Here is an 82,782-nt window from a genome sequence, read left to right on the forward strand (position 1 = left end):
ATTACCTATTAAAAAACTAGTACCCATCATACCTCTAGATCTTGTACTGCTTGTTTCCAAAACGGATAGGGAATGCTTTGAAGATATAGTATTAGCACCGAAAAATACAGAAGTATATATTAATGATATAATAAATATTTTCTTTAACATCTTTATCGTTCTCTTTATATAATTTCAAAAATTATAACATAAAAAACTTTAAATACAATTAAATTAAACTTAATTTATAAATATCCATATTAATACTTGATTTTAATTTTTGAAAGTCATTTTCTAATTTTTCATCATTATGTTCATACAAAATAAAAAGGGAAGAGCCAGAACCGCTCATAGATACTTTTCTATTTACAATATTTTCTATTTCTGTTTTTATATTTTCTATTTTTTTTTCTAAATCAAAAACATTTTTCTCAAATATATTATATATACTTAAAACTATTTTTTCAAAATTGATACTATTATTATCAAGCATGTTCTTTATAGGAAATATATCCGATTGATTGAAATCATATGATTTAAATCTAGAATATGCTAATTTTGTTGATATATGAATATTCGGATATATTAATATTATATTATATGGAAGTGTAAAACTATAATTTTTTATTTTCTCCCCTATACCAGAAACCCAAGCACAGCCTCCTCTTATAAAAAAAGGAATATCCGCTCCGAATTTTGAAAAAGATTCTATTAATTCATCATTGATATCAATATTCAATTCTTCTAAAAAAAATTTTATAATACTAGCAGCATCAGATGAACCACCTCCAAGTCCTGCCCCTGTAGGTATATTCTTCTCTATATGTATATTATAATTATTTTTTAGATTCATTTCGTTTCTAAAATATTTAAATATCTCTGTTACTATATTCTCTTCATTATTGTCTTCTAATGCAAACTTACCGCTAGTTGAAATACTGTATTCATCAGATTTTTCAATATTTATAATATCATATAAGTCAACAGTATGAAATAAAGATTCTATTAAATGATATCCGTCTTCTCTTTTTGAAGTTATATCAAGATAAATATTTATTTTACAAGGCGATTTTAATACATACATATATTTTCCTATTTTGTATTTTAATCATTTTAAAGGCAATTTATCTATAGATTCTATTTCCCATTTATTTGATTTATTTATAAGCCTAATATAATAATAAGTAGGAGAAAATTCTGTATTTCTAATGATGTAATAACCTCTGTAAGGATTAGCACTGTCGCCTATTGTATAATTTATAGTTACAGAGAATTCTTTATTTGAAGATGATATTAATTTTTTAAGAGAATCATTATTATCTATTAAAATATTTTTTATATCTGCAATATTTTTTATATTAGAATTTTTCTCTATCCAATTGATATTATCATTTAATATTTCATTTTTAAAATCATTATAAAAAAGAAATAAAGTTTTTTTCTTACTGCTGTCCAAATCATCTAAACAAGATACAATCAATGTTAATATAATAATTAATATGATAAAAAGTTTTTTCATTAAACAATCCTATTTTTTAATTAAATATTTAAAAAGTTAATAGTAATTAAATTCCATTTATTATTCAAATAAATTGCAACAAATTCAATAGAGTTTTCAGAAATTTTATTAAAAGACGGATATTCAATTTGAGCTACCGAAATGCCTTTGTATACTCTATATGTAACATTAACATCATAATATCCTCCGTCTTTAGGAAGATAATTACAAAGAGAATCATCATTATTAGAAAATATCCTTTGATATACAGCACCCCTATTTTTTATAGATTCTATAATATTTATAGGAGTCAATTCATATATTAAACTCATTTCATTTAAAGTAGATATAAATTTATCATCTATATCCAAAGCAAAATTAGAAGTGAATTCCAAAGTATCTTTATTCGATATTAAAGTAGATATATAACTTTCATATTCATATAAACTATATTCAATACTGCTATAATCTTTCTTTTTATTACAAGAAAAAAGTACAATAATCAATATAATAATTAAAATAAAATTCTTTTTCATTTATAACTTACCTCTCAAATACTGTATCAAAAATTCAGCAATATCATAAAGCGATAATACCAAATGTGCAACATTATTTTCTATAACACTTCTAGGCATTCCGAATACAGTAGAACTGGCTTTATCCTGAGCAATGGTTAAATTATTATTATTGTATAATTTACTCATACCCAAAGTACCGTCATTTCCCATTCCTGTCATTATTATAGCAATAGCCCTATCTTTTACAACTTCATCAATTGTAGTAAATAAATAATCTACACAAGGAGTATAAATAAATTTTTTATCAGGATCAGGATAAAATTTTATTCTGAGCTTTCCAGTGCTATCCATATATACACCCATATTTTTATCTCCAGGTGATATATAAACTATAGAAGGAAGAATCTCATCATCTACAGCAGCCTCTTTTATTTTTATTTTGCATATATCCTGCAAACTAGAAATGAGAGATGATGAAAACTCTTTAGGTATATGCTGAGATATAAGTATCGGAATAGGAAAATCTTTAGGAATACTTGGAAGCATTATTCTAAGTGCCCTAGGACCTCCTGTTGATATTCCTATAGCAATTAAAAGAGGGGCTTTGAAATCTTTTCTAAAAGACTTACTTAAAGCCGTTGCCACTTCCTTTTGATTAAAAGGCATTATCCTTATATTCTCATCAAATTTACAGATATCGCTTTTTTTATGTTCTTTGAATGACTCTTTATTATTATAGGCATTTAATATATTAGAATTATAATCAAAATCTCTTCTAATACTAGGATCGGTTTTAGTTATTTTCAGTATACGCCCTAATATATTATCCTCAATGAAATCATTAGAAATATTTAGAGGTTTATATATTATATATAAAGCACCTAAACCCAAAGCCCTTGAATATAAATCTTTATTCTGTGCTAAAGAACTCATAATTAAGATATTTACTTTTATATCATCTTTTTTTAATAATTTTAAAAGCTCCATTGCCCCCATTAACGGCAAATCTATATTCATCACAACAAAATCAGGTTTCATTGATATTATAGATTTATATGCATCTATACCATTATTAACAATACATACAACATCTATTCTATAATGATTAGATAAAACATTATTTAACATATTACTAATCACTTTAGAATCTTCTGCTATAAGTATTTTAATATCTCCCATATATAAATTACCTTAATCAATCCTCTTTTTTCAAATTATTATTTTTTTTAATATCTTTATTATTAAAACCTTCTTCATTTTCTTCTATGATTGTACTTAAAACAGAAGAAATATTAGATGCAAAGTTATTATCTTCAAATATTCTATATTTATTAGAATCTTCTATTATATCAGACATTTCTTTTGAATAATCTATATCTTTTTTATCAGTAAATAAATCTATAGCTTTACTATCATTTTCTCCAAGTTTGCTAATCTTTCTAGGTGTAATATCTTTCTTTACAGCAATATTAGAAACATTTTTATTATTATTGTTTTTATTAGTTTCATTAACAGTAACTTTATTATTAATTTCTTTACTGTTAGTTCTATTAACAGAAGCTTTATTACTATTTTCTTTATTAGTAACTTCTTTTCTACTATTTTCTTTATTAGTAACTTTCACTTCTTTTTTATCATCATTTTTAGAAACTAATTCTTCTATATCATCCAAACTAGGTAAATTATCATTATTATCATTATGAAGATATTCATGAACTCTACTTGCTGAAGGAGCAGTAACCTCAGCATTTTTCAAATTCTTATTAAAGAAACGGTTTTTTACAATTTCTTTAATCTCAATTAATGTTTTTGTTGTAGCAAATAATATAAGTACAGAAATGGATACCAAACAAAGGTATACAAACCACTCCCCAAATCTCGTATATATTGTTAATTTACTATTTAATGCTACATTTGCAATCATATAATCAGGTTTCCAAAAAGGAAGAGTAGAAATAATTTTACCTGTACTGGATATATGACCTGTAACTCCAGAATTACCATTATGAACTATATCTCTCCTATTTTCTATAGCTCTGAATATAGACATATAAAAATGCTGTAATAAAGATTCATCACTATAAGACCAAGCATCTTCTGTAATAACCGCTAAAGTTTGAGCACCATCATAAACAAATTTTCTAACAAAATCTCCAAAAGCACTTTCAAAACATATAACCCCAGAAAATCTATATCCATTAGGATGATTAAATACAGTTAAATTTTTACCTCTATTCCATCTATTAGCCCCTGCTTTATCAAATTGGGTATACATAAAGTTTATTATATTTTTGAAAGGGAAAGTATTAAGTAAAAACTCATTATCCTGAAACGGATATGATTCTCCACCTGGAACAAGTTTTATTTTGGAATATTCTGCTATAACATTTCCTCTATCATTAATAAATTCCATACCATTATAATATTTGTACGGATTATATGCATTTTCATTAGTATCTTCTTTAATAATTGTAGTACCAAGCAAATGATATGTTTGAGTATATCTAATCATATCATAAAGTATATATGTATTATATATTCCAGGATACATAGAATTCGATGCAAGCCCATAATCAAAAGCCTCTTTATATTCGGATCTGTAAAAACCATATGAATCTAAAGTAACCGATTCAGGATACACTATTAAAGAAGGCTTGGATAAAGAAGCATTTTTTGCAAGTTTGACTATTCTTTTAACAGAGATAGTACCATTTTGAGTTACGCCATCAGGTTTTTCTTCACTTACAAACTTTTCAGGCTTTAAAAGAAATTTCTCTGCAAAACCTTGTATGCCTTTAGAGCCTTTTCTAAAAGGTTCTCCTGTATATATATTATTCCAATAAATATTAGGGTCAAAGGATTTTTGTATCAATGCTATGGCAGTTTTAGGCTGTAATGTCCTTCTAGATTCTTCTACATTTATTTTTATAGCACCATATATAATAATTAATATGAATGATGATATAAATATTAATGCTGGAATATATGTTATCTTATATTTATTTTTATCTTTCTCAGCATATAATAATAAATAATGACTGATAATAGAATTAGAAAAATAAATAAAGAAACTTATGCCAAGCACCCCCCAAATATCAGCAGATTGTATAAAAAGAGAAAAATTCCATTGAGAATATCCTACAATTCCCCAAGGAAATCCAAGATATCCCACATTACGCATATACTCCATAAATGTAAATACAAGCGGTACAGCTATAAATCTAAACTCAGGCAACTTTTTTGATAAAAATCCGCTTAACAGCATAGCTGGAAAATAAAATAGAAATACTATTAAAAACAATATTGTAAATAAAGTAAGAAAAGAAACTATGGCTTCAGTTTCTTTCAGCATAAATGAGGTTACCCACATAAGCAGATAACCAAAAAACATAAGAACAAATATAGATGATGCTATAACATAATATCTAATTTTATCTGCCTTATATATTATAATATTAAGTGGAACAAAAGCAATAAAAGACATTGGAAATAGATTAAGAGGAGGAAAAGCTAAAGAGAGAAGTATAGCACTAATAATACTTAATATAATTACACCAACTATGTATGAGTTACTTTTCGACACTTAAAAAATCCTATTATTTTTTAAACAACAATCTCTTATTCAAAGGGAAATAACAAATTATATAAAAACCTTGATAACTATATTAGAAATAGTGCTTTATTAATGACCTTCTTTTTTCTTTAAGGCTTCTTTAATTTCATTTACAAATTTCTTATCTTGGAAACCTATATGCTCCAAAAGCCAATCTTTTAGGAATTTAATAAATTTATTAGCTACGAAAGGCTGACCTTCTTCATATTTCCTAATTTGATCAACTATTTCTAGATAAAAACTTTTATGCATAGCCTTATGATTCTCAGCATCAGAATAATTAATCAAGTCCATTATTTTTTCTTCTGTTTTAAAGTGATATTGAGTATAATCTATACATTTTTTAATTGCTTTAATAAAGGCTTCATTGGTATTAGCACTGTTATCTACAGTTGCTAAATAAAGTTCATTAACAATATTAACTAATTCTTTATGCTGACTATCTATAAGTTTATGTCTTGTTTCATACAAAGGCACCCATTTGATAAATACACTAGCTTCTTGTTGTTCATTGTTATTATCCATCATTTACTCCATTAAAATTTGCTTATATTTTATATTTTATAAAAAAATAATGAAAAATCTACAATATATAAAAACACTATTACAATATATATCTACTTATATCCCTATTATCCTCAATATCTTTCATAGCATCTTTTATATTATCGGCATTAATTTTTATAAATTCACCTTTATGTTCATCTGCACTGAAAGAAATTTCCTCAAAAACTTTTTCCATAATAGTATAAAGTCTTCTAGCACCTATATTTTCTACATTAGTATTTATATTATAGGCAATATCGGCTATCGCGGATAAAGCATCTTCCTCAAATTCTATAGTTACCCCCTCAGTTTTTAAAAGTTCCTGATACTGCTTTGTTATGGCATTTTTAGGATTAACAAGTATATCTTTAAAATCTTCTTTAGATAAAGCCTTCAATTCCACCCTTATAGGAAATCTTCCCTGAAGCTCTGGAATCAAATCAGAAGGTTTATTAATATGAAAAGCTCCTGCAGCTATAAATAATATATGATCTGTTTTTATAGTACCATACCTTGTATTTACAGTAGTACCTTCTACTATAGGAAGCAAATCTCTCTGTACTCCATGACGGGCTACATCGGCACTATCTGTTTTATTACCGCTTGCTATTTTATCTATTTCATCTAAAAAAATTATACCCATATTTTCTGTAAGACTTAAAGCATCAGAAGTAATTTTATCCATATCTATAAGAGATTCAGAAGCCTCATTAATCAAATATTTTTTTGCCTCTTTAACTCTAAGACGCTTATGTTTTTTGTTTTGAGGCATAATACTTCCTACCATAGACTGAATCATATCGCTTTCTTCAAAACCCATACCAGGAATTATACCAAACATTCTATTATTTCCGCCTGATATTTTAAGCTCAACATAACTTTCATCAAAATCGCCATTAGATATACGCTTTTTTATCTGTTCTTTAGCATTTTTTTTCTTTTCGGACTCTTCTTGGGATAAATTATCATCATTCTCTTTTTTTACAGAAGGAAGTAATAATTTAGCCAATTTATCCAAAGCTATTTCTGTAGCTTCTTTTTCTACTTCTTTCATCATAGCTGATTTTAAATCGAATATTGCCACATTAACTAAATCACGCACCATACTTTCAACATCTCGTCCAACATAACCTACTTCAGTATATTTTGTAGCCTCAACCTTAATAAAAGGAGCATTAACTAATTTGGCAAGTCTTCTGGCAATTTCTGTTTTACCAACTCCAGTAGGTCCTATAAGTATTATATTTTTAGGTGCTACCTCATCTTTCAATTCTTCTGGTAAATGTCTTCTTCTATATCTATTTCTCAAAGCTATAGCAACAGAACGTTTAGCCTCTACCTGTCCGATTATATATTGATCTAGAGCTTCAACTATTTTTCTAGGTGTAAGTTCGCTTTCTAATTTCGCATCAAATGACATATTTACTCTATTACCTCCAAAGAAATATTACTGTTAGTGTATATACATATTTTAGAAGCTATTTCAAGTGATTTCCTAGCTATTTCTTTAGCTGACAAGTCGGTATTCTCACTTAAAGCCATAGCAGCAGCCTTAGCATACTGTCCGCCACTTCCTATAGCTAATATATTATTCTCACTTTCTATAACATCGCCATTACCAGAAAGTAAAAGCATTTTCTCTTTACTTGCAACTATAATAAGTGCCTGTAAATTCCTAAGCATCTTATCAGTTCTCCATTCACGGGCAAGCTCAACTGCAGCTCTAGTCAAATCGCCTGAAAACTCCTGAAGTCTTTTCTCAAATTTTTCAAATAATGTGAAAGCATCTGCTGTAGAACCCGCAAAACCTGATATTACCTTTCCACCGTATAATTTTCTTAATTTAACCGCATTCGGTTTCATTACAGTTTCACCTAATGTAACCTGTCCATCTCCTGCTATTGCTGTAATTCCGTCTTTACATACTGCACATATTGTAGTACCCTTAAACATATATTATTATCCTCTTTTTTAAAATTGAGATATTTACTATATATTGTATTATATATTTATATCTAATGCAAATTTATTAAATGATAGGCTTGAAATCTAATAAAGAATTTCAAGCCTAAATTATATAATTTATATAATTATAAAAAGCTTATTTTACCACCATTTTTTATTCAAATCAGGCTTTCTTATATATTCTGGAAGTATCAAATCTTTACTTTCAGTATTCTTATCATTATTCTCAGGTATATATTGAGAAGCACCTCTCAAATAAGTAGCTATATTTTCATAACCATTATCAGAAGCCAAATCAGCAGCAGTATATCCATCACCGTCTTTTAAAGTTTTATCTGCATTACACTTTTCTACTAAAGCCATAACGCTATCTATATTACCATAAGCAGCCGCATAATGTAAAGCTGTATCATTATTAGAATCTTTGATATTAACATCAGCATTTCCTTCATTAACCAAAGAAACTAAAGCATCAACATTATTTTCTAAAGCTGCATAATGTATAGGATACATATTCTCATTATTTTTTATATTAACACTTGATTTATCAGCATTAACTATATTTTTTATAACATCAGCAGATGCATACATTGAAGCATAATGTAAAGCTGTATTGCCATCTGTATTTTGTATTTTACTATCAGATCCATATTTCAAAAGCAAATTAACTGTAGAAGGATTATCTTTCATAGCAGCCCAATGCAAAGGAGTATCATTTCCATTATTATCTGTTTCATTTACTAATGTTTTATCTTTCTCTAATAATAATGTAATCGCATCATCATTGCCATTAGCAGCAGATACATGTATAGGCATAGATCCATCTACATCATCTCTAGCTCTAATATCGCATCCTGCATTGATTAAAGCATAAACGATATCAGCATTTCCTGTATATGCAGCAGTAATTAAAGGAGTAGCACCGCCTAAATACCAATTATTCAAAGTAGCTTTATAAGGAAGTTTAACTTCTTTATTAATATCTTTATATGTAAGAAGTATCTCTACAGAATCCAAACTATTCTTAATAACAGCTAAATGTAAAGGACTATATCCATTTTCATCTATAAAGTTAGGATTAACACCCTCTTTTACTAAAGTATTTAAAGCTATTATATCATTATTTTTAATAGCAACCAACATCTCAAGCTGTTTTACATCTAATTCTGTATTATTAGTTTGATTCTCATTATTTTCTACATAAATTTCACCGTTTTGCTCTAATTCTTCTACATTATTATCAGAAGTTTCTTCTACATTATTATTATCAGAAGTTTCTTCTGCTACTTCAGTATTCTCTTCATTATTCTTATTTTCATTATTTTCAGCAACAGCAGTATTATCTTCTCTTTCTATATTATTATTACCTGCTAAATATTTTTTAACATCATCGCGTCTTGCATAATATATAGGATTATTTCCATCTTTAGTTTTGCTCTCTTTATCCGCTCCTAAATCAACAAGTATTTGTACTGTTTGAAGAGATGAAAAAGCAGCTGCATAATGTAAAGGGGTCCAGCCGTCAGCATCTTTAGCTTCTATATCAGCACCATTTTCCATTAATAATTTCACAGTTTCAGGCTTATCCTTCATAGTAGCCCAATGTAATGGAGTATTTCCTCTATTATCTACATCATTTATTGTAGTAGGATCTTTATCGAGCAATATTTTTACAACCTCATTATTACCATTAGCAGAAGCCATATGTATAGCCATGCTACCATCAACATCATCTTTAGCTTTAATATCAGCATTATTTTCAAGTAAAGCAGTAACTATATTAGGCTCTCCTATATATGAAGCTAATATTAAAGGAGCAGCACCTCCCAAGTACCAGCCGTCTATACTAACCTTCATATCTAATTTTGAATTAATATCTATATTTTCATTTTTTAAAAGTGCATTCACAGTATTCAAATCTCTATTATAAATGGCTCTATGTAAAGGTGTATATCCCTCTTCGTCTAATACATTTATATTTATATCTATAGAATTTGATAATATATTTGATACATTATCTGCATTCTTTTCGTTAATAGCATTAAATAAAATAGTTTCATCGGCAGTTAATGCAAATACAGAATAACTAAAAGTTAATAATACAATTAAAAATTTAATATGTTTCACCTTTAATACTCCAACCTCATAAAATATGTTAATAACATAAGTATATTAGATAATAAATAAATATCAAGTACAATAAAAATTTATATTATAAAAAATTTTATAAAAAATAAAAAATTATGCTTTAATAAACAAATATCAAGCACAGTAAGAAATCAATAAAAATCTCATGCACTTGATATTTTTTGATACAATATTTATTAACAGACTTAAAAAACAATTATCATTTAGCCCTTCCAAAAGAAATGCCCAAATAAAGCTCTACAGCAAAAGAAGAAAAATTATACTTATTATATACCCAATAAGGACCCAATCTATCATTATCAAGCTCCATACCAAAATTATATATTAAATTTCCTCCTGTCTTGAAAGACCATCTGTCTGAAAAATAAAAATATCTTACAACATTTAATTTCACATAAGGCATAAAAGGAAGCTTATACATAAAAGCAATATTTTTTTGATTAAACTCTGTCATCTCACTATAATCACCCATTCCAAATGAATAATCTGCCTTATTGGCTGTACTGTATAAAGGAATAAAAATTCCGCCTCCTATACCTAGAGAAACTTTATTGTGAAAATTTAGTCTAAGCAAATATCCTAAAATAATACTATGATAATCATATATATAATAAGCCTGATCGGTATAATCATCTTTATTGCCTCTTCTCTCCCTCTTATAATAATTATATCCTGTTTCAATCATACTGCTTATACTGGTTAAAATATTATTATTAATTTCATCATTTCTGCCCAATGACAGCAATACGCCTAATGAAAGTCCTGAACCTGCTCTAAAACCATCTAAATTATCAAAAAAGTTTCCTTCTTGATAGCTGAAATCAAATGTACTGCCTGAAAAAACAGAAAAATCAAATTCAAAGGAAGAAGCAAATACTATATTTGAAAATATAAATAGTATTATTAGTATATTTTTCATAAATTATCCATTAATTATTAATTGATACTTTTATAAGTGTATCGTAATTACAATAATAATCAACTATAAATTCACAAAAAACATAATAAAAGCTTGGGCGGGCGTTAACATTTATATATATGCATTAAAAAAAATTAAAATTAAAATTTCAAAATCTAACATAATAATATAAAGGGCGGGGTATGTTATTAAAGTTTTAAAACTTATTTTCATTCCCCTCCCTATATATTTTATAATCTATTTTGAAATTTCTGTTTTTTTATTTTTTAAAACTTATACTGTAATTATAAAACCCGCCCTAGTTTTAATTAAAATTTATAATTCGTATTAACGCAGCTTCAATATATTTTAATTATAATGCAATGTTAAATAGAATTTAATTTATATTTTAAATTATTCCAACCGTGTGTGAAAGTATAAAAGGATTTAAACGATATATTTTTTTTAATCAATATTGTATTATAGAAAAAATTATCTATAATATATTTTCAGGAAATAAAAAATATAATTAAGGAAAAAATTATTATGCAGAATTTTATATATAGCAATCCAACAAAAGTAATATTTGGAAAAGATACAGAAAATACAGTTGCAAATGAAATAAAAAATTTTGGTGGTACAAAAGTATTTATAGTATATGGCTCTAAGAGTGTGAAAGAAAGCGGACTTCTTGAAAAAGTAGAAAATATAATAAAAAAAGAAAATATCGAATACAAACTATTCGGGGGAGTAAGAGCAAACCCTACACTATCACATGCCAGAGAAGGAGTAAAACAGGCATTAGATTTTCATACTGATTTTATACTTGGAATAGGAGGTGGAAGCGTTATTGATACAGCTAAAGCTATAGCAATAGGTGTTGCCAATTCAGATACTGATATATGGGATTTTTGGACTGGAGTAAAAAAGATAGAAAAAAGTATTTCTGTAGGATGCATACTCACAATAGCTGCTGCAGGAAGTGAAACTAGTACGGCTGCCGTTCTTACTAATGAAGATACTAAAGATAAAAGAGGAATTCATACAGATTTTAACCGACCTAGATTTACAATAATGAATCCTGTTCTTACTTTTAGTTTGCCTTATTATCAAGTAGCCTGCGGTATAGTTGATATGCTTATGCATACTTTTGAGAGATATTTTGCAGATAGTGAAGGATCTATAAACGGTAATAATAATCAAACAACAGATGCAATTGCAGAAGCAGTTTTAAGAACTATTTTTAAGAATGGTTTAATAGCAATGGAAGATAAAACTAATTATGATGCTATGAGCGAACTTATGTGGTGCGGAAGTTTATCACATAATACTTTAACAGGACTTGGACTTGCCTCCGATTTTGTAGTTCATAAATTCGGACATGAATTAAGTGCCAAATTTGATTGTGCCCATGGAGCAAGCCTTTCTGTAATGTGGGGATATTGGGCTAAATACTGTTTAAAAGATAGAAAAGAAAGATTTATTCAATACTCAAAAAATGTTTGGAATATAGATGATGATACTGGACTTAAAGGCATAGAAAAAACTATAGAATATTTTAAACAAATAAATATGCCTACAAACTTTACAGAATTAGGAATCAAAGTGCAAAACGAAAAGGTTTTACAAGATTTAACTAAAAGATGTATAAAAGATGGTAAAATTGAGTTTAAACATTTCAGAGCTTTGAACAGAGATGATGTTTATAATATTTTTAAAATGGCTAATGTTTAACCTAATCAATATTCATTTGAAAAATACATACATAACTATAATTTTTTATACTTGTAACTTTAATCTTATATGGTATAATTTTAATGTATATATTTTGTAATATTTATTAAGGATTTATTTGAAAATGGAAAAAATTAATATAAATAAAATAATGGAATTATTACCTCATAGATACCCTTTTTTACTTGTGGATAGAGTAGAAAGTATCGAAGAAGGAAAAATACATGCTATAAAAAATGTTACTTTCAATGAACCTCAATTCACAGGACATTTTCCAGAAAGCCCTATTATGCCGGGGGTTTTGATGATAGAAGCATTGGCTCAAACTTCTGGTATATACTGCTATACTAAAATATTAAAGCCTGAAGAACTTGATAAAAAATTTATGTTTTTTGCAAAAATAGATAATGTAAAGTTTAAAAATCCTGTTATACCAGGCGATGTTATGGATATGCATGTAACAGTTGAAGCATTCAGTAATAATCTGCTAAAAACTCATGGCGAAGTAAAAGTTGATGGTAAATTAGCATGCTCTGGAGATTTGGGGCTATTTTTAGTTGATAAAGAGGCTATGAAAATAGAAAAATAATTTCTGTTTTTTGTAATATAATAGGAAATAAAATGTCGAATAATATACATAAAACTGCTATAATTTCTAGTTCTGCTAAAATTGCAAATAATGTAGAAATTGGTCCATATGCTATTATAGAAGGCGAAGTAAATATAGGAGAAAACACTGTTATAGGTGCACATTCTGTAATAAAAGAATATACTTCTATAGGAAAAAATAATATAATACATGATCATGCTGTTATAGGAAATCTTCCTCAAGATATACATTTCGATAAAAAAACTGTAAGCTTTCTTGAAATAGGCGATGGAAATGAGATTAGAGAATTTGCTAATTTGCATAGATCATGCAAAGAAAATGGTAAAACTATAATAAAAAATAATTGCTATATAATGGCTACAGGTCATGTGGCACATGATTGTGAAATACATGATAATGTTATAATTTGCAATGGGGCATTGGTAGCAGGGCATGTAAGAGCGGAAAAAGGGGTATTCATATCAGGAAACTGCGTGGTGCATCAATTTTGTGCTATAGGTCAGTATGCTATGATAAGCGGTATGTCTGCTGTTGGAAGAGATATACTTCCATTTGCACTAACAGCTCATGCAGGAGAAGCGATTATTTATAAGTTGAATTTAGTTGGTATGAGAAGAGCTGGTTTTACATCAGAGCAAATTTCTCAGGCAGAAGAGGCTTATGATATGTGGTATAATTGGAATAAAACAAAACAAGAATTTTTAGATACATATTTAAATGATAATTCATTAAATGATATAGCTAGAAGTATTGTAGAGTTTATATCCAAAGCTAAAAGAGGAATCACTCCTAAAAAGACGGTATAATTTAAACATCTACAATTATGAGAATATTTATAGCTACAGGTGAAGTATCAGGGGACATTCAAGGTGCCTTATTAGCAAGAAAAATAAAAGAATTAAATCCAGAAATAATATTAGATGGTTTCGGTGGCATTGAAATGCAAAAAGCAAATGTGAATATACTATCTGATATGTCAACTTTATCAACTATAGGAATATTTGAAGGAGCCAATCCCAAAGTGGCTTTCAAAAATCTAGGTGCTTTCAATATATTAAAAGAGTATCTAAAAAAGAATAAAGTTGATATTATGCTTCTTGTTGATAATCAGGGAGTTAATTTGATTTTAGCAAAATATTGCAAAGCTAATAATATAAATTATATGTACTATTTTCCTCCTCATGTAGGTATATGGGGAGCTTGGAATGCTAAAAGGCTTCTTTCTGCTAAAAAAATAATTACACCTTTCCTATTTGATTATGAAGTATATAAAAAGTTCGGATGCAATGTGATGTATAGCGGACATCCTTTCGCCGATTTGGATTATGATAAAAAGATACCTCAATTAAATATGCCTAAAAAGGAATATACTGTAGGTGTATTATTTGGAAGCAGAAATCAGGAAATAAAAAAATTAGCTCCAGTATTTATAAAATCTATGAGAATGCTTAATGATATGCTGTCATCAAATATAAGATTCATTATACCTGTTGCATATCCTGAATATAAAGAATCTATTGAAAAAATATTAAATAATTATAAAAATTTATTAGACGGCGTTTCATATACATTATTATGTGGAGAAGATAAAGATTATGTTTATGCATATTCAGATGCTCTAATAATGTCAAGCGGTACTGCAAGTCTTTTGGCTGCATGCTATGGTAAGCCTATGGTAATATGCTATAAAATATCTTATATAACTTTTTTACTTGGTAAAATTTTTACAAATATAAAATATGTAGGTATGCCTAATGTACTTCTAAATGAACAAGCTGCTCCTGAACTATTACAAAATGACTGTAATCCTAATGCTATTACAAGTTATATTATTAAATATTTAACTGATAAAGAATACTATAATAAGATAAGTAGTAATTTGCTTAGAGTTAGAGAAACTTTTGGTGAAAAAAATGTACTTGAACGTATAGCAAAAGAGATTATAAACTCATGACAAATATAGAAGATATAAAAAAATATATCAAAAATCATAAAAAAGAACCTATAAAATTTAATATTACTTGGCTTGATAATAGTTCTAAACAAAAAATAAATTTCATATCAGAAGAAATATTAAAAAAATATAATATGACTAAATATAAAGATGATTGTCTATATATAATAATGGAATTGATATCTAATGCTATAAAGGCAAGATACTTACATATAATAACGATAAAAACTCTGATAGAAAGATTTCCAGAATTTTCTGAAAAAATAGAAAATGATAATTATTTTGATGATTATGATATAATGAGTGAGTATTCTAATATAATCAAAGATGAAGAAGAATCTGCGTCGAAATTAAAAGAATATATCAAATTAGAAAATAAACTTATCAAAGATATTGATAATAATATTAAAATAGATGAAAATAAATATTCAGAATTATTATTATTCGATCATAAAATCAAAAAGAAACTTGAAATAAAATTAATAATAAAATGGAATAAAAATAACATAGAATTTGAAATAGTGAATGATGCACCTCTTACTATGGTAAGCAGAACGAGGATAGATTCTAAGAGATTAACTTTTAAAGAGTATTATAAAAATAATTTGATAGAAAAATTCTTTATGGAACAGCTTGATAATACAGAAAGTGCAGGATTTGGATTAGCATTATGCGATTTAAGACTTTTTAATCAGAATTTAGAACCTCATAATCATTTAAAAATATATGGAGAAAATAATAAAACATATTCAAAATTAATACTTCCTATAAAGAAAGCATTTACTCTTGTAGTATATAATAAATATTGATTTTATTCTTAAAAATCATATAGACAAATAAATTATTTTAGCACCACTTCCGCCTAAATTTTTTGGAGCATCAGAAGAATATTTTATATAATCTTTGCCTTCTGTTGCTATATAATACTCAACTAAATTTTTTAAAACAGGTATTTTATTTGTACTGCCAAAACCTTTTCCATGTATTATTAATATTGGACTTATTTTCTTTTTTTGGCATTCATTAATAAAATGTTTAATTTCTATTAATGACCTTTCTACCGTAAATCCATGCAAATCTAATGTTTCTTTTGGAATAACATTTTTTATATTTGGTTTGAATTTAGTATTAACTTTTCCATTATGAAGAGATTTTTTAGAATGATTAGTGCAATCGAGATTTTCAATTGCACTTAAAAACATTTTTTTATCTTCTTCAGTATATGGTAATTGTTCTATTTTATTTTTTTCTTTTTTGATTATTTTTTTTTCAGATTCAATTTTTTTATCTTCTTTTTTTTTTATTTTGCAATCATCAGGACAATATCCATGATCTAAATAAAACTCAAATAATTTTTTATTTTCTTCTGAGTTTTTTTCCATTTTAGTAAAAACCTAATCAAAATTATGAGTTTAATAATCTTAAAAACTCATCATTATCTCTAGTATTTTTCATTTTAGATATAATCTTTTCAATAATTTCATACTCATCAATATTGATACCCTGCCCCTGAGCGCTTCTTATTAAATTCATTTTTACAAGCTCTTCCTCATTAAGAAGTAAATCATCTCTTCTAGTAGAAGAAGAATCAATATCAATAGCAGGGAAAATTCTTCTATTAGCAAATTTTCTCTCCAAATGAAGTTCCATATTACCAGTACCCTTAAACTCTTCATATATATAATCGTCCATTTTACTTCCAGTATCAACTAAAGCTGAAGCAATTATAGTAAGAGATCCTCCCTCTTCGATATTTCTAGCCGCTCCGAAGAATTTTTTAGGTTTATGAAGAGCATTAGAATCAACTCCTCCAGTTAATACCTTACCGCTTGCTGGAACTACCAAGTTATAAGCTCTTGAAAGTCTAGTAATAGAATCCAATATTATAACAACATCATGTTTATTTTCTACAAGTCTTTTTGCTTTCTCTAAAACCATTTCAGAAACCTGACAATGTTTTTCAGGTAATTCATCAAAAGTAGAAGCTATAACTTCAGCCTCTGGGACCTGTCTTTTCATGTCGGTAACCTCTTCAGGACGTTCATCTATAAGAAGAATAAAAAGCTTAATATCAGGATAATTTCTACAAATAGCATTAGCAATTTCCTGAAGCATCATAGTTTTACCAGCTTTAGGAGGTGCAACTATCAAACCTCTTTGTCCTTTACCTATAGGAGAAACTAAATTAATAATACGAGTAGAAATTTTATTAGGAGCAAACTCTAAATCTATACGCTCATTAGGAAAAATAGGAGTAAGTTTATCGAAATGAGGTCTTTTATATAAATTATTAGGTTCTTCTCCATTAACAGTTTCTATTCTAAGCAATGCGAAGAATTTCTCTCCAGCATTATCTTTAGGAGGTCTAACCTCTCCTGTAATAAGATCTCCTGTTCTAAGTCCGAAAAGTCTTATTTGAGCAGGCGAAATATATATATCATCAGGTCCTACTAAATAATTACTATTTTTCGAACGTAAAAAACCAAAGCCATCTTGCAAAGTTTCTAAAGTACCTTCCGCAACAATCTTACCTTCCATAGCAATTTGTGCCCTCAATATGGAATGCATAAGTTCCTGTCTTCTTATATTATTAGTATCTTTTTTTATTCCGTAACTTTCAGCAAATTCTAGAAGTTCCTCAAAAGTTAAAGCACTCAATTTACTAATATAAAGTATATCATGAGGTCTAGTGATTTTTTTAATAACTGCATTATTCTCAATTTCTTCATTAATTAATTCTTCTTTATTTTGAGTCATTTCATCATTATTAGCCTCAGAAGTACTTACAATTTGTCTTATTACTTTTTTTCTTACACTTTTAACTTTCACACCTTGAGGCGATTCTAATTTTTCATTTTCACCAAAAGCTTTAACAGCTTTTTTTGCTTGAGAAGCCATAACAATACCTCCGACAAATATCAATAATGCGAAGTTATAGCGAATATTCGCTATAACACACATAGTTAATATTTATCATAATCTGCTTATATTAGATTTATAAACTTGATTTATTTTTTAATTTTATTTATTTTCAGTTTTAATAGAAGTGCTGTCAGATTCGCAAAGCATCACCACACACATATCAGCAGCATCGCCGAATCTTTTATATGATAAAATTTTTCTTACATAACCGCCGTTTTTATCAGCGTATCTAGGAGCTATATCTTTGAAAAGTTTAGCAAGTATTACTTTATCTTTAATATATTTAGCAATGGTTCTTCTATTATGAACATTGTCAACTTTAGCTCTATATATTATTTTATCAGCTAATTGTTTTATAGCTCTACCTTTTTCTTTAGTAGTTTCTATCTTTTCATATTTAAGTAGAGAAGTAAGCATATTAGAAAGCATAGCTTTTTTATGTGCACTTGTTCTATTAAATTTTTTTACTGTTACTCTATGTCTCATTTTAATATCCTTGAAGTTTATTAACTTTTATATTATCCTCTCATACCTAGATGAGCATTATATTCTGCTAGCTTCTCTTTAATTTCTTCAATGATCATCTCATTAGCACCAATAAGTCTTAAAAGATCAGCATCAGTTTTTACTGCTACCTTATCTAAAGTTTTCAAATCAGAAGCCATTAAGAAATTAGCAGTTCTAACAGAGAATTCCACTTCTTCAATATGTTTACCTTTAAGAGAATCAAGCACAGAGTCTTTAGGCGTTTCTTCTATTTTTTCATCATCTCCATTAGCCTCTTCAGGATCCATAAAATGCTTTAAATTTTCTCTCAAAATTTTAGCAGCTTGAGATAAAGCTTTATCAGGAGCTATATTACCTTTAGTTTCTATCTCAAGAGTAAGTTTACCATAGTCTATACGCTGACCAACTCTTATAGGATCAACATTATATTTTACACTTACAATAGGAGAATAAATAGCATCTATAGCTATAGCAGTAGCATCTTCTAATAATTCAATATTCATTTCAGCAGGTACATAACTATATCCACCTTCTATTTGAATATCCATTTCAAAAGTGTATCCTTCAGCAATTGTAGCTATATAATAATCAGGATTATGCACTTCAACTTCAGTATCATCAGCAACTAAATCTCCAGCTGTAATAACACATGGACCTTCTTTTTTCATATGAATAGTTTTAGTATCAAGATGACTAGGAAGTGAAACTACAACATTTTTAAGATGCATAATCATCACTATAGTATCTTCTTTCATTCCTTCTACATTATCAAATTCATTGCTAACACCCTCTATTTTGATAGTAGTAATAGCATAACCAGGTATAGAAGATAATAGTACTCTTCTTAAAGCATTACCAACTGTTACTGCATATCCTCTCTCAAAAGGCTGAGCTATAAATTTACCATAAGTAGGAGTTAAATCCTTTTTCTCAAAAGTAACTCTATGAGGATGTCTAATAGATTCTAATATTTCTTTTAATGCCATTCTTATAATACCCCTTATAAAAGAGTTCCATTACTTAGAATAGTACTCAATGATGAGCTGTTCGTTAATAGGATACTCTATATGCTCTCTTATAGGTAAAGTTACGATTTCACCCGTTTTACTTGAAAGATCTAAACTCAACCAAGCAGGAACATATTCGCTTTTCAAACCTTCTGCTATAGTTTTTACTTCAGTTACTGCATTACCTCTTTCAGTGAAAGAAATTTTATCGCCAACTTTAACACAGTATGAAGGGATAGTCATTCTTTTACCATTAACTGATATAAATCCATGAACTATAAATTGTCTAGCCTGATTTCTGCTTTTAGCAAATCCAAGTCTATAAACAACATTATCAAAACGAAGTTCCAATAATCTAAGTAAGTTTTCACCAGATACACCAGCTACACGAATAGCTTCATGATAATAATTTCTAAATTGTTTTTCTAAAACACCGTAAATACGTTTAACTTTCTGTTTTTCTCTCATCTGAATACCATATTCTGATAACTGTTTCATTTTGCGGTTAACAGGACCTGGTACCTCTCTCTTTTTTGTTATAGCACATTTAGCGGTAAGACATCTGTCTCCTTTTAACATAAGTTTCATTTTCTCACGGCGACATAATCTACAACTAGCATCTCTATATCTTGCCATATTATTTATCTCCTATTAATACAACTTTATATTCTTCTTCTTTTTTGAGGACGGCAGCCATTATGAGGCATTGGAGTAACGTCCTTAATAAGTTTAACTTTTAATCCTGCAGCTTCAACCGCTCTTATAGAACTTTCTCTTCCCATACCAGGACCTTTAACATAAACTTCTACTTCTCTTACACCCATTTCATAAGCTTTTTTAGATGCTTTTTCACTAGCAACCTGAGCAGCAAAAGGCGTACTTTTTTTACTACTCTTATACTCACCATCTAAACCTGCACTAGCCCATGATAAAGTGTTTCCATTTCTATCTGTTATAGTAACTATTGTATTATTAAAACTAGCTTTTATATGTACTATACCAAAAGCTTCAACTTTCTTATCTTTTTTAATTTTTTTATCTTTTAAAGTTTTTTTACCTTTTTGAGTAGCCACTATTCTCCCCCATTAATTATTTTTTACCTGGTGCTTTTTTCTTACCAGCTATAGCTTTTCTAGCACCGCCGCCTCTTGCATTACGAGAATTGGTACGAGTGCGCTGACCATGTACAGGAAGCCTCTTAATATGACGCATTCCGCGATATGAGTGAATATCTTTTAAACGTTTTATATTATTATAAAGTTCTGTACGTAAATCACCTTCTACTTTAGTAGTGGCTTCTATAGCATCTCTCAAAGCAGTAATTTGTGCATCTGTTAAATCTTTAGCCTTAATAGAATAATCTATATTGGCTTTATCACAAATAACATGTGCAAGAGTACGTCCTATACCATATATATCAGTAAGGGCTATTTCTATTCTTTTATTATTTCTTATCTCAACACCCATTAAGCGTGCCATATTAATTATCTCCTTAAATTAATTACTTCTGTTTTTGTTTATGTCTTGGGTTTTTCTTACATATAACTCTAACGACGCCTTTTCTTTTAACTATTTGGCAGTCATTACAACGTTTTTTTATAGAACTTTTTACTTTCATTGTAACTAATCTCCATTTAATTGATTACTTATAACGATAAATTATTCTGCCCTTTGTTAAGTCATAGGGAGACATTTCTATAGTTACTTTATCACCAGGAAGTATACGAATAAAATTCATACGCATTTTACCTGATATATGAGCCAATATCTTATGACCATTTTCTAATTCTACTCTAAAAGTAGCATTTGGAAGAGGTTCTACTACAGTACCCTCAACCTCTATAGTTTCTCTTTCAGCCATATTATTTACCTTCTCACCTTAGATTTCTTCAATATGCCGTCATAGTTATGCATTTGTAAATAGGACTCTATTTGTTTCAATAACTCAACAGCAACACTAACGCTAATCATTACAGATGTTCCTCCCATCAAATAAACAAGAGAATTATTTGTACCTCTGAAAGGTGCAAATATAGGAATCTTAGACATTAAATCTGGAAATACTGCTATAGCTGCCAAAAATATTGAACCGCCTATAGTAATTCTGCTTAATACTGTTTTAAGATATTCAGCAGTTTGAGTTCCAGGTCTGTATCCTGGAATAAATCCGCCTGATTTTTTAAGATTCTCTGCTATATCATCAGGATTAAACTGTACTGATGTATAAACATAGGCAAACATTATAACTAAAAGACAATAAAGAATTATATAAGCCCAACTACCATAAGAGAAGAACCTAAGCAAAGCATCAAGCCATCTCCATTGAACTCCTCTAGTTAAGCTAGCTACTTGAGCAGGTATTGCCATTAAAGCAGAAGCAAATATTATAGGTATAACTCCAGAAGGGTTGATTTTAAAAGGTATATGAGTAGACTGAGCACCAAATACTTTTCTACCAACCACTCTTTTAGCATACTGAACAGGAATTCTTCTTTGTCCACTTTCTTCATAAACTACACAGAATATTACTATAGCAAAAATAATAAAGAAAAGAACTATTACTAAAGAATTCAAATATTCGCTTTCCCTTTTCTGTATAACATCATAAACACCAGCAGGAATACGAGCAACAATACCAGCGAAAATTATAACAGATATACCGTTACCAAGGCCGCGTTCTGTGATTTGGTCACCCATCCACATCAAGAACATGGTACCAGCAGTAGCTGTTACAACCACTAACAATATAAATCCTATACCAGGATCCATAAATATCATAGCACCTTCATTTATACTCTGTATCCAACTAGCCATAGCTGCAGATTGTACTATACAAAGAACAAGTGTTAGATATCTAACATACTGATTTATTTTTTTACGACCAGTTTCACCTTCTTTTTGCATTCTTTCCAAAGCTGGAATAACCACACCAAGAAGCTGCATTATAATTGAAGCAGAAATATAAGGCATAATACCTAATGCCAATATAGAAAATCTAAATAAAGCACCACCTGAGAATAGATCCATTATAGTTAAAAGACCAGCACCACCTTGTGATGAGGACAAAAAGCCCAATAATGCTGTAGGATCTATACCTGGTGTCGGAATATGACTTCCTATTCTATATACTAATATAGCAATTATAGTAAAAAGAATTCTACTTCTTAACTCTGGTACTCTAAATATATTAGCAAATGATTTCAACATTATAATTTACCTTAAGATTTTTTATCTTCTTTTTTTCTAATATATTTTTTACGTTCATAAATTATAACTTTGCCACCTGATTTTTCAATCTTTTCTACAGCTTTTTTACTAGCCATATCAACTGTAATAGTAAAAGCATTTTTCACTTCACCCATAGAAAGAAGTTTTATATAATCTCTCTTAGATGATAAAAATCCTTGCTGAAGCAAAGTTTCTCTTGTAATTTCATTAGAACCAATAGAATCTAAATCACCAACATTAATAATATTTACACATTTTTTAAAAGCTGCATTAGTGAATCCACTTTTAGGAATTCTTCTATGTAAAGGCATTTGTCCACCCTCAAAACCAGATCTTCTACTATAACCACTACGTGACTGTGCCCCTTTATCACCTCTGCCTGCCGTACAGCCCCAACCAGAACCTTGTCCGCGTCCTACTCTATGACGTTTCTTGCTTGAACCTTTTGGAGCTCTCAATATTTTTGTATTTTCTTGTGCCATTTTTAAGAACCTCACTTATACTCTACTTTAAGAAGGTGTGATATTTTATTTATCATTCCATTTATCTGAGGAGTTGCTTCATGTTCTACAACTCTTTTTCTCTTTTTAAAACCCAATGCTACAACTGTATCTCTTTGAGATTTTTCATAGCCTATAGGAGATTTTACTAATGTTATTACAACTTTAGCCATTATTCTGCCCTCCCATAAATCTGGTCTATACTAATTCCTCTTTTATTAGCCATATACTCTACTGTTTTTAAAGATTTTAAACCTTCAAAAGTAGCTTTAGCCAAATTCATTGAATTGTTATTACCCAAAGATTTAGAAAGAATATTTTTTACTCCAGCCAATTCTAATACAGCACGTGCAGGACCTCCTGAAATAACTCCAGTACCTTTAGAAGCAGGTTTCATAATTATTCTGCTACTCCTAAATACACCTACTGTATTATGAGGAATAGTTTCACCTTTTAGGTTAACTTCTATCATATTCTTTTTAGCTTGCTCTATAGCCTTTCTAATAGCATCTGGTACTTCATTAGCTTTACCATAACCTAAACCAACATGACCGTTTTTATCTCCTAAAACCATCAAAGCCGCAAATCTAAAACGTCTTCCGCCTTTCATAACTTTAGCTACTCTATTTAAAGTTATAAGACGCTCTTCATACATACTTTTTTCTTCGTTATTGTTTATATCGTGTGCCAAGGTCATACTCCTTAAAATTTCAATCCTGCTTCACGAGCACTATCAGCCAAGGATTTTATTTTTCCATGATATATATAGCCGTTTCTATCAAATAAAACTTCGCTTATGTTTTTCTCTTTTGCTCTAGTAGCTAATACCTTTCCTACCTCTTTGGCTACATCTACATTCTTACCACTTTTTAAATCTTTTTCTTGAGAAGATGCCGATACTAAAGTTATACCTTTACTATCATCTATTATTTGAGCAGATACATATTTAAGACTTTTATAAACTGTAAGTCTTGGACGCTCTGAACTTCCCTCTATTTTTATACGTATACTTCTTTTTCTTCTTTCGCGTTGAGCTTTAATTTTTTCTCTTAAACTCATAAAACCCCCCTTACTTAGCAGCTTTTTTACTTTCTTTATATTTTATATACTCGCCTTCAAATCTAACACCTTTACCTTTATAAGGCTCAACAGGTCTTTTCTTTTTGATATTCATAGCAAGCTCGCCTACTTGTTCTTTATCATTACCTTCTATAATGATCTTTGTATCTTTCTCTACTGTTACTTGTACACCTTCAGGTATTTTCATTTTAACATCACTAGAGAAACCTAATTGCAATGTTATAGTATCCCCTTGAACATTAGAACGATAACCAGTACCCTCTAACTGTAATACCTTTTTATATCCAGTTGTAACGCCTTCTATCATATTAGAAACAAGTTTCCACACTAAACCTAATTGTGCAGAATATTTAGCCCTATTTTCTTTAATAGCTGTTTCATCAGTACTGTTAATCTTAGGAGGCTTAACCCAAAGAGAATTATTTTCAAGTTCAAGTATTATATAATCAAAAAACTCTCTTGTCAACTCCCCTCTTTTACCTTTTACGATTACTTTATGTCCGTCTACTTTAATTTCAACGCCCTGAGGTATCGATATAGGTTTATTTGCTAATCTACTCATTATTAATACCCTCTTAATTTATTACCATACATAGCATAGAACTTCGCCGCCAACATTTTCTTTTCTAGCTTCTTTATCTGTCATAACACCTTTACTTGTAGATATTACAGATATTCCAAATCCATTTTTTACCTGAGGTATAGTGTCTACTGAAGTATATACTCTCAAACCAGGAGTTGATACTCTTTGAATTCCTTCTATTACTGAACTTCCCTCATAATATTTTAGATCTATTTCTATGCGGAAGAAATTTTTATCTTTTACTTCTACTTTTTTGAAGTCATTAATATACCCTTCTTTCTTTAAAATTGCAAGTATATTTTCCATTTTTCTAGAAAAAGGTATAGTAACAACTTCTTTTTTTGCTCTACAACCATTTCTTATTATAGTTAAAGCATCTGCTATTGGATCATGTACGCTCATTCATATTCTCCTTAATTACCAACTAGACTTAGTTACGCCCGGTATCAAACCTTTATTTGCCAAATCTCTAAAACATATTCTGCACATCTTGTACTGTCTTATATAAGCACGAGGTCTGCCGCATATTGGGCAACGATTATATTGTCTTGTTTTATATTTTTGTTTTTTTGTAGCTTTAACTTTAAGTGCCAATCTAGCCATTATTTATTCTCCTGACTTTTAGGTGCTGCACGAAATGGCAAACCAACTCTCTCTAGTAAAGTGCGTGCCATATCGTCATTATCTGCTGTTGTTACTATTGTAATATTTAAACCTTTTACAGCATCTGTTTTATCAAAACTTATCTCTGGAAATATTGTATGCTCTTTGATTCCCAAATTATAATTACCATTACCGTCAAAACCTTTTCTAGGAATACCTTGGAAGTCTCTTACTCTAGGCAAAGCAATGAAAATTAATCTTTCAAGAAAATCATACATTCTTTCGCCTCTTAAAGTTACTCTGCATCCTATAGGCATACCTTGTCTTAATTTGAAGTTAGCTATAGATTTTTTAGCTCTTGTTATAACAGCTCTCTGACCTGCTATTTGGCTTAATTCTTCTACAGCAGAATCAACATATTTCTTATCTGTTACAGCCTGAGTTACTCCCATATTGATGATGATTTTCTCTATTTTAGGTATAGCCATAGTAGAGCCTAAATTCATATCTTTTAAAAGAGACTGTTTAATTTCTTTTTCATACCTATCTTTCAATACTGACATAATTTATTTTCTCCTACTTACTTGTCAAGAACTTCGCCTGATTTTTTGGCATATCTTTTTAATTTTCCATCTACTTCTTTTCTTCCAACTCTAGTAGTCTTTCCTGCTTTATTTACGACCATTACATTGGATATATGTATTGAAGCTTCTTTCTCAACTATACCGCCCTTTTGATTTTCCTGACTTTTAGGCATAGTCTTTTTTACCATATTAATATTCTTTACTAAAACTCTGCCTCTTGACCTATCTATAGACAATACTTCGCCGCGTTCTCCGCTCTGCTCTCCAGATATTACCTCAACAGTATCGCCTTTTTTTACTTTGTATTTTGTCTTACTTAAATCTTGTTTCTTTATCATAATTATATTACCTCTGGTGCAAGTGATACTATCTTCATAAAACCTCTGTCTCTAAGTTCACGAGCTACAGGTCCGAATATACGCTTACCTCTAGGCTCTTTTTTATCATCTACTATAACAGCAGCATTCTCGTCAAAACGAATATATGAACCATCTGGACGTCTAACTTCTTTTTTTACTCTTACTATTACAGCTTTTACTACTTTACCTTTTTCTATAGAGCAAGTAGGTATTATATCTGTTACAGAACAAACGATTATATCACCTAAAGTAGCATATCTGCGTCTGCTTCCACCTAATACCTTAATACATTTTAACTTCTTTACGCCTGTGTTGTCGGCTACATTAAGAGTACTTGGTACTTGTATCATATTCTTACTCTCCTTCAACCTGTGAAGAAACTGCTGTTTCTAGAGCATGTTTTTCACGTTTTAATACGCTTTCTACATCGCGGTCCATAGAATCTTTTTCTATACGCTCTGCTTTCTTTATTATTTTTGTTAATCTGAATTTTTTATCTTTACTAAGAGGTCTACACTCTATTACTCTTACTAAATCGCCTTCATGACATTCATTTTTTTCATCATGAGCTTTATATCTTTTATTTTTACTAATAGTTTTACCATAGAGTGGGTGTTTCTGCTTACTTTCTACTTTTACAACTATAGTTTTATCCATTTTGTCAGAAACTACAATTCCCTCAAGTACTCTTTTATATTTTTTTGCTTTGCTTTCCACAGTAATACCTCACTATTTTTTTATGCCAAGTTCATGCTGACGAATAAATGTCTTAACTCTAGCTATATCTTTACGAACTTTTTTAAGTTGATGAGTTTGTCTTGCATCACCAACCACTTTTTCAAATCTATGCTCTTGATATTCTTTCTCTAATTTTAGAAGTTCACTTTTAAGCTCTTCTAAACCTAATGACTTATAATCTTTACTTTTAGCCATTATATAGCCTCCCTCTTAATGAACTTTGTTTTGATAGGAAGCTTGAAACCAGCTAATCTGAAAGCTGATTGAGCTAATTCCTCTGGAACACCCGCTATTTCAAATATAATTTTTCCAGGTTTAACTACAGCTACCCAATATTCAACATTACCTTTACCTTTACCCATTCTAGTTTCAGCAGGCTTTTTAGTATAAGGTTTATCTGGAAATACTTTTATCCACATTTTACCCACACGCTTAACATGTCTTGATATAGCAATACGTGCAGCCTCAATTTGTCTATCTGTAAGCCATACAGGTTCTAATGCCATAAGACCATAATCTCCGAAAGTCAAATTACTTCCTCTCTTAGATTTACCTTTCATTCTTCCTCTATGATGTTTACGATATTTCATTCTTGATGGTTGTAACATTATCTATCTCCTTTGGCACTGATAACTTTACCTGCATCATCTTGCTTATGTTCTTTCTTATCAAGAATTTCTCCCTTATAGATCCACACTTTTATTCCGATAATACCGAATGTAGTAAGTGCTTCTGCAGTGCCGTAATCTATATTAGCTCTTAATGTATGTAATGGTACTGAACCATTTTTGTATTGTTCTGTTCTAGCAATATCTGCACCTGCTAAACGACCAGAACACATAACTTTTATACCTTTAGCACCTTTCTTCATAGCCTGAGTTATAACACTTTTCATAGCTCTTCTAAAAGCAACACGCATCTCTAATTGACGAGCAACATTCTGAGCAGCTAAATTAGCATCTAATTCTGCATCTCTAATTTCTGTAATAGAGAAATGAACTGGTTTTTTTACCATTTTTTGAACTGTTGTTTTCACAGTTTCAACTCTCTGTCCTTTAGGACCTATTACAACACCTGCTCTTGCAGTAGAGATGAAAATATTTATTCTATCTGGGAAACGTACTATTTGTATATCAGATATAGCAGGGTCAAAAGACTCTTTTTTTCCACCTATTTTCTTTTGTTCTTCTTTTAATGTTTTATAGTAATAATTCATTATATAGCGTCTGATAGATAAATCTTCATGCAAACTATCTGCATAAGTTCTGCTATCTTCAAACCATTTACTAGACCAAGTTTTGTTAATTCCGAGTCTTAAACCTATTGGACTAACCTTTTGACCCATAGTTTATACCTCCGCTGCTTTAGGTGCTTCTTCTTTCTTAGCACTCTTAACTTTAATTTTTTTCTTTTCAGGTTTTTTATCATCACTTAATACTATAGTAATATGTGAAAGTCTTTTTAATATTGGATCAGCACTTCCTCTGCTTGCTGCACGTATTCTTTTTAAAGTTGGAGCTTTATCCACATAAGCAGCTTTTACCCATAATGTATCTGGATTGATATTTCTTGATTGGAATATAGCATTAGCTATTCCACTCTTAATAGCCTTTCTTAGAACTACTGATGACATCTGAGGCATTGTTGCCAAATTGAATATAGCATGATTAACATACTCTCCTTTAACAAAAGGAAGAAGTCTTGCTACCTTTCTGCGACCAATGCGTAAATAACGTACCTTTACTTTATAATCCATAGTCTAAATCCTTATTTCTTACCTACTTTAGCGGCACCTGCATGAGATATAAATTTTCTTGTTGGTGCAAATTCGCCTAATTTATGACCTATCATATTTTCTTGTATATAAACTGCTACAAATGTTTTTCCATTATGAACATTTATAGTGAAACCTATCATCTCTGGAATAATTGTTGAAGCACGGCTATAAGTTTTTATTTGATGCTTATTATCTCCAGCTTGTATCTTCTTAAAAAGATTCTTATCTACAAAAGGTCCTTTTTTAATAGAGCGAGACATTATTTCTTACCCCCTCTTCTCTTAATTATTAATCTGTCAGAATATTTATGCTTCTTTCTAGTCTTATATCCCTTAGTAGGTACACCTGTTGGTGAAACTGGATGTGGATTACCTTGTCCGCTCTTACCTTCACCACCACCATGAGGGTGATCTACTGGGTTCATTACAACACCTCTTACTTTTGGTCTTCTACCTTTATGTCTTGTAGTACCAGCTTTACCATCTGTAGTATTGAAATGATCTAAATTACCAATCTGACCTATAGTAGCATAACAATTTTCTAATATTCTTCTCTCTTCGCCTGAACGAAGTCTTATTACACAATAACCGCCTGATTTAGCTGTTATTTGAGCACCACCTCCTGCTGCTCTAACAAGCTGACCACCTTTACCAGGAGTTATTTCAATGTTATGTATTATAGTACCTAATGGAATTTTTTTCAATGGTAAACTGCATCCAATTTTAACTTTTGCATTCTCTCCGCTTACTACTCTATCTCCTACATTAAGTCCCAATGGCCATATTATGTATCTTTTCTCGCCATCTGTATAGTGAAGTAATGCTATACGAGCAGTTCTGTTAGGATCATACTCTATAGAAACTACTTTAGCCTCTATATCATGTTTATCTCTTCTAAAATCTACAAATCTAAATAATTTTTTATGTCCGCCTCCGCGACGACGCATAGTTATACGACCATTTGTACTGCGTCCGCTTATACGTTTTTTTCCGCATACTAATGATTTACAAGGCTCATTTGTTGTAATATCCGAAAAATCAACTACTGTACGATAACGCAAACTTGGTGTTGTCGGTTTAAATTTCTTAATAGCCATCGGTATCCCTCATTATTTTACTATATCTATTGTCTCTTTGCCGTCAAGAACTATTATCGCTTTCTTATAACTGCGTGTATATCCGCGTCTGCTCATTCTGCGATTTTTCTTTTTAGGCTTTACATTTATTATCTTACAATCTAGCGGATGTACATTAAATATTTTTGCAACCGCTTTCATCAATTCCCGCTTATTAGCGTCCTGTCTTACTTTAAATACATAATAACGCTTCTCTGTTCCTTTAGGCTCAGTTCTAAGCATATTACTTTTTTCTGTAAGTATAGGCTCAATCAAAAGTGAATACATGCTCATATTTTTAACCCTTAATTCTAGCATTTAATTTAGATAAAGCTGTTTTAGTAAAATACACCTCATCAGCATAAAACAAAGGATGTATAGACATACTGTCTGCATTTACAAGCTTTAAATCTTTGATGTTTCTTAAAGATAATAATAACTTATTATAATTATCTCCTAAAGATTCATCTTTACCTACCACAAATGCCACCTTTCTTGTATTTGGTTCTTTAACCTTACTTATAAAACTAGCCATTCTTTTTGTTTTTGGGGCATCAAAAGTAAAATCCTCAAAAACTTTAAGAACATTGCTTGCATATTTTAAAGATAAAACAGACAATAGAGCCTTACGTTTCATTTTCTTTGGCAATCTATAGCTATAATCTCTAGGCTTTGGAGTATGTGTTTTACCACCGCCTACCCAAATTGGGGATCTAGTAGAACCTGCTCTTGCTCTTCCTGTACCTTTTTGTCTCCAAGGCTTTTTACCGCCTCCTGAAACTTCTGCTCTTGTTTTAGTAGAGTGAGTTCCCTGACGTCTATTAGCTAATTCATTTTTGATTGCTTCGTAAAGTAGATTATTGTTAACTTCTGATTTAAATATCTCATCAACAATCTCTAAATTGCCTACGCTATCTCCATTTTCATTTAGTATTACTACTTCCATTTTATCATCCTGTTATTATTTCACTCTAATTAATTCATTGAGTTTTTCTTCTTATTACGTTTCTTTACTGCTGATGTTAATTTAATTATACTGTTTATAGCACCAGGTATAGAACCTTTAATCATAATTAAATTATCATCTGGTCTTATTTCAACTACTTTCAAGTTTTGTATAGTAGTTAAAGCATTACCCATATGTCCAGGCATACCTTTACCTTTCCATACTCTTGCAGGGTAACTGTTACATCCTATAGAACCTGCTCTTCTTCTGAAGTTAGAACCATGGCTCATAGGACCGCCGTCATAATTATGTCTTTTCATTACTCCAGCAAAACCTCTACCTTTACTCAAAGAACTAACATCTATAAAATCGCCTGCTTGAAATATATCTGCTTTAAGTTCCTGACCTACAGTATAAGAACTAGCATCGTCCATTCTGAACTCTTTTAAATATTTCTTAGGCTCTAAATTTGCTTTTTTAAACTGACCTATTTGAGGCTTCTTTAAATGCTTTTCTTTTACGGCACCATAACCTAATTGAATAGCACTGTAGCCATCTTTCTCATTATCTCTTATCTGCATAACTGTGCATGGTCCAGCCTCTACAACTGTTACTGCTATAGCATTACCAGTTTCATCGAAAACTGTTGTCATACCCAATTTTTTGCCAATTATTCCTACCATCGGCGAATCCTCTATAATGATTTTACTTACTACTTTTCTATTGTTTCAAACTATTACAGATAAAACGTAGTAAAGCTTTATCTTTAATATTTCAATTAAACGCTTATTTAAGCTGAACATCAACCCCAGCTGGAAGCGCTAATTTCTTAAGAGACTCTGTTGTCTGAGGTGTTACATCAAAGATATCTATTAATCTTTTATATATACGCATCTCAAATTGTTCTCTTGACTTAATGTTTACATGCGGACTTCTTATTACTGTTACCTTACGAATACTTGTAGGTAATGGTATAGGTCCTGATACTCTAGCACCTGTTTTCTTTACACTGGCTACTATAGACTGAGCTGATTGATCAACAAGCTCAATATCAAAGGCTTTTAGTTTAACTCGTATTTTCTGTTCTTTCATAGCTTGAATTACTCGCTTTTTCTTAATTTATTAAAGGGTATATCTTTAATTGGAAAGGTATACCCTTTTATTTCTTACTTAATTATTCTAATATTTTTGTTACAACACCGTTACCTACTGTTTTACCACCTTCACGAATAGCGAATCTTTGTTTTTCTTCCATAGCGATTGGAGTGATAAGCTCAATAGTTAAGTTAGCATTGTCGCCAGGCATAATCATCTGTGCACCTTCTGCTAAATTGATTACTCCTGTTACATCTGTTGTTCTGAAGTACATTTGTGGTCTGTAACCAGTTACGAAACCACTATGTCTTCCGCCTTCTTCTTTCTTTAAGATATAAACTTCTGCTTCAAATTTTTTATGAGGTGTGATAGTACCTGGTTTAGCTAATACTTGTCCTCTTTCTACTGCTTTACGTTCAATACCTCTTAAAAGACATCCTACATTATAACCAGCCATACCAACAACTTCTTTCTTGAACATTTCTACACCAGTACAAGTTGTTTTTTGAGTATCTCTAATACCAACGATTTCAACTTCATTACCTTTCTCGATTTTACCTCTTTCAATTCTTCCAGTAACAACTGTACCTCTCCCAGGAATTGAGTATACATCTTCGATTGACATTAAGAAGTCTTTATCTACTTCACGAACTGGATCTGGAATATATGTATCTAATGCATTTAAAAGATCTAATATACATTTACAATCAGGATCAGTTCTAGGATCTTTTCCTGCTTCAATAGCTTGAATAGCTTTGATTGCAGAACCTCTAATAATAGGAGTTTTAGAACCATCGAAACCATAGTGATCTAATACATCTATTACTTCTGCTTCTACTATTTCAGCCATTTCTGGGTCATCTAATTTATCACATTTATTTAAGAATACAACGATATAATTTACACCTACCTGTCTAGAAAGAAGTACGTGCTCTTTTGTTTGAGGCATTACACCGTCTTCTGCTGATACTACAAGAATAGCACCGTCCATCTGAGCAGCACCAGTAATCATGTTTTTAATGTAGTCAGCGTGACCTGGACAGTCTACGTGAGCATAGTGTCTGTTATCAGATTCATATTCAACATGTGAAGTTGCAATTGTCAAAATTTTTGTTGGGTCTCTTCTTCCCTGACTTTCAGAAGCTTTTGCTACTGAGTCATAAGCTACTCTCTGTACTGTTTCTGGGAACATTGCAGATGATACTGCTGTTATTGATGATGTTAATGTTGTTTTACCATGGTCAACGTGTCCAATAGTACCAACGTTTACGTGTGTCTTTTTACCTTCGTAAGTTCCTTTAGCCATTTTAATCCTCCAATTATTTATACTTTAGGAATTTATTTTTATATTTAATTTGTAACATTTTTAGTTACTCACTTGCTATTACCCATTCTAGCACCTATTATCTCTTCTGCCACATTTTTAGGTACTTCTTCATAATGTGAGAACTGCATTGTATAGCTAGCTCTACCTTGAGATACATTTCTAATACTTGTTGTATATCCGAACATCTCAGCAAGAGGTACTGTAGCATTGATAGATTTATAACCAGACTTATCTGTAAATCCGTGAACCTGCCCTCTTCTTGAAGCTAAATCTCCTATTATATCACCCATATAATCTTCAGGAGTTACAACCTCTACTGTCATCATAGGTTCTAAAAGATAAGGATCTGCTTTTTTACATCCATCTTTAAATCCCATTGAAGCAGCAATTTTGAATGCCATTTCTGATGAATCTACTGGGTGGAATGATCCATCAAATGCTGATACTATAACATCAAGCATAGGATAGTTAGCAAGAACACCTGTATTCATAGACTCTACACAGCCTTTTTCTACAGCTGGTATATATTCTCTTGGAACTGCCCCTCCAACGATTTCATTATTAAATTTAAATCCAGCATTAGGTTCATTTGGTCCTATTCTCAACCATACATCTCCATACTGACCTTTACCACCTGACTGACGAACGAATTTACCTTGAACTTCAACTGTTTTCTTAATACCTTCTCTATAAGATACTTGAGGGCGTCCTACATTTGCCTCAACCTTATATTCCCTTTTCATTCTGTCACAGATGATTTCTAAGTGAAGTTCACCCATACCAGCAATGATTGTCTGACCTGTTTCCTCATCGAAGCTAACTCTAAATGTTGGATCTTCCTCTGCAAGTCTTGATAAAGCTACTGACATTTTATCTCTGTCGCCTTTTGTTTTAGGCTCTATAGCAACATTTATTACAGGCTCTGGAAAATTAATTGCTTCTAGTATTATAGGAGCATTCTCAGGACATAATGTATCACCTGTTGTAGTATCTTTAAGTCCTACAGCTGCCGCTATATCTCCAGAGTATACTTGATCAATTTCTTCTCTCTTATTGGCATGCATTTGAAGTATTCTTCCGATACGCTCTCTTTTTCCTTTTGTAGCATTGTATACATAAGAACCAGATTCTAATATACCTGAATAAACTCTTAAAAACGCTATCTTTCCAACATGAGGATCAGTCATTATTTTAAATGCTAATGCACTGAATTTCTCATCATCAGCTATTTTTCTTTTTATAACATTACCATCTAAATCAGTACCTTCTACTTCAGGCTTATCTATAGGAGATGGTAAATAATCAACTATTCCATTTATTAATACTTGAATACCTTTATTTTTGAATGCTGTACCGCAGAACATCGGGAAGAAATCTGCTGTTAATGTAGCTGTTCTTATAAGTCTTTTTATAGTAGCAACATCTATTTCCTCGCCTTCAAAAAACTTATTCATAGCATCATCGTCATACTCAACAATTGCTTCTAATAAAGAATTTCTATATTCTTCTGCTTTCTCTTTTAATTCAGGTCTGATTTCTCTCTCTTCTATTTTCATACCGTCTTCAGAAACCCAAATTATTTCTTTCATGTTTACTAAATCAACAACACCTTCGAAACCACTTTCTGCACCTATAGGTATAACAACTGGGTGACTATTAGCCTTTAATCTATCTCTAGTCTGTTCTAAAACAGCATAGAAATTAGCACCTATTCTGTCCATTTTATTAACAAAAATAGCTCTAGGAATTTTATAATTACTAGCCTGTCTCCATACTGTTTCACTTTGAGGCTGAACACCTCCAACTGAACAGAAAACTCCTACTGCACTATCTAATACCCTTAAAGATCTTTCTACCTCTGCAGTAAAATCAACGTGTCCAGGAGTATCTATCAAATTAATTCTATTTCCATCCCAAAAACAAGTAGTTGCAGCTGAAGTAATAGTAATACCTCTTTCCCTCTCCTGTTCCATCCAGTCCATCTCTGCTGCACCTTCATGAACCTCACCTAATCTATGAGTTTTACCTGTAAAGAATAATATACGCTCACTTAAAGTAGTTTTACCAGCATCGATGTGAGCCATAATACCAATATTACGTGTATTTTCTAATGAAATTTGACGTGCCACTTAAAATCTCTCCTTAAATATTACCACCTAAAGTGTGCAAATGCTTTGTTACCTTCAGCCATTCTATGAACTGTATCTCTCTTAGCAACAGCCTGACCTTTTCCATCTATAGCGTCCACTATTTCATTTGATAAACGTTCTATCATACTTCTTCCGCCTCTTTTTCTTGAAGCATCTATAAGCCATGTAAATGCTAAAGAATTCTGTCTGTCTGGTCTTACATCAACAGGAACCTGATATGTAGAACCTCCAACTCTTCTTGATTTTACTTCTACACGAGGCTTGATATTCCCTATTGCTTCATCAAAAGCCTCTAATCCATCTTTACCTGTTTTTTCTTTAACTAAATCCATAGCCTTATAAAATATATTTTCAGCCTTACTCTTTTTACCATCATACATTAGCTTGTTTATAAACTTACTAATAACAACACTTCCGTAAATAGGATCAGCATCTATTTTTCTAGTTTGTGCTCTTCTTCTTCTAGCCATATTAATTCACTCCATTAAGCCTTTGGTTTCTTAGTACCATACTTACTTCTAGCTTTCATTCTCTTTTCTACACCTGTAGCTTCACGACTTCCGCGAACTATGTGATAACGACAACCTGGCAAGTCTTTAACACGACCACCTCTTATAAGCACACGGTTATGCTCTTGCAATGTATGGTCTATACCAGGAATATAAGCTGTTACTTCCATGCCATTTGTTACTCTTACACGGGCAATTTTACGCATAGCTGAGTTAGGTTTTTTAGGTGTAGTTGTTGTTACACGAGTACATACCCCTTCTCTTTGCGGACATTTCATTAATGCAGGCGATTTTGTTTTATTTATTATACGCTTGCGACCTTTTCTTACTAATTGATTAATTGTAGGCATAAAATACAAAACCTCTAATTCTTTATTTTTTTTTACAAGCCAATACATTAAAAATGCATGACACTATTAAACATATTTTTTAATAAAACTTCAAACACGAAACAGTATTTAAAACTGAGCAATTATAGTATTAAAACTTAATCATAGTGAGAAAAACATACTATACGCTTTAATCGCTTTTATGAAAGTGAGAGCATTATAAAGCAACAAAACAAAAAAATCAATACTATCTAATACTTTTTTTACTATTTTTTATAATTTTAATTAATATTTTCTTATATTAGTTAAAATAAATACCGATATTCCTTCTTCATCTAAACAAAGATTGTAAATTATATTTAATAATAAAAAATATACAAATACAACTTATAAACAAAATTAATTCTAAATCAAATATTGCAAAAAAATCATATTTACATCATAATTACTGTTAATGATATTTTAAATTTATACGGATAATTTTATGGATAATTCTAAAGAAATAAAAGACATAATAGAAAAATTAAAATTTGATGATAAAGGACTAATACCTGCTATAGTTATAGATTATTATACAAAAGAAGTTTTAACCTTAGCATATATGAATAAAGAAAGTCTTGAAATAAGCATAAGAGAAGAAAAAACTTGTTTCTACAGCAGAAGTAGACAGGAACTATGGAGAAAAGGAGAAACATCTGGAAATTATCAGCATATACAATCTATAAAAAGCGACTGTGATAATGATGCTTTAATCGTTGAAGTGATAAAAGATGGTTATGCTTGCCATACTGGAAAAGAATCATGTTTCTTTAATGAAGTATATTCAAAAGAAAATTATAAAGATTTTTCTATTGATAAATTATATGAACTCATAAGGGGAAGAAAAATTAATCAAACAGAAGGCTCTTATACAACATATTTATTCAATAGCGGAATAGATAAGATATTAAAAAAAGTTGGAGAAGAATGTACCGAAGTTATAATAGGCGCCAAAAACGAAAGCAACAAAGAAACTATATACGAATTATCCGATTTGCTTTATCATAGTTTAGTTCTGATGGTAGAAAAAGGAATAACTATTAACGATATAAAAAACGAACTCGCTGGAAGATCCATAATAGATAAAAAAGAAAAGCAAAAAAGTATGAAATAATTAATTAAAAAATATATTATCTAAAAAACAAAGTTATGTATCACAACATTATATATCAAATTTAATTGATATTTAATGTTTTATATACATTCAAAATATCAAATATCAGATAAAAATAATTCCATTTTTTTAATGATTAATTAAAAAATCTATAAAAATTGAAATAAATTTATAATTTTTATTAAAAAAACGCAAAAAAATGCAAAAAAAATTGTATTTAAAATTGTAATTTTTACATTAATGGTATTCTGTATAAATGTTATAAAAAATAAGTTACTTTATGGATATATGCTATGAAAACACTATCTATTATTTCAATTATATTGATTCTATTTATAACTTCATGCACTAAAGATTATGGGGTAAAAATTACTAAACCTGGAGCAGATTTGATACTTTCAAAAATGCAAAGCGGAAATTGGTCTGGTGTTAATGTAAATGGAGATAAACTTACTATTGGAGGAAGCAGTCAAAACACTGGAAATTATACTTTTGATGTACCTGTATTGGGATTGGGCGGTATTTACAAAAATGATAATGGAAACGGATACATAATGACAGCTCCTACAGGAAACGGACTTTATGTAGTAGAAATAAATGAAGATGCTAAAAAAGCAGTAGATGCTATACTTGATGTTTTGGATGATGAAGGAGGAGAGGCTGTTATTGGTAATCTTTTAGATACTATTATTAATAACGGAGGAAACGGCAATATAGATTTAAATCCTGATAAAATTCTTGAAGGAACTAATTTGCCTCCTGAAAAAAGAAAAGAAATTGAAAATATATTAGCAAATTCTAATGGTGGTTTTTCTAAAGGCGAAACCATTAAATAAATATTGAGTTCTTATTATGAGAAAAGTTTTTATATTATTATCTATTTTGTTTTGTTTTAATTTTTATGCTTTTTCTAAAGGTCTTCCTCTTTCAACAGAGGTAACAGGAGATGATTATAGTTGGATAAAAGGAAGACAGATGATTAGCATAAACCTAAATCCTGGTGGTGCTATATTTTATCCATTACTATTTAATACTGCTGCTAATAATGCTGTAAATTTAACATCACTTATTGGAGTGAATTTAGGAGATATTAATAAATATTTCGATTATGCAGATGCTAAAGGTTCAGCTTGGTATATACCTTCTATAGCATATTCATTATTTGTGCATAAACAGATAGCAATAGAGGTAGGTATAGGGGTTTATTCAAGTACATATAATTTAACTATTTCGAAAGAGAATGCAGGAAAATTATTAGAAGCTTTAGGACAGCCTGATTATGGTTCTGTTATAGCAACAGATACTACTTTTAATGCTTCTTTTATGTTTATGCCATCAACTTTCGGAGTAAAATTTTACGGACCTAAAAGACAATTTTATAATGCATTTCGTTTCGGTATAGATGCATTTTTCTATACAGTTTCTACAGAAAACGGACTTACAGGTATAAAAACAGATCATACAATATATGACGCTGCCTTATATGTTTCTTATGAAATAGGATGGAATATAGAATTATTCCCTACAAAAGAATGGAAAGTAAAACCAACTATAGATATAGCATTACTTGAAATAGGATATTATGTAAGACCTTGGGCTGAAAATGTATATAATACTGTTACTGGAGGAGTTACTTCATTAACTTCAGGATTTTCGGCTTTTAATATACCTGCTTGGAATAGCTTACCTGGTTGGACAAGAAATATAGCTTTAAATGTGAGGTTTGCATTATTTCCTAGAATAGGATTTAGTTTAAGATTTTAATGGATTTGTATTATGAATATAAAGAAAATAATTATTTTTATATCTTTAATAGTTTTTATATCAAGTATTGAAGTTAATGCTCAAGATTATTTAAAACATTCTTTAGGTGTAGATTTTGGAACTACTTTATTTTCTATGGGTACAATACCTATTATAACAGATTTAGTTTTTAAGCCTAAAGAAGGTGCTAATGGAAAAGTTTATGACGGTAAATTTGGAATCAGACTATCATATAACTATACATATCTTCCAAAGCAATCCCTTGATGTAACTTTAGGATTCTATGCTTTTGATACACATCATGGAACATCAGGAAAACCTATTACTGATAATTCAGGAAATATCATAAACTCCCCAACTTTAACTAAATTCTATGATGGAAGTACAATAGCTATACCTGCTTCAATAGGAGTAAGATTTTATTTCAATAAAGATAATACAGCAAGTGGATTCTTTTTACTTCCTAAAGTAGGCATGACAACATTTATAGTAAATGGTAAAGAATTGAGAGATGATGGAAGTATAAGATATAAAACAACATCTGTTTTTGACTTTTATATATCTGGAGAAATGGGATTTAGAATAGATCTATTTGCTAAAATTGGTTCTGATTGGGAAGTACGTCCTTTTATAGATATATCTTTACTTGATTTAGGATATTCATTTACTCCGGGTATTAGAATCATACCTCTTCCAAGATTGGCTATAGGTATATTATTTTAATAATTGATAATGTTTTATAAGGTTTTTATCATGAAAAGAATTTTATTAAAAAGAATTTTATTATTAATAATAATGACTTGCTTTATGAGTTCATCTTTATTTCCAATAATTGAATCATTTTATATAGCACCAAAAATCGTATATAATTTTAATGATTCAGGTATTAATAATGATAAAGGAAAGCGTATAATAAATAATTATCTTGGAGCAGGTTTTTCTACAGGTTTTGACTTTTACAAATATCAAAGAAGTTTACCTTTAAGATTAGAATTAGAATACACTTTCAAAGATGGTATGACAGGAAATTATTATGCAGGAAATATAGTAAAGCAATCTCAGCATTCTATATTAGCTGCTGCATATTATAGCATTCATATATTTCATATCAAAAAAAGCGAATTGAGAACTATCACAGCTGAAGAAATATATAGAAGAACTCCAATAATGTCTTTGTATTTAGGTATGCTTATGGGCACCAAGATAAATGCTAATACTTATGATAGATGGTTTGAAGACAGCGGTAAAGTAAAAACTACGGTAACTATACCAAAGCCTGCATTTGCAATAGGAGGTGCTGTGGGATTTGATATATATGTTGCAAGTTTTCTTAATTTAGATATAGGCTACAGAATATTGTATGGTTTGGATAATGTACTATCGCATGAATTTGCCATAGCAGCAAGATTCCCTATACCAGATCTTAGGAAGTGATAATTATGAAAAAAATATTTTTATTATTGTTGTTATCAATAACATTATTTACTTCATGCAAAACAGGAACTTTAGTTATAGTGCCTATACCAAATATTGAAATGACTGTATATCCGCCTCAAACTAATTTAGAAAGAACAAGCAGTTATAATTTTAATATTTATACTAATAGATTAAGGATAAATAATTTTTATAATAGCAGTATTTTATTTATTAATAATACTAATAATTTATTTAAAAATAATTTTGTTTACTTAAAATAAAAGGGTTGTTATATGAAACGATTAGTAATTATATTATTATTTTTTATTGTTGCCTTTTCAAATAAAAATTTATTTTCAGCAACTTTTTCAGGTGTTTATATAGCTCCCAAAATAAACTTTAAACTTGAGGCTTTAAATAAAACTAATAGATTAGAATTAGGAAAACTTCCTTTTCGTGAAAAAAATAATTATGTAGGAGGAGGTTTTGCTGTAGGATATGATTTATTTAGAAAAACTAGATTAATACCTTTAAGATTCGATATAGAATATATGTTTCAGGGAGTAATTAATAAAAAAGAAACTTGGATGCAAAGTATAATGGGAAGTATTTATTATGATATAAATATATTTTTCTTAAAAAATAGTGAATTAGATACTGTTACTTCAAGAGTACTTTATAGCAGAACACCGCTTATGAATATTTATATAGGTTTATCTTTTGGAAATAGATTATATCAAATAGTTCATCATTATGATAATTTAGGAAAAGCACTTATTACTAGAAGTTCTTTTGCATTTGGTATAAATGCTGGTTTAACATATAATGTACTTGATTGGCTGGCTATAGATTTAGGCTATAGATATATATTAGGTTTTGGATTTTTCGATGCTCATGAGGTGCTTCTCGGAGCTAGATTTACTATAAGATAAAAATTATATTTAAGAAGTTGAATTATGAAAAACAAAATTTTTACTTTAATTTTTTTATCAGTTTCCATTATATTTTCAGTATCATGCTCTACTAATGATAAACATGTTATTGTATTAGCATTAAGCAAGCAATTACATGCAGTACTTTATAATGATAATAGTGAATCTATAAAAACTGCATCAAAAACATATACTCAAAAGAATGAAATAAAAACTATTACTAATCCTGTAAATACTAAAGTAGAAGAATATAAAAAAATAGAAACGATAGATAAAAAAGAAGAAGTCAAAATAGTGATAAATAATGATAAAAATGAAGTATTAATCACTGCTAATATTATAAGTTTTGATTTTGATTCTTATGAATTAAAAAAAGAATATGATAATGGTATAAATGAAATTTATAAATATTTGAAAGAAAATAGAGATATTAATCTTATAATAGAAGGTCATAGCGACAATAGAGGAGATTCTAATTATAATATATATTTATCAGAAAACAGAGCCAAAGCTATATATAATAAATTAATAGATAAAGGTATAGATAAAACAAGACTTAGATATATAGGATACGGCTCTACTCATTCATCTGAATATAATGTTAAAGATAGAAAATGCCAATTTGTTATAATTAATGATTCTAATGAAGAAAGTAAATATAAAAAAGAAAATGAAACAGATATTATAAAATTAAAAAATTAAAAAATTAAAAAAAATCTTATTTGTATTTATTTAAGTAATTTATCAATTTACTAATAAAAAATCATAATTTTAAAATAATTCTGGCTTAAATCATAAAAAAAATTTGTTTAACTAATGCATATAAACATTGATATAATGGAGTTTTTATATGCATACAAAAATATATTCAGAAGCTCTATATGGGATAGAAGGAATACCAATTGTAATAGAAGTTAATATATCAGAGGGACTTCCAAAATTTGATGTGGTAGGACTTCCAGATCAAGCCGTTAATGAAGCAAAAGAGAGAGTAATAGCTGCAATTAATAACAGTGATAGATTTTTTCCTCCTAAAAGAATAACTATCAATTTAGCACCAGCAGATTTAAAGAAAACAGGAAGTATGTATGATTTAGCATTTGCTTTGGGAATACTTTCTTCTAGTGCTCAAGTATTTTTTTCAGATTTTATGGAAGAAACTATTATACTTGGAGAGTTGGCATTGGACGGAAGTGTAAGGGAAGTTAAGGGTATATTTTCAATGCTTCTTAATGCAAAAGAACTAGGAATAAAAAATGCCATTATACCTTTTAATAATATAGAAGAGGCTAATATTGTTGATGGAATGAATCTTTATCCTGTAAAAACTTTAAAAGAAGCTATAAATGCCATAGAAGGGAAAAAAGCACCTATAATATCTGAAGGAAAATTTAATTTTTATAATAATGAAGATGAAACAGTAGATTTTTCAGATGTTAAAGGTCAGGAATATGCCAAAAGGGCAGCTATGATAGCGGCAGCTGGAGGACATAATTTTATAATGATAGGTTCTCCCGGATGCGGAAAAACATTGATAGCAAAGAGAATACCTACAATACTTCCTCCTCTAACTTTTGAAGAGGCATTAGAGGTTACAAAAATTTATTCTTCTTATGGACTTTTATCTAAGAATATGCCAATAGTAAAGAAGCGTCCGTTTAGAATACCGCATCATACTTCTTCTTATGTAAGTCTTGTAGGAGGTGGAAGAAATATAAAAGCTGGTGAAATTACTTTAGCACATAATGGAATTTTATTTCTTGATGAGTTTGTGGAGTTTCAAAGCTCAGCACTTCAAACTTTAAGAGAGCCTATGGAAGAGAAAACTATTACTATAAGCAGAGCAAATGGAAGCCTTTCTTTCCCTGCTAATTTCACATTAATTGCTGCTATGAATCCATGTCCTTGCGGTTATTATGGAGATGAAAAACATGCTTGCAGATGCTCGGATATTGCTAGAAGAAAGTATATAGCAAAACTTTCAGGACCTATACTAGATAGAATAGATATTTCAATAGAAGTAAGGGCTGTAGATTATGCTAAAATGACTTCAAAAGCTGACGGAGAAAGTTCAAAAGCAATGAGAAAGATAGTAATTGATGCAAGAAAAAAACAGCAAAAACGTTTCAAGGAAAATAATATAAAAATATTTTCAAATTCTTCTATGAGTATAAAAGATACTGAAAAATTTTGTATTTTAGATGATAAGGCTAAAAATCTTCTCAATTTGGCTATGGAGAAATTTTCTATGAGTGCAAGAAGTTATAATAAAATATTAAAAGTATCAAGAACAATAGCCGATTTAGAAGATAAAGATATAATAGGTATTGATCATATTACGGAAGCTTTGCAGTATAGATTTAATTTAAATTAATATTTTTTGATAAAAAATTAAAATTACTGTTGTAAATAATAGATATATATTATTAAGTATACGATTATAAATTTTTAGGAGTTATAAAATAAATGAAAGCAATCATCATTATGAATAGAATGCAAATGCCTATGTTGAATAAATAATGATAACTATTTAGTATAGTTTATTTTTTATTTTTGAACTTTCAATCCATCAAAATTATTTTGGCGTATATTGTATATTCAAGAAGATATAAAATGAAAATTTGAAACTTTAGATGCTCATACAAAACAGCAGAATTTTAACGATGCTTTTGGAAGCAGAGATTACCTGTTTACAAAACAACATCATACCTTCTTCAAACTATAAAACATAGTGCTGATACAGTAATAAATTCTCTCACAAAATGGATTTGAGAACATAGAAGTGCAATAGAAGGAATAATCACAGATTCTGGTAATTTCAATTGGCAGAGCAATAAGTTTCCATTATTTTCTAAACCAGATTCCAATTATCATGGTATTCGCTGGGCTTAAGATTTATCTGATAAATTTAAGAGTATTGCATTAAGACTTAGATGGGAGTTATTTATTGATATAGATAATTTAGATATAAAAGAAAATAATAAAAATAAAGAGAAATAAAAAATTTTAATTTACAAATGATGCAAGTATAGGTGTATTAACTATAGCATACACCATAAATGAAAATTTATAAAAAAACTTCATTGTGTTATAGACTACTCTATGGGAGGAATGCAGGCTTTGCAATGTACTGACTTATGTACTAATATAGGAAAAAGCAATTATAATAGAAAGTCCTATGGGGTATTCTCCTATGCAAATAGGCAAATAGCTTTAAATGAAATAGTAAGGCAGGTAATAACAGAAGACAATAAATGGTATGTCTAGTCATGCTTTGGCTAGAATGCTTGGACATATTACATATATGAATGAATAATTATGAAGCAGAAATTCAGAAGAAAAATAAAAAAAGCTTTGAAATATTTTACTCCTTCTTTTGAAGTAGAAAATTATCTGCATTATAAAAATGGAGAAAAATTCACAGAAAATTTGATACCAATAACTTTTTTATATCTCACTAAAGCTATGGATTTTTTGATGTTAAAGATGATATAAAAAAGATAAAGACAAGAAAGAATATAGAATTAGAAAAAGTTCTTAATGATTTTTTATAAAAAAATACTGAACAAACAAAATATATAAAAAACTTTTTATCATATTAATTTTTCATAAAAAGACTTGTTTTTTTATGATTATTAGTTAGTATATAAAAATATGTTTTAAGGTATTATCTATGAAAATAATTTTTTCACGATTTTTAATAGGAAGCTTTGTAATATTGATAGGAGCTTATATATTACTGCAATATGTTTTTCATATATATATTCCTGCTTTAGCATATACGCCTGTATTTACTATAATAGTTGCACTTTTAATAATGGCTTGGGGAATTTCTATGGTCGTAGGAACTGGATTTTATGCCTCAAAAACATTACTTGGAATATTAGTAATAGGAACAGGAATATATATACTTATAAGATATTGCTTTAATGTTAATATGCCTTTTATATTGTATACGCCTATATTTAGAATGATTATAGGTATGATAATAATATTTTTGGGGGTTTACATATTATTTGGAATGCATTATGTAAGAGAAAGCATACCTAAAAACAAAAAAACAAAATATAATGTATATTTCAAAACTAATAATATAGATTTATCCAATTTAGAAATAGATAGAAATAGAACTATAGATATCAATAGCGTTTTTTCTGATACTGTAATTTTTATAAGCGATAAAGTGCAGGTGCATATAAAAGCTGCAAGTGCTTTCGGAAGTGTTTCGCTGCCTACTGGAGATAGTGTGAGTTTTGGGGAAACTAATTTTGTTATTGGAAGTTCTGAAAATATACTTTATTTAAATGTAAGTGCGGCTTTTGCCCAAATCAGAGTTTTATACAAATAATAATATTCGGTAATAATTTATGTACATTATATCTGGAAATAAAAAAGGAAGAAAAATAATAACTCCTAAAAGGGATTTTAGACCTACTCAAAGTAAGGTAAGAGAGGCTTTTTTTAATATAGTAGATGCAAAAGATAAAGTATTTTTGGATTTATGTTCTGGAAGCGGTGCTATGGGTTTTGAGGCTCTAAGTAGAAATGCCAAACATGTTACTATGATAGAAATAGATAAAGATGCTGTAAAAACTATATTTTTAAATGCCAAAAATATATTTGAAAATGATGATACATTATACAAAATAAAAAGAATATCAGCTTTTGATTATGTTAAAAAAACTAATGATAAATTCGATATAATATATTTGGATCCTCCTTATCATTCTAAAATATATTTAGATACAATAAACTCTATAGTAAGTAAAAATATATTAAATGAAAACGGAATTTTAACTGCAGAATTTGGACTTGATTATTATAAAAAATTTTTAGAAAATGAGAACTTCAATGATATTATATGCGGTATTATGAAATATGATGTAAAAATATACGGAGAAAGTGTATTAGTAATATTTCAATATATAAATAAAGGAGATACCGAATAATTCAGCATCTCCATAAAACTCTATTTATTTTTCATAAACTTAAAGTTCTTGCCTTTTGAAGTAATGATGAAGGTGTACAACCAAATCAGCATAAAGGCTTTATGTAGAAATAGCAGTTAAAGTTATTAATAAAGATAATAATTTTTTTGTCATGGTTAATATCTTTAGTTATTATATTTTCATAAATAATCTATTGTTAATTATCTTCACAATTATAGTAGAAAATCAATTAATATTAATAAAATTTACTCTAATTTTACAATTTATTTATAAAAAACTGTAACACTTTTTATATCTTTATGATTTTTATATATATTATAGTAATTTTTTTTACTTTAATTCGAGCTAATTAAAAAAATTATTTGTGATTTTATAGAATTTTCAAGTTATAATTAATAATAGAAAATCAATAAATAAATACAAAAAATTGGTTTTTACAATCATTTTTTATAAATGGTTTATAAATTAATAAAATAATCTATCGGATATGATCAGCACTATGAAAAAAAAGATATACCTATCAATACCAATAATAGCTGTAGCATTAATAATAGCTATTTCATTTTACAGAAGCAGAGATAAATATATAACTTCTACTATTGTTATAAGCGATACTATACTTAATATAACAGCACAAATATCTGATAGGAATATGAAGAAATTAGTAGGAAGTATCACGAATGAAATAAACAGAATGGATAATATATTAAATCCCTATAATACCTCAAGCGAAATAGGAAGAATAAATAAAGAAAGTTTATCAGGAAAAACAGAGATAGAAATTTCTGAAGATATGGCTCATATATTTGAAACAGGAATAAAATATTCAAAATTAACTCCTTCATTTGATATAAGTATAAGACCATTAATAGAATTATGGGGATTTGGAATAAAAGAAAATCAAACAGTACCTTCAAAAAAGGAAATAGATAATGCTTTAGCTAATATAGATTATTCGGCTGTAAGCATAATTACAAATGATGATAATAAAAAAATATTAAAATTATCAAAACCATTAACATTTGATTTTGGTTCTTATGGTAAAGGTTATATAATAGAAAAATTAAAAAATATATTTGCTGAATATAATATCAAAAACTATCTAATAGATTATGGCGGTGATACCTATGCAAATGGAGTTAATAAGAGAGGCAAGCCATGGGTAATAGCAATAAGAAATCCTAGAAATGATGCTGACGGTTATTTGGGACTTTTAGAATCTACAAATTATACTATAGTAACAAGTGGAGATTATGAAAGATATTTTACTCAAGATGGTACTAATTATCATCATATAATAGATGCTTCTATAGGATATCCTACATACAATAGTATATCAGCAACTATAGTACATACGAATGCAGAAGAGGCAGATGCTTTATCTACAACTGCATTTTTAATGGGTACTAATTTCTTTACAAATGGGGCTTTCAAATATAAAGAGGCATATATTGTAACTACAGAAGGTGAATTATTTATAGTTACAAATGAAAATTTTTAATTGTATAAAATATTGAAAAAAAGATTATATATTACTATACTGCAAATATAGTTAAAAATATATTAACTTACGGAGGTTTTTATATGGCTTTTTTTGATTTGAATTTAGAAGATTTATACAAATATAAGGGAAGTACAGAAGAGCCTAAAGACTTTGATGAATTTTGGATTAATACTTTAAATGAAAATAATCATAAAACAGAAGTTCAATATAAGTTAATAGATACTCATTTGAAATTATTTGATGTATGGGATGTAACTTTCAAAGGATACGGCGAACATCCTATAAACGGCTGGTATATAGCACCGAAATATGCCAGAGAAAATAATCAAAAATTAACATGCATAATATGTTATCCAGGATACGGTGGCGGAAGAGATTATCCTAATAAGCATTTACTTTTTCCTTCAGCTGGATATAGTGTATTTGTTATGGAAGTAAGAGGTCAAGGTGCTGAAGGAGGAAACGGAGCTACAACTGCAGATCCTGTAGGTTCAACGCCTCATGCTGACGGTTTCCTTACTATGGGAATATTAGATAAAAAAGCTTATTACTATAAAAGGGTTTTTGTAGATGCTTTTAAATCTATAGAAGCGGTAAAAGAACATTCTCTTACTGGAAAAATTGCTGTTAATGGTACAAGTCAGGGCGGAGGAATATCTCTTGCTGTACTTGCACTTGCTGAATTAAAAAAAGAAAAAATTGAGGCTGCTATGATTGATGTGCCTTTCTTATGCGATTATAAAAGGGCATGTACAATAACTGATACTTTACCTTATAATGAAATAGCTAGATTTTGTAAAACTAATAGAATGCATGAAAAAACTGCTTTTGAAACTTTATCATATTTTGACGGAGCATTATTTGCAAAAAGAGCTAAAGTAAAAGCATTATTTTCGGTAGGGCTAATGGATATTTTATGCCCGCCTTCTACAGTATTTGCTGCTTATAATAATTATGCTGGCGAAAAAGCTATTGAAGTTTATACTTTTAATGGACATGAGGGTGGTGATAATGAGCAGAGTGATAAAAAATTGAGTTTTTTAAACTCATTAAATATATAATGCAATAATCCCTATGATTTATATTTTTTATATAACTTAATTATAAATATAGGTTGATAATTATTGCATATATGTTATTATAGTACAAGAGAGTATCTAATAATAGATTAATGGATATGGTATGAAGATTATATCTGGCAGGTTCTTATCTAAAACGGAATTAAAAAATAGAATATTAAGAGATGTAGTTATATCAATTTTGTTCTTATCTATAATTATTTTAATTTATATGCAAATTAGAAGTCCTATACCTATAAAATTTATATTTAAATCGCTTTTTCAGGATGTAAAAACTTCTGTTGTAGAAGAATATTCAAAAATATTCTACCCTACTTACTATTTTTCTATGCAAATGACGCCTATATTTGATATAGTAAATCAGGCTCCAGAAGCATATAAAATTTTAATAACAAACTTTTTCCCAAAACATCAATTTATAGAAAAAGCAGCTATGCAGGTAGGAAATAATTATATGTCTATAACCAAAGAAGAAAATGGTTATAAGGTTGTGGGGCGAATTGTAACGACTAATACAGAAGGTCAATATTCTTCAGTACCTTTTGAACAGCTCAGTATAGATTCTTTCTATATAAAAGATGGAAAACCATATATACATCTTATATACATAGCAAATGAAAATATAGCTTTTGAATATATTTCACAATTTAATGTAAATTTTAATGATATTGAATTAAAAAATATTGATAATATATATGCATATTTAGTAACAGGAAATAGTAAAATAACTTTTCCAATATCATATTCTTTTTCAAATAATAATGCACAAAATTTAGATTATGTAACTATAGCAAATATTATGACAGAAGAGTTCAAAGGAACAAATGAAGATATGATAAAAGTATTCTATAAAGACAGCAATTATTGGGGATATAAAGGCTCTTTTTCAGTTGCTGATAATAATATACAAATAGGCATTATCATACCAGAAAAAGCACTTATCAGTAAAATACAAATACCTATAATACTATTTTTGATTATATTCGTAATAGTAACTATAGTGATAATAGTTATGCTTGCTATACATTATATAAGAATGATTGAAGATTTGAAAAGAAATCATATGAATATAAAAAAGCTCATAGAAGAGGGCGAAAATACGAATGTAGAGTTCAAATCCACACTTCGTTATGATGCAAATACTGAAAAGATAAATAAGGCATTGGAAGAAGTAATTATGAAATCCATTGCCGCTTTCAGTAATACAGAAGGAGGAAGGCTTTTTATAGGTATTGCCAATGATGGGCAGATATTGGGACTTGAACATGATTATTCTACATTAAAACAGCCTAATAGAGATTTCTTTGAATTACATTTAAGGACATTAATAGAAACATATTATGGCAATGCATTTTCTGCTGAAGGCATCAGAATAGATTTTGTTACAGAAGATGAAAAAGATATTTGTATAGTATATATAAGCAGAGGAAGAGAGCCTGTATATACTAAAATAACAAATAAGCAGGGAGCCAAAGAAGAAAAATTCTATATCAGAGTGGGAAATTCTTCAAGAGAAATAGCCAATGCAAGTGAAATAATAGCATATGTAAAAAAACATTTTAAGTAAATGAAATATTTCAATATGTATGATAGATAAAAAATATTTCAAATAAAATAAAATGTTTTATAATTCTAACTTGACTATTTATAATTAAAACTATATAATAATTATTATTAATAATCAAAGGAGTGTGTAAATGTCTGTATATGATAGCATTATAATAGGCGGAGGTCCTGCTGGACTTTCAGCTATGCTCTATTTGGGAAGAGCGTTAACTAATTCTCTTCTAATAGAAAAAAAAGGAATAGGCGGTCAAATGATGAGTACTGATACCGTTGAAAATTATTTGGGTTTCCCTGAAGAGATGAGTTCTTTTGAACTTGTATCAAGAATGCAACAGCATGCTGAAAAATTTTCTAAAAATGAAATAGTTTATGATGAGGTTGTTAAAGTAGAAAATATTAAAGATGAAGTAAAGAAAATTACTACTGCTGATGGCAAAACTTATGAAACAAAAACAATAATACTTGCTATGGGCGGTTTTTCCAAAAAATTAGGTGCTAATGGAGAAGAAAATTTTTCTGGAAAAGGTGTTTCTTACTGTGCTACTTGTGATGGTGCTTTCTATAGAAACAAAACTGTTGCTGTAGTAGGAGGCGGAAACAGTGCTTTTGATGAATCTTATTTTCTTACTAGATTTGTAAATAAAATATATTTGGTACATAGAAGAAAAGAATTCAGAGCTGAACCTATCAATGTTAAGCATTTAACTGATACTGGAAAAGTGGAATATGTACTTGATTCTGTAATAGATGAAATTTGCGGAGATGGCAAAGTTAATAGCATAAAAATTAAAAATGTATTAGACGGTTCTGTGCATGATCAGCCTGTAGACGGAGTATTTGTATTCGTAGGTCAGGAGCCTGCTACACATTTCTTAAAAGACACTGGATTGGAATTAAAACCTACAGGACATATAGTTACAAATATGTCTACAATGGAAACTAATATTGAAGGTGTATTTGCCTGCGGAGATTCTATATTTAAACCTGTTCGTCAAGTTGCTAATGCTGTTGGAGAAGGTGCAGTAGCTGCTATGAGCGTAACTCATTATTTAAATAAAGCTTAATTTAATAAAATAAAAAGAGTTTAGCTTTAGATAGTTAAACTCTTTTTTGTTTAAAATACATACATATTTCATAAACTTTCTACAACTTATTAAATCTAATAAAATAATAATATAGAACTACTCAAATAAAAAATCTTTTTAAACTTATAGTAAAGATATAAATACTAATATCATATTTAAAATAAATTATATTTTTTATTATATCTATTGACAAAAATCTAATTTGGTATTATAGTACCAATATACTAAATTAGGAAAAAAAATGATACAAATATCAGAAGCTTCAGCTATAGCATTGCACTCTATGATTTATATATCAATAAAAGAATTTGCATCACTAAAAGATATAGCAGAAAGATTTGATGTATCATCTAATCATTTATCAAAAGTACTTCAAGCACTAGTAAAAGCAGGATATCTTACTTCTTCAAAAGGACCTGCTGGTGGATTTAAAATATCTGAAGGTATGGATAATACTTCTTTTTTAGAAATATATGAAGCAATAGAAGGTAAAAATTGGCAGCGAAGTTGTTTATTTCATTCTAAAGCTGATAAATACTGCTCTGACTGTATAATGGGAGATTTAGTTAATGATATAAATAGAAAATTCAAAAACTATATGGAAAGCCATACAATCAAAGATCATTATCTATTAGATAAAGATTTCAAAATAAATAAAACAGATGATAAAAAATAAAAACAAACTAATGGAGGCTCAAATGGATAATAAAATGTTTTGTTATCAATGTCAGGAAACGATGAATAATACAGGATGCTCTGTATCGGGTGTATGCGGTAAAAAACCAGAATTAGCATATTTAGAAGATTTGCTTGTTCATGTTACAAAAGGACTTTCAAATATCACTACAGCTATAAGAAAGGAAGGTGGGAAAATAGATAAAAAAGTAAATAATGATATAACATTCAATTTATTTACTACAATAACAAATGCCAATTTTGATAAGGAAGTTTTTTATAAAAGAATAGAATATACTTCAAAATTATCTAATGAATTAGCAAGTAAAGTAAAAGATAAATCATTAATATTTGAAGAATCTTTGTGGACTGCCAAAAGCAAAGAGGATATGGATGCTAAATCAAAAACTGTTGGAATATTGGAAGAGAAAGATAAGGATATAAGAAGTTTAAAAGAAACAGTTATATATGGAGTTAAGGGATTAAGTGCATATATAAGACATGCCAATATGCTGGATTATGAAAATGAAGAGGTTGATGCTTTTATACAGAGAGCTTTGAATGAAACATTAAGAAATGATATAAATGCTGATGAACTTTTAAATTTAATATTAGAAACAGGAAAAAATGGCGTTGATGGAATGGCTTTACTTGATAAGGCTAATACTTCTACTTATGGAAATCCAGAAATTACAAAAGTGAATATTGGAGTAGGTACAAATCCAGGTATATTAGTATCAGGACATGATTTAAAAGATATAGAGATATTATTAAAACAAACTGAAGGTACAGGAGTGGATATTTATACTCATTCAGAAATGCTACCTGCTCATTATTATCCAGAATTAAAAAAATATAAACATTTCATAGGAAATTATGGTGGTGCTTGGTGGGAGCAAAGAAAAGATTTTGAAAGCTTTAATGGTCCTATACTTATGACAACTAACTGTATAGTAACACCTCTTGAAAGCTATAAAAACAGAGTATATACAACAGGAGCTGCTGGTTTTGAAGGCTTGAAACATATAGAAAGTCATACAGATAAAGAAAGCGATAAAGATTTTACTCCTATAATAGAACATGCCAAAAAATGTAAAGCTCCTAAAGAAATAGAAAGTGGATTTATAGTGGGAGGTTTTGCTCATAATCAAGTATTATCACTTAAAGAAAAAATAGCAGAAGCTGTAAAATCAGGAGCAATAAAAAGATTTATCGTTATGGGCGGATGTGATGGAAGACATAAAGAGAGAAAATATTATACTGAATTTGCTGAAAAACTTCCTAAAGATACTGTTATATTAACTGCAGGATGTGCTAAATACAGATATAATAAATTGGATTTAGGAGATATCAATGGAATACCTAGAGTATTGGATGCTGGACAATGCAATGATTCTTATTCATTAGCTGTTATTGCTTTGGGACTTAAAGATTTATTTGGATTAGATGATATTAATGATTTACCTATAGTTTATAATATAGCTTGGTATGAACAGAAGGCAGTTATAGTTTTACTTTCACTTTTATATTTGGGAGTAAAAAATATTCATCTAGGACCTACAATTCCCGGATTTTTATCTGCTAATGTAGTTAATATATTAGTTTCAAAATTTGGTATTTCTGGAATAACTAACGCTGATGATGATTTAAAGAAATTTAATTTAATTGCATAATATATATAAATTAAAATAGCAGAGTTTAGCTTTAAAGTTATACTCTGTTATTTTTTATAATACTTATTATCTGTTTTCACTTCTAAATTTAGCTGGATCTGTAAATGGGCGTCTGCCTTGAAATTTGGATAAATAAACTATATTGCTTGCTATATTTATAAAACCGTTATCACCATATTTCATTATTGTTTCTTTGGCTTGCTTATCTTTCATCATTGAATATGCTAATGGAATATTATTTACAAATAAATGACATAAAATTCTTCCGAAAGCATCATAAGAACCTATAAGCATACTGACATTAGAAGAAGATGATATTTTATTTATTACATAAGCTTTAACATTAGTACCGTAATTCTGATTAAGTTCAGGAGCATCAAGCCCTATGAATCTGTAATAATTATCTTTGTATTTTATAGTATCGCCGTCTACCACTCTTATAGAATCTTTATCTAAAGTAACTAAATATTTTGACATATCTTTATTATAATTAGAATCTATTTTATAGAAATCTTTATTTGTAAATGAGAGAAAAAGTTTTGTATTATTAATATCTTTCAAAGTTAAATATTCATTGCTGTTTATATCATCAATATCCAAGACTACCCTGCAGTAATGGGTATTGAAAAATTTTAACTTATTAATAACTTTATCATCGCTTGCATAAAACATCATTTTATCTCTAAAAAATAAAGTATAAATAAAAAATCTAAAACTACTAATATATTCAGCACTCGGAAAATAAGTATTTATATATTTTTTATCTTCATCATCTTTAGTATTTAATATATAAACTCTATACCTATTTTTTATATAATCATAAATAATAGACATTTTATTATTATCTATCATGCTTATTATTGATTTTGAGTCTATAATTAAATCTTTGCTTTCTTTAAGATTAGAAGTATTTACAATAAAAATCAAAGTAAATATTATGAGTACAGTATAAATACAAATCTTTATAATCTTTTCATTTTTTTTATTAGAAGTTCGCATTTAGCTTTTATATCCTCAGAAGAAACTATCTCCGTAAGCATGCACAAACTCATAGCCTTATGCTCTATAAGTAAATCCATATTATTTAATTTTATTCCGCCTATGCATACAAAAGGAACATCTAAATTATTTGCAACATAATCTAGATAATCTATTCCTGTAGATTCATTGGCATCAGGTTTAGTATTTGTAGAAAATATTGGACCTATCCCTATATAATCTGCAGAAGTATTAATACTCTCCAAAGCCTCTTTTTCATTAGTAGTAGAAAGTCCTATAATTTTATCATATCCAACAATTTTTCTCACAGCTTCAATGGGTATATCTTTCTGCCCTATATGAACACCGTCAGCATCAACAGCCATTGCCAAATCGGCATAATCATCTATTATAAATAATGCATCATAATCTTTTGTAAGCTCTCTAATCTTTAAACATTCCTCATACTTCTCACGCATATATTTATTTGGATTATCTTTTTCTCTGTACTGTACTATTTTTATACCTGCCTCAAGCATTGATTTTACAACTTCTATATTATTTCTGCCTTTAGAAAAATCTTCCGCTGTAACGCAGTATATTGAATCTTTAAAATATTTCTCTTCTAAAGTTTTTCTTCTTACTTTTATATCTTTTGTATTCACTATATCTTTCATAATACTATTCCTAAATTTAATTGATTATATTTTAGTATAACTTTATTTTTTTTTCAAATTATAAAGTTATTCGTATGCATAGTGAAATAATTATAAATATGTATTTATTCTAATTTTAACATATTAAAGAATTATATTCATAATGCATGTATAATATTAAAAGCTTCAATAAAATTCAGTGGGATATTATCATAAAATAATTTTTTCTATCAATTTTTACAGTCGCAAAATTTGAAAAAGTTTTAATAATTGATTTTTATAAAAATTAAAATTATATAAATCAAAAAATAAAAAAATTAATACAAAATATATTTCTTGTTATTTTATAATGTTCTCTAAAACCCCACCCTTAATATATTTTGCTTTCTATTTCATTTTTATTACATTTTTCTTTTTTATTTTCTCTTTATTTTTAACCGCCCACCCAAGTTTTTTTAAAAATTTATTGCATTAATCACCGCACGCAGAACAAAGTTCTGTTAATACGAATCAATTAATAATTGTATGATAATTATATAAATAAGTTCTTTTATCGTGCGTTAATGGAATTAAATAAAAGCCTAATATGTCTTATCATACTAGGCTTTATTTTATTATTAGTTATAAAAGTATTATTTCTTTTTATTCTTTTTTGTATTTGTTTCTGGTGAAGGATTATAATCTTTTCTTGTATAAATATAAATAAGCATAACTACACCTATTATCATCATAGGAACAGAATATATAGCACCTGCTGTTATTGGTCCAACAGTCCACTCTGTAACATCTCTTATAAACTGCTCTATTAAAGTTCTAAAAAGTCCGTAAAGGAAAATCCAAACCCAAAGCCTTGTACCTGGTCTTATTTTTTTATTTTTCTCGCTTAAATAACCTATTAAGAAAGATACCAAAGCAAGAACTAATCCCTCAAGCAAAGCCTCATATAATTGCGAAGGGTGTCTAGGCTCTGTATAAGGTCTTATAGCTGGAAACATTGCTACCCATCTATCATAACCGCCTACTGCATCATATAATGGAAACTTCATCGCAAAAACAGAATCTGTAACTCTTCCGTAAAGTTCAGCATTCATAAAATTTCCTATCCTTCCGAAGAATAAACATAAACTTGCAGGAAGCGTACCGTTATCTGTGATATTATAAAAATCATATTTATATTTTTTGCTGAATACAAATAACGATATAAACATACCTATAAATCCGCCATGAAAAGACATTCCCGCAAAACCTGTAAAGGTAAATCCATTATCAATATTAATACCTAATATCTCCCAAGGGGTTAAAAAACTTTTAGGCGAATAAAAAAGAAAATACCCTATTCTAGCACCTACTATAGCACCAACAGCAGCATAAAATACCATATCATATATACCACCGTTTTTTTCATCAAGATTGAATTTTATCCAGCCTCTTTTTTTCACAAAATATAAAATTATACATGATGATACAATACCCACTATATACATAAGCCCATACCATCTTACAGCTCCAAGTATTGGTATATTAGGCGGAAACACAAAAGGAGTTAAAAATTCAGGATAAGTCATATATTTATTTTCCTTACATTAATATTTTTTACTTATATGATAAAAATTGCCTGACTATATAAAAAGCATAACAATTCATATAATTATTATTTTTTAGTATAATATAATATATTGAAATTATTAATCTATCAAGTGTTAATTTAATAGATTATTTTTTATACTCAATATATATAACAATATAAAAAATTGGTAAAATATATAATTTATGATTTTAATATAGACAAAGACATTTTAGCCTGCAAAAATAGAATATCTTCATTATTATATTCATTTAAAAATTTGTTTAATATATCTTTGCTTTCTTCAATATTGAATGCCGATAAACAAGTAAGGCATTTCCATATAAGAAGTTTATCATCTTTATATTTATTCATTAAATTAATAATATACTTAAGATTTTTTTTGTTTTGTAAAGATTCATTATGAAAAGCCATATAACCAATAGCATCTATAATTTCATAAATCTTTATTAAATCATCTGTAGCCAAAATTTCCAATAATAGATTAAATATAGTTATATCCATTTTAGCTAAAGTTCTAGCTATTATATCCCTTGGCAGCGGGTATGATTTTTTTGATGATATTTTTTTGGGCAGAGTTTTATACTGATTTTTACCAATAATACCTACATAATTTATCATCTTTGAAGCGGTATTAATATCCCCATTTTGTAATGTTTCGCATATTGCTATCTTTGTATATAAACTTTTTTCTTTAAATAACTGCAATAATAAAATATTACAAATCTCATCTCTATCTATATAATATTTCAAATTGACAGAAGCAGATGTTCTTATTATAGCATTATTATCGTTTAAATAATTAATAAGTTCTTTTAGTGGCTTATCTTTCAAAAGATTGATATCCTCTTCTAATGCCATACCCTTACTTACTAATTTATCTATATCCGATTTCAAATTATGTTTCATAACTATATAATATTAATTTTTTTAATTTTATACAACAATTAATTATAATATATTAAAGCATATTTGATATTTTTTATTTTTTTTAATCAAAAAAAAATTAAATTCGTTGAAAATTTTTAAGTATATTCTATAATCTTTCAAGAGGTATTAATTTTATGATTGAAAAAGTAAAAAATTTTTATAAAACTAAAAAAATTTTGTTTTTCATTATACTTTCTGCTTGGTTGTTATTAGTAGTAATATTTGGGGTATTAATAGGTTTTAATTCCAAGCCAGATGTTATACCATTAACACCCGAAGAAGAAAATTCTAAAGCCTTAAACTCTATGAAAGAAGATGAAGAAAAAATTTTGAAGGGTGAAATGCTTTCAACAAAAGAAAATTTAAGTTTTGAAGAATTAGATTACTCAAGAAATTTTGTAGAAAGCCGAAGAAAATAATACTAACTTTTAGGAGAAAATTATGCGTGTTTATTTATATTCTGTTATTATAGCTATGTTTACAATATTTAATGTTGTATTCGCACAAGAAACTATAACTGTTCAGCCTGATGATAAAGTGGTAACTAATACAGTTGCTGCACGTGTTAAAAACGGTCCTATAGAAGATGATTTGGTAAAAACTGTAGATTTATCTGAAAATACTCTTTTTTCAATAAAATTAAATGCTACAAATTTTGATAGATATATTCGTATAACTAGTTACTCTACTAATCTTGATTTCGTAAGATTTACAAGAGATAAAACAAATGCTTTTCTTACATTTAGAACTTTAACTGCTGGAATAGGAAAACTTGATTTCCAAGTGGATAATGAAGAAAATATCATAAGAAAATATTTCTACACTATCAATGTAACTAATAGTCAGGGAATAGCTTCTCCAGAAACTAATGCTATATTAGATCCTGATAACGAAACAAATGACATGGTAACTAATGAAATAATAACTAATGATATGATTACTAATAACATGGTAACTAATGAAGTAATAACTAATGATATGATTACTAATGATATGGTAACTAATGATGTTATGCCTTCTACAAATGAAACTGTAACTAATAATACAGCTACAACAAATACAAATGAAACTATTAAAACTAATCAGGCTTCAACTAATGCTCAAAGTTCAATAATAAAAGAAAATACAAAACCTAAAAAAGTTATTGAAAATAATCCTGTAACTATAGCATTATTTAATTCAGCAGAAGAATTAAAAAATATAAAAGATTATAATAATGCAATTAATGCTTACAGCAATCTTATAAGTGAATATCCAGATTCAAAATATTCTGTTTACAGCTATTTTAGAATAGGGGATATTTATAATCAAAAGAAAGATTATAATAATGCCTATAATATGTATAATGAAGTTTCAAAATTAAAAAATGCTAATAATAATGAAAAGGCAGCTGCTATTTATTCTATGGGCGTAATGAAAAAATATGAAAATAAGCATGATGAGGCTATTGCATATTTTAATGATGTTATGAATAAATATTCTCAAACTACTGTATATGGAAATGCTGCTTATGAAGTTGCTGACAGTTTAAAGAAAACTGGAAGAATATCTGATGCTCTTCCTATATTAGAAAAATCATTAGAAAAAAATGATAATTTCTCTAAAAGAGGAGATTCAATATTACTTTTAGCTGAAATATATGAAAAAGGTGATAATAACACTAGAGATTTTGAAAAAGCTTACAAAACTTACAATAAATATTTAGCTGAATACCCTACTTCTTCTAAAGCTAAATATGCTAATGATAGAAAAAATTTCTTATCTCGTAATGCTGTTAATATAAAATAAAAACCAAATAGAAATATAAAGCCCTTTAGAAATAATATTTTCTAAAGGGCTTTTTTATATCTAATTAAAGATACAATTGCAATAAAATTCTAATCGCATTTCTAGTTTTATCGATAATTAAAATGATATATAAATTCTGGAGTGAAAAAAGTGCCAAGATACGAGCAGCTAAAATCAAAATCTAAAAGTATATCGTATACTAGACAAATTAAAAATGAAAGTAAAGAAATAAATTTAAAAAAACCAATTATAATTTCAATAGCATTTATAATAATAACATCTGTTATATTCACCGTAGTAAAAAAATATTCTCCTATGGCTGATATAGCTATAAAAGACTTCTTTTCTATAAATCATAAAGAAGCATTAGTACTTGAAAGCGATGGTATAAGTGAAGATCAAGATAAAATGAGCTTTTTAAATGATATACCATTATTCAATTTCTTTATAAAAGCTGATACAAATAAAACTTTATCCGTAATGACATATGAAACTAATTCAAAAATAGAAGCTACTTTAGATATGACTGCTGATAATGAAAACACAAGCGGTCAAATAATAACAAGAGAATCCCTATTACCTTTTTTCAATAATAGCGGAAGAAGCAATTCTATAATATATGACAGTGGCTATATTGACTATGGAAATAATCATGAATCTGTACTATTTTCAAATGAAATAACAGAACAGGAAAATGTAAATACAAATGATAATACACAAATACAAACAGAAAATAATTTAGAAAATGAAAAAACATATAATTATCTTGAACAAATGATATTAGAAAATAGAAATAATAATACTAAAAATGAAATTTCAAATTTAGATGTAAAAACTAATACACAGCCGAAACAAGGAATGTTTGATAATATTTTAAAACCAAAAGAAAATAATAGAAGAGTAACTAGTACTATGAAGCCAGCATCAACTGCTACTTTCAGTAAAAAACCTCCTGCTAGTTATATTAATGAAACACAAAAAAATAATGCTGATGAAAATTATGAAAAAAATACTCAAAATAATAATACACCAATAACTACAGTAAAAGAAAATAATAATATAGTGGAAGAAAAAAGTATAATAAAAGAAAATAACAATGTAGTAAATAATAATATAGTAAGAAATAATAATGATGATAAATCAAGTAAAAAAGAAATATTTCAAAGCTCTATTTATACTATAACAAACTCATTCGATAAACCAAATATAGATTATAATAGAGTAATCAATGATATGGTTAATCCTAATAATAATATAAAAAGAGATAATAATACATCAGAAGAAAAAAAATCTGATATCATAAAAGATAATAATGCAATAAAAGATAATAATGCAATAAAAGAAAATAATATTATAAAAGATAACATAACAAAAAATAAAGAAATCATTAAAAAAGCACAAAATGATATAAATAATTATAATATAAAAAAGGCTAATAATAATATAAGCAGAGATTTAAAAGAGAGAAAATTAAAAGAAAATAATAATGAAGGTATATATTTAGTTGAATATGATGAGAATACAGGATCTATTACTTTAATATTTAGAGAAAGAAAATTTACTAATAAATTGTCTGTAGAAGAAGCTATAAATGAATTATTGATAGGGGCAACTGATGATGAAAATAATAGAAATATCATAAGCTGCATACCTAGAGATACTGAACTTCTTGATATATTTATAGAAAATAATACAGTATATTTAAATTTCAATGAAAACTTTGAATTTAATCCTCTTGGAAATGAAGGTACAATGGTTCAGATTTACCAATTCGTATATACAGCCACACAATTTGAAGGAATAGATAATGTTATATTTCTCATAAACGGAAAATTAAATGAAACAATAGGTGCTGAAGGTGCTATAGAAAATATGCCTTTTACGAGGTTTGAATAATTATGATTATTTATGTATAATACTTTAAAAAAATAGGAAATTAATATGTTAAAATCTGTAAATGTGCAAGAAGCTACTAATCTGATAAAATCTAATGATGATATACAATTATTAGATATAAGAAGTATGATGGAAGTAAATATGACTGGAGCTATAGAAGGAAGTATATTAATTGATTTAAATGAGCCAAATTCTGAAAAATTAGTTCATAGTCTTGATAAAAATAAGAGATATTTGCTGTATTGTGTTACTGGAACTAGGTCTGGAGCATTAGCCACATATATGGAAAAGCATGGATTCAATGAACTTTATAATTTAGATTATGCAGGGCATAGTCAATTAGCAATGGCTTTGAAAAATAATTGAAATTTAAATTAATAAAGAAATTAGTATTCAGTAGAAACTAAATACTAATTTCTTTATTATTATGCTCTATTTAATAATCGAAAAAATATATTTAAAATATAATTTTTTTATAAAAATTATTCAATATAACAATAAAAAAATCTTCTTATCTCCAAAGTATCAACAATAACATCTTTAAGTCTAGGGTTTTGCATTGAAGGAGCTGTATAATGATAAAGAGGAATAAATGCCATATCCTCCCCTATAAGCATATCTTCAGCCTTATGCATATTATACATTCTAATTTCATTATCAATAGTATTTTTAGCCTCTAATATAAGTTTGTCATACTTTATATTGCTATATCCTACCCTATTTCCAGAACTGCTACTTACAAAAAGATCAGCAAAAGTCATAGGATCAAGATAATCTCCTATCCAATCAGCCCTGCAAATAACATACTGTCTAGTTTGTCTATTCTTTTGAAATACAGACCATTCTTCTTGAGTGATAGTTATATCTATATTAAGATTATCCTTCCACATCTGCTGAACCGCCTCTGCTATAGTTAATCCAGCCCCTGGATTAGTTTTGAAATCTAATACAGGAAAATTGTTTCCATTTGGATATCCAGCATCTGATAATAGTTTTTTAGCCTCTTCAATATTTGATTGATAATCTTCTTTTTTGACACTATAGTATCCCCCTCCATTCTCTCTGAAATCGCCTTCTATATCTTTAAGTCCATAAGGTATAAATGCAGCCGCTGGAACTTCTCCGCCTTTGGTAATATTCTCTACTATGTAATTTCTGTCTATAGCAAGTGATAAAGCTCTTCTTATTCTTTTATCTTTTAAAACTCTATTTGTATTATTCAAAGCATAATAAGCAGTTCCTAATGAAGGTTTTATAACTAAATATCCTTCATTTCTTATCAAATCAATATTGGCAGTTGGTATCTTTGATGAATACAATATAGAACCTTCCTTCATAGCAGCATAAGCGGTGGATACTTCTGAAAACATTATGAAATCTATTTTTTTAGCTACCATATTATCTTTATTCCAATAATTGGTATTAAGCTCTAAAGATATTATTTCATCAACTCTTCTATTAACCATTTTATAAGGTCCGTTTCCTATATATGTATTTGGCGAAGAAGTCCAATCATCATTTTCTGCAAATTCCTTTCTCAAAGGTGAAAATATAGGTATTGATGCCAATTCCAAAAAGTATGCTGTAGGGCTTTCAAAATTTATAATTAAAGTTTTATCATCTATCGCTTTAATGCCAAGTTCTTCTGTAGGAAGTTTTCCTTCAAGTATTTTTTTGGCATTCTTTATAGGAGTAATTAAAAAACTATATGATGATGCAGTTTTAGGATCTGCAAGCCTTCTAAAAGAATATACGAACTCATCGGCTATTAAATCCTTACCGTCAGACCATTTTGCATTATCTCTAATATAAAAAGTCATGCTAAGTCCGTCTTCAGATATATCCCATCTCTCAGCAGCACCTCCTACTATATTATTATCTTTATCCCTAGTTGTAAGACCTTCAAATACATGCACAGCATAAATTATACTGTCAACTGCAGATAAAAATGAAGGATCTATACTTTGAGGCTCTGCTCCTATACTTACTCTTATACTTTCATTATTATTCTTCCCCATACAAGATAACAAAATAATTGAAATTAATAATAAATAGATGATTTTTTTCATAAAGCATATCCAATATTTTTTGTATTATTATGTTAATATGTTATTTATACCCTAATATCAATATTTGTCAATAAAAAAATGATTTTAAATCAAATTATATAAATACATATTAAAAACTTTGTTTGATGGTAAAATTAATGGAAGTATTGGAATTAATAAAATAAAAAACAAGGAATCATTATTAACCCCTTGTCTTTTAATAAATTATATAATTATTCTAAATAGCAATAATTAAATTTATGTTTCCCCAAAGCATCATAATTAGGAGTAGATAACATTCAAGATATTAAAACTAAGATCCATAGTTCTAGATTCTGCTCCCATATTAACAGCTATAGAATCATTATTTTTACGGCATGACAGTAAAAATGCAAACATAATAGTTAATAAAATGCTAATTATCTTTTTTATGTTTATGGGAAATACCCTTTTAAATATATTCTAATCATTCATATATGAATAGTTAAATTTATGTCTTCCTAAAGGATTCAATACCACACCTTGAAGTTTAGGATTTTTCATAAATAAATCAGCCCTATAATATAGAGGAATAATAGGCATCTCTTCCATAAGTATATTTTCTGCCTTTGCCATAGCCTGCATTCTTATTTTATTATCAGCAGATTGTTTGGCAATAAGTAAATTATCATCATACTCTTTATTATTAAAACCTGAATGATTTATTCCGCCGTAGCTTATCATAACATCAAGCATAGTCATAGGATCATTATAATCTCCAGTCCACCCCATTCTAGCCATTTGATAATCTTTTTCTGTTAATGACTGTAAAGTAATAGGAAACTCCTCCTGTACCAAAGAAACATTAACATTCAAATTCTCTTTCCACATTTGCTGTAAAGCCTCTCCAACTAATACATAAATGCCAGGAGAAACTTTAAGCTCTATCACAGGATAATTCTGTCCATTAGGATATCCAGCCTCAGCCATAAGCTCTTTTGCCTTTTTCACATTATTTTCATAATCATTAATATCTATATACTCTTTATTTTCTTTTCTAAATGTACTTTTCAATCCTCTAACTTCTGTAGGTACAAATGCTCCTGCAGGAATCTGTCCTCCTTTAGTAACATTCTCAACTAAATAATTTCTATCTATAGCAAGTGCCAATGCCTGTCTTACTCTCTTATCTTCAAATGCTTTATTAGTAATATTCAATTCTATGTAATATGTACCTATAGAATTATTAGCAATTATATAACCTTTATTTTTCAATGTTTCTATCTCAGCAGCAGGAGGCTCTAATGCAGAAAAATGTATGTTTCCTCCTCTAACTCCAGCAATAGCAGTATTAGGATCGCTCATAAGTAAGAAAGTTATTTCATTAACTAATTGTTCCTTACCAGAATAATAATTAGTATTAATATCAAATACTATCTTTTCATCTGTTATTCTTTCTTTCATTTTATAAGGACCATTACAAATATAAGTATCAGGAGATAAAGTCCATTTGTCGCCATATCTTTCTATAATATCTTTTCTAACAGGCATAAAAACAACGGTAGAAGCTATAAACTCAAGAAAGTAAGAAGCAGGATTTGGAAGACGAACTTCAAAAGTATAATCATCAATAGCATCCACAGCTAAATCATTATAATACATATCACCAGAATTGATTTCTTTAGCATTCTTAACTATTTCCATCATATATGAATATTCAGCAGCAGTGTTCGGATCAACAGCTCTTTTCCAAGAATACTCAAAATCATTAGCGGTTAGAGGTTTGCCATCTGACCATTTTGCATCTTTTCTAATGTGAAATGTATATGTTAATCCGTCTTCTGATATATTCCAACTTTCTGCCATTCCTGATTTTACATTATTATTTGAATCTATTCTTGTAAGTCCCTCAAAAGCATGAAGTATATAAGATGACACAACATTAATAGAATTTAATGTAGGATCCATAGTTTTTGGTTCAGGTCCTAGATTTATAGTTAATAATGAACCTGTTTTAGCACTGTCTGTAACTTTGGAACATGACAATACGGTAAAAATTATCATAGATAAAATAATTAATATTCTTTTCATAAAACAATTCCTCATTATGTTGATTTTGTATGAAATTTAAACTCATATTATATTATAAGTATTATCATGTCAATAGTAATTTCTATATAGAGTATTGTTTTATATTGACAAAACACAAAATATGCTATATTATGTTTACTTGTGTATGTTAATAATAATTAAGGAAAACAATATATGATTAGAAAAAGCATTCTTATCTTATCATTTATAATATTGATAATATCATGTTCAAATAATAATACTCAAACAAATACTAATTTAACACAAAATCAAACTAATGAAATAGAAAAAAATGAAAATAAATCTGAATCAGCAATAAGTAAAAGTATTGAATGGATATCTCATCACTATTATGCCAAAAATGATGAAGGCGATTTCTTTTCTGTATACTTAAATGACAGATGGCCTGAAAATAATGATGAATTAATGCCAAATTATGAAAAAATAAAAGCAGCTTTTAATTATAAAAATTTAAATGATATAAATCAATTCTATAATAAAAAGAGTATTATTGATATAACAAATAATAAAATATATGCAGAAGCTCAAAATGGTCAAAGTATAGAATGTACATATTCAAATATTACATCATTTAAGATGAAATCAAAATCATTAAATAGTTCATCAAAAGAAATAAATACAACTTCATCATTAAAAGCAGCTGTATATAACTATGTGTATACAAATGTATCTGAAACTAATGAATATGGAAGTGCTTCAACATTCTCATATAAAGATTCTATATTTTTGCTTATACCAGATGATACCAACAAGTTAGAAGCATATGATAAAATTTCTTTTGATATAAATAAAGATTTTAATTTTAATAATTTAAAAAGAAATGAAAATTTAGAATTTGAATATAAAAAGGGAAGGATATCACAATTATTTGAAAATGCTATGAGCGTCCTTTATAATGAATGGGTAACAAATTCAGTTTATAGTTATGAATCAAGTAAATCTATAAACATAACTTATTTTAATGATAAAACTATATCTGCAAGAACAACTTCAACACTTTATCTAGGAGGTGCACATGGGGTGTACAATAATTATAATTCAGTATATGCATTAGAAACAGGCGAAAAAATAGAAATTACTAACTTCATAAAAAATGTTAATGATACTGAATTAAAAAATATTATTGCAGATAAACTTTTATCAATAGATAATAGAACAGAAGAAGATTATTTAGTTCCTTTAGATGAAATAACTTTAGCTGATACATCTTTTTACATTTATGCCGATGGAATACATTTTGTATGGGCTATATACTCTATAACTGCTTATGTTTTAGGTGAAACAGAAATAGTTTTTGACTTTGATGAAATTAAACCATTCATAAAAGATGAATATTTATACATATTAAAATGATTTATAAACATTTAGAAAATGAATAAAATGAATGATTTTTAGTATTTTCTTTTTGCAGCTGTCTTGCTTCTTTTATTAAAGTAAAATGATTTTTATAATCTTTTAACTGATAATAGCATATGGATAAATAGCATATTGTATATATACTATTTTCATTAGAAAGTATTAATTGTTTATTAAAATTTTCTATGGCATTAATATAGTCCTTCACATACATATAACAAAGTCCTATATAGTAGTATAGAATATATCCGTTATTATAAATACATTTAGCTTCCAATAAATTTTCTATTGCTTTTTTATATTTATCTATCCTATAATATGAAATACCAAGAAATAATTTTATATAATAATCCTTTTCATTATTTATATCATACAATCTATTGGATTTTTCAAAATATTCTACAGCATTATCATAATTACCTAATCTATAATAACATATGCCTACAAATTTAAAATTATCAGCATTTCCGCCGTAAATATCTAATATATCAATATAATATTTCAAAGTTTTTTTATACTTATATGATAAACTTGAATCATAATAATAATTCAAATATATTTTTAAATATTTAAGAGCCTTTTCAAATTCATTTATATAATAGTATGATAAACCAATATAATAAAAATAATTAATATCAATTTCATTTTCTGTATTTTTATCTAGTGCTTTTTCAAAGTATTCTACTGCTTCTATGTAATTTTCAAGCATATATAAGGAAAATCCTATATAAAAATAGTATTTAGTATTATCATCTATTTCTATCAATTTCTTACAGGTTTCAGAAAGATTGTAGTAATCTTTATTATAAAAAAATTCTTTAGCTTTTTTTATGTAGAATTCTTTATTCATATAATAAATAAACTAAAATTATATACAGTTTGTAAAAATTATACATATACTAATTAAAAATTAAGGTTAATATTTCCGAATATATATGATAAGAAATATAAAATTAATATAATAGAAGTAGACTATGGCTATAATAGAATTTAATATACCAACAAAAATAACATTTGGAGTTGATTCTCTAGATTGCTTATCAGATACTATAAAGAAATACGGCGGAAGAACTGTATTGGTTACAGACGGTGCTTCTTTCAATCAAACAGGATTAATAGACCAAATAGTAAATAAACTTAATGATAAGTTTATAAATGTTATGGTTTATTCTGATATAAACTCTACAAGCACTAGCGATGCTGCTGATATTATTGCAAACCTTGTAAGATATAGTAAGGCGGAATCTATAGTTGCAGTTGGAGGATTTAAAATACAAAATACAGCCAAAGGTGCTGCTATTGTAGTTACAAACAGCGGTGAGGCATCAGATTATATTAATGGACAGCCTGTATATCATAAGCCTCTTCCAATCATAGCTGTGCCTACAATATTGGGTTCTTTATCAGAAATAGCCACTGGTATGTGCTTATATGATAAATACGATGAAATTAATAAACAAAACAATGAACCAAATGTATATACTTCTAATTGTATTATAGATCCTACTCTATATGCTACTGTACCTGTAAAATATACAATAAGCAGTGCATTATCTGTATTTGCATTGTCTTTTGATATATATATGAGCAATACACTTACAAGCATAACAGAACCTTTAATAGTACATGCTATGAAAATAAGTATGCAGGGATTAAAAAAACTTATATCTGACAGTAATAATATGGATAATATAACAACATTAGCTACAGCAAATATGTTATGTGCTACTTCGGCATGTCATAGCAGCTTGGGAGCTATAAGAGCATTATCAATAGCAATAAATAGTGTTTATGCTGTTAATAAATCTATGGTATGTTCTATATTGCTTCCTCATATAATGGAATACTATATCACTGTAGCACCTGATAAATATATTGTACTTTCAAATGTAATAGATGGAATAGACCCTGAAATGACTCCTTTTGAAATTGCAAATCAGTCAGCACAGCATATAAAGCAGTTTTTGCATAATATCAATTTACCAACAAGATTAAATGAGATAAATATTGATAGAAGTAAATTCGATAAAGTTGCAGAGCTTGCATTAAAATATGATGGTATGGACAACCTTCCTAGAAGTATGAATTTCGATTCTATTATGACTATATTAGATCAGGCTTATTAATCTTCGCTTTTAGGAGAATATTTATAAGGCTTCTTATGTAATGCATCTATAAGTTTTTTATTTGGCTTATAATTTTCTACTGAAAGCAAAGGTTTATATTCCAACAATTTACAATTAGAACTTTCAGCATATTTATTATAAGCCAAACAAAGCAAATGTTCCAAATTAACAGTATCCAATAAATTATAATGTATAAGTGAATCTATTGCAGACTCATCTTTTGTATCCTGATAATAATTCCAAAGCAATACAGCTGTATAACCATTAACCCCTTCCATATCATCGCCTCTAGAAATACCTACATCTTGTTCTATCTTTTTTAATCCACCTGTATATCCTAAATCCTTAAGAACGAAACGCAAATCTATTTGTGCAGATTTTATAGTAGTAGCAAAATATCTCTCCAAAAACGGTATATCAAAACAAGAGCCGTTAAATGTAACTATTATAGAATAATTTTTTATATAATCCAAAAATTCATGCTCATTTCTGCCATGAACGAATACCCTTATATCCTTACCATCATAACAGCCTATAACCGTTATATGAGCTTTGGAAGGTTTAATACCTGTTGTTTCTATATCCAAGAATACAGTTTTATCCATAAAAAGAGGATACAATCTATATGTTATAGAAGGAGGAAATTTCTTTAAAAAATAATTATAGTTTTTTGATTTATAATTATAAATAGATTTAGGAAGTTCTTTCTTCAAAACCTCTCGAATACTGCCCGGCATAGCATAATAATCTATTTTATTTAATGTATCTTCCCAATCTATAACTCCTTCTTCCCATAAAAGACTCTCTTTTTTAGGTCCAATACCTTCTATATGCTGAAATGTTTTTTTTATTAAGTCCACATAATTCCTTTATTTTTTATCATTATTTTCTCTTCCATTTAACACCCTGAGGAGTGTCCATTATCTCTATTCCAATAGATAAAAGTTCATTTCTTATTTCATCTGCTTTTTGATAATTCTTTTCTTTCTTAGCAAGAGTACGTTCTTCTATCATTTTATTGATTTTTTCTTCATCGGCATTATTTTCTTCTTTATCTGTACTGCCTATTTTGAAGCAATTGATAATATTATTCACCCTTTCTATAAATTTCAATATCTTATCTCTTGTATCCGTATTAATAGATTCAAAAGATGTATTTACAGATTTTACCAATGTAAATAAAGTTCCAAGTGCCTCTGAAATATTTAAATCATTATAAATAGAATCTGAAAACTTTTCATTAGAAGTATCTAACTCTTTTAATAAATTTTCATTGATTTCATTTGAATCAGTCTTATTTATATCTTGAAGCCTGAATATTAAATCATTAACCCTATCAATGGCACTTTGCGACTGTTTAATCCCTTCTATAGTAAAATTTAATTGTTTTCTATAATGCGAATTTATAAGAGAATATCTTATAGCTTCAGGAGAAAGCCCCTTATCAAGCAAATCCCTAAGGGTATAAAAATTACCTTTAGATTTTGACATCTTCTCACCATCAACTATTAAATGCTCGCAATGAAGCCAATAATTAACAAATTTTTCATTAAATGCTGCCTCATTCTGAGCTATTTCATTTTCATGATGAGGAAATTTATTATCAACTCCGCCCGTATGTATATCGAAATGTTTTCCTAAATATTTACAGCTCATAGCAGAACATTCTATATGCCATCCAGGTCTTCCCTTTCCAAAAGGAGAGTCCCAACAAACATCTCCATCCTCTTCTGTATATGCCTTCCAAAGAACGAAATCGCTTGCATTCTCCTTATCATATTCATCATTAAGAACTCGTCCTGAAGCTCCGTCAAGCAATTCCTGCTTATCCAAATTGGCTAATTCTCCATATTTTGGAAATGTATTTATCTTAAAATATACAGAACCGTCAGATTCATATGTATGTCCGTTTTTCTTTAAAAGCTCTATAATATCAATCATCTCTTTTATATGATCAGTTGCTGCTGGATTTACAGATGCTTTTTTTATTCCTAAAGTTTGTATATCTTCAAAGAATGCATCTTTATATTTTTGAGTATAATCATTCAAAGAAATATTATTTGCTTTAGAATTTTTTATAGTTTTATCATCAACATCAGTTAAATTCATTATAAGCTTAACATTATACCCATAATCTTCCAATACTCTTCTAAGTAAATCACTAAATATATAAGCTCTAAAATTTCCTATATGTGCATAATTATATACAGTAGGTCCGCATGAATACATACCAATTTCTTCACTATTAATTGGTTTAAATACTTCTTTTTCTCTAGTAAGTGAATTATAAAATACTATATATCTCATATTAAAATTTATTCCTTAAAATATAGACAATATTTTACTTAAAAGACTTTATTTGTCAAGACTATTATTCATTTTTTACAAATCTATTATTATATGAAAAAAAATAAAAATCTATTTAATAAAAAAATCCCTCCTAAAAATTTTAAGAGGGATAATCAAATTCTATTTATCAAACAATAAATAAAACTATTTTCTAAATATAAATTAATAAAATTAAACTGTTTTACTTTTTTTTATTACTACAGTAGCCTGTTCCTTATATTTAGATATTAGACTTTTAAGATCCTTTTTTGCATTATCTTGAATTTTAGCCATTATTTAATTCCTCCTTGAATAATGAATAATGTTTTAGAAATCACCTTCTCTCCATACCTTAAAGTCTGGATAGTCCAATTTTTTAGATTTATCTTCATACCATTTGCATACTGCAGCAGACATATTAATTACATAAAAATTAAATTCTGTCTTCCAACCGTCATTTTTAAATTCTGCAAATGATGGTATAAATTTATTATTAATGGCATTATATATATTATTTTGTGCTGCTTCTGTAGGAATATTATTATCCTTAATAGCAATTCTCAATATCAAATGTATAGACATACAAGATAAAGTAGATGTAAGTCTGCTGTACTCATTAAACATATCATCTCTGCTATAATTTTCTGCCAAAGTATCCATCCACATTTGAAGTAAATTTCCTAATGCTTCAAGCTGTTCTGGAGTTGCATTTTTATTCATTATGATAGAGGTATAATTCTCTGCCAATTCTAAAAATGTCATACTTGAGTTTTCATCTGAAACAGATATATCAGCTACTTCTTCTATTTGCATAGATTTTATCATAGATGAAGCTGCATCTTGGGCATGAACTTTAATATTAGAAGATATAAAAATAAATGAAACTAATAATAAATAAATAAAAATCTTTTTCATAAAATATATTTCCATTATAATTTTATATATTTATTATCGTCATCAATTGATTTGTCAATACACTTATTTTTTATTTAATTTGAAAGTAATTTCATTAATTGATAGTATAAAACATTTATGTTTAGTAACATGTACTATAAAGTTGGCTTTAATCACTTAAAATAATGATTATTAATATAAAAAATATTATTATACTTATATTAAATTTTCTCAATCCATTTTAATACTCTGACCATTATATGCTCTCTGTCCATATCCTCAAAAAATATACCATTAACTAAATTATTATGATATATATCTTTATTTTCGAATATAATACATTCTGCAAGCCCTTCATTAAAACTATTTACTTTATTGGAAAAATTAATGGAATTCTGAACATCGCATATAGGATCGAGTGCGGAATGAATGCATAATACTTTTGTCTTCTCGCTTCCATCTATATGAGAATAAGGATTAGCCGAATCTCTGATATATCCTTCTTCAAATAACTGATCAAGCATAGGTGTTATTATATCATTGGTGCATACCGTTAAATCTGTAGGACCTCCCAAAGATATATAGCCTTTAAAAAGATTATTATCAGTATTATATTTTTTCTGCATCTCTTTATTATATACAAGCAAAGCACCTAGATGAGCACCTGCAGATGAACCTATAACTACTATATCAGAATAATCAATATTTTTTTCTTTCAAAATTTCCAATGCCTTATTAAAACCTGCAAATACATCTTCTATCTGGCAGGGATATTTATGATTTTTACTAAGTCTGTATCCCAATAAAATAGTATGGAATTTTTCTTCTGCAAATCTTCTTCCTACAAATCTATACAAATCGGCAGTACCTTCTCTCCAGCCACCTCCGTATATATAAACTATAACCTTCTTCTTTGATTCTTCATTATCTTCAAGCTGAGGAGCAAAATATAATATATACTGTGCCTTATTCTTATCATATCTATATTTTTCAGGCTTTATTTTTTTATCAGCCTTTAGAAAATTGAATGCCATTATAGGATAGCTTAAATACTCTGAGAATAAATTTTTTCTTCTCATCTTCTCTTCAAGTTTTTTATTTCTTTTATCAAAACCAGCCTTTCTCTTTTTTTCTTTTTTGCTTTCTTCCATAAAAGGTACTCCTCAATATTATAAATTAAAAATCTTTATCATAGATGAAATAAAATCATTATTAAACAATATAAGCATAGCCAATATAATGATAATACCTCCTCCAAAAGCTGATAAACTGCTCCAAAGTACAAAATTAAATAAAGGAAGAATTATCATAAGCATTGATATAAATGAAGAAGAAATTATATAAGAAACATATTCATTGAAATATTTTCTGTCTATAACGGCAATAATAAACATAGCAATATCCAGTCCCAAAGCCAAAAAAGGAACAGGATAATTAAATGACCATTTATGAAATCCTGTGAATATATCTATTACAATAATAAGAGGTATTAATATAAAAAACTCTATAAGTAATTTCTGCCTTAAATATAAACTATTTGCTGTAAAACATAAATAAGTGAAATATGCAGATAATATTGATATAACAGATATTACAGCCCAATTATATTTTGAATTAGTTGAAATATTTACTATTATCAAAGATATTATTAAGGCTAATGATGATAATGAAACTATTTTTTTGGCATTGATTTTTTTCTGTAGTTTATAAAACCATTCATATGAATGATACTCTTCATATATTATTTTTTTATCATCATTATTATCATTTAGTTTTTTTAAACATAAAGGACATATATTTGTTTTTATTTCTAATTTGCAATTATCACAATAAGACATTTTATTTATACTCCATAGTCATTAGAATAAATTTCTAATTCTGAAACATTAGATACATATTTAAAGAAATATTTTATTATATCCGTTTCTATAACTGTTCTATTGAATGTTACAGACAATTTATCTCCAAAACTGCATAAACCACAATTTAAAGGACTGTTTATAGTAGGATATACAACAGCTTCAAAATGACTTATATAATCTTTCATATCATCAGGAAGTATAATATTTCCAAAATTTGATATTGTTATTGTTTTTAATTTATCTTCAAAAAGTTCAAATACCAAATTAACAGCAAAGTTTTTAATAAATAAAGGTATAAATTTAGCCAATGCATTATTTTCTAATTTTGTATTCTTATATATAAAATTCTTAAGCTTTTCTTTGGTAATCTTTTCTTTCATTTCTTTATCTGCAATTTTTATTATATCATCAAAGGTTAATTTTTTGTCTGTAGGAATTAATATATTTGCAACACCGAAGAAATTTTTTAAAGATATTGAAGGAAAAATATTTCTCAAATTTACAGGCACACATACAACTATATTTTTACCGTCAAGTCTGTTTTTTATTCTTGTTTCATAAATAGAATAAGCTAGAACAGAAAGCATATAAGATGTTATTGTTATATTATATTTTTTACTTTCTTCTTTGATGCTTTTTAAACTTAATATACCATGTACAACATTATCCCCATAAAATTTTAAAGGTTTTCCTTTGATTAAATAAATATTTTTTATCTTTTTCTCACTTTGAGATTCATACTTATCTTTGGTATGAACTAAAAAACTATCATCATAATCAGCTATAGTATGTATATTATCTTTAAACACATCATCATTTTTATCATCAATTTTTTTACCAATCAAAATAAAATAATGATACAATAAAGATTTACAAAAACTTATTAAAGCTGTAGCATCTGCCAGAGAATGATCTATCTCTACAAAAATTCTGCACTTGTAATATCCAGCCCTTATAAGATAGCCATTATTTAATTTGCTGTTTATATTATAGCATGGATAATATTTATCTTCCTGTATTAATAATCTTCTATAATTTTCCTCAAAGTAATTCCAAAAAAGTCCTTTCTTTATCATAAGAGAAAGTGTGGGAAATCTTTTTATAGCTATGTCTAAAGCATCTTGAAGTTTTTGAGGATTAACTTCTTCTTTAATAACAACCGATACTCGGAATATTGGTATATTTTTTTTATTTTTTATAGATACAAAAAGTTTGGCGACATTATCCAGTTTATAGAGATGTTTCATAATAATTACACCATAGTTTAATATTAATATTCTAAATCATATACTTTATTTTTCAATATAAAAAACTATTAAATTGATGTAAAAATATGTATTTAGTAATATATAGTTCTTTATTATTGCTTCTATATATTTTTTATATTAAATTTTTTAAAAATAAAAAAAATAATTTTTTTGATATACTCTGAACCCCTCCCTCTAGATTTTCTGCATTTACTGTTCTTTTTATATTATTTTTCTTTTTTATCTTTTCTTTAATTTCAGCTGCCCGCCCAAGTGTTGTTTAAATTTTTAAATTTATTCCACGTACGGTGAATGCATTTTTATATTTTGTTTTATTTAAATTAATAATTTAATTATATATAAAATTTAGCTCTGCGTACGATGAGAAGATTAGAAATTTAAATTCCGCCAGGGTGGGTGCTGAAAATTCTGATTAAGCTAATAAATATAATAAGATTAAAATTACTCAATATAATAGTAAATATAACAGGGTGGGGATTGGGAATAAAATTAAAAACCGCCATGATATATTTACTATCATAACAGTTTTTATCAAATATCAAATTATTCTAAAGCTCTAAAAGAAACACCCAATGTAACTCCAAAATCCAAATTGGAATAATCATATTTATGATATATATTACCTTTAAAAAGTCCTATAGTCGGAGGTATAGTTTGGAGAAAACTTCATTGAATATAAAATATTAATATTAAGCAATAAAATAGTTATGATAGTTAAGAGTAACTTTATTTTCATAATATAATTTCCTAATTTATTTGAATTTTATATTCTTTTCCAATTCTTCCAAAAATTTTTATATTATTTTTTAATATTATAAAACTATTAAATTCTATATAAAATAATGTACTTTGTATACTATAGTTCATATGATAATTTTTTAGAATGTTTCCATCAAAATGTTTCCATCAATTCGAGTATTATTCCGTCAGGGTCTTTAAAATACAATGCCTTACTTTTTGAAAATCCGTATGAAGTGAAATCAAATTCCTGAGGAGCGGATAAGCATTCTACATTATTATCTATTAAGTGTTTATATACCTTATCTATATTCTCAACTCTGAAACATATCTCTGAAGCAGAAATTTTATTTAATTTGGATTCGCTTTTTATAGTTTCTGGAGTTATGAATTCTAATAATTCTATAGGAGGGGCTATTATATTATCGCTGCCGTTAAGATAAGCAATTTTTACTTTGCAGTTATTCATAGCAAAAAGAGCATCTGTTTCTTTTCCTTCCATAACAGCCTCACCTATAAATTTTAAGCCTAAAATATTTCTATAAAAATTAATTGATCTTTCGATATTGCTCACTGTAATACCTATATGCATTACTTCTTTCAACATAAAACAAACCTACCTATTAAAAATCATTTGTTCTATAAATCTAATAAATTAATATAAAAAATCAAGTTATTTATTTTTTACTATTACTATAGGACTTTCTTTTATTCTCATAATCTCTCTTGTATCTATATTATTTTCTAAAAGCTTTCTCATAGCCTTCATATAATTATGAATATGATAAAAATATTTTTGCACCCTTCGTATAAATAATTTCTACCCTCTTCCCCATCATAAAACTTTTCAAATCTGTTTTAGGACATTCTCCCTAACAAGAAAATAAGGCATAACATCTTAAACAGTTTTTAGGAAGAGCCGATTTTTTTGCTCCGAAAGATTTTTGCTTATCAGAATATATTAAATCATTAGGATTATCCTTCATATATTTCTTATTTTATAATTCGTATATACATAATGATCGCAACTGTAAATATCTACATTATGATCTATAACAGTACAGCCTCTGCATTTCTTTGAGAATAAACATATTGTATTTTCTAAATATCTTACTGCAACTGCTTTTTTATTTTTGTGTTTCACCAATTAATTCATAAAAAATATTTGACAAAATAATAATTTAGTATATATATAAATACCATTAAGTAATAGGTAAAAAAATGGGTTTGTTCAAATATTTAATTAATAAAGAAGTTATTAATAATATTTTTCATAATGAAGAAGCTAAAGGAAGAATAGTGGAAGAAAAAGTTAATTCAGTTTTAAATTCTTATTTTTTTGGTAAAACAGAACATAGACAAATAAATAACTTAACAATTATTGATGATAACAATAAAAGTCATCAAATAGATCATATAGAAATAAGATCAAATGGTATATTTTGCATAGAAACAAAAAATTAAAGCGGTTTTATATTTGGAAGTGAAAATGATATGCAATGGACTCAATGTTTAAGAAAAGGTATAAGAAATCGTTTTTATAATCCTATTAAACAAAATAAGTCACATGTATTTCATTTAAAAAGAATATTGGGAAATCAATATAATATTAATTCATTAGTAGTTTTTACTCAAAATAATGATGATAAAATAAATGCAAAAAATGTTATTAATTTACGTGATTTAAAAAACTATTTAAATAACTTTAATGATGAAACAAATTATAGTATTGTAGAAATCGAAACTATTTATCAAAAATTAATTTCAAATAATAAAAATATTTCTCAAACTGAACATATAAAAAGTATAAAAGAAACTAAAAATGAAATATATAATTATATATGCCCTAGATGTAAAGGACAATTAGTATTAAGAAAAGGAAAATATGGAGAATTTTATGGATGCAGTAATTATCCTAATTGTAAATTTAAACTTAAAAAGATTTTATGACATGGGGCAAAAATAATGAGAGATGGTATAATAGATGTTTTTTCTGATTTTTTCAATTAAAAAAATCCTATAATTGATTATATAATGTGCTGGTTCTTTTCTTTTTACATTTTACTAAATACCGCCTTATTTCGATTATTCGCTGTTGTGTGATAATCTATTACTTGTATATTCATCACAAAAAGATTACTAAATAAAATAATATGGACGATATTATATATAATAAAAATTATGATGAATATATTATATAACCTATTGCTGTAATAAAATTCATTGATTATATATAAATTATATTTTAAATATCAAAACAATTTTTTATTATATAACACACCCCTTTATTTATTAATTAATAATTTTATTTCATCAAAAAGTCTTTTTAATTCCTTTGCTTTATTTTCAGGAAATTTTAGGTTATTAAATTTTGTACTATTTTCTAACCTTATATCAGTAAAAATATCAAAATTGTTTACTTTTGTTATTGCATTTATAGTATATGTATCTATATATTCAGTATTAAAAAACCATCCTTTAATTGTTTTATAAACTTCTTCTTTATTTAATTTTGTAACACTATCTATATAGCTTAATTCTAATATTTCATTATCTTTAAATTTTAATATTATTTTATTATTTTGTGAAACAGAAAAAGCTGTACTGCTTAAATATTGTATTTCTAATATTATATCACCATCTTTTCTTATAAATCTTAAATTTGAAGTAGTATCTCAATTTTGTATACTAACATAGTCTGTTTGATAGTGAGCAGTTCCATAAAAATCATCTTTTATGATATTAACTTTACTTGCACATGATAAAAGAAAGAATAAAACAATAAAATACATTAGTATTTTATTCATAGTTTTAGCTCCTAACTATTGATATATATTATTTTTTGCAAGTATGTAAAAGGCTCAAATAATTATTATTTAAGCCTTTTAATTGATTTAACATTAATTATTTGCAGATAAATTATTAATTAACTCATTCATATAATTTATCTCTTTTTCCTGATCTATTATAATTCTATTGGCTATTTCTTTAATTTTTTCATCTTTAGTTGATTCTAAAATCTTTTCAGCTGCATCAACAGCACCTTGATGATGAGGAATCATGCCTTGTAAAAAATCAATATCATTATCTCCTGTAACTTGTATAGAAGACATATCAGTCATCATTTTATTCATAATGTTTTCCATATCATCGCCTATTTTAGCAGTATCAATAGCAGAATAATCTGTGTTTTTTGTTTCTAATTCTTTAATTAAAGCAGTAAATTCAGTAACTTCAAATTCCTGAGCTTTAATAATATTATTAGCTAAATCAGTTACATCTGCATTTTTACTTGTTTCCAAAAGTCTTTTAGATGATAAAATAGCACCTTGATGATGAGGAATCATATTAAATAAGAAATCAATATCTATGTTAGAAGTTTTTTGAAACGGCTGTTTCATCATAGGAGCATGCATTATATCAATAATTTCTGAAAATACTGACTCATGTACTGTATCTGCTATATTATCAGACGATGTATTTTTTTGTATAGCCTCTTGACTTGAAACATTGCCTTCGGATGCATTACTGCCGCAGGAAACTAAAAAAAGAAATGATGCTAAAGTAAAAATTAATAAAATGTTTTTCATATGTTTTTATCCTTTAAATATATTTTTTATTTTTCTGCTTAATTAGACGAAATAATATTAAAAAAGTTCCCGTAAAAAATAATTTTTTATATACTTTTTTTAATAAAGTTTTTTATATGATAAAGCCAAGCAATAGAGCAGAACACAACAGCGAATAAGCGGGATTTAACGGTATAAAGCGGTATTTAGTAAAACAGCAAAAAATATATATAAAACTTAAAAAATCTAAAAATCTTTAGTATATAAAAATCAAATAAATCAATATAATCTGCTTATAATAAAAAAATATGCTGATAAAAGGCAGGTATATATGATATTAACAGAAGAAATACTAATCAAATCAGGAATAAATAAAGAATGGCTTAATATTTTAATAGATAACTTTGAAGAATATAATATATGTTCTTCAGAGAATGAAGAAGAAAATCTAAATTATTCAGCAAATACATTATTAAAAATATTTCCAAAATATTTTAAGGATATTGAGGAATCTAAATAAGCTGCCAGAGCTGGTTTAACTTTATCAAGAATCTCTTTGGAGTCTTTAATATTATAAAAGCATAATGCAGAAATAGAAAAAGATTTTAATAAAAATATTGATAAGTTATTAGAGTTAGACATAATTACTGTAAAAATACAAAAATTACTATCAAGTGCCGGAGTAATTGGAAATAAATCTGCACATAATTTTAATATTACAGATACAGAAAATGAAGCTAATGCTGATGATTGTATTGCAGTATTAGAAGTTATTAATTATGTATTGGAAAACATAAGAATACCGCAGGAAAAAGAAGAAAAATTAAATACTTTATAGAAAAAGCTAAAAGGCGAAAAAATAGATTATGATAATGAAGCAGCTTTTTAATTTAGATTTATTAAGCACAAAACAGAATATTGATACTTCCGCTTTAGAAAGGAGATTGACGGCATTGTTTATACTCTTTACGGGCTGACTGAAAAAGAAATTAAAATTATTGACGGATTTTGATATTTTAGAAAATTTGCAGGCTCTTTATACTGATAAAATATCTAGTATAATTGTTTATGCAATATTAATTAATTTCAAGTTTTACTCAATAACCTATAATTAAAAAAGATATAGTAAATATTAAAATCTACTATATCCTAATTTTTAAGGAGTATTATTTTTTATTGTAAGTAGGCTTCATACCTGATTGGAAAGTTAAAGTATTTCCATTTACAGTGAAATTTCCTCTAGCATACTCTTTGCTTGATTTAATATTTCCTGATTTACCGTCAAAAGTATAATCTCCTTTTGTACCATTTCTCCCACCTCCTTGTGCATATTTTATAGCACTTTTTTCAGAAACACACCAACCTATGCTGACTTTTCCATTATCTTCAAAGTAAAGAGCTGCCCAATATCCAGAGCCTTCTCCAGCATATTCAGATGACCATGTTGTTCCAGCTAAACCTGATGGACCGTCATTTGGATTTTGAGAGCTGCTGCATGAAAAAATGCTGAGCATAATTAAGCTGAATACTAAAATAAATAAAATATTTTTAATCTTTTTCATATTATTAATCCTTATTAAAATCTATTATTAATTGGCATTATATATGAAAAAAAAAAAAAAATCAATTGACTTTAACAAAAATTATCTGTTTATATATGATGCTCAGTTCCTTTGTATTAAAATTCACTGGTTTTTCATATTGAAATATATGATTAAACGTAAAATTAAATATTTATTTTTACTTGATTAATATGTTCTTTTAGTATATAATGTAACTTCATTGTAATAAAAAATAATTAGGAATATTTTATGGAAAATAAAAAAATAAATAAAACTAATATCATATTCAAATTTTTAATTCCGTATATTACTTTTTTTATACTGATTAGCATACCAATATATATAATTTACTATAATCAATATAAATCTGCATTCCTGTCAAATACTTCCTCAATTATTAATGATGTTTCCAATGATATTTTAGCTTGGATTTCAAAATATAACATAGAAATAAATATGACTGACAGCTTCTTAAAAGCAGGTTTATCCC

Annotated in this window: 96 protein-coding genes and 2 pseudogenes; 35 read left to right on the plus strand and 63 right to left on the minus strand. The window is 27.8% G+C overall.

From position 1 onward, the window contains the following. Nucleotides 1–208: 208 nt before the first annotated feature. The 10 genes from ispE to Q1J76_RS11015 form a co-directional block, all read right to left on the minus strand. Nucleotides 209–1,063 (minus strand): 4-(cytidine 5'-diphospho)-2-C-methyl-D-erythritol kinase, encoded by an 855-nt coding sequence (ispE, locus tag Q1J76_RS10970; protein WP_300370220.1) that lies wholly within the window; start codon nucleotides 1,061–1,063, stop codon nucleotides 209–211. A gap of 24 nt (nucleotides 1,064–1,087) precedes the next feature. Further along, nucleotides 1,088–1,498 carry a hypothetical protein gene (locus Q1J76_RS10975; protein WP_300370223.1) on the minus strand — a complete coding sequence of 137 codons (411 nt, stop codon included), beginning with the start codon at nucleotides 1,496–1,498 and terminating at the stop codon, nucleotides 1,088–1,090. Between the two features lie 20 nt (nucleotides 1,499–1,518). Beyond that, entirely contained in the window at nucleotides 1,519–2,013 is a 495-nt protein-coding gene (locus Q1J76_RS10980; protein ID WP_300370226.1) for a hypothetical protein, read from the minus strand. Next, on the minus strand, nucleotides 2,014–3,174 hold the full coding sequence (locus tag Q1J76_RS10985) for a chemotaxis protein CheB (RefSeq protein ID WP_300370229.1): 1,161 nt from the start codon (nucleotides 3,172–3,174) through the stop codon (nucleotides 2,014–2,016). A gap of 16 nt (nucleotides 3,175–3,190) precedes the next feature. After that, the gene (gene lnt, locus Q1J76_RS10990; protein ID WP_300370232.1) at nucleotides 3,191–5,578 is read right to left on the minus strand and encodes an apolipoprotein N-acyltransferase; all 2,388 of its coding nucleotides are present in this window, start codon (nucleotides 5,576–5,578) and stop codon (nucleotides 3,191–3,193) included. 99 nt (nucleotides 5,579–5,677) lie between these two features. Beyond that, the gene (locus tag Q1J76_RS10995) at nucleotides 5,678–6,133 is read right to left on the minus strand and encodes a bacteriohemerythrin (protein ID WP_300370235.1); all 456 of its coding nucleotides are present in this window, start codon (nucleotides 6,131–6,133) and stop codon (nucleotides 5,678–5,680) included. A gap of 79 nt (nucleotides 6,134–6,212) precedes the next feature. After that, nucleotides 6,213–7,574, minus strand: a complete 1,362-nt coding sequence (gene hslU, locus Q1J76_RS11000) for an ATP-dependent protease ATPase subunit HslU (RefSeq protein ID WP_300370238.1) — start codon at nucleotides 7,572–7,574, stop codon at nucleotides 6,213–6,215. 2 nt (nucleotides 7,575–7,576) lie between these two features. Next, the gene (hslV, locus tag Q1J76_RS11005; RefSeq protein WP_300370241.1) at nucleotides 7,577–8,107 is read right to left on the minus strand and encodes an ATP-dependent protease subunit HslV; all 531 of its coding nucleotides are present in this window, start codon (nucleotides 8,105–8,107) and stop codon (nucleotides 7,577–7,579) included. A 153-nt stretch (nucleotides 8,108–8,260) separates the two neighbouring features. Beyond that, the gene (locus Q1J76_RS11010) at nucleotides 8,261–10,246 is read right to left on the minus strand and encodes an ankyrin repeat domain-containing protein (RefSeq protein WP_300370244.1); all 1,986 of its coding nucleotides are present in this window, start codon (nucleotides 10,244–10,246) and stop codon (nucleotides 8,261–8,263) included. A 220-nt stretch (nucleotides 10,247–10,466) separates the two neighbouring features. Next, nucleotides 10,467–11,186: a hypothetical protein gene (locus Q1J76_RS11015; protein WP_300370247.1), complete on the minus strand. Its 720-nt coding sequence runs from the start codon at nucleotides 11,184–11,186 to the stop codon at nucleotides 10,467–10,469. Between the two features lie 525 nt (nucleotides 11,187–11,711). Here Q1J76_RS11015 and Q1J76_RS11020 point away from each other — a divergent pair. The 5 genes from Q1J76_RS11020 to Q1J76_RS11040 all read left to right on the plus strand — a co-directional run bounded on the left by Q1J76_RS11020 (nucleotide 11,712) and on the right by Q1J76_RS11040 (nucleotide 16,272). After that, entirely contained in the window at nucleotides 11,712–12,899 is a 1,188-nt protein-coding gene (locus Q1J76_RS11020) for an iron-containing alcohol dehydrogenase (RefSeq protein ID WP_300370250.1), read from the plus strand. A gap of 124 nt (nucleotides 12,900–13,023) precedes the next feature. After that, nucleotides 13,024–13,488: a 3-hydroxyacyl-ACP dehydratase FabZ gene (fabZ, locus tag Q1J76_RS11025; RefSeq protein ID WP_300370253.1), complete on the plus strand. Its 465-nt coding sequence runs from the start codon at nucleotides 13,024–13,026 to the stop codon at nucleotides 13,486–13,488. 32 nt (nucleotides 13,489–13,520) lie between these two features. Continuing rightward, the gene (gene lpxA / locus Q1J76_RS11030) at nucleotides 13,521–14,315 is read left to right on the plus strand and encodes an acyl-ACP--UDP-N-acetylglucosamine O-acyltransferase (protein ID WP_300370256.1); all 795 of its coding nucleotides are present in this window, start codon (nucleotides 13,521–13,523) and stop codon (nucleotides 14,313–14,315) included. 17 nt (nucleotides 14,316–14,332) lie between these two features. Further along, the gene (gene lpxB, locus Q1J76_RS11035) at nucleotides 14,333–15,463 is read left to right on the plus strand and encodes a lipid-A-disaccharide synthase (protein WP_300370259.1); all 1,131 of its coding nucleotides are present in this window, start codon (nucleotides 14,333–14,335) and stop codon (nucleotides 15,461–15,463) included. Further along, nucleotides 15,460–16,272: a hypothetical protein gene (locus tag Q1J76_RS11040; protein WP_300370262.1), complete on the plus strand. Its 813-nt coding sequence runs from the start codon at nucleotides 15,460–15,462 to the stop codon at nucleotides 16,270–16,272. Before lpxB ends, Q1J76_RS11040 begins: the two co-directional genes overlap by 4 nt. Nucleotides 16,273–16,287: 15 nt before the next feature. Here the strand turns inward: Q1J76_RS11040 and Q1J76_RS11045 are convergent, their stop codons facing one another. The 35 genes from Q1J76_RS11045 to rpsL form a co-directional block, all read right to left on the minus strand. Then, nucleotides 16,288–16,845 (minus strand): Smr/MutS family protein, encoded by a 558-nt coding sequence (locus tag Q1J76_RS11045; protein ID WP_300370265.1) that lies wholly within the window; start codon nucleotides 16,843–16,845, stop codon nucleotides 16,288–16,290. A gap of 22 nt (nucleotides 16,846–16,867) precedes the next feature. Beyond that, a complete protein-coding gene (gene rho / locus Q1J76_RS11050) occupies nucleotides 16,868–18,361 on the minus strand; it encodes a transcription termination factor Rho (RefSeq protein WP_300370268.1) in 1,494 nt (497 codons plus the stop codon). Between the two features lie 123 nt (nucleotides 18,362–18,484). Beyond that, complete coding sequence (gene rplQ / locus Q1J76_RS11055) at nucleotides 18,485–18,871, minus strand: 50S ribosomal protein L17 (RefSeq protein WP_300370271.1); 387 nt, start codon at nucleotides 18,869–18,871, stop codon at nucleotides 18,485–18,487. Between the two features lie 32 nt (nucleotides 18,872–18,903). Beyond that, the gene (locus Q1J76_RS11060; RefSeq protein WP_300370274.1) at nucleotides 18,904–19,878 is read right to left on the minus strand and encodes a DNA-directed RNA polymerase subunit alpha; all 975 of its coding nucleotides are present in this window, start codon (nucleotides 19,876–19,878) and stop codon (nucleotides 18,904–18,906) included. 30 nt (nucleotides 19,879–19,908) lie between these two features. Further along, nucleotides 19,909–20,535: a 30S ribosomal protein S4 gene (gene rpsD, locus Q1J76_RS11065; RefSeq protein WP_300370278.1), complete on the minus strand. Its 627-nt coding sequence runs from the start codon at nucleotides 20,533–20,535 to the stop codon at nucleotides 19,909–19,911. A 26-nt stretch (nucleotides 20,536–20,561) separates the two neighbouring features. Beyond that, entirely contained in the window at nucleotides 20,562–20,972 is a 411-nt protein-coding gene (rpsK, locus tag Q1J76_RS11070) for a 30S ribosomal protein S11 (protein ID WP_300370281.1), read from the minus strand. A 16-nt stretch (nucleotides 20,973–20,988) separates the two neighbouring features. Beyond that, a complete protein-coding gene (gene rpsM / locus Q1J76_RS11075) occupies nucleotides 20,989–21,378 on the minus strand; it encodes a 30S ribosomal protein S13 (protein WP_008723417.1) in 390 nt (129 codons plus the stop codon). Between the two features lie 22 nt (nucleotides 21,379–21,400). Further along, nucleotides 21,401–21,517: a 50S ribosomal protein L36 gene (rpmJ, locus tag Q1J76_RS11080; protein WP_008723415.1), complete on the minus strand. Its 117-nt coding sequence runs from the start codon at nucleotides 21,515–21,517 to the stop codon at nucleotides 21,401–21,403. 24 nt (nucleotides 21,518–21,541) lie between these two features. Further along, nucleotides 21,542–21,760 (minus strand): translation initiation factor IF-1, encoded by a 219-nt coding sequence (gene infA / locus Q1J76_RS11085; protein ID WP_012671636.1) that lies wholly within the window; start codon nucleotides 21,758–21,760, stop codon nucleotides 21,542–21,544. 5 nt (nucleotides 21,761–21,765) lie between these two features. After that, entirely contained in the window at nucleotides 21,766–23,106 is a 1,341-nt protein-coding gene (gene secY / locus Q1J76_RS11090; RefSeq protein ID WP_300370286.1) for a preprotein translocase subunit SecY, read from the minus strand. Between the two features lie 11 nt (nucleotides 23,107–23,117). Next, a complete protein-coding gene (gene rplO / locus Q1J76_RS11095; protein ID WP_300370289.1) occupies nucleotides 23,118–23,609 on the minus strand; it encodes a 50S ribosomal protein L15 in 492 nt (163 codons plus the stop codon). 11 nt (nucleotides 23,610–23,620) lie between these two features. Further along, complete coding sequence (gene rpmD / locus Q1J76_RS11100) at nucleotides 23,621–23,800, minus strand: 50S ribosomal protein L30 (protein ID WP_300370292.1); 180 nt, start codon at nucleotides 23,798–23,800, stop codon at nucleotides 23,621–23,623. Beyond that, nucleotides 23,800–24,318 carry a 30S ribosomal protein S5 gene (rpsE, locus tag Q1J76_RS11105; protein WP_498034143.1) on the minus strand — a complete coding sequence of 173 codons (519 nt, stop codon included), beginning with the start codon at nucleotides 24,316–24,318 and terminating at the stop codon, nucleotides 23,800–23,802. The genes rpmD and rpsE overlap by 1 nt, the downstream gene beginning before the upstream one ends. Before the next feature lie 11 nt (nucleotides 24,319–24,329). Then, nucleotides 24,330–24,686, minus strand: a complete 357-nt coding sequence (gene rplR / locus Q1J76_RS11110) for a 50S ribosomal protein L18 (protein WP_300370295.1) — start codon at nucleotides 24,684–24,686, stop codon at nucleotides 24,330–24,332. 10 nt (nucleotides 24,687–24,696) lie between these two features. After that, nucleotides 24,697–25,269, minus strand: a complete 573-nt coding sequence (gene rplF / locus Q1J76_RS11115) for a 50S ribosomal protein L6 (RefSeq protein ID WP_300370297.1) — start codon at nucleotides 25,267–25,269, stop codon at nucleotides 24,697–24,699. Between the two features lie 21 nt (nucleotides 25,270–25,290). Further along, entirely contained in the window at nucleotides 25,291–25,692 is a 402-nt protein-coding gene (gene rpsH / locus Q1J76_RS11120) for a 30S ribosomal protein S8 (RefSeq protein WP_300370300.1), read from the minus strand. 15 nt (nucleotides 25,693–25,707) lie between these two features. Further along, nucleotides 25,708–25,893: a type Z 30S ribosomal protein S14 gene (locus Q1J76_RS11125; RefSeq protein ID WP_008723403.1), complete on the minus strand. Its 186-nt coding sequence runs from the start codon at nucleotides 25,891–25,893 to the stop codon at nucleotides 25,708–25,710. Further along, a complete protein-coding gene (gene rplE, locus Q1J76_RS11130; protein ID WP_300370305.1) occupies nucleotides 25,893–26,456 on the minus strand; it encodes a 50S ribosomal protein L5 in 564 nt (187 codons plus the stop codon). The genes Q1J76_RS11125 and rplE overlap by 1 nt, the downstream gene beginning before the upstream one ends. 17 nt (nucleotides 26,457–26,473) lie before the next feature. Continuing rightward, a complete protein-coding gene (rplX, locus tag Q1J76_RS11135) occupies nucleotides 26,474–26,815 on the minus strand; it encodes a 50S ribosomal protein L24 (protein ID WP_300370308.1) in 342 nt (113 codons plus the stop codon). A gap of 2 nt (nucleotides 26,816–26,817) precedes the next feature. Further along, on the minus strand, nucleotides 26,818–27,186 hold the full coding sequence (gene rplN / locus Q1J76_RS11140; protein WP_295157605.1) for a 50S ribosomal protein L14: 369 nt from the start codon (nucleotides 27,184–27,186) through the stop codon (nucleotides 26,818–26,820). Nucleotides 27,187–27,190: 4 nt separating this feature from the next. Then, nucleotides 27,191–27,553 carry a 30S ribosomal protein S17 gene (gene rpsQ / locus Q1J76_RS11145; RefSeq protein WP_498034141.1) on the minus strand — a complete coding sequence of 121 codons (363 nt, stop codon included), beginning with the start codon at nucleotides 27,551–27,553 and terminating at the stop codon, nucleotides 27,191–27,193. A gap of 12 nt (nucleotides 27,554–27,565) precedes the next feature. Further along, nucleotides 27,566–27,769 (minus strand): 50S ribosomal protein L29, encoded by a 204-nt coding sequence (gene rpmC, locus Q1J76_RS11150; RefSeq protein ID WP_300370311.1) that lies wholly within the window; start codon nucleotides 27,767–27,769, stop codon nucleotides 27,566–27,568. After that, nucleotides 27,769–28,182, minus strand: coding sequence for a 50S ribosomal protein L16 (rplP, locus tag Q1J76_RS11155; RefSeq protein ID WP_300370314.1), 414 nt, complete (start codon nucleotides 28,180–28,182; stop codon nucleotides 27,769–27,771). The genes rpmC and rplP overlap by 1 nt, the downstream gene beginning before the upstream one ends. Next, complete coding sequence (rpsC, locus tag Q1J76_RS11160; protein WP_300370317.1) at nucleotides 28,182–28,919, minus strand: 30S ribosomal protein S3; 738 nt, start codon at nucleotides 28,917–28,919, stop codon at nucleotides 28,182–28,184. Before rpsC ends, rplP begins: the two co-directional genes overlap by 1 nt. Nucleotides 28,920–28,922: 3 nt before the next feature. Next, entirely contained in the window at nucleotides 28,923–29,330 is a 408-nt protein-coding gene (gene rplV, locus Q1J76_RS11165; RefSeq protein ID WP_300370319.1) for a 50S ribosomal protein L22, read from the minus strand. Nucleotides 29,331–29,341: 11 nt separating this feature from the next. After that, the gene (gene rpsS / locus Q1J76_RS11170; protein WP_008723378.1) at nucleotides 29,342–29,611 is read right to left on the minus strand and encodes a 30S ribosomal protein S19; all 270 of its coding nucleotides are present in this window, start codon (nucleotides 29,609–29,611) and stop codon (nucleotides 29,342–29,344) included. Beyond that, nucleotides 29,611–30,447 (minus strand): 50S ribosomal protein L2, encoded by an 837-nt coding sequence (gene rplB, locus Q1J76_RS11175; protein ID WP_300370321.1) that lies wholly within the window; start codon nucleotides 30,445–30,447, stop codon nucleotides 29,611–29,613. Before rplB ends, rpsS begins: the two co-directional genes overlap by 1 nt. Before the next feature lie 12 nt (nucleotides 30,448–30,459). Further along, nucleotides 30,460–30,753, minus strand: a complete 294-nt coding sequence (gene rplW, locus Q1J76_RS11180; protein ID WP_300370472.1) for a 50S ribosomal protein L23 — start codon at nucleotides 30,751–30,753, stop codon at nucleotides 30,460–30,462. Nucleotides 30,754–30,763: 10 nt separating this feature from the next. Then, on the minus strand, nucleotides 30,764–31,411 hold the full coding sequence (gene rplD / locus Q1J76_RS11185) for a 50S ribosomal protein L4 (protein WP_300370323.1): 648 nt from the start codon (nucleotides 31,409–31,411) through the stop codon (nucleotides 30,764–30,766). 29 nt (nucleotides 31,412–31,440) lie between these two features. Continuing rightward, on the minus strand, nucleotides 31,441–32,094 hold the full coding sequence (gene rplC, locus Q1J76_RS11190; protein WP_300370325.1) for a 50S ribosomal protein L3: 654 nt from the start codon (nucleotides 32,092–32,094) through the stop codon (nucleotides 31,441–31,443). A gap of 103 nt (nucleotides 32,095–32,197) precedes the next feature. After that, nucleotides 32,198–32,503: a 30S ribosomal protein S10 gene (rpsJ, locus tag Q1J76_RS11195; protein ID WP_300370327.1), complete on the minus strand. Its 306-nt coding sequence runs from the start codon at nucleotides 32,501–32,503 to the stop codon at nucleotides 32,198–32,200. A gap of 82 nt (nucleotides 32,504–32,585) precedes the next feature. Further along, entirely contained in the window at nucleotides 32,586–33,812 is a 1,227-nt protein-coding gene (gene tuf / locus Q1J76_RS11200; protein ID WP_300370330.1) for an elongation factor Tu, read from the minus strand. A gap of 68 nt (nucleotides 33,813–33,880) precedes the next feature. Next, entirely contained in the window at nucleotides 33,881–35,962 is a 2,082-nt protein-coding gene (fusA, locus tag Q1J76_RS11205) for an elongation factor G (protein WP_300370333.1), read from the minus strand. A gap of 20 nt (nucleotides 35,963–35,982) precedes the next feature. Beyond that, nucleotides 35,983–36,453: a 30S ribosomal protein S7 gene (gene rpsG / locus Q1J76_RS11210; RefSeq protein WP_300370336.1), complete on the minus strand. Its 471-nt coding sequence runs from the start codon at nucleotides 36,451–36,453 to the stop codon at nucleotides 35,983–35,985. Nucleotides 36,454–36,467: 14 nt separating this feature from the next. Further along, complete coding sequence (rpsL, locus tag Q1J76_RS11215; RefSeq protein WP_498034142.1) at nucleotides 36,468–36,890, minus strand: 30S ribosomal protein S12; 423 nt, start codon at nucleotides 36,888–36,890, stop codon at nucleotides 36,468–36,470. Between the two features lie 415 nt (nucleotides 36,891–37,305). On the opposite strand from rpsL, the gene hisIE reads away from it, so the two are divergent. The 19 genes from hisIE to hcp all read left to right on the plus strand — a co-directional run bounded on the left by hisIE (nucleotide 37,306) and on the right by hcp (nucleotide 54,617). Then, a complete protein-coding gene (gene hisIE, locus Q1J76_RS11220; protein WP_300370339.1) occupies nucleotides 37,306–37,974 on the plus strand; it encodes a bifunctional phosphoribosyl-AMP cyclohydrolase/phosphoribosyl-ATP diphosphatase HisIE in 669 nt (222 codons plus the stop codon). A gap of 293 nt (nucleotides 37,975–38,267) precedes the next feature. Further along, nucleotides 38,268–38,810 (plus strand): glycoside hydrolase family protein, encoded by a 543-nt coding sequence (locus tag Q1J76_RS11225; RefSeq protein WP_300370342.1) that lies wholly within the window; start codon nucleotides 38,268–38,270, stop codon nucleotides 38,808–38,810. A 16-nt stretch (nucleotides 38,811–38,826) separates the two neighbouring features. Continuing rightward, nucleotides 38,827–39,738, plus strand: coding sequence for a hypothetical protein (locus Q1J76_RS11230; protein WP_300370345.1), 912 nt, complete (start codon nucleotides 38,827–38,829; stop codon nucleotides 39,736–39,738). A 12-nt stretch (nucleotides 39,739–39,750) separates the two neighbouring features. Then, a complete protein-coding gene (locus tag Q1J76_RS11235; RefSeq protein ID WP_300370348.1) occupies nucleotides 39,751–40,461 on the plus strand; it encodes a hypothetical protein in 711 nt (236 codons plus the stop codon). A gap of 30 nt (nucleotides 40,462–40,491) precedes the next feature. Continuing rightward, nucleotides 40,492–41,172: a cell envelope biogenesis protein OmpA gene (locus Q1J76_RS11240; protein ID WP_300370351.1), complete on the plus strand. Its 681-nt coding sequence runs from the start codon at nucleotides 40,492–40,494 to the stop codon at nucleotides 41,170–41,172. 5 nt (nucleotides 41,173–41,177) lie between these two features. After that, entirely contained in the window at nucleotides 41,178–41,435 is a 258-nt protein-coding gene (locus tag Q1J76_RS11245) for a hypothetical protein (RefSeq protein WP_300370354.1), read from the plus strand. 12 nt (nucleotides 41,436–41,447) lie between these two features. After that, nucleotides 41,448–42,086, plus strand: coding sequence for an outer membrane protein (locus Q1J76_RS11250; RefSeq protein ID WP_300370357.1), 639 nt, complete (start codon nucleotides 41,448–41,450; stop codon nucleotides 42,084–42,086). 24 nt (nucleotides 42,087–42,110) lie between these two features. Beyond that, nucleotides 42,111–42,788 (plus strand): OmpA family protein, encoded by a 678-nt coding sequence (locus Q1J76_RS11255; RefSeq protein WP_300370360.1) that lies wholly within the window; start codon nucleotides 42,111–42,113, stop codon nucleotides 42,786–42,788. Between the two features lie 148 nt (nucleotides 42,789–42,936). Then, nucleotides 42,937–44,460, plus strand: a complete 1,524-nt coding sequence (locus Q1J76_RS11260) for a YifB family Mg chelatase-like AAA ATPase (RefSeq protein ID WP_300370362.1) — start codon at nucleotides 42,937–42,939, stop codon at nucleotides 44,458–44,460. Nucleotides 44,461–45,188: 728 nt separating this feature from the next. Next, nucleotides 45,189–45,353, plus strand: a complete 165-nt coding sequence (locus Q1J76_RS11265) for a hypothetical protein (protein ID WP_300370365.1) — start codon at nucleotides 45,189–45,191, stop codon at nucleotides 45,351–45,353. Nucleotides 45,354–45,404: 51 nt separating this feature from the next. Continuing rightward, nucleotides 45,405–45,581 carry a hypothetical protein gene (locus Q1J76_RS11270; protein ID WP_300370370.1) on the plus strand — a complete coding sequence of 59 codons (177 nt, stop codon included), beginning with the start codon at nucleotides 45,405–45,407 and terminating at the stop codon, nucleotides 45,579–45,581. A 178-nt stretch (nucleotides 45,582–45,759) separates the two neighbouring features. Continuing rightward, nucleotides 45,760–46,434, plus strand: coding sequence for a hypothetical protein (locus tag Q1J76_RS11275; RefSeq protein WP_300370372.1), 675 nt, complete (start codon nucleotides 45,760–45,762; stop codon nucleotides 46,432–46,434). A gap of 19 nt (nucleotides 46,435–46,453) precedes the next feature. After that, nucleotides 46,454–47,035 (plus strand): 16S rRNA (guanine(966)-N(2))-methyltransferase RsmD, encoded by a 582-nt coding sequence (rsmD, locus tag Q1J76_RS11280; RefSeq protein ID WP_300370373.1) that lies wholly within the window; start codon nucleotides 46,454–46,456, stop codon nucleotides 47,033–47,035. Between the two features lie 499 nt (nucleotides 47,036–47,534). Further along, nucleotides 47,535–48,536 (plus strand): FAD:protein FMN transferase, encoded by a 1,002-nt coding sequence (locus tag Q1J76_RS11285; protein WP_300370376.1) that lies wholly within the window; start codon nucleotides 47,535–47,537, stop codon nucleotides 48,534–48,536. Nucleotides 48,537–48,619: 83 nt separating this feature from the next. After that, nucleotides 48,620–49,600, plus strand: a complete 981-nt coding sequence (locus tag Q1J76_RS11290; protein WP_300370379.1) for an acetylxylan esterase — start codon at nucleotides 48,620–48,622, stop codon at nucleotides 49,598–49,600. A gap of 121 nt (nucleotides 49,601–49,721) precedes the next feature. Beyond that, nucleotides 49,722–51,185, plus strand: a complete 1,464-nt coding sequence (locus Q1J76_RS11295; RefSeq protein WP_300370382.1) for an AlbA family DNA-binding domain-containing protein — start codon at nucleotides 49,722–49,724, stop codon at nucleotides 51,183–51,185. Between the two features lie 130 nt (nucleotides 51,186–51,315). Continuing rightward, nucleotides 51,316–52,248 (plus strand): thioredoxin-disulfide reductase, encoded by a 933-nt coding sequence (gene trxB, locus Q1J76_RS11300; RefSeq protein WP_300370385.1) that lies wholly within the window; start codon nucleotides 51,316–51,318, stop codon nucleotides 52,246–52,248. Between the two features lie 262 nt (nucleotides 52,249–52,510). Further along, nucleotides 52,511–52,945, plus strand: coding sequence for an RrF2 family transcriptional regulator (locus tag Q1J76_RS11305; protein WP_300370388.1), 435 nt, complete (start codon nucleotides 52,511–52,513; stop codon nucleotides 52,943–52,945). A gap of 22 nt (nucleotides 52,946–52,967) precedes the next feature. Beyond that, complete coding sequence (hcp, locus tag Q1J76_RS11310) at nucleotides 52,968–54,617, plus strand: hydroxylamine reductase (protein WP_300370391.1); 1,650 nt, start codon at nucleotides 52,968–52,970, stop codon at nucleotides 54,615–54,617. 66 nt (nucleotides 54,618–54,683) lie between these two features. Here the strand turns inward: hcp and Q1J76_RS11315 are convergent, their stop codons facing one another. From Q1J76_RS11315 to Q1J76_RS11330, 4 genes are all read right to left on the minus strand, one after another. Continuing rightward, a complete protein-coding gene (locus Q1J76_RS11315) occupies nucleotides 54,684–55,616 on the minus strand; it encodes a thermonuclease family protein (RefSeq protein WP_300370394.1) in 933 nt (310 codons plus the stop codon). Continuing rightward, nucleotides 55,580–56,272, minus strand: coding sequence for a thiamine phosphate synthase (gene thiE / locus Q1J76_RS11320; RefSeq protein ID WP_300370397.1), 693 nt, complete (start codon nucleotides 56,270–56,272; stop codon nucleotides 55,580–55,582). The genes Q1J76_RS11315 and thiE overlap by 37 nt, the downstream gene beginning before the upstream one ends. A gap of 611 nt (nucleotides 56,273–56,883) precedes the next feature. After that, nucleotides 56,884–57,816, minus strand: coding sequence for a prolipoprotein diacylglyceryl transferase (gene lgt / locus Q1J76_RS11325; RefSeq protein WP_300370400.1), 933 nt, complete (start codon nucleotides 57,814–57,816; stop codon nucleotides 56,884–56,886). A gap of 203 nt (nucleotides 57,817–58,019) precedes the next feature. Further along, the gene (locus tag Q1J76_RS11330; RefSeq protein WP_300370403.1) at nucleotides 58,020–58,745 is read right to left on the minus strand and encodes a hypothetical protein; all 726 of its coding nucleotides are present in this window, start codon (nucleotides 58,743–58,745) and stop codon (nucleotides 58,020–58,022) included. A 155-nt stretch (nucleotides 58,746–58,900) separates the two neighbouring features. Here Q1J76_RS11330 and Q1J76_RS11335 point away from each other — a divergent pair, with 155 nt between their 5' ends. The 4 genes from Q1J76_RS11335 (at nucleotide 58,901) to Q1J76_RS11350 (ending at nucleotide 62,816) form a co-directional block, all read left to right on the plus strand. After that, nucleotides 58,901–59,185, plus strand: coding sequence for a hypothetical protein (locus tag Q1J76_RS11335; protein WP_300370406.1), 285 nt, complete (start codon nucleotides 58,901–58,903; stop codon nucleotides 59,183–59,185). Between the two features lie 22 nt (nucleotides 59,186–59,207). Continuing rightward, the gene (locus tag Q1J76_RS11340) at nucleotides 59,208–60,554 is read left to right on the plus strand and encodes a tetratricopeptide repeat protein (RefSeq protein ID WP_300370409.1); all 1,347 of its coding nucleotides are present in this window, start codon (nucleotides 59,208–59,210) and stop codon (nucleotides 60,552–60,554) included. A 150-nt stretch (nucleotides 60,555–60,704) separates the two neighbouring features. Then, the gene (locus Q1J76_RS11345) at nucleotides 60,705–62,450 is read left to right on the plus strand and encodes a GerMN domain-containing protein (protein WP_300370412.1); all 1,746 of its coding nucleotides are present in this window, start codon (nucleotides 60,705–60,707) and stop codon (nucleotides 62,448–62,450) included. 45 nt (nucleotides 62,451–62,495) lie between these two features. Continuing rightward, a complete protein-coding gene (locus tag Q1J76_RS11350; RefSeq protein WP_300370415.1) occupies nucleotides 62,496–62,816 on the plus strand; it encodes a rhodanese-like domain-containing protein in 321 nt (106 codons plus the stop codon). A 116-nt stretch (nucleotides 62,817–62,932) separates the two neighbouring features. Here Q1J76_RS11350 and Q1J76_RS11355 read toward each other — a convergent pair whose 3' ends face one another. Then, on the minus strand, nucleotides 62,933–64,519 hold the full coding sequence (locus Q1J76_RS11355) for a peptide ABC transporter substrate-binding protein (RefSeq protein WP_300370419.1): 1,587 nt from the start codon (nucleotides 64,517–64,519) through the stop codon (nucleotides 62,933–62,935). A 441-nt stretch (nucleotides 64,520–64,960) separates the two neighbouring features. Continuing rightward, on the minus strand, nucleotides 64,961–66,568 hold the full coding sequence (locus Q1J76_RS11360) for a peptide ABC transporter substrate-binding protein (RefSeq protein ID WP_300370422.1): 1,608 nt from the start codon (nucleotides 66,566–66,568) through the stop codon (nucleotides 64,961–64,963). A 174-nt stretch (nucleotides 66,569–66,742) separates the two neighbouring features. On the opposite strand from Q1J76_RS11360, the gene Q1J76_RS11365 reads away from it, so the two are divergent. Beyond that, entirely contained in the window at nucleotides 66,743–67,942 is a 1,200-nt protein-coding gene (locus Q1J76_RS11365; protein ID WP_300370425.1) for an RsiV family protein, read from the plus strand. Between the two features lies 1 nt (nucleotide 67,943). Here Q1J76_RS11365 and Q1J76_RS11370 read toward each other — a convergent pair whose 3' ends face one another. Then, a complete protein-coding gene (locus tag Q1J76_RS11370; protein WP_300370427.1) occupies nucleotides 67,944–68,795 on the minus strand; it encodes a tetratricopeptide repeat protein in 852 nt (283 codons plus the stop codon). 124 nt (nucleotides 68,796–68,919) lie between these two features. Between Q1J76_RS11370 and Q1J76_RS11375 the strand changes: the two genes are divergently transcribed. Next, nucleotides 68,920–70,071 (plus strand): iron-containing alcohol dehydrogenase, encoded by a 1,152-nt coding sequence (locus Q1J76_RS11375; RefSeq protein WP_300370430.1) that lies wholly within the window; start codon nucleotides 68,920–68,922, stop codon nucleotides 70,069–70,071. Here Q1J76_RS11375 and Q1J76_RS11380 read toward each other — a convergent pair. The 8 genes from Q1J76_RS11380 to Q1J76_RS11415 all read right to left on the minus strand — a co-directional run bounded on the left by Q1J76_RS11380 (nucleotide 70,068) and on the right by Q1J76_RS11415 (nucleotide 78,305). Further along, the gene (locus Q1J76_RS11380; RefSeq protein WP_300370433.1) at nucleotides 70,068–70,931 is read right to left on the minus strand and encodes a ribonuclease H-like domain-containing protein; all 864 of its coding nucleotides are present in this window, start codon (nucleotides 70,929–70,931) and stop codon (nucleotides 70,068–70,070) included. The genes Q1J76_RS11375 and Q1J76_RS11380 overlap by 4 nt on opposite strands. 22 nt (nucleotides 70,932–70,953) lie before the next feature. Beyond that, nucleotides 70,954–72,378 (minus strand): cysteine--tRNA ligase, encoded by a 1,425-nt coding sequence (cysS, locus tag Q1J76_RS11385; RefSeq protein WP_300370436.1) that lies wholly within the window; start codon nucleotides 72,376–72,378, stop codon nucleotides 70,954–70,956. Nucleotides 72,379–72,726: 348 nt separating this feature from the next. After that, nucleotides 72,727–73,314, minus strand: a complete 588-nt coding sequence (locus Q1J76_RS11390; protein ID WP_300370439.1) for a hypothetical protein — start codon at nucleotides 73,312–73,314, stop codon at nucleotides 72,727–72,729. A gap of 200 nt (nucleotides 73,315–73,514) precedes the next feature. After that, entirely contained in the window at nucleotides 73,515–74,372 is an 858-nt protein-coding gene (locus Q1J76_RS11395; protein ID WP_498034144.1) for an alpha/beta hydrolase, read from the minus strand. A gap of 90 nt (nucleotides 74,373–74,462) precedes the next feature. Further along, nucleotides 74,463–75,131, minus strand: a complete 669-nt coding sequence (locus Q1J76_RS11400) for a DUF6320 domain-containing protein (RefSeq protein ID WP_300370445.1) — start codon at nucleotides 75,129–75,131, stop codon at nucleotides 74,463–74,465. Between the two features lie 5 nt (nucleotides 75,132–75,136). After that, complete coding sequence (locus tag Q1J76_RS11405) at nucleotides 75,137–76,402, minus strand: alcohol acetyltransferase (RefSeq protein WP_300370448.1); 1,266 nt, start codon at nucleotides 76,400–76,402, stop codon at nucleotides 75,137–75,139. 913 nt (nucleotides 76,403–77,315) lie between these two features. Then, nucleotides 77,316–77,768 carry a VOC family protein gene (locus Q1J76_RS11410; protein WP_300370451.1) on the minus strand — a complete coding sequence of 151 codons (453 nt, stop codon included), beginning with the start codon at nucleotides 77,766–77,768 and terminating at the stop codon, nucleotides 77,316–77,318. A 375-nt stretch (nucleotides 77,769–78,143) separates the two neighbouring features. Continuing rightward, a complete protein-coding gene (locus Q1J76_RS11415) occupies nucleotides 78,144–78,305 on the minus strand; it encodes a hypothetical protein (RefSeq protein WP_300370454.1) in 162 nt (53 codons plus the stop codon). A 77-nt stretch (nucleotides 78,306–78,382) separates the two neighbouring features. On the opposite strand from Q1J76_RS11415, the pseudogene Q1J76_RS11420 reads away from it, so the two are divergent. Further along, nucleotides 78,383–78,781: pseudogene (locus tag Q1J76_RS11420) on the plus strand (nuclease-related domain-containing protein); the annotation flags it as partial. Nucleotides 78,782–79,000: 219 nt separating this feature from the next. Then, complete coding sequence (locus tag Q1J76_RS11425) at nucleotides 79,001–79,111, plus strand: topoisomerase DNA-binding C4 zinc finger domain-containing protein (protein ID WP_300370476.1); 111 nt, start codon at nucleotides 79,001–79,003, stop codon at nucleotides 79,109–79,111. A 725-nt stretch (nucleotides 79,112–79,836) separates the two neighbouring features. Here Q1J76_RS11425 and Q1J76_RS11430 read toward each other — a convergent pair. After that, on the minus strand, nucleotides 79,837–79,968 hold the full coding sequence (locus Q1J76_RS11430; RefSeq protein ID WP_300370457.1) for a hypothetical protein: 132 nt from the start codon (nucleotides 79,966–79,968) through the stop codon (nucleotides 79,837–79,839). Between the two features lie 93 nt (nucleotides 79,969–80,061). Beyond that, nucleotides 80,062–80,751, minus strand: a complete 690-nt coding sequence (locus Q1J76_RS11435) for a DUF305 domain-containing protein (RefSeq protein ID WP_300370460.1) — start codon at nucleotides 80,749–80,751, stop codon at nucleotides 80,062–80,064. Between the two features lie 310 nt (nucleotides 80,752–81,061). Between Q1J76_RS11435 and Q1J76_RS11440 the strand changes: the two genes are divergently transcribed. Further along, nucleotides 81,062–81,250 carry a hypothetical protein gene (locus Q1J76_RS11440; RefSeq protein ID WP_300370463.1) on the plus strand — a complete coding sequence of 63 codons (189 nt, stop codon included), beginning with the start codon at nucleotides 81,062–81,064 and terminating at the stop codon, nucleotides 81,248–81,250. 72 nt (nucleotides 81,251–81,322) lie between these two features. Then, nucleotides 81,323–81,568 carry a DUF4145 domain-containing protein gene (locus Q1J76_RS12565; protein WP_367182142.1) on the plus strand — a complete coding sequence of 82 codons (246 nt, stop codon included), beginning with the start codon at nucleotides 81,323–81,325 and terminating at the stop codon, nucleotides 81,566–81,568. 328 nt (nucleotides 81,569–81,896) lie between these two features. On the opposite strand, the gene Q1J76_RS11445 is transcribed toward Q1J76_RS12565, so the two are convergent. Next, on the minus strand, nucleotides 81,897–82,292 hold the full coding sequence (locus Q1J76_RS11445; protein WP_300370466.1) for a hypothetical protein: 396 nt from the start codon (nucleotides 82,290–82,292) through the stop codon (nucleotides 81,897–81,899). A gap of 249 nt (nucleotides 82,293–82,541) precedes the next feature. Here Q1J76_RS11445 and Q1J76_RS11450 point away from each other — a divergent pair. Then, nucleotides 82,542–82,782: pseudogene (locus tag Q1J76_RS11450) on the plus strand (methyl-accepting chemotaxis protein); the annotation flags it as partial.

Source organism: Brachyspira sp. (genome assembly GCF_029258575.1).
Classification (GTDB): Bacteria; Spirochaetota; Brachyspiria; order Brachyspirales; family Brachyspiraceae; genus Brachyspira.

Coding starts and splice junctions, on each gene's coding strand:
- rpsM (WP_008723417.1), bottom strand. CDS start 21,378: ATGGCACGCTTAATGGGTGTTGAGATAAGAAATAATAAAAGAATAGAA.
- Q1J76_RS10995 (WP_300370235.1), bottom strand. CDS start 6,133: ATGGATAATAACAATGAACAACAAGAAGCTAGTGTATTTATCAAATGG.
- Q1J76_RS11315 (WP_300370394.1), bottom strand. CDS start 55,616: ATGCGAACTTCTAATAAAAAAAATGAAAAGATTATAAAGATTTGTATT.
- rpmC (WP_300370311.1), bottom strand. CDS start 27,769: ATGGCTAAAAGTAAAGATTATAAGTCATTAGGTTTAGAAGAGCTTAAA.
- lpxA (WP_300370256.1), top strand. CDS start 13,521: ATGTCGAATAATATACATAAAACTGCTATAATTTCTAGTTCTGCTAAA.
- lpxB (WP_300370259.1), top strand. CDS start 14,333: ATGAGAATATTTATAGCTACAGGTGAAGTATCAGGGGACATTCAAGGT.
- Q1J76_RS11405 (WP_300370448.1), bottom strand. CDS start 76,402: ATGAAACATCTCTATAAACTGGATAATGTCGCCAAACTTTTTGTATCT.
- Q1J76_RS11330 (WP_300370403.1), bottom strand. CDS start 58,745: ATGAAACATAATTTGAAATCGGATATAGATAAATTAGTAAGTAAGGGT.
- rpsS (WP_008723378.1), bottom strand. CDS start 29,611: ATGTCTCGCTCTATTAAAAAAGGACCTTTTGTAGATAAGAATCTTTTT.
- Q1J76_RS11390 (WP_300370439.1), bottom strand. CDS start 73,314: ATGAAAAAGATTTTTATTTATTTATTATTAGTTTCATTTATTTTTATA.
- hslU (WP_300370238.1), bottom strand. CDS start 7,574: ATGTCATTTGATGCGAAATTAGAAAGCGAACTTACACCTAGAAAAATA.
- Q1J76_RS11440 (WP_300370463.1), top strand. CDS start 81,062: ATGATATTAACAGAAGAAATACTAATCAAATCAGGAATAAATAAAGAA.
- rpsH (WP_300370300.1), bottom strand. CDS start 25,692: ATGAGCGTACATGATCCAATAGCAGATGCTTTAACTATAATAAGAAAT.
- Q1J76_RS11285 (WP_300370376.1), top strand. CDS start 47,535: ATGAAAAAAAAGATATACCTATCAATACCAATAATAGCTGTAGCATTA.
- rplX (WP_300370308.1), bottom strand. CDS start 26,815: ATGATAAAGAAACAAGATTTAAGTAAGACAAAATACAAAGTAAAAAAA.
- thiE (WP_300370397.1), bottom strand. CDS start 56,272: ATGAAAGATATAGTGAATACAAAAGATATAAAAGTAAGAAGAAAAACT.
- Q1J76_RS11015 (WP_300370247.1), bottom strand. CDS start 11,186: ATGAAAAATATACTAATAATACTATTTATATTTTCAAATATAGTATTT.
- Q1J76_RS11355 (WP_300370419.1), bottom strand. CDS start 64,519: ATGAAAAAAATCATCTATTTATTATTAATTTCAATTATTTTGTTATCT.
- hcp (WP_300370391.1), top strand. CDS start 52,968: ATGGATAATAAAATGTTTTGTTATCAATGTCAGGAAACGATGAATAAT.
- Q1J76_RS11245 (WP_300370354.1), top strand. CDS start 41,178: ATGAAAAAAATATTTTTATTATTGTTGTTATCAATAACATTATTTACT.
- Q1J76_RS11225 (WP_300370342.1), top strand. CDS start 38,268: ATGAAAACACTATCTATTATTTCAATTATATTGATTCTATTTATAACT.
- Q1J76_RS11020 (WP_300370250.1), top strand. CDS start 11,712: ATGCAGAATTTTATATATAGCAATCCAACAAAAGTAATATTTGGAAAA.
- rplE (WP_300370305.1), bottom strand. CDS start 26,456: ATGTCAGTATTGAAAGATAGGTATGAAAAAGAAATTAAACAGTCTCTT.
- rplQ (WP_300370271.1), bottom strand. CDS start 18,871: ATGAGACATAGAGTAACAGTAAAAAAATTTAATAGAACAAGTGCACAT.
- lgt (WP_300370400.1), bottom strand. CDS start 57,816: ATGACTTATCCTGAATTTTTAACTCCTTTTGTGTTTCCGCCTAATATA.
- rplN (WP_295157605.1), bottom strand. CDS start 27,186: ATGATACAAGTACCAAGTACTCTTAATGTAGCCGACAACACAGGCGTA.
- Q1J76_RS11340 (WP_300370409.1), top strand. CDS start 59,208: ATGCGTGTTTATTTATATTCTGTTATTATAGCTATGTTTACAATATTT.
- Q1J76_RS11275 (WP_300370372.1), top strand. CDS start 45,760: ATGAAAATAATTTTTTCACGATTTTTAATAGGAAGCTTTGTAATATTG.
- Q1J76_RS11260 (WP_300370362.1), top strand. CDS start 42,937: ATGCATACAAAAATATATTCAGAAGCTCTATATGGGATAGAAGGAATA.
- Q1J76_RS11240 (WP_300370351.1), top strand. CDS start 40,492: ATGAAAAGAATTTTATTAAAAAGAATTTTATTATTAATAATAATGACT.
- Q1J76_RS11375 (WP_300370430.1), top strand. CDS start 68,920: ATGGCTATAATAGAATTTAATATACCAACAAAAATAACATTTGGAGTT.
- Q1J76_RS11290 (WP_300370379.1), top strand. CDS start 48,620: ATGGCTTTTTTTGATTTGAATTTAGAAGATTTATACAAATATAAGGGA.
- rplR (WP_300370295.1), bottom strand. CDS start 24,686: ATGAGTTTAAGAGAAAAAATTAAAGCTCAACGCGAAAGAAGAAAAAGA.
- Q1J76_RS11395 (WP_498034144.1), bottom strand. CDS start 74,372: ATGAGAAGAAAAAATTTATTCTCAGAGTATTTAAGCTATCCTATAATG.
- secY (WP_300370286.1), bottom strand. CDS start 23,106: ATGTTGAAATCATTTGCTAATATATTTAGAGTACCAGAGTTAAGAAGT.
- Q1J76_RS11370 (WP_300370427.1), bottom strand. CDS start 68,795: ATGAATAAAGAATTCTACATAAAAAAAGCTAAAGAATTTTTTTATAAT.
- rplW (WP_300370472.1), bottom strand. CDS start 30,753: ATGTATTCACTTTTGATTGAGCCTATACTTACAGAAAAAAGTAATATG.
- Q1J76_RS11040 (WP_300370262.1), top strand. CDS start 15,460: ATGACAAATATAGAAGATATAAAAAAATATATCAAAAATCATAAAAAA.
- Q1J76_RS10975 (WP_300370223.1), bottom strand. CDS start 1,498: ATGAAAAAACTTTTTATCATATTAATTATTATATTAACATTGATTGTA.
- rpmJ (WP_008723415.1), bottom strand. CDS start 21,517: ATGAAAGTAAAAAGTTCTATAAAAAAACGTTGTAATGACTGCCAAATA.
- cysS (WP_300370436.1), bottom strand. CDS start 72,378: ATGAGATATATAGTATTTTATAATTCACTTACTAGAGAAAAAGAAGTA.
- Q1J76_RS11125 (WP_008723403.1), bottom strand. CDS start 25,893: ATGGCTAGATTGGCACTTAAAGTTAAAGCTACAAAAAAACAAAAATAT.
- rplD (WP_300370323.1), bottom strand. CDS start 31,411: ATGGAAGTAGTAATACTAAATGAAAATGGAGATAGCGTAGGCAATTTA.
- rpsJ (WP_300370327.1), bottom strand. CDS start 32,503: ATGAAAGAACAGAAAATACGAGTTAAACTAAAAGCCTTTGATATTGAG.
- infA (WP_012671636.1), bottom strand. CDS start 21,760: ATGGCTGAAAGAGAAACTATAGAGGTTGAGGGTACTGTAGTAGAACCT.
- Q1J76_RS11350 (WP_300370415.1), top strand. CDS start 62,496: ATGTTAAAATCTGTAAATGTGCAAGAAGCTACTAATCTGATAAAATCT.
- rpmD (WP_300370292.1), bottom strand. CDS start 23,800: ATGGCTAAAGTTGTAATAACATTAGTAAAATCTCCTATAGGCTATGAA.
- Q1J76_RS11305 (WP_300370388.1), top strand. CDS start 52,511: ATGATACAAATATCAGAAGCTTCAGCTATAGCATTGCACTCTATGATT.
- Q1J76_RS11235 (WP_300370348.1), top strand. CDS start 39,751: ATGAATATAAAGAAAATAATTATTTTTATATCTTTAATAGTTTTTATA.
- Q1J76_RS10985 (WP_300370229.1), bottom strand. CDS start 3,174: ATGGGAGATATTAAAATACTTATAGCAGAAGATTCTAAAGTGATTAGT.
- Q1J76_RS11410 (WP_300370451.1), bottom strand. CDS start 77,768: ATGTTGAAAGAAGTAATGCATATAGGTATTACAGTGAGCAATATCGAA.
- rpsC (WP_300370317.1), bottom strand. CDS start 28,919: ATGGGTCAAAAGGTTAGTCCAATAGGTTTAAGACTCGGAATTAACAAA.
- Q1J76_RS11270 (WP_300370370.1), top strand. CDS start 45,405: ATGAAGCAGAAATTCAGAAGAAAAATAAAAAAAGCTTTGAAATATTTT.
- fabZ (WP_300370253.1), top strand. CDS start 13,024: ATGGAAAAAATTAATATAAATAAAATAATGGAATTATTACCTCATAGA.
- Q1J76_RS11445 (WP_300370466.1), bottom strand. CDS start 82,292: ATGAAAAAGATTAAAAATATTTTATTTATTTTAGTATTCAGCTTAATT.
- tuf (WP_300370330.1), bottom strand. CDS start 33,812: ATGGCTAAAGGAACTTACGAAGGTAAAAAGACACACGTAAACGTTGGT.
- rplV (WP_300370319.1), bottom strand. CDS start 29,330: ATGGATTATAAAGTAAAGGTACGTTATTTACGCATTGGTCGCAGAAAG.
- rplP (WP_300370314.1), bottom strand. CDS start 28,182: ATGTTACAACCATCAAGAATGAAATATCGTAAACATCATAGAGGAAGA.
- rho (WP_300370268.1), bottom strand. CDS start 18,361: ATGGCTTCTCAAGCAAAAAAAGCTGTTAAAGCTTTTGGTGAAAATGAA.
- rplO (WP_300370289.1), bottom strand. CDS start 23,609: ATGGCACAAGAAAATACAAAAATATTGAGAGCTCCAAAAGGTTCAAGC.
- Q1J76_RS11250 (WP_300370357.1), top strand. CDS start 41,448: ATGAAACGATTAGTAATTATATTATTATTTTTTATTGTTGCCTTTTCA.
- Q1J76_RS11365 (WP_300370425.1), top strand. CDS start 66,743: ATGATTAGAAAAAGCATTCTTATCTTATCATTTATAATATTGATAATA.
- trxB (WP_300370385.1), top strand. CDS start 51,316: ATGTCTGTATATGATAGCATTATAATAGGCGGAGGTCCTGCTGGACTT.
- rplF (WP_300370297.1), bottom strand. CDS start 25,269: ATGAGTAGATTAGCAAATAAACCTATATCGATACCTCAGGGCGTTGAA.
- rpsG (WP_300370336.1), bottom strand. CDS start 36,453: ATGGCTAGAAGAAGAAGAGCACAAACTAGAAAAATAGATGCTGATCCT.
- Q1J76_RS11335 (WP_300370406.1), top strand. CDS start 58,901: ATGATTGAAAAAGTAAAAAATTTTTATAAAACTAAAAAAATTTTGTTT.
- Q1J76_RS11435 (WP_300370460.1), bottom strand. CDS start 80,751: ATGAAAAACATTTTATTAATTTTTACTTTAGCATCATTTCTTTTTTTA.
- Q1J76_RS11230 (WP_300370345.1), top strand. CDS start 38,827: ATGAGAAAAGTTTTTATATTATTATCTATTTTGTTTTGTTTTAATTTT.
- Q1J76_RS11255 (WP_300370360.1), top strand. CDS start 42,111: ATGAAAAACAAAATTTTTACTTTAATTTTTTTATCAGTTTCCATTATA.
- Q1J76_RS11430 (WP_300370457.1), bottom strand. CDS start 79,968: ATGAATAAAATACTAATGTATTTTATTGTTTTATTCTTTCTTTTATCA.
- Q1J76_RS11045 (WP_300370265.1), bottom strand. CDS start 16,845: ATGGAAAAAAACTCAGAAGAAAATAAAAAATTATTTGAGTTTTATTTA.
- Q1J76_RS11360 (WP_300370422.1), bottom strand. CDS start 66,568: ATGAAAAGAATATTAATTATTTTATCTATGATAATTTTTACCGTATTG.
- Q1J76_RS11265 (WP_300370365.1), top strand. CDS start 45,189: ATGGGAGGAATGCAGGCTTTGCAATGTACTGACTTATGTACTAATATA.
- rplC (WP_300370325.1), bottom strand. CDS start 32,094: ATGGTAGGAATAATTGGCAAAAAATTGGGTATGACAACAGTTTTCGAT.
- rplB (WP_300370321.1), bottom strand. CDS start 30,447: ATGGCTATTAAGAAATTTAAACCGACAACACCAAGTTTGCGTTATCGT.
- rpsL (WP_498034142.1), bottom strand. CDS start 36,890: ATGTATTGGCTTGTAAAAAAAAATAAAGAATTAGAGGTTTTGTATTTT.
- hisIE (WP_300370339.1), top strand. CDS start 37,306: ATGGATAATTCTAAAGAAATAAAAGACATAATAGAAAAATTAAAATTT.
- Q1J76_RS11060 (WP_300370274.1), bottom strand. CDS start 19,878: ATGGCATTAAAAGAAATATTAGAATCTATTAGACATCCTCATAGAGTT.
- Q1J76_RS11295 (WP_300370382.1), top strand. CDS start 49,722: ATGAAGATTATATCTGGCAGGTTCTTATCTAAAACGGAATTAAAAAAT.
- hslV (WP_300370241.1), bottom strand. CDS start 8,107: ATGTTTAAGGGTACTACAATATGTGCAGTATGTAAAGACGGAATTACA.
- ispE (WP_300370220.1), bottom strand. CDS start 1,063: ATGTATGTATTAAAATCGCCTTGTAAAATAAATATTTATCTTGATATA.
- Q1J76_RS10980 (WP_300370226.1), bottom strand. CDS start 2,013: ATGAAAAAGAATTTTATTTTAATTATTATATTGATTATTGTACTTTTT.
- rsmD (WP_300370373.1), top strand. CDS start 46,454: ATGTACATTATATCTGGAAATAAAAAAGGAAGAAAAATAATAACTCCT.
- Q1J76_RS11400 (WP_300370445.1), bottom strand. CDS start 75,131: ATGTCTTATTGTGATAATTGCAAATTAGAAATAAAAACAAATATATGT.
- rpsD (WP_300370278.1), bottom strand. CDS start 20,535: ATGGCAAGATATAGAGATGCTAGTTGTAGATTATGTCGCCGTGAGAAA.